At 41.7% G+C, this 115,343-nt stretch carries 104 protein-coding genes, 2 tRNA genes and 1 pseudogene (1 of these 107 running past the window's edge); 61 read left to right on the top strand and 46 right to left on the bottom strand.

Going from position 1 to position 115,343, the window contains the following annotated elements; all coding sequences use genetic code 11:
- The 6 genes from V5804_RS12430 to V5804_RS12405 all read left to right on the top strand — a co-directional run.
- Positions 1-554, top strand: the 3' portion of a protein-coding gene (locus V5804_RS12430) for an NAD-dependent epimerase/dehydratase family protein (protein ID WP_369591713.1). The gene continues 373 nt to the left of window position 1, outside the view; only the last 554 of its 927 coding nucleotides appear in the window; its start codon lies beyond the left edge, outside the window; its stop codon occupies positions 552-554.
- Positions 555-557: 3 nt separating this feature from the next.
- On the top strand, positions 558-1,532 hold the full coding sequence (locus V5804_RS12425) for a glycosyltransferase family 4 protein (RefSeq protein WP_369591712.1): 975 nt from the start codon (positions 558-560) through the stop codon (positions 1,530-1,532).
- A 333-nt stretch (positions 1,533-1,865) separates the two neighbouring features.
- Positions 1,866-3,818: a polysaccharide biosynthesis protein gene (locus V5804_RS12420; RefSeq protein WP_369591711.1), complete on the top strand. Its 1,953-nt coding sequence runs from the start codon at positions 1,866-1,868 to the stop codon at positions 3,816-3,818.
- Complete coding sequence (locus V5804_RS12415) at positions 3,819-4,472, top strand: hypothetical protein (RefSeq protein ID WP_369591710.1); 654 nt, start codon at positions 3,819-3,821, stop codon at positions 4,470-4,472.
- Entirely contained in the window at positions 4,469-6,163 is a 1,695-nt protein-coding gene (locus V5804_RS12410; protein ID WP_369591709.1) for a capsule assembly Wzi family protein, read from the top strand. Before V5804_RS12415 ends, V5804_RS12410 begins: the two co-directional genes overlap by 4 nt.
- A 189-nt stretch (positions 6,164-6,352) precedes the next feature.
- Positions 6,353-8,056, top strand: a complete 1,704-nt coding sequence (locus V5804_RS12405; protein WP_369591708.1) for a capsule assembly Wzi family protein — start codon at positions 6,353-6,355, stop codon at positions 8,054-8,056.
- 127 nt (positions 8,057-8,183) lie between these two features.
- On the opposite strand, the gene V5804_RS12400 is transcribed toward V5804_RS12405, so the two are convergent.
- The 3 genes from V5804_RS12400 to V5804_RS12390 all read right to left on the bottom strand — a co-directional run bounded on the left by V5804_RS12400 (position 8,184) and on the right by V5804_RS12390 (position 12,833).
- Positions 8,184-9,254: a hypothetical protein gene (locus V5804_RS12400; RefSeq protein ID WP_369591707.1), complete on the bottom strand. Its 1,071-nt coding sequence runs from the start codon at positions 9,252-9,254 to the stop codon at positions 8,184-8,186.
- Between the two features lie 2 nt (positions 9,255-9,256).
- Complete coding sequence (locus V5804_RS12395; protein ID WP_369591706.1) at positions 9,257-11,596, bottom strand: SLBB domain-containing protein; 2,340 nt, start codon at positions 11,594-11,596, stop codon at positions 9,257-9,259.
- A 151-nt stretch (positions 11,597-11,747) separates the two neighbouring features.
- Positions 11,748-12,833 (bottom strand): glycosyltransferase family 4 protein, encoded by a 1,086-nt coding sequence (locus V5804_RS12390; RefSeq protein WP_369591705.1) that lies wholly within the window; start codon positions 12,831-12,833, stop codon positions 11,748-11,750.
- Positions 12,834-13,308: 475 nt separating this feature from the next.
- Between V5804_RS12390 and V5804_RS12385 the strand changes: the two genes are divergently transcribed.
- On the top strand, positions 13,309-14,250 hold the full coding sequence (locus tag V5804_RS12385) for an NAD(P)-dependent oxidoreductase (RefSeq protein ID WP_369591704.1): 942 nt from the start codon (positions 13,309-13,311) through the stop codon (positions 14,248-14,250).
- 13 nt (positions 14,251-14,263) lie between these two features.
- Complete coding sequence (locus V5804_RS12380) at positions 14,264-15,367, top strand: glycosyltransferase (RefSeq protein WP_369591703.1); 1,104 nt, start codon at positions 14,264-14,266, stop codon at positions 15,365-15,367.
- 354 nt (positions 15,368-15,721) lie between these two features.
- Here V5804_RS12380 and V5804_RS12375 read toward each other — a convergent pair whose 3' ends face one another.
- On the bottom strand, positions 15,722-16,654 hold the full coding sequence (locus V5804_RS12375) for a glycosyltransferase family 2 protein (RefSeq protein WP_369591702.1): 933 nt from the start codon (positions 16,652-16,654) through the stop codon (positions 15,722-15,724).
- Between the two features lie 489 nt (positions 16,655-17,143).
- Between V5804_RS12375 and V5804_RS12370 the strand changes: the two genes are divergently transcribed.
- From V5804_RS12370 to V5804_RS12335, 8 genes are all read left to right on the top strand, one after another.
- Positions 17,144-17,992 (top strand): ABC transporter permease, encoded by an 849-nt coding sequence (locus V5804_RS12370; RefSeq protein ID WP_369591701.1) that lies wholly within the window; start codon positions 17,144-17,146, stop codon positions 17,990-17,992.
- A gap of 26 nt (positions 17,993-18,018) precedes the next feature.
- Positions 18,019-19,290, top strand: a complete 1,272-nt coding sequence (locus V5804_RS12365; RefSeq protein WP_369591700.1) for a polysaccharide ABC transporter ATP-binding protein — start codon at positions 18,019-18,021, stop codon at positions 19,288-19,290.
- Between the two features lie 446 nt (positions 19,291-19,736).
- Positions 19,737-20,651, top strand: coding sequence for a glycosyltransferase family 2 protein (locus tag V5804_RS12360; RefSeq protein ID WP_369591699.1), 915 nt, complete (start codon positions 19,737-19,739; stop codon positions 20,649-20,651).
- 37 nt (positions 20,652-20,688) lie between these two features.
- Positions 20,689-21,552: a glycosyltransferase family 2 protein gene (locus tag V5804_RS12355; protein ID WP_369591698.1), complete on the top strand. Its 864-nt coding sequence runs from the start codon at positions 20,689-20,691 to the stop codon at positions 21,550-21,552.
- Between the two features lie 204 nt (positions 21,553-21,756).
- Positions 21,757-22,851, top strand: coding sequence for a hypothetical protein (locus V5804_RS12350; protein ID WP_369591697.1), 1,095 nt, complete (start codon positions 21,757-21,759; stop codon positions 22,849-22,851).
- Positions 22,852-22,863: 12 nt separating this feature from the next.
- Entirely contained in the window at positions 22,864-24,060 is a 1,197-nt protein-coding gene (locus V5804_RS12345) for a hypothetical protein (protein WP_369591696.1), read from the top strand.
- A 103-nt stretch (positions 24,061-24,163) separates the two neighbouring features.
- Entirely contained in the window at positions 24,164-25,300 is a 1,137-nt protein-coding gene (locus V5804_RS12340; RefSeq protein ID WP_369591695.1) for a glycosyltransferase family 4 protein, read from the top strand.
- A 504-nt stretch (positions 25,301-25,804) separates the two neighbouring features.
- The gene (locus V5804_RS12335; RefSeq protein WP_369591694.1) at positions 25,805-26,638 is read left to right on the top strand and encodes a glycosyltransferase family 2 protein; all 834 of its coding nucleotides are present in this window, start codon (positions 25,805-25,807) and stop codon (positions 26,636-26,638) included.
- Between the two features lie 8 nt (positions 26,639-26,646).
- On the opposite strand, the gene V5804_RS12330 is transcribed toward V5804_RS12335, so the two are convergent.
- From V5804_RS12330 to V5804_RS12320, 3 genes are all read right to left on the bottom strand, one after another.
- The gene (locus V5804_RS12330) at positions 26,647-27,777 is read right to left on the bottom strand and encodes a glycosyltransferase family 4 protein (protein ID WP_369591693.1); all 1,131 of its coding nucleotides are present in this window, start codon (positions 27,775-27,777) and stop codon (positions 26,647-26,649) included.
- A 143-nt stretch (positions 27,778-27,920) separates the two neighbouring features.
- A complete protein-coding gene (locus tag V5804_RS12325) occupies positions 27,921-28,610 on the bottom strand; it encodes a DapH/DapD/GlmU-related protein (RefSeq protein WP_369591692.1) in 690 nt (229 codons plus the stop codon).
- Positions 28,600-29,667: an O-antigen ligase family protein gene (locus V5804_RS12320; protein ID WP_369591691.1), complete on the bottom strand. Its 1,068-nt coding sequence runs from the start codon at positions 29,665-29,667 to the stop codon at positions 28,600-28,602. The genes V5804_RS12325 and V5804_RS12320 overlap by 11 nt, the downstream gene beginning before the upstream one ends.
- Positions 29,668-30,333: 666 nt before the next feature.
- On the opposite strand from V5804_RS12320, the gene V5804_RS12315 reads away from it, so the two are divergent.
- A complete protein-coding gene (locus tag V5804_RS12315; RefSeq protein WP_369591690.1) occupies positions 30,334-31,197 on the top strand; it encodes a class I SAM-dependent methyltransferase in 864 nt (287 codons plus the stop codon).
- A 9-nt stretch (positions 31,198-31,206) separates the two neighbouring features.
- On the opposite strand, the gene V5804_RS12310 is transcribed toward V5804_RS12315, so the two are convergent.
- A complete protein-coding gene (locus V5804_RS12310; protein WP_369591689.1) occupies positions 31,207-32,127 on the bottom strand; it encodes a glycosyltransferase family 2 protein in 921 nt (306 codons plus the stop codon).
- A gap of 155 nt (positions 32,128-32,282) precedes the next feature.
- On the opposite strand from V5804_RS12310, the gene V5804_RS12305 reads away from it, so the two are divergent.
- The 4 genes from V5804_RS12305 (at position 32,283) to V5804_RS12290 (ending at position 36,226) form a co-directional block, all read left to right on the top strand.
- Entirely contained in the window at positions 32,283-33,101 is an 819-nt protein-coding gene (locus V5804_RS12305) for a 2OG-Fe(II) oxygenase (protein ID WP_369591688.1), read from the top strand.
- A gap of 235 nt (positions 33,102-33,336) precedes the next feature.
- Entirely contained in the window at positions 33,337-34,776 is a 1,440-nt protein-coding gene (locus V5804_RS12300) for a flippase (RefSeq protein WP_369591687.1), read from the top strand.
- Complete coding sequence (locus V5804_RS12295) at positions 34,773-35,684, top strand: glycosyltransferase family 2 protein (protein WP_369591686.1); 912 nt, start codon at positions 34,773-34,775, stop codon at positions 35,682-35,684. Before V5804_RS12300 ends, V5804_RS12295 begins: the two co-directional genes overlap by 4 nt.
- A gap of 272 nt (positions 35,685-35,956) precedes the next feature.
- Positions 35,957-36,226 carry a hypothetical protein gene (locus V5804_RS12290; RefSeq protein ID WP_369591685.1) on the top strand — a complete coding sequence of 90 codons (270 nt, stop codon included), beginning with the start codon at positions 35,957-35,959 and terminating at the stop codon, positions 36,224-36,226.
- A 42-nt stretch (positions 36,227-36,268) separates the two neighbouring features.
- Here the strand turns inward: V5804_RS12290 and V5804_RS12285 are convergent, their stop codons facing one another.
- The 7 genes from V5804_RS12285 to V5804_RS12255 form a co-directional block, all read right to left on the bottom strand.
- The gene (locus V5804_RS12285; RefSeq protein ID WP_369591684.1) at positions 36,269-36,925 is read right to left on the bottom strand and encodes a DUF4412 domain-containing protein; all 657 of its coding nucleotides are present in this window, start codon (positions 36,923-36,925) and stop codon (positions 36,269-36,271) included.
- 231 nt (positions 36,926-37,156) lie between these two features.
- Positions 37,157-38,662 carry a mannitol dehydrogenase family protein gene (locus V5804_RS12280; protein ID WP_369591683.1) on the bottom strand — a complete coding sequence of 502 codons (1,506 nt, stop codon included), beginning with the start codon at positions 38,660-38,662 and terminating at the stop codon, positions 37,157-37,159.
- A gap of 2 nt (positions 38,663-38,664) precedes the next feature.
- Positions 38,665-39,609, bottom strand: coding sequence for an ABC transporter permease (locus tag V5804_RS12275; protein ID WP_369591682.1), 945 nt, complete (start codon positions 39,607-39,609; stop codon positions 38,665-38,667).
- Between the two features lie 268 nt (positions 39,610-39,877).
- Positions 39,878-41,380, bottom strand: coding sequence for a sugar ABC transporter ATP-binding protein (locus V5804_RS12270; RefSeq protein WP_369591681.1), 1,503 nt, complete (start codon positions 41,378-41,380; stop codon positions 39,878-39,880).
- Between the two features lie 29 nt (positions 41,381-41,409).
- Positions 41,410-42,441 (bottom strand): substrate-binding domain-containing protein, encoded by a 1,032-nt coding sequence (locus V5804_RS12265; RefSeq protein WP_369591680.1) that lies wholly within the window; start codon positions 42,439-42,441, stop codon positions 41,410-41,412.
- Between the two features lie 463 nt (positions 42,442-42,904).
- Positions 42,905-43,198, bottom strand: coding sequence for a helix-turn-helix transcriptional regulator (locus V5804_RS12260; RefSeq protein WP_369591679.1), 294 nt, complete (start codon positions 43,196-43,198; stop codon positions 42,905-42,907).
- Between the two features lie 221 nt (positions 43,199-43,419).
- A tRNA-Lys gene (locus V5804_RS12255) sits at positions 43,420-43,492 on the bottom strand.
- A gap of 156 nt (positions 43,493-43,648) precedes the next feature.
- Between V5804_RS12255 and V5804_RS12250 the strand changes: the two genes are divergently transcribed.
- The 4 genes from V5804_RS12250 (at position 43,649) to V5804_RS12235 (ending at position 45,840) form a co-directional block, all read left to right on the top strand.
- Positions 43,649-43,930 (top strand): hypothetical protein, encoded by a 282-nt coding sequence (locus tag V5804_RS12250; protein WP_369591678.1) that lies wholly within the window; start codon positions 43,649-43,651, stop codon positions 43,928-43,930.
- 123 nt (positions 43,931-44,053) lie between these two features.
- Positions 44,054-44,803 (top strand): MBL fold metallo-hydrolase, encoded by a 750-nt coding sequence (locus V5804_RS12245; RefSeq protein ID WP_369591677.1) that lies wholly within the window; start codon positions 44,054-44,056, stop codon positions 44,801-44,803.
- 54 nt (positions 44,804-44,857) lie between these two features.
- Positions 44,858-45,547: a lipid-binding SYLF domain-containing protein gene (locus tag V5804_RS12240; protein ID WP_369591676.1), complete on the top strand. Its 690-nt coding sequence runs from the start codon at positions 44,858-44,860 to the stop codon at positions 45,545-45,547.
- Between the two features lie 50 nt (positions 45,548-45,597).
- A complete protein-coding gene (locus V5804_RS12235; RefSeq protein WP_369591675.1) occupies positions 45,598-45,840 on the top strand; it encodes a hypothetical protein in 243 nt (80 codons plus the stop codon).
- 364 nt (positions 45,841-46,204) lie between these two features.
- On the opposite strand, the gene V5804_RS12230 is transcribed toward V5804_RS12235, so the two are convergent.
- The 3 genes from V5804_RS12230 to V5804_RS12220 form a co-directional block, all read right to left on the bottom strand.
- A complete protein-coding gene (locus V5804_RS12230; protein WP_369591674.1) occupies positions 46,205-47,773 on the bottom strand; it encodes a serine hydrolase in 1,569 nt (522 codons plus the stop codon).
- A gap of 50 nt (positions 47,774-47,823) precedes the next feature.
- Positions 47,824-48,630, bottom strand: a complete 807-nt coding sequence (locus V5804_RS12225; RefSeq protein ID WP_369591673.1) for an AraC family transcriptional regulator — start codon at positions 48,628-48,630, stop codon at positions 47,824-47,826.
- A 130-nt stretch (positions 48,631-48,760) separates the two neighbouring features.
- On the bottom strand, positions 48,761-49,312 hold the full coding sequence (locus V5804_RS12220) for a DUF4142 domain-containing protein (RefSeq protein ID WP_369591672.1): 552 nt from the start codon (positions 49,310-49,312) through the stop codon (positions 48,761-48,763).
- Between the two features lie 114 nt (positions 49,313-49,426).
- Between V5804_RS12220 and V5804_RS12215 the strand changes: the two genes are divergently transcribed.
- Positions 49,427-50,116 carry a VIT1/CCC1 transporter family protein gene (locus V5804_RS12215; protein WP_369591671.1) on the top strand — a complete coding sequence of 230 codons (690 nt, stop codon included), beginning with the start codon at positions 49,427-49,429 and terminating at the stop codon, positions 50,114-50,116.
- Positions 50,117-50,514: 398 nt separating this feature from the next.
- Here V5804_RS12215 and V5804_RS12210 read toward each other — a convergent pair whose 3' ends face one another.
- The 3 genes from V5804_RS12210 to V5804_RS12200 all read right to left on the bottom strand — a co-directional run bounded on the left by V5804_RS12210 (position 50,515) and on the right by V5804_RS12200 (position 51,643).
- On the bottom strand, positions 50,515-51,036 hold the full coding sequence (locus V5804_RS12210) for an NADPH-dependent FMN reductase (RefSeq protein ID WP_369591670.1): 522 nt from the start codon (positions 51,034-51,036) through the stop codon (positions 50,515-50,517).
- Positions 51,037-51,284: 248 nt separating this feature from the next.
- Positions 51,285-51,464 carry a hypothetical protein gene (locus V5804_RS12205; RefSeq protein WP_369591669.1) on the bottom strand — a complete coding sequence of 60 codons (180 nt, stop codon included), beginning with the start codon at positions 51,462-51,464 and terminating at the stop codon, positions 51,285-51,287.
- 8 nt (positions 51,465-51,472) lie between these two features.
- Entirely contained in the window at positions 51,473-51,643 is a 171-nt protein-coding gene (locus tag V5804_RS12200; RefSeq protein ID WP_369591668.1) for a hypothetical protein, read from the bottom strand.
- A gap of 327 nt (positions 51,644-51,970) precedes the next feature.
- Here V5804_RS12200 and V5804_RS12195 point away from each other — a divergent pair, with 327 nt between their 5' ends.
- From V5804_RS12195 to lepB, 5 genes are all read left to right on the top strand, one after another.
- On the top strand, positions 51,971-52,780 hold the full coding sequence (locus tag V5804_RS12195) for a ParA family protein (protein ID WP_369591667.1): 810 nt from the start codon (positions 51,971-51,973) through the stop codon (positions 52,778-52,780).
- Positions 52,777-53,694, top strand: a complete 918-nt coding sequence (locus V5804_RS12190; protein ID WP_369591666.1) for a ParB/RepB/Spo0J family partition protein — start codon at positions 52,777-52,779, stop codon at positions 53,692-53,694. The genes V5804_RS12195 and V5804_RS12190 overlap by 4 nt, the downstream gene beginning before the upstream one ends.
- Before the next feature lies 1 nt (position 53,695).
- Positions 53,696-54,334 carry a DUF5683 domain-containing protein gene (locus tag V5804_RS12185; protein WP_369591665.1) on the top strand — a complete coding sequence of 213 codons (639 nt, stop codon included), beginning with the start codon at positions 53,696-53,698 and terminating at the stop codon, positions 54,332-54,334.
- Positions 54,335-54,436: 102 nt separating this feature from the next.
- The gene (gene dapB, locus V5804_RS12180) at positions 54,437-55,189 is read left to right on the top strand and encodes a 4-hydroxy-tetrahydrodipicolinate reductase (RefSeq protein WP_369591664.1); all 753 of its coding nucleotides are present in this window, start codon (positions 54,437-54,439) and stop codon (positions 55,187-55,189) included.
- A gap of 32 nt (positions 55,190-55,221) precedes the next feature.
- On the top strand, positions 55,222-56,334 hold the full coding sequence (gene lepB / locus V5804_RS12175) for a signal peptidase I (RefSeq protein WP_369591663.1): 1,113 nt from the start codon (positions 55,222-55,224) through the stop codon (positions 56,332-56,334).
- A gap of 731 nt (positions 56,335-57,065) precedes the next feature.
- On the opposite strand, the gene V5804_RS12170 is transcribed toward lepB, so the two are convergent.
- The 5 genes from V5804_RS12170 to proB all read right to left on the bottom strand — a co-directional run bounded on the left by V5804_RS12170 (position 57,066) and on the right by proB (position 60,747).
- Complete coding sequence (locus V5804_RS12170; RefSeq protein ID WP_369591662.1) at positions 57,066-57,356, bottom strand: hypothetical protein; 291 nt, start codon at positions 57,354-57,356, stop codon at positions 57,066-57,068.
- Positions 57,357-57,527: 171 nt separating this feature from the next.
- Positions 57,528-57,746, bottom strand: coding sequence for a hypothetical protein (locus V5804_RS12165; RefSeq protein ID WP_369591661.1), 219 nt, complete (start codon positions 57,744-57,746; stop codon positions 57,528-57,530).
- Between the two features lie 259 nt (positions 57,747-58,005).
- On the bottom strand, positions 58,006-59,253 hold the full coding sequence (locus V5804_RS12160) for a glutamate-5-semialdehyde dehydrogenase (RefSeq protein ID WP_369591660.1): 1,248 nt from the start codon (positions 59,251-59,253) through the stop codon (positions 58,006-58,008).
- 100 nt (positions 59,254-59,353) lie between these two features.
- The gene (locus tag V5804_RS12155) at positions 59,354-59,689 is read right to left on the bottom strand and encodes a hypothetical protein (RefSeq protein WP_369591659.1); all 336 of its coding nucleotides are present in this window, start codon (positions 59,687-59,689) and stop codon (positions 59,354-59,356) included.
- 23 nt (positions 59,690-59,712) lie between these two features.
- On the bottom strand, positions 59,713-60,747 hold the full coding sequence (proB, locus tag V5804_RS12150; RefSeq protein WP_369591658.1) for a glutamate 5-kinase: 1,035 nt from the start codon (positions 60,745-60,747) through the stop codon (positions 59,713-59,715).
- Positions 60,748-61,005: 258 nt separating this feature from the next.
- Between proB and V5804_RS12145 the strand changes: the two genes are divergently transcribed.
- On the top strand, positions 61,006-61,431 hold the full coding sequence (locus V5804_RS12145) for a c-type cytochrome (protein ID WP_369591657.1): 426 nt from the start codon (positions 61,006-61,008) through the stop codon (positions 61,429-61,431).
- A gap of 120 nt (positions 61,432-61,551) precedes the next feature.
- On the opposite strand, the gene V5804_RS12140 is transcribed toward V5804_RS12145, so the two are convergent.
- Together V5804_RS12140 and V5804_RS12135 are read right to left on the bottom strand one after the other, a co-directional pair.
- Entirely contained in the window at positions 61,552-61,797 is a 246-nt protein-coding gene (locus tag V5804_RS12140; protein WP_369591656.1) for a hypothetical protein, read from the bottom strand.
- 35 nt (positions 61,798-61,832) lie between these two features.
- The gene (locus V5804_RS12135) at positions 61,833-62,567 is read right to left on the bottom strand and encodes a DUF3291 domain-containing protein (protein ID WP_369591655.1); all 735 of its coding nucleotides are present in this window, start codon (positions 62,565-62,567) and stop codon (positions 61,833-61,835) included.
- A gap of 91 nt (positions 62,568-62,658) precedes the next feature.
- On the opposite strand from V5804_RS12135, the gene V5804_RS12130 reads away from it, so the two are divergent.
- Genes V5804_RS12130 through V5804_RS12120 form a run of 3 tightly spaced genes read left to right on the top strand, consistent with a single transcriptional unit; the run spans position 62,659 to position 64,290 of the window.
- Positions 62,659-63,135 carry a GAF domain-containing protein gene (locus tag V5804_RS12130; RefSeq protein WP_369591654.1) on the top strand — a complete coding sequence of 159 codons (477 nt, stop codon included), beginning with the start codon at positions 62,659-62,661 and terminating at the stop codon, positions 63,133-63,135.
- Positions 63,132-63,734, top strand: coding sequence for a DNA-3-methyladenine glycosylase (locus tag V5804_RS12125; protein ID WP_369591653.1), 603 nt, complete (start codon positions 63,132-63,134; stop codon positions 63,732-63,734). The genes V5804_RS12130 and V5804_RS12125 overlap by 4 nt, the downstream gene beginning before the upstream one ends.
- 58 nt (positions 63,735-63,792) lie before the next feature.
- On the top strand, positions 63,793-64,290 hold the full coding sequence (locus V5804_RS12120) for a pyridoxamine 5'-phosphate oxidase family protein (RefSeq protein WP_369591652.1): 498 nt from the start codon (positions 63,793-63,795) through the stop codon (positions 64,288-64,290).
- An 82-nt stretch (positions 64,291-64,372) separates the two neighbouring features.
- On the opposite strand, the gene V5804_RS12115 is transcribed toward V5804_RS12120, so the two are convergent.
- The gene (locus V5804_RS12115; protein ID WP_369591651.1) at positions 64,373-64,585 is read right to left on the bottom strand and encodes a hypothetical protein; all 213 of its coding nucleotides are present in this window, start codon (positions 64,583-64,585) and stop codon (positions 64,373-64,375) included.
- A 66-nt stretch (positions 64,586-64,651) separates the two neighbouring features.
- Between V5804_RS12115 and V5804_RS12110 the strand changes: the two genes are divergently transcribed.
- Together V5804_RS12110 and V5804_RS12105 are read left to right on the top strand one after the other, a co-directional pair.
- The gene (locus V5804_RS12110; protein WP_369591650.1) at positions 64,652-65,554 is read left to right on the top strand and encodes a histone deacetylase; all 903 of its coding nucleotides are present in this window, start codon (positions 64,652-64,654) and stop codon (positions 65,552-65,554) included.
- Positions 65,555-65,698: 144 nt separating this feature from the next.
- Positions 65,699-65,944, top strand: a complete 246-nt coding sequence (locus tag V5804_RS12105) for a hypothetical protein (protein ID WP_369591649.1) — start codon at positions 65,699-65,701, stop codon at positions 65,942-65,944.
- A gap of 180 nt (positions 65,945-66,124) precedes the next feature.
- Here the strand turns inward: V5804_RS12105 and V5804_RS12100 are convergent, their stop codons facing one another.
- The 4 genes from V5804_RS12100 to V5804_RS12085 form a co-directional block, all read right to left on the bottom strand.
- On the bottom strand, positions 66,125-67,501 hold the full coding sequence (locus V5804_RS12100) for an MATE family efflux transporter (RefSeq protein WP_369591648.1): 1,377 nt from the start codon (positions 67,499-67,501) through the stop codon (positions 66,125-66,127).
- Positions 67,502-67,734: 233 nt separating this feature from the next.
- A complete protein-coding gene (locus V5804_RS12095; RefSeq protein ID WP_369591647.1) occupies positions 67,735-68,358 on the bottom strand; it encodes a helix-turn-helix domain-containing protein in 624 nt (207 codons plus the stop codon).
- Positions 68,355-68,831, bottom strand: coding sequence for a GNAT family N-acetyltransferase (locus V5804_RS12090; protein WP_369591646.1), 477 nt, complete (start codon positions 68,829-68,831; stop codon positions 68,355-68,357). Before V5804_RS12090 ends, V5804_RS12095 begins: the two co-directional genes overlap by 4 nt.
- A 210-nt stretch (positions 68,832-69,041) precedes the next feature.
- Complete coding sequence (locus V5804_RS12085; RefSeq protein ID WP_369591645.1) at positions 69,042-69,500, bottom strand: PA2169 family four-helix-bundle protein; 459 nt, start codon at positions 69,498-69,500, stop codon at positions 69,042-69,044.
- 209 nt (positions 69,501-69,709) lie between these two features.
- On the opposite strand from V5804_RS12085, the gene V5804_RS12080 reads away from it, so the two are divergent.
- From V5804_RS12080 to V5804_RS12045, 8 genes are all read left to right on the top strand, one after another.
- Positions 69,710-69,946: a hypothetical protein gene (locus V5804_RS12080; RefSeq protein WP_369591644.1), complete on the top strand. Its 237-nt coding sequence runs from the start codon at positions 69,710-69,712 to the stop codon at positions 69,944-69,946.
- A 136-nt stretch (positions 69,947-70,082) separates the two neighbouring features.
- A complete protein-coding gene (locus V5804_RS12075) occupies positions 70,083-71,072 on the top strand; it encodes an aldo/keto reductase (RefSeq protein ID WP_369591643.1) in 990 nt (329 codons plus the stop codon).
- Between the two features lie 29 nt (positions 71,073-71,101).
- Entirely contained in the window at positions 71,102-71,485 is a 384-nt protein-coding gene (locus tag V5804_RS12070) for a hypothetical protein (RefSeq protein ID WP_369591642.1), read from the top strand.
- Between the two features lie 110 nt (positions 71,486-71,595).
- Complete coding sequence (locus V5804_RS12065) at positions 71,596-71,838, top strand: hypothetical protein (RefSeq protein WP_369591641.1); 243 nt, start codon at positions 71,596-71,598, stop codon at positions 71,836-71,838.
- A gap of 35 nt (positions 71,839-71,873) precedes the next feature.
- Complete coding sequence (locus V5804_RS12060) at positions 71,874-72,203, top strand: hypothetical protein (protein ID WP_369591640.1); 330 nt, start codon at positions 71,874-71,876, stop codon at positions 72,201-72,203.
- Positions 72,187-72,807 (top strand): hypothetical protein, encoded by a 621-nt coding sequence (locus V5804_RS12055; protein WP_369591639.1) that lies wholly within the window; start codon positions 72,187-72,189, stop codon positions 72,805-72,807. The genes V5804_RS12060 and V5804_RS12055 overlap by 17 nt, the downstream gene beginning before the upstream one ends.
- A 418-nt stretch (positions 72,808-73,225) precedes the next feature.
- Positions 73,226-75,049: a molecular chaperone HtpG gene (gene htpG / locus V5804_RS12050; protein ID WP_369591638.1), complete on the top strand. Its 1,824-nt coding sequence runs from the start codon at positions 73,226-73,228 to the stop codon at positions 75,047-75,049.
- Between the two features lie 182 nt (positions 75,050-75,231).
- A tRNA-Ser gene (locus tag V5804_RS12045) sits at positions 75,232-75,318 on the top strand.
- 82 nt (positions 75,319-75,400) lie between these two features.
- On the opposite strand, the gene V5804_RS12040 is transcribed toward V5804_RS12045, so the two are convergent.
- Complete coding sequence (locus V5804_RS12040; protein WP_369591637.1) at positions 75,401-76,438, bottom strand: hypothetical protein; 1,038 nt, start codon at positions 76,436-76,438, stop codon at positions 75,401-75,403.
- 374 nt (positions 76,439-76,812) lie between these two features.
- Here V5804_RS12040 and V5804_RS12035 point away from each other — a divergent pair, with 374 nt between their 5' ends.
- The 3 genes from V5804_RS12035 to V5804_RS12025 are packed head-to-tail and all read left to right on the top strand — an operon-like array spanning position 76,813 to position 80,104.
- Entirely contained in the window at positions 76,813-77,301 is a 489-nt protein-coding gene (locus V5804_RS12035; protein ID WP_369591636.1) for a (2Fe-2S)-binding protein, read from the top strand.
- Complete coding sequence (locus V5804_RS12030; protein ID WP_369591635.1) at positions 77,291-77,935, top strand: hypothetical protein; 645 nt, start codon at positions 77,291-77,293, stop codon at positions 77,933-77,935. Before V5804_RS12035 ends, V5804_RS12030 begins: the two co-directional genes overlap by 11 nt.
- Before the next feature lie 12 nt (positions 77,936-77,947).
- A complete protein-coding gene (locus V5804_RS12025) occupies positions 77,948-80,104 on the top strand; it encodes a molybdopterin cofactor-binding domain-containing protein (protein ID WP_369591634.1) in 2,157 nt (718 codons plus the stop codon).
- Between the two features lie 231 nt (positions 80,105-80,335).
- On the opposite strand, the gene V5804_RS12020 is transcribed toward V5804_RS12025, so the two are convergent.
- The 7 genes from V5804_RS12020 to V5804_RS11990 form a co-directional block, all read right to left on the bottom strand.
- Positions 80,336-80,893 carry a histidine phosphatase family protein gene (locus V5804_RS12020; RefSeq protein ID WP_369591633.1) on the bottom strand — a complete coding sequence of 186 codons (558 nt, stop codon included), beginning with the start codon at positions 80,891-80,893 and terminating at the stop codon, positions 80,336-80,338.
- A 261-nt stretch (positions 80,894-81,154) separates the two neighbouring features.
- The gene (locus V5804_RS12015) at positions 81,155-82,576 is read right to left on the bottom strand and encodes a hypothetical protein (RefSeq protein WP_369591632.1); all 1,422 of its coding nucleotides are present in this window, start codon (positions 82,574-82,576) and stop codon (positions 81,155-81,157) included.
- 23 nt (positions 82,577-82,599) lie between these two features.
- The gene (locus tag V5804_RS12010; protein ID WP_369591631.1) at positions 82,600-85,428 is read right to left on the bottom strand and encodes a TonB-dependent receptor; all 2,829 of its coding nucleotides are present in this window, start codon (positions 85,426-85,428) and stop codon (positions 82,600-82,602) included.
- Positions 85,429-85,715: 287 nt separating this feature from the next.
- On the bottom strand, positions 85,716-86,975 hold the full coding sequence (locus V5804_RS12005) for a sensor histidine kinase (protein ID WP_369591630.1): 1,260 nt from the start codon (positions 86,973-86,975) through the stop codon (positions 85,716-85,718).
- Positions 86,975-87,649 (bottom strand): response regulator transcription factor, encoded by a 675-nt coding sequence (locus V5804_RS12000; RefSeq protein WP_369591717.1) that lies wholly within the window; start codon positions 87,647-87,649, stop codon positions 86,975-86,977. Before V5804_RS12000 ends, V5804_RS12005 begins: the two co-directional genes overlap by 1 nt.
- 140 nt (positions 87,650-87,789) lie before the next feature.
- Complete coding sequence (locus tag V5804_RS11995) at positions 87,790-89,010, bottom strand: BamA/TamA family outer membrane protein (protein WP_369591629.1); 1,221 nt, start codon at positions 89,008-89,010, stop codon at positions 87,790-87,792.
- A gap of 111 nt (positions 89,011-89,121) precedes the next feature.
- Complete coding sequence (locus V5804_RS11990; protein WP_369591628.1) at positions 89,122-89,934, bottom strand: sterol desaturase family protein; 813 nt, start codon at positions 89,932-89,934, stop codon at positions 89,122-89,124.
- Positions 89,935-90,397: 463 nt separating this feature from the next.
- Between V5804_RS11990 and V5804_RS11985 the strand changes: the two genes are divergently transcribed.
- The gene (locus V5804_RS11985) at positions 90,398-90,814 is read left to right on the top strand and encodes a BLUF domain-containing protein (protein WP_369591627.1); all 417 of its coding nucleotides are present in this window, start codon (positions 90,398-90,400) and stop codon (positions 90,812-90,814) included.
- A 111-nt stretch (positions 90,815-90,925) separates the two neighbouring features.
- Here the strand turns inward: V5804_RS11985 and V5804_RS11980 are convergent, their stop codons facing one another.
- From V5804_RS11980 to V5804_RS11970, 3 genes are all read right to left on the bottom strand, one after another.
- Complete coding sequence (locus V5804_RS11980) at positions 90,926-91,936, bottom strand: glycosyltransferase family 4 protein (protein ID WP_369591626.1); 1,011 nt, start codon at positions 91,934-91,936, stop codon at positions 90,926-90,928.
- A gap of 15 nt (positions 91,937-91,951) precedes the next feature.
- Positions 91,952-92,596 carry a DedA family protein gene (locus V5804_RS11975; protein WP_369591625.1) on the bottom strand — a complete coding sequence of 215 codons (645 nt, stop codon included), beginning with the start codon at positions 92,594-92,596 and terminating at the stop codon, positions 91,952-91,954.
- 389 nt (positions 92,597-92,985) lie between these two features.
- Positions 92,986-93,867 carry an alpha/beta fold hydrolase gene (locus V5804_RS11970; protein WP_369591624.1) on the bottom strand — a complete coding sequence of 294 codons (882 nt, stop codon included), beginning with the start codon at positions 93,865-93,867 and terminating at the stop codon, positions 92,986-92,988.
- 369 nt (positions 93,868-94,236) lie between these two features.
- On the opposite strand from V5804_RS11970, the gene V5804_RS11965 reads away from it, so the two are divergent.
- The 6 genes from V5804_RS11965 to V5804_RS11940 all read left to right on the top strand — a co-directional run bounded on the left by V5804_RS11965 (position 94,237) and on the right by V5804_RS11940 (position 104,942).
- Positions 94,237-95,004, top strand: coding sequence for a Ku protein (locus V5804_RS11965; protein WP_369591623.1), 768 nt, complete (start codon positions 94,237-94,239; stop codon positions 95,002-95,004).
- A gap of 13 nt (positions 95,005-95,017) precedes the next feature.
- Positions 95,018-97,507: a DNA ligase D gene (gene ligD / locus V5804_RS11960; RefSeq protein ID WP_369591622.1), complete on the top strand. Its 2,490-nt coding sequence runs from the start codon at positions 95,018-95,020 to the stop codon at positions 97,505-97,507.
- Positions 97,508-97,746: 239 nt separating this feature from the next.
- Positions 97,747-99,348 carry a DUF6377 domain-containing protein gene (locus tag V5804_RS11955; protein WP_369591621.1) on the top strand — a complete coding sequence of 534 codons (1,602 nt, stop codon included), beginning with the start codon at positions 97,747-97,749 and terminating at the stop codon, positions 99,346-99,348.
- A gap of 329 nt (positions 99,349-99,677) precedes the next feature.
- Positions 99,678-101,678, top strand: coding sequence for a type I pullulanase (gene pulA, locus V5804_RS11950; protein ID WP_369591620.1), 2,001 nt, complete (start codon positions 99,678-99,680; stop codon positions 101,676-101,678).
- An 18-nt stretch (positions 101,679-101,696) separates the two neighbouring features.
- Positions 101,697-103,538 carry a glycoside hydrolase family 13 protein gene (locus V5804_RS11945; RefSeq protein ID WP_369591619.1) on the top strand — a complete coding sequence of 614 codons (1,842 nt, stop codon included), beginning with the start codon at positions 101,697-101,699 and terminating at the stop codon, positions 103,536-103,538.
- Between the two features lie 99 nt (positions 103,539-103,637).
- Positions 103,638-104,942, top strand: a complete 1,305-nt coding sequence (locus V5804_RS11940; protein ID WP_369591618.1) for an MFS transporter — start codon at positions 103,638-103,640, stop codon at positions 104,940-104,942.
- Positions 104,943-105,320: 378 nt separating this feature from the next.
- Here V5804_RS11940 and V5804_RS11935 read toward each other — a convergent pair whose 3' ends face one another.
- Positions 105,321-105,776, bottom strand: coding sequence for a hypothetical protein (locus V5804_RS11935; RefSeq protein ID WP_369591617.1), 456 nt, complete (start codon positions 105,774-105,776; stop codon positions 105,321-105,323).
- A 490-nt stretch (positions 105,777-106,266) separates the two neighbouring features.
- Here V5804_RS11935 and V5804_RS11930 point away from each other — a divergent pair, with 490 nt between their 5' ends.
- The 6 genes from V5804_RS11930 (at position 106,267) to V5804_RS11905 (ending at position 114,818) form a co-directional block, all read left to right on the top strand.
- Complete coding sequence (locus tag V5804_RS11930) at positions 106,267-110,883, top strand: PA14 domain-containing protein (protein ID WP_369591616.1); 4,617 nt, start codon at positions 106,267-106,269, stop codon at positions 110,881-110,883.
- Positions 110,884-110,969: 86 nt separating this feature from the next.
- Complete coding sequence (locus tag V5804_RS11925) at positions 110,970-111,371, top strand: hypothetical protein (protein WP_369591615.1); 402 nt, start codon at positions 110,970-110,972, stop codon at positions 111,369-111,371.
- A gap of 243 nt (positions 111,372-111,614) precedes the next feature.
- Positions 111,615-111,866: a hypothetical protein gene (locus tag V5804_RS11920; RefSeq protein ID WP_369591614.1), complete on the top strand. Its 252-nt coding sequence runs from the start codon at positions 111,615-111,617 to the stop codon at positions 111,864-111,866.
- Positions 111,867-112,505, top strand: a complete 639-nt coding sequence (locus V5804_RS11915; RefSeq protein ID WP_369591613.1) for a zeta toxin family protein — start codon at positions 111,867-111,869, stop codon at positions 112,503-112,505.
- Positions 112,506-112,624: 119 nt separating this feature from the next.
- Entirely contained in the window at positions 112,625-113,479 is an 855-nt protein-coding gene (locus V5804_RS11910) for an oxidoreductase (RefSeq protein ID WP_369591612.1), read from the top strand.
- Between the two features lie 94 nt (positions 113,480-113,573).
- Positions 113,574-114,818, top strand: a complete 1,245-nt coding sequence (locus tag V5804_RS11905; protein ID WP_369591611.1) for a PQQ-dependent sugar dehydrogenase — start codon at positions 113,574-113,576, stop codon at positions 114,816-114,818.
- Between the two features lie 104 nt (positions 114,819-114,922).
- Here the strand turns inward: V5804_RS11905 and V5804_RS11900 are convergent.
- Positions 114,923-115,343: pseudogene (locus V5804_RS11900) on the bottom strand (hypothetical protein); the annotation flags it as partial.

The following is a 115,343-nucleotide window of genomic DNA, read 5'->3' as shown; positions in this document are numbered from 1 at the left end:
CAGATTACGGAAAATCCAAGTTAATGGCCGAACAATATATTCAAAGCCAAACTTTGCCAGCAGGGAAGTCCTATTATATCCTTCGCCCTTGCATGATCCATGGGCCGGGAAATAAAGGCAATTTGAATTTGCTTTACCAGGTTGTTAAAAAAGGGATCCCTTATCCTTTAGCCGGTTTTAATAACAAAAGGTCTTTTTTAAGTGTCGAAAACCTTTGCTTTGTTATCAAAGAATTGATCTCAAGGGACGATATTAAAAGTGGGATTTATAATGTTGCAGATGATGAAGCACTTTCTACCAATGAAGTAGTTACGATACTATCTCAATCCTTAAATAAAAAACCGCGCTTGTGGAAGATTTCTCCCCGGTTGATTACTTTTTTTGCCAAAGTTGGCGATCGGCTGCACCTTCCTTTAACTACCGAACGGCTTGGTAAATTAACGGAAAGCTACGTGGTAAGCAATGCAAAAATAAAAGCAGCCATCAACAAAAAATTGCCTGTAAAAACAGCACGGGGCCTGCAAATAACTGCTTCTTCTTTTAGCCAAGTATAATTTATGCCCCTAACCCTACTTGCTATCAGTTTAGTCCTCCTTTTTGCTGCCGAATTGTTGTACTTCAAAATTGCCGATCATTTCAACATTATTGATAAGCCCAACCACCGAAGTTCGCATACGGCCATAACCATACGTGGCGGTGGGATTATTTTTGCATTTGCCATCCTGGCTTTTTCATTTTATGCAGGCTTCGTTTATCCATACTTTTTAGTTGGGCTTTTGCTGATTGGCTTCATCAGTTTTATGGATGACATCCGCGAACTAAGCAGCAAAGTGCGGATGCTTTTCCATATCACGGCCGTGGCCTTGCTTTTTTACCAGCTACACCTGTTTGTGTTCCCGGTTTATTGGATTTTGCTTGCTTTGGTATTTGTGATCGGCACGATCAACGCCATCAATTTTATGGACGGCATAAATGGTATTACCGGCGGCTATGGTTTGGTTACGCTGGTTACTTTACAATACATCAATGCGGTTAGGGTTCATTTTACTGCCGATGGTTTTTTGATCGTGGCGATACTGGCCGTGCTGGTTTTTAACTTTTTCAATTTCCGTACCAAAGCCAAATGCTTTGCCGGCGATGTGGGCAGCGTGAGCCTGGCTTTCATTATCCTTTTCTTTTTGCTGCAACTGATCATCAAAACACAAAACCCGGGCTACTTTGCGCTGCTTTTGCTTTACGGTCTGGATGCAATTTCGACCATTGTGTTCAGGCTTTTTAGAAAAGAAAATATTTTTAAAGCGCACCGCAGCCATTTGTACCAGTTTTTGGCCAACGAAAAAAAACTGCCTCACGTGCTGGTTGCCTCGCTGTATGCCTTGGTTCAGTTAGGGATAAATATTTGCTGGCTTGCTTTTCTTTCGGCATCAAACTTTAAATTAGCCGCGGTTTTGGTTTTGGTTACCGGTTTGTTCGTTGCATTACGGTTTTTATTAGAAGGTCCGCGCAGGTTGTTGAAACCGGTTAAAATATAAGTGTTTGGCACGATGCTTCTTTTACCACCCTAAAATTGTTGTTGTAATGTTTGATGTCCGCATACACACCACTGATTTTTATATGATAAAAGAAGTATGCCTTGGTTAAAATTAATTTTAAGATGCTGTAACAGATGCACACCGTATTAACGTATTAGATATAAAAACAAAAACCAATGACAATTTTTTTAACTATGTTTAAATTTATGCTTTATTTTACTTCATTATTTGCCGATAAAGATTGTAGATAAAGCATCTGTTACAAACACAACAAACTTTTAAATGTAGATATTTAATACACGTTGTATTGCGATAGCTCACAATTATGCTCACATGACTTCCACCAGATTGTTTAAACAGTTAAATATAGTACCGCGCTGGATAATCTTTACCCTCGACCTGCTCATTTGCCTGCTGTCCATCACGGCTGCTTACATCATCAAATACAATTTCGACTTTTCTGCCCTTAATTTTATGCAGTTCAGTCAAAACGTATTGATTATTTTAGCCATCAGTACCATTGTTTTCTTTGCCGTAAAAACCTATTCAGGCATCATCCGGTACACCAGCGCGCAGGATTCTTTCCGTATTTTGTTTGCCGTTTTCCTTAGCAACGGTGCTTTTTTTATCTTCAATTTATTTACCGTGGCAAGTGGCAGGCCGCAGTTTATTTCCAACAGTATTTTAATTATCAATGCCTTGTCATGCTTTTTGCTGATGGTAACCTACCGAATGCTGGTAAAGTATTTCTTTTTGTACGTAAAAAACCTGAGGCTGGATAAAAAAAGGGTGATCATTTATGGTGCAGGCGAATCTGGCGTTGCCGCAAAAAGGACTTTCGACCATGATTTTAAAGTGAATAAAAACATCATCGCCTACGTAGATGACGACCAGCGAAAAGTAGGAAAAATGATTGACCGGATTAAGATACTGGATGCCAAAGAGCTGCCGGGACTGATAGAAGATCATAAATTAGACGAAGTGATTTTTGCTTCTTACACCATACCAGTAGACCGTAAAAACAAAATTGTAGATGTTTGCCTCGAAAACAACATCAAAGTACTGCACGTTCCGCCGCATGATGTATGGTCGGGCGGAAAGTTGCAGCCAACGCAAATTCAAAAAGTTAATATTGAAGACCTCTTAAACCGGAAATCTATTCAGATTGATATTACCGCCATCCAGACTGAGTTAAAAGGAAAAAGGATATTGATAACCGGCGCGGCAGGCTCTATCGGCAGCGAAATTGTGAGGCAATTGTTAAAGTTTGATACCGGCTTGATCATTATGTGCGATCAATCAGAAACGGCTTTGCACCATATGTACCTGGAGATTGAAGATGCGCACGTAAGCTCAAACTTCCATGCTTTTGTAGGCGACGTAAAAGACGAAAAACGCATGGGCCATTTGTTTGAAACCTACAAACCGCAGTATGTTTACCACGCTGCTGCTTACAAACATGTTCCTTTGATGGAAGACAATGCTTCGGAAGCCATCAAAACCAATGTGTTGGGAACAAAAACCATTGCCGATCTTTCGGTAAAACACGGCGTGCAAAAGTTTGTGATGATTTCTACGGATAAAGCCGTAAACCCAACCAACGTAATGGGTGCCTCAAAAAGGATTGCCGAAATTTATGTGCAGGCTTTAAACAAATCCATCAGCAGTAAAGATTTCCGTTTTACAAACGGTTTAAGCCAGTTAAACAATACCAAACCAATTACCCGTTTTATCACCACGCGTTTTGGCAATGTGCTGGGTTCCAACGGCTCGGTTATTCCAAGGTTTAAAGAACAGATCGAAAAAGGCGGACCGGTTACGGTTACGCATCCGGAAATCACGCGGTTTTTTATGACGATTCCCGAAGCCTGCCGTTTGGTTTTGGAAGCAGGCTGTATGGGCAACGGCGGCGAGATCTACATTTTTGACATGGGCAAATCGGTAAAGATTATTGAACTGGCCAAACGCATGATCCGGCTGGCCGGACTGATCCCAAACCAAGATATTAAAATCGAGTTTACAGGTTTAAGGCCAGGCGAAAAGCTGTTTGAAGAATTGCTGAACGACCATGAAAACACGATGCCAACCCATCACGAAAAAATCATGATCGGCAAAGTGAGGGAATACTTGTTCAACGAAATTGAAAGCCAGATTTATGAACTGATCAACCAGGCCAAAACCAATGACGATTTGCAGGTGGTGAAAACCATGAAGCAAATTGTGCACGAGTTTAAAAGTAAAAACTCGGTGTTTGAAGAGTTGGACATGATTTCTAAAGCAAGGTAAATGATAAAAGAAATACGATTTATTGTTGCTTTCTGCATCATTTTTTTGGTTTCCTGTAAAGAGCATGTGCGCAATGAAGTGCAGGTTTACGCCAACAACTTTGAAAGCGGCGATCTGTCTGCCATACAAAGCGGTGCGATCGCTCAGTTTAACAATTCGGCAGTTTTAGGGCGGTACAACAACGGCAACTTTGCACTAACCGTTAACAACCTGCCTGAACATGACCTGATCACCATTTCTTTCGATTTGTACATACACGATAAATGGGACGGCAACAGAATGGCACCCGACGGCCCGGATATTTGGGAGATGCTGGTTGACGGAAACACGTATATCAACACTACTTTTTCTAATGATATTTGCCCGGGCGGCGGTGGTGTTTTTTGCCCGCCGCAAGCTTATCCTGCAGATTATCCAAACAGCAATCATAACCCCAAAACAGGTGCTTTCAGGACTGATCTTCCCGGTGCCTGCAGCAACAGCAGCAGCCCCAACGGAACAACCGAATATAAGATCGAAAAAACTTTCAGGCATACCAATAAAACTTTGGTATTGCAGTGCTTAGATAAGCTGATCCAACCGAATGCAGCCGATCCGAAATGCGATGAAAGCTGGTCGGTAGATAATATCGTTGTAAAAGCAATTACCTTGTGAGGATTATCAAATTTACCATCATTTGTGTTGTGCTGATTGGTATCAGTTCGGCAATACATGCGCAGTCGCTTCCGGTTGGTGCCGTAGCTACCGAAGATTATTTCAGGCGGACGCAGTTGCAGGGCCAGGCCGATACCAGTGTTTCTTTTACCGTTCGGCCGGTGTTTCCAACCAGTTTAAAAAAGCCGGCAGACCCTTTTTATCCCGACAGCAGCGAGCAACGCTACAATTTGCTGAAAGTAAACGGTTCTGGGCGATATGCAGATAAAAAATTAAGCATACTTCTTTTACCACTAACTTTTCAGTCTCAGCTTAATTCAGATCATCCTTACGGTTGGAACGATGGCGCCATGATCCCGGCAAAAGGCATTCAAACTTATTTTAGTGCCGGTGTTTTTGCGGAGTACGGGCCTTTGTCTATCCAGTTCAGGCCAGAATTGGTGATTGCCCAAAACCCGCCCTTTGAAACGTTAAGCCAAAGCCATTACGATGTTATTTTTGCCCGTTACTACGATATTTACAACAATACTGATCTGCCCGTCCGTTTTGGTACAAACAGTTATACAAAGGCCTATTGGGGCCAAAGCAGTATCCGCTTAAATTACAAAGGCTTGTCTTTTGGCCTGTCTACCGAAAATTTGTGGTGGGGGCCGGGTATCCGGAATTCATTGTTGATGAGCAATTCTGCACCGGGCTTTAAACACCTCACCTTAAATACTTCCCGGCCTTTAAAAACGCCCATTGGTTCTTTTGAAGGGCAGTTGATTGCCGGGCGGTTAGAAAACTCGGGCTTTGCGCCTTTGGTTCCAGACCATACTTATTTTAACACCAATTTGTATGTGCCAAAGCTTAACGACTGGCGTTACCTGGCCGGAATCATCGTAACCTGGCAGCCTAAATGGGTTCCCGGCTTGTTTCTAGGTTTCGATCAAAGCTCCCAAACTTATGGCAAGGATTTGAGCGGAATCAAAAGTTACCTGCCGCTTTTTTCATCGGTAAAAAGAGTAAACGCACCAGACGACCCGCTCAACAAGCAAGACCAGCGAAGCTCAGTTTTTATGCGCTGGGTGTGGACAAAAGAACACGCCGAGATTTATTTTGAATACGGCCGCAACAATACCACAAGCGATTTTTTACAATCAATTTTATCGCCCGAAAATTCGAGGGCGTACATTTGGGGGCTTAGAAAGCTGTTGCCTTTTAACAGCTCCCGTAAGGAAAATATTTTAATTGGTGTTGAAGTTACCCAGCTTCAGGAAAATTCGATCAGCAAACTTTTGGCCGGCGATGAGTGGTACGTCAGCAAAAGCATCCGCCAGGGTTATACCAACTTGGGGGAAAGTTTGGGGGCCGGGATTGGGCCGGGGGCAAACCTTCAATCTTTGGACGTAAGTTGGGTTAGCGGATTAAAAAAGCTGGGCCTGCAGTTTGAGCGCTACGTACATAACAACGATTTTTATTACTACGCCTTTAGCGACAGCCAGGATTACACGCGACACTGGGTGGATATGAGCATGGCCTTTAACGGCGAATGGAATTACAAAAACTTAATTTTCAATACAAAAATCCAAGGGATTAAATCTTTTGATTACCAATGGGCTTTAAAGAAACCGGGCAACGATATTACTTTTCAAAACCAAACCAGCAGGTTTAATTTGCAGGTGCAGCTTGGGGCCAGTTATAGGTTTTAGTTTATTGATGTGGATGGATAAGCAGGTTGTTTTAAAGCTTTGGAAAGATCATCGCAATGCTTCTTTTAGCACTAAAAAATTGGTATCAAACGTAAATTTAGAATATTGGCCATACTGTTTTTAGTACGGTAAAAGAAGCATGAAGGCAAAAAAGAGGTTAAGCAAGTCCTGACAATCAGGCCCGTAGAAATGAAAAAAATATTTTTTATCGTATTGAGTGCGCTTGCTTTTAGCTGCTTTGTGCCAGGCGCTAAAGTATCTGCACAAACGCTTCCCGTTGGTTCAAATGTACTGGACGATTATTACCGGCGCGAACAGCTTTTAGGCAAGGTGGATTCTAATATTTCTTTTACCATACGCCCTCTTTTTCCGGTTGCTTCGTCAAAAATCAAGGATGTTTTTGATCCGGACAGTTCCCTCAAAGCTGACCATTGGGTAAAAACCGGGCCCATGTCTTTTGCAAAAGGTTTAGGCGTTTTCCAAATCTTGCCCTTATCCTGGCAGCAGCAATATAATTCTGATCATCCTTATGGCTGGAACGATGGCGCCATGATTCCGGCTAAAGGCTATCAAACGATGGTAAGCGGTGGTTTTTTTGCAAAAATTGGTCCGTTAAGTGTTCAGTTAAGGCCGGAATATGTTTATGCCACAAACCCGGCTTTTAATGGTTTTGCTTCCGGCCATACCGGGCAGGATTTGGCCAATTACTACGTCTATCACAATATGATTGACTGGCCCGAACGCTATGGTAACAGCCCGTACAGCAAAGCATTTTGGGGCCAAAGCAGTATCAGGCTGACTTTTGGGCCGGTGTCCGCAGGTCTGTCCAACGAAAATATCTGGTGGGGGCCGGGCGTTCGCAATGCTTTGGTTTTAAGCAATAATGCTCCGGGTTTCAAGCATTTCACCTTAAATACCGTTCGGCCAATAAAAACTTACATCGGTTCTTTTGAAGCCCAGTTTATAGCCGCGCGGTTGGATGCGTCAAATTTTACACCTTTAGCGGTAACTGCTTTGCCAGACGGGACAAATTTATTTGCACCAAAAAGAAACGATTGGCGGTATTTCACCGGGATCAACATCAACTACCACCCAAAATGGGTACCGGGCCTTACGCTTGGTTATACCCGGACTTTTGATGCTTATCATAATGATGTCCACGGTTTAAAAGGTTATTTTCCATTCCTTACAGCATATGAAAAAGTTGTTTCCGGTGTCAACGGCGACCCTTTTCCACGCGATCAGGTAACTTCGTTTTACAGCCGCTGGTTGTTTACCAAAGCGCAGGCAGAGGTTTATTTTGAGTACGGCCTGAACGACAACTCTTATAATTATAATGATTTTTTAGGTTCGCCGGATCATTCCCGGGCCTATTTGTTTGGCTTTCGCAAGATGCTTCTTTTACCGGGTAAAATTGACCAGCATATTTTGTTCGGTGCCGAAATTACCCAGCTTTCACAAACACCAGACAAGTTGGTGCGCGATGCGGGCGGATGGTACACGCATTATCAGGTAACACAAGGGCATACGAACGAAGGCCAGATTTTGGGTGCCGGGACCGGTTCCGGCGGAAACCTGCAATCCGTAGATGTAAGCTGGGTTTCGGGCCTGAAAAAATTAGGCATCGGCTTAGAACGTTACGAACACGATGTTGATTTTTACCGCACAGCTTTCCCAGACATCAATGGCAACAGCAGGAAATGGGTTGATTTTGCCTTTGCCTTAAACGGCGAATGGAACTACAAAAACCTGATATTCAATGCCAAATTACAGGAAATCAAATCCTTAAATTACGAATGGATTTTAAAAGATTATGACCCGGGCAAGTATTATATCCCGCACAACGATGTTTTTAATTTTCATGGCGAACTTGGCGTAACGTTCAGGTTTTAAATTGTTTAAACTTTTGTTTTTGTTGGAACAGGATTATTTACAATGGCCATCAAATCATTTCCCTCTAAAACAAATCAGCGGGATGAGCCTAATTTTTACCCGATAAAAGAAGCATCCGAAAATAAGTTTAAACAACTTTTTTAACTGTTTTGCGCGACAGCAACACATAAAAGCTGAACAATATCCCGGAAAGGAGAATGCCGGTCAAAATCCCGATCGAATATTTCAGCCGGTTTTTCTTTAAAGGAAGTTCCGGCTCGTCTACCACTTGTACGGTTGGCGTTTCCTGGGCCAGCATCGTTTTGCTCGATTCCAAATTTTTGACCGTTTCAGAAAAAATAGTGGACAAAACTATTTTATCGCGTTCGCGGATATCCACATTGGCGTTGGCAGTGGTGTAGGCCGGGTTAAGGTCCAACAAACTTTGGTTGGCAGCGGAAGCAGCGTAAGTTTTGCGGTTAAGGATTTGGCCAATACTATCGGCACGGTGCTGCAAACGGTTCACATTGTTCCGCAACCGTTTGGTTTTGGTGCTGATAAAAAAATCGGTGGACTGCCGAATCATCCTTGTACAAAAAAGCATCGCCAGTTTTTCATCGCGCATGGTAGTGTTCACTTCAAAAAAACCTAATTTTTTATCCGTTTTGGCAATACCGAATTCTCCGCCTAAAATCATGGTGGTCATTTCATGCAGCAAACTGTCTTGCAGGCGGGTGTTATGTTTGTCATCCGCAGGAAAACGGACAGTTTTGCCATTGGGGCTATACTTCAACCATTTTTTATCCAGCTTATAAACCGCGGCATAACGGTCGGCCAGGGTTTGCGTGCTGTCATAAGGCGTCAACAAAGTTTTTTTGATTAGCTTCTGGCTTTTGATCAATTCCTGCACATTATCCCCGGCCAAAACGCCGCTTGCGCCGCCCAATCCATCCAGGTTAAAACCAAATTGTCCGGCCAAAGAAGCCAACCCGCCTGCGCCGCCTCCCGATTTTGCATCATCCACCACAAAAGTTAAGCGTGCGGTATAAGTTGGCGTCCAACGCCATGCGGTTAAAGCGCCAAGCAAAGCACCGGCAATTAAAACCAAAGCCAGCGTTTTTTTAAACTGCAGCACATATTTAACGTCGTTGATACGGTCAACCAGCAGTTTGTTGAAAGAAAATTCTGGTTCATATGGGTAGGCCGGTTCCTGGTTCATGTTTATTTATGTAAAATGGCAAATAAACTAACTAAGGCAGTAAGCACCGGGGCAATAATTACAGCCAAATCGCCAAACCCTATTTTAAGCGCTTTCGGCGTTTTTACGGGAACGATAATTTTACTTCCCGGTTTTACAGATGGGTAATTGCGGAAGAATAAAAAATGCCTGACCGGGCGGTTCAGCCCATCCGGATATTTGATATATGCTCCTTTTAGCCGTGCATTTTCGGTAAGGCCTGCTGCCGAATTGATGTAATATCTAAACCGGCGGCCGTTGTAACTAACGAATTGCGGGTTATTTACTGCGCCCGAAACTTCTACATAAGAAATTACGCGAGGCACAAAAACACTGTCGCCCGGCAGTAAAACCATGTTTTTGTTGTTCTTGCGGTCGGCGTTTTTAGCAGCCAGTTCTAAGTTTACACGTACGCCATTTCTATAAACTTGCGTGTTTTCAACAGAACCATAAGGCGTTATGCCGCCAGCTCTTTTCAAAAAGTCGGTGGCTGTTTCGTCCCTTTTTTGCACGGCATAATCTCCGGGAAACAAAACTTCACCTTTAACGCTCACATTGCCCAGCGAACGGTAATTGACCAAACGCGGCACATTGATATAATCCAGCGGCTGCAATTCTACATCCTGACTACTGTTTTTATCGTCCATATTTACGATAAAAGTACTGACCAACTGGTTGGCCACGCTGTCCGATTCATTCTTGATAATTCTTGAAATCTCCACATGATGATCGGCAGCTTCTTCGTTAAAACCACCAGCCATTGCAATTGCATCCGCTAATTTGATGCCTTTTCGAAAGGTTAAAATAGAAGGCCGCCTAACGTAACCGTTTACCGTAATTTTTTGGTTTGAAGTGAAAGCCGTACGATCTTGAACGATGACGGAATCATCACGCAAAAGCGGCACATCGTTTTTACCGCTGATAATATCACTTGGCTTAAAAGCGATAAAATCTTTTTCTAAATTAGGCAAAGTTCTTTTGATGTAGCCGCGTTCCATATAAGCTTCCGGTTTTAAGCCTTGTGCTGTTTTTAACAGTTCGGCCAGCGTAAAACCGGCTGTTAATTCGTAAGTTCCGGGGCGATAAACTGCACCTTCCAAAGTAATACGGTTGGTGTAGCGATTAGTGATTGCACCGATTTGAACCAGATCACCATTGTGAGGAATGTAATTAGAAAACAGATTGGCCGGCACATCTTTTACTTCGCGTTCCAATGTATTAATCTGATCCACTTTTGCAATGCCTTTATAAGCAATATCGGTGTAGCCGCCAGCATAACGGATCAAATCGTCTAACTGTTCGGTTTCCTTCAGTTCATAAATTGCAGGCCTTTTAACCTCGCCGCTGATGCCAACACGTTTTTTGTAAACCGGAATTCGGATGACATCCTGGTCTTCCAAACGAACGTTTCCATCCAGCAAACCTCTCTGTAAAAAGGTGTAAAAATCAACGGTTTTATAAGATTTGTTATTTCTAATCAATTCAATATACCGCAACGAACCATTGGCGTTTGGCCCGCCCGAATTGTACAAAGCATTAAACAAAGTGGCCAAAGAGGAGAGCGTATAAGTGCCGGGCGTTTTTACTTCGCCAACGATTGTAATTTTGATGCTGCGTGTATTGCCCAGGTTTACGGTTAATTGGGTTTGTCCCGAACGCAAGGCCGGGTAAACTTTCGTCATTTTATTCCTGATCAAACTGGTGGCCTGTTCAATCGTAAACCCATTTACATAAACAATGCCGGCGTAAGGGATTTGCAAATTACCTTCGGGGCTGATCTTGGTACGCACGCTGCTTTCGTTTAAACCGGTTACCAATACAATCACTTCATCGCCCGGCCCCAAAACATAGCCTTTTGGCGTGGCCACGTTAAAGTTGGGTTCAAACCTGATGGCGGCCTGGTTAAAAAAATCAGTTCCATAAACATTTAAAACCGGTGCGGCGGCAAGCGGCGGCAAAGGCTTGACCGGTTTCGGCACCGAAACACTATCGTTGATACTTCTGGAAAAATCTATGTTTTTTTTCTCTGCGGACGATGCTGTTTTTATCGGTGTTTTTTTGTTGAGCCCTAACAAAGTAACGCGGTTTTTCAATTCTTCCACTTCCGTTGCGGGCATGCCTCTTTGCGCCAACAGCTTATACGCGTCTTGCTCGGAAATGCCCGAGTCCTGCAATTTTTTCCAGGCTTGTGTTATTTGGTCGTCGCTTAGCTGGCTTACTTTGATGGTTGAAGGGTCGCTCATAGACATACTTTGGGCCGAAGCGTGTTTTGCAAAAAAGATCAAACCGAAAAAAAATAAACAAAGCAGGTATTTAATGCGCATGTACAAATTGATGTTAAATTGAGCGGTGCAAATCTAAAATTTTAAATCGGTGAAAACCCATGGTTAAAAACCGGAATTTAGCAGGGAAAGTATTTTTGCCGATGCTTCTTTTATGCCGGTAAAAACAGTAGGGAAGCTGATGGTTTATGGTTCATTGTTGATGGCCAGCCAGTAATGCCTCATAAGCTTCCAAAGTTTGTTCTGCGGCCTTTTTCCAAGTGTGCGAGGTCAATATTTTTTCTGCCAGATGTTCAGGAAAGGCTGCTGCACTTGCACGTTCTACCGCTGCTTTAATGCTTTCCGGGTTTTCAGGCTTACAATAAAAAGCATCATTGCCAAAGTACTCGCGCGTGTCCCCTTTTTCTGTGATGACCAAATTGCAGCGCATAATGGCCGCTTCCAACGAGCTTAAGCCGGTTGTTTCAAACCAACTGGCCAGCACATGTACTTTGGCCAGTTGATAATATTTCACCAAATCCTCATGCGGCACGCGGTTTAAAAAAGTTACGTTGGATGCAGCCGTTGCCATGCACTCCTGGTAATAATCCAACTGGTTGGCCGAAGGTGCGCCAATCAGCACAAGTTTATATTTAGTATTGTTTAAAGCCTTGATCAAATTAAGCTGGTTCTTTCGGTTTTCGATACGGCCGACACAAATAACCAGGTTTTCATCTTTTGGAATCTCAGGATTGTAGGGAAATTTTTCCGGGTTGATGCCGTTGGTAACTACCATAGATTTAACCTTGCCGGTATATACTTCTTTTAGCCGCTTTAATTCTGAATAAGAATTTGGCAGGATAAAACCTGCCGTTTCCAGTACTTCGATCACACTTTTGCGCTGGCCGGTCAGCAAATATTTCAGGCTCGGAAAATGGTCTTTTCCTACCAGCCAACGGGCAATCGTTTTAAAATATTCCATCCTGTCTGTTGGCAAGCGGGAAAAAAAAACGCCAATGCCTTTTCTGTTGTACTTATAATAATCGCCATAAGTGCAATAAATAGTTGATACCACAAACGGAAGTTTAGACCTTTTGCTGTGGTAAACCATATCTGCCGGGCGCGGGATGCCAAAAAAATGCAGTAGGTCATACTTTTCATAAGGTATCGCATCTACTGAGCGCAGTATATCAACTTCAACACCCAAATCAACCAGCCTTCGTGCGGTTTGTTCAATTTGTACGGTATCGCCCCCGGCTATTTTATATAAGTTTAGTCTCGTAATAAATGCTACCTTCATTTTTGTCTGTTAACTCACTTCTTAAAGTTGGAAGAAGAAATAGGCCAAAGTTAAATATTTATTCAAGGATGTTCTTTTTTTCAGTCGGTTTAATTTACCGGAGAAAGCACCGGCGTAAATTTTTAAGTTGGATTAAACTAAACAAAAGCCAAAGCTGCCCGTATAAATTAGGTTGATCTATTAATTTGTTTGCAGTAAGTGTAACCAATGCTTCTTTTACACGTATAAAATTGGTGAGTGCTTTTTTAGCTGAATAAAAAACAAGGGGTAAAAGAAGCATGCAAAGTTTTTCGGACAATTGAATTTGGAAAGTTTTAAAATAATTTCAGATCTTAAAATTAACTGTCTTTTAAAAAAATGTTCTGGTTTGAGGCAAAAAAAGTTACTTTTGGAGCTAAGGTGTAACTGATAATGATAAGTCCTGCTGCTGTTCAATAACATCTAAATATTTAGCCACGATAGCTAAAACGACCATATGAAGAAGAAAATTTACATTGCGGGTGCGGGTGGGATGCTGGGCGAGGCTTTTTACCGCATCTTTAAAAACGAATACCAAATTAAATGTACAGATAAGGATGTAAATGAAAAATGGCTCAGCTTTTTAGATTTCCGCAACTTCGACCTGTACAAAAAAGACGTAGAAGATTTTAAGCCTGATTACCTTTTCCACCTGGGCGCTTATACCGATCTGGAATTTTGCGAACTCAATTTAGAAGATACTTACCTCACCAACACTACTTCTGTAGAAAACGCGGTCATGATCGCCAACCAGTTAAACATTCCGATGCTATACATCAGCACCGCCGGGATTTTTGACGGCAAAAAAGATTTTTACGACGATTGGGACGAACCAAACCCGCTTGGCCATTATGCACGTTCCAAATACATGGGCGAACGTTATGTGCGCGAAAATGCGAAACGTTACATCATTTGCCGCGCCGGCTGGATGATGGGCGGCGGACCGGACAAAGACAAGAAGTTCATCAATAAACTCATCAAGCAACTGGCAAGCGGAAAACGCGATTTGCACATTGTAAACGACAAGGACGGCACGCCAACTTTTACGGTGGATTTTGCCAAGAACGTTAAATTACTGATCGAGAAAGAATACTGGGGACTGTACAATCTGGTTTGCAACGGCGAAACAAGCCGCATCGAAGTGGCACAAGAACTGGTTAAAATTTTAGGTTTGGAACACGACGTTACTTTCCACGAAGTAAATTCCAGCTATTTTAAAGATACTTATTTTGCGCCGCGGCCAACTTCGGAACGCCTGATCAACCGCAAACTCGAGCTGCGCAACATGAACATCATGCGCGATTGGAAAGTGGCTTTAAAAGAATACATTGACGATTATTATACCAGCTATCTGGACGGAAAAATTACTGCCATAAAAGAACTAAGTACTACCTTATAAATCTACTCTTCCGATGCGTATCGCAGCTTTTGGTTTCCGGTCAATCCCGCCTGCAACCGGCGCAGCCGGGGCCGATAAATTTGCCATAGAATTATTTCCGAGACTGGTAAAACGCGGGCACAGCGTGGTTGGCTACAACAGGCGTTATCCAAATGTTTTTGTTGATGTAAAAGAATACAAAGGCGTTAAAATAAAAACCATCAAAACAACCAGTAAAAAAGGTTTTGATACGCTTTGGCACTCTTTCCGCTGCACTTTCGATATTATTTTTCATAACACGGCCGATATTGTCCACATCCAAAACGGCGGGAACAGCATTTGGGCCCTGCCGCTCCGTTTGTTCGGCAAAAAAGTATTTATCAGCCAGGATGGCGTGGATTGGAAACGCGACAAATGGCCCTGGTACGCCAAGCTGTATTTGCGCTTTTCAGCTTTTGTAACGGCGCATTTGCCCAACGAAGTCATCTTTGATAACGTCATCGCCAAAAAACTTTTTGAAGATAAATTCAAAAAACAGTTCAAATTTATCCCTTTTGGCAGCGAAGTTGAAATGGCAGAAGGGCCAACAAACATCCTCGAAAAAAACAACCTGCAAAAAGGCGAATATTATTTATTTATCGGCCGGTTTATTCCTGATAAAGGTTTGCATTATTTAATCCCGGCTTTTATCAATGCCAACACCAGCAAAAAATTAGTGTTGATCGGTGGTTCGCCAAACCCTTCTCCTTACGAACAAAAATTGCAGGACTTGGCCAACAACCAGGTTTTGTTTCCGGGCTACATTTATGGCGATGAAGTAAATGCGCTGATCAAAAATGCTTATTGTTACATTCAACCTTCGGATGTGGAAGGGCTTTCACCGATCGTTTTGACCGTGATGGGCTTGAATGTTCCGCTGATTGTGAGTGATATAGAAGAGAATGAATATGCCGTTTTAGATACCGCTCGTAAATTTAAAAAAGGAAACATTGCTTCGCTGACCGAACAAATCAATTACAGCGAAACGCATTATCCCGAAATGCTGGCCTTGGCCGAAAAAGCACAGCACCGCGCGTTAAGTGTTTTTAATTGGGAAAAAGTTGCCGATGAGCATGTGGAAGTATTTGCGAACAGTTAAGGAGTTTTGTCGGCCGCTGTTTAGAACCTTTTTAAATTTCTTTCAGTATTATTTTGGCTAAAGCCAAACCTAAATTTACTTATTCCACGGCCTAAAGGCCGTGGCAATTGAGCAGCCTCGTTTTACAAATCCTTTTTCACCTGCTGATAAAAAACCCTACAGCACAATGCTTTTTATTCATTGCCACGGCCTTTAGGCCGTGGATAAAGGGAACAAGAATTGGCTTTAGCCAAAACCACAAGCCCAATTTTAATGGCATAAAAGAAGCATGTAAAAACAGGCGGGACAAAATTAAACAGAGATTTTAAATCATCGCTGAAATTCCTCCGGCCCCGGCAACCATTTTTATTTTGATTAGGGATTGGCTACCGCAGCATTTTGCAAAACCACTTCATCGTCCTTCTTTTTACGGAACCGGTAAAAAAAAGCAATCACAAACCTGGTGCCTATAAAATGATTGATAAATATTTTTTGGGATTTTAAGGATATGGGCGTATAAGTCAGGTTTTTACGCATTTTAAAAAATTCGTAAAAGCCAATGATATTGTACCAGGTTTCTTTCCATTCGCCTTTTTTAAATGTTTTCAAATTGTTGATCAGCACCCGGATCAAATATTTCCATCTTGATTTTGGGAAATGTTTGTAGATAATGCCCAATTCGTGCTTGGTACATAAAACCCTGAGCCGCTTGGTGCTTCTGTGCACGGCACTTGTGCGATGATCAACTTTACATTTGGCAAAATATTCTACCCGGTAACCGGCATCAATGGTGCGTATGCCCAAATCCCATTCGTTAGCGTATAAAAAAATCCAATCGGCATAACCGCCAATTTTATCATAAACCGATTTTCTGAAAATCGCGCCGCAACCGATAAAACCAACAATGTCCTGCCCGTCTTTCCAGCGCCAACCTTTGCTGGTATAAGGGCCGGTCATAACATTTAAAGCTAAAATGCCGATGTCGGGTTTTTTATCCAAATGGTTGATGGCATCGTCCAAGCCCGAAACCACATGGCTGTCATCATCAATAATGATAAAATATTCTCCCTTTGCTTTTGCAAAACCCAGGTTCCAGGCAGGCGCGCCGGTGTTTACTTTGTTTTCGATTAACACCACATCCGAATGGTTTGCTTTAACCGCCTCTGCGCTCCCGTCCGAGGATGCATTGTCCACAATCACAATTTCATAGTCCCAAACACTGTTTTTGATTAGGTGTTTTGTTTTTGCGATGGTAAGCAGAAGTTCCTCTCTCCTGTTGTAATTGACCAGTACGAAAGAAGCTTTCATTTTGCTGTAAACATTTTTTTAGTCGGGTTATGTATTTTGGTTAATGTATGAAAGTCAATTGTTGGGCGATAGATTTTAGCTTGGAAAATAACGCGCGGCCAGTCTCAGCAAATAGATTCTATAAACACATTGTCCCAAATTTGGTTTTGATTTTTTGCGAAGGGCAAACTTGTGTTTAAATGCAAAATCTTATGTTCAATAAATTCAGAGTTTATTGATGCTTCTTTTATCACATAAAAATTGGTGTTTGTGCTTTTTTAAAATTGGCGAAACGCAAAAATAGACGCCAATTTTTATGCGGTAAAAGAAGCATCATCAATAATAAAACAATTGTTGATAGCCATATATCGACCACAACCTCAAATTAATTAATAATAAAAACAGTTTTGAAATATTGTTTTTGAGGAAAAATTAAACATACTCAGCTTATGTTGGTTTGCATTAACGCAATCATAAAATTATTATGGCCGAAGATAGTACCGTACGGAAATGATGCACGAATCCGATAAACATTGGGAGATCAAGCCGGAATCGTCATTGCTGGATGTAAAAATCAAAGAAACTTTAGAGTACCGCGATTTGCTTTGGCTGCTCGTCCGCCGCGATTTTATTTCGTTTTACAAGCAAACGGTATTGGGCCCAATCTGGTTTTTTATCCAGCCAATATTTACCGTCGTGATGTATTCGCTGATCTTTGGCGGCGTGGCCGGCATTTCAACCGATAATTTGCCGAAACCTTTATTTTACCTGGCCGGCATCATCACCTGGAATTATTTTTCGGATTGCTTGATCAAAACCTCGACCGTTTTTCGGGATAATGCTATCATTTTCGGCAAAGTTTATTTCCCGCGTTTAATCATGCCGGTCAGTATCATCTTTTCCAACCTCATCCGCTTTGGCGTGCAGTTGCTTTTGTTTTTGCTGATGATGCTGTACTATCATTTGCAGGGCGCGCATTTTCACCCTACTGTTTTTATCCTGCTTTTTCCGTTGCTGCTGCTTTTAATGGCCAGTTTGGGTTTGGGTTTGGGCATGATTGTATCCGCATTGACCACCAAATACCGCGACCTGGCTTTTATCGTTAGCTTTGGCGTGCCGTTGTTAATGTACAGCACCACAGTGGTTTACCCGTTGTCGGTTGCACCAAAGCAATTTTTAGGGGTGATAAAATATAACCCCATGACGCCCATCATCGAAACCTTTCGATTAGGTTTTTTAGGCACAGGCAGTTTTAGCTGGCACTTGTTAATTTATTCTGCCACCGTTACTTTTTTAATATTGCTTGGCGGGATTATTATCTTTAATAAAGTTCAAAAAAGTTTTGTAGACACTGTTTGACAAATATAAAATTACCAGGATTTTAGATGAGTGATATTGCAATAAAAGCAGAAAATGTTTCTAAACTGTACCAGTTGGGCGAATTTACAACCGGTTCTTTAAACAAAGATTTTGAAAGATGGTGGGCCAAAATACGCGGAAAAGAAGATCCGTTTTTGATGGTAGGCGAAGTAAACGACCGCACCAGTAAAGCAAAAGGCAACTTGGTTTGGAGTTTAAAGGATATTGATTTCGAAATTAAAAAAGGGGAAGCGGTCGGCATTATTGGCCGCAACGGTGCCGGAAAAAGCACGTTGCTTAAAATCCTGACCAAAGTAACCTCGCCAACTACCGGAAAAATTATTGGCGAAGGCCGGATTGCCAGCTTGCTGGAAGTGGGCACAGGCTTTCACCCGGAACTTACCGGAAGGGAAAACATATTTTTGAACGGTGCCATTTTGGGCATGAAAAAGTGGGAAATCCTAAAACGTTTTGATGATATTGTTGAATTTTCGGGCGTGGAAAGGTACATTGATACACCTGTAAAACGCTATTCCAGCGGTATGTATGTGCGTTTGGCTTTTGCAGTGGCCGCCCATTTAGAATCGGAAATTTTAATTGTAGATGAAGTTTTGGCCGTAGGCGATGCCGAATTCCAAAAAAAATGTATCGGCAAAATGAACGATGTAAGCAAAGGCCAGGGCCGTACGGTTTTGTTTGTCAGCCATCACATGGCCGCGATCAGTGCGCTTTGCAACACCGGTTTATATTTAAAAAATGGCCGGTTGGTGGATTTCGGAAACATGAACAACCTGATAACCACTTACTTTAACGAAGGTAAGCTAAAACCAAAAAGTACCGTTTGGACAGGCAGCGATGGCGATGACAACATCAAATTGTATAACTGCAGCATCTTTCCGGCCGACCTGGAAAACGGCTTCTCCACCACAACCGATTTGATAATTGAAATGGAAGGCGAGGTGCTTAAACCAATATTGGGTTTGATCATGGGCTTCACCTTATGGTCCGAACATGATTACGAATTGGCCTACGTACTTTACGATGATGCCGAAGGTTCCGTCAAAACAGTTGATCCGCAGTATTTTAAAAAGATTTTTAAAATCCCGGCCAACACACTTGCGGCCGGCAAGTACCGCATCGAGTTTGATGTGGGCATCCAATACGTTAAACGGGTGATACACGATAATTGCGACATCTTTTTCACGCTGGTTAACAAAGACGGTTTGGGCAGGAAATTCCCGGCAGAAGGGCGCGGCAGGACAAGCATGTTCCGGCCAAATTGGACGGTAAAAAACTGATGTTTTTTAGCCAGCCTTTTATCCAGAGTACACTGATTTTTAGGTGGTAAAAGAAGCATCCGTAATCATCAAAACAAAACCAGGTTTGTTAAATTCCTGGTGTGATAAAACCAATACGGCCGATTGATGTTTTAAAACCAGATTGCATTTCAAGCCGTTTTTGCCGAAACTTTTTTAGAAACCTTACCCTCAGCATCAGCAATTTTTATTTGATACTTCTGGTCAACAATTACGCATGTTTAATTTTTCATTTATCAAAGTTGTGTTTTCAGGAAATATACTTGCTAAAAGAAGCATTCCGCTTTTACAAAAAAGCGTTTTAATAAACGATAGCAAAAATCATTTCTACAGAAATTTTTTCAAGGCTTCCATACATTTAGTAAAACGGTTTTTGGTTAAATTGGAAATGAACCCGGTTTGCGCAACAATAAAAACAGCCCAATAATATGCGTGCCTCATTTGTAATTGTTAATTATAACCGGAAAGATGAACTGCTTAAAACCATATCCAAAACAAAAGAACTGATCAACGGCAACCCGGATTATGAGATCGTAATTGTTGATAATGCTTCGATTGATGGCAGTGCTGATGCGGTTGAAGCGGCATTTGCCGATGTAACGGTTATCCGCAAAGCACAAAATATGGGCGCGCCAGCCTGGAACGAAGGTTTTGAGCGGGCCAAAGGCGATTATATGATCATTATTGATGACGACAGCCATGTAGAATCGGGTTTGAAAGATGCCTTGGATTACTTAGACCGAAACCAGCAAGTGGGTGTGCTGGCGCTCAATGTTGTTTCCGGCCCGTACACCAGCGAAGATTGGGAATGGCAGGATGGCCAGGATTTAGTGGGTTTTATCGGTTGTGGGGCCATTTTGAGAAAAGAAACTTACCAAAAAATTGGCGGTTACGCGGATTGGATATTTTTATATGTAAACGAATGGGACTTGGGCCTGCGGGCGATAGAAGCCGGGTATCAGGTTAAATATTTTGCAAAATGCAAAGTGGTGCACCGGGCAAGCAAAATCAACCGGAGCAGTAAGCGCCTGCGGGTTTTTGTAACCCGGAACGAAATGGCCATTGTTTACAAATATTTCCCCAAAAACCGTTGGAAATATTTAACAAGGATAGCCATCAACAGCATGAAAGGTTTGAGGCAATTGCAACTGAAAGAAAGCTGGTACAATTTAATCGGCATCATCGAATTTTTGAAGATGAAAAAAACGTTGGCTTATACGCCGGTTTCAGAAAAAAGCCAACAAACTTTTCTTAAATATTTTTGGAGCACAAAGCCAGCTTTTGAATTTGTTAAAAGGGACGTATCAAACTTGTATAAAAAAGTAGCCTTAAAAAAAGCATAATCACCAACAACCATAACATTAAAAAGCCATACAATTTATGAAGCTTTCATTTGTAATTTTAAACTTTAACCGGGAAAAAGAACTGCTGCAAACTTTGGAAAAAACACAGCAGCTTATGGCTGGCAAAAGCGGATTTGAAATTATTGTAGTTGATAATGCTTCCGTTGATCATAGTGTTGTTTCGGTGAAAAAAAACTTTCCAGGCGTTCATCTAATCGAACGGAAAACCAACAGCGGTATAGCCGGTTGGAACGATGGTTTTGAAGCCGCCAAAGGGGAATATTTAATTGTGCTGGACGATGACAGCAATATCGAAAGCGGTTTAGACGAAGCCATCCAAGTATTGGACGATCATCCGGATACCGGGATTTTAGCTTTGAATGTTACCGGCGGCGCTTTTCCTACCGATTACCTCATCCACATGCAAGACAATATTGATTTTATTGGTTGTGGCGCCATCATCCGCAAAGAAGTTTTTAACAAGATAGGCGGCTTTGCAGATTGGCTTTTTATTTATACCCACGAATGGGAATATGCGATACGGTGTTTGAACGCCGGTTATAAAATTAAATACTTTGAAGATTGCCACGTAACTCACCGCACCAGCAACATCAATCGGACTTCAAAAAGGCTAAAGGTTTTTTCGATAAGAAACGAAATGGCCATTGTGTATAAATTTTTTAGCGAACAAGACCGTGCAAAGTATGTGGCGCGTGTTTATCTAAACAATTTAAAAAGCATTTATCATTATGGTATTAGTTCGATACCGTGGTATTACATGGCTTTGAAAGAGTTTTTAAAGCTGCGCAAAAGCCTGGAACACACGCCCGTAAGCCGTGAAGTGCAGGATTTTTACAGTAGAAGCTGCTGGTCAACCAGGCGTTTTTTTAAGATTATATAATCCTCGTTTTAAAATTTTTTGGTTTTGTTTACATGCTTCTTTTACCACCTAAAATTTAGTGAACGTCTCAACAAAAAACACAAATTTTACAGGCATAAAAGAAGCATCGCAATCAACCCTAAGTTTATTAAAGAAACCCTAAACTTGTTAAATTGCCTGGACTCGATTTAAACAAATTTTTAAAATAGTTGCATCAGTCATTCTATGAAATATCAGCTTAATATCCAGCGTAAAAATTTTGATTTAAAACATGCAGGCACAAAAGCGGTAACCGATTGCGGACAAATATTAAGCAGCAAAGGTTATAAAAACATTTCCTTATCTTTTAATAAATCACCTTACCTCATTGGGTTTAGTTTGATAAAAGTAATTGCCCAATTGTTGACTTGGACAGTAGTGCTAATTGAACCAGGTTCGATAATTGTTGCCCAATATCCGCTCATTGGCGTCAACCGCTTTTTTAAGCTTTTTATACATTTGTTGAAAGCGAAAAAATGCAAAGTAATTTGTATCGTCCATGACCTTAATTCGCTACGGTATCAACAATCAGATTTGCAAGTGAGCAAAGAAATTGCATACTTAAATGCTTATGATACAGTCATCAGCCACAATAACCAAATGACCGGATGGTTGAAAAACAAAGGTTTGGCAACGCTTGTATTTCCAATCCAACTATTTGATTATTTATACCAGGAAGAAAATAATTATAACCGGTCAGCGGCTTTTTCTGCGGATAAAAATGAAATTGTATTTGCCGGAAACTTAAACAGGGGTGCATTTATTAATCAGCTTTTTGAATTAAAAGAATTGCAATTTAGTTTGTACGGGCCAACAAATGATAGTCAGAAGATATCTAAACAAATAAATGTAACCTGGAAAGGGACTTTTGAACCCGAACTTTTGATAACAAAGCTGGAAGGAACCTTTGGGCTAATTTGGGACGGAGACAGCATCAATGATTGTGTAGGCGAATATGGAAATTATATTTGCTATAATAATCCGCATAAAATTTCACTTTACCTTGCTGCCGGTTTGCCCGTAATTATACCAAAGAAAGCAGCATTAAGCACATTTGTAGAAAGAAACAATTTAGGAATTTGTATCAACAGTTTGGCAGATATTGATAAATGTATTGGCCAAATTACCATTGAAGCTTACGATAAAATGCTTAAAAACATTGAAACTTTACAACAACAATTAAAGCACGGCCACTTTTTTTCAACAGTTTTAAATTGTATTGAAAAAGAAGAATGTTTTTTGAAAGGGTTTGCACAAACAACCATTGCAAACAGAGGGTAAATAATTTTTTAGATGAAAAAATTAATCTCCAATCCTAATTTCATTTATATAGCTTCGTTTATCGTCCCTTTTTTGTTTTACAGTTTAGCATGGTCTAACTTGTACCCAAAGCTTGGTTTAAACCTTCTCTTGTTTTACCTGTTTACTTTTGTCATTTGTATTGTTTTAGGCAGCGTTATCTATTTTGCCAAACCGTTTTCTTATACTCCGGTAGCTGTTTCCAAATGGAACAGTTTAATTATATTGCTGATCTATATATTCTATTTTATAGAAGCTTTGTATTCCAGAAAAATACCGCTGATTGGATTGATCCAGGGAACTTATGATTACAACGAAGATACATTTGGGATACCGGCGTTCCATACTTTTGTTGATTCATTTGATACTTTTTATTGTGTATATTTATTTCACCAATATGTTTCAAGTAAAAAAAAACATTTGCTTTTCCTGTTTTTTGTATGCCTTTTTCCTTTTATCATTTTGGTTTACCGGGCCAATATTTTAAATGTGCTGCTTGGTTCTTTTACCGTTTATTTGTTAAGCCGAAAAGCAATATCTGCCAAAATAATAATTAAAAGTTTGGTTGGGATAGTTGTTATTTTGTACCTGTTTGGTTTTATGGGAAATCTACGTTCGGGCCACGGCGATTCAACTTTTGTTCCCAGAGCGTCAGAAGCAACCGAAGAATTTATGAAAGGGCCGGTGCCAAATGAATTTTACTGGTCTTACCTGTACATTGCGTCCCCTGTTGCAAATCTTCAAAACAATATTGATTATACTATTGTGCCAAATGGCGATTATTTTGGGTTTGTAATGCACGAATGTATTCCCAATTTTGTTATCAAACTTTTACAAATGCGGGGGATTGAATTTCACCAAATCAATCCTTTTCTTAACGTGGGCACAATTTACGTTTATAGTTTTTCTTATTTAGGCTGGGGCGGAATGGTGTTTCTTTTTATCTATTTTGTTGTTTTGATAAACCTTTATTATTATGCTTTGCAACGCACAAATACTTACAAAGTAGCCGGAATGGCCATGTTGTATAACGTTATCATCTTTGCAAATTTTCACAACACCATTGCTTATGCCGGGTCGAGTAGCCAACTATTATATCCCATTATTTTTTCTATAGTTACCGATAAAATCATCAAAAGAAACAATCTCAAAAAATTAAAAAAAGCTGGTTTGCCTGTTGAAGTGGTTTGAGTTTTATTGGAACTTTTTTTTAAATTATTAATTCTGAATTTATCATATAAAATCAGAATGTTTTTTATGCGGTAAAAGAAGCATATTAATAACTACTTGTACCATGACGAAAAGTATTTTTATAAATGCTTCTATGATCACTGCAAAGCCAACAGGCGTAGGGATATACAATATTGAATTGTTAAAGAAACTTTTACCGAAACTTGTTAAAGAAAATATTGATTTTGTAGTCTATTGTTACCATCCAAAACTGGTTGAAAAATTTATTGATAAAGATAAAATCAGGATACTTTCTTTGGGGCCGCTGCTTGATAAAATATTTTTGCGTTTTGTATCTGTCCACCGGATTTTATGGAACCTTTTTGTATTAAACAAGGCTGCTGCCGCTTATGCAATGGTTTATGCCTTGGCAACTTACGGTTCTTTAAACCGCAAAAAACAAATCATAACCGTACATGATTTGATTGCCTTGCAATTTCCACGGCAGCACAAGTTTCAGTATTTGTACTTTAAATTTATTGTGCCAATTATCTTAAACAACAGTGTCAAAATTATTGCCATATCTAATTTTACCGCAAAAGAAATCACGAAACATTATCCAAAAATAAAGCAGTCGAAAATAGAAGTGGTAAAAAATGGCATTGATCATATCCTGGATCAATCCACTGCTGTTTCTGATGATTGGGTTGATAAAATCACACATCATAAACCTTTTTGTTTGATGGTCGGCGCATCTTATTATCATAAAAATGCGGAGACACTTTTAAAAGTGGCAAAGTTACTCGAACTAAATCATATCCAATTTGTGGTGGCAGGCAGGCCGTCATTGTATTATAAAAGCTTGATGGCAGATGCAAAAAAACAACAAGTAAAAAATGTTTTTTTTATGGATTATGTAGATGAAGCAACGTTGAGTTCTTTGTACAAAAATGCGGCCTTGCATATTTATATCAGTTTATACGAAGGCTTTGGTTTTCCGCCGGCCGAAGCAGCATTTTATGGTACAAAAACTATCATTTCTAACCATCCGGCTTTGTTGGAAATTTACGCTGACCGCTTTCCAAGTGTTGAGCCTAAAAATGCAATGATGATTGCCGGTTTGATCAAGCAAAATTGTTTTCCAATTGCCAAAGATGCCCGGGTTTATCCCATCTTAAAAATGATGTACAATTGGGAAAAAACTTCGGTGAAAGTTTTTGAGTTATTGACGAATGCGATAATATTTATTCAACAAAAATAAATACCAAACTTGTTTAAACTTATTATTTTGTGCTTTACACCATGCTTCTTTTACCCTATAAAAATTGGTATGATTGGTTTTTGATTTGTCAGGCCACCAATTTTTATAGGGTAAAAGAAGCATCAGCCTAAAAAACAGGGCCGTAAAAAAAAGTTTAAACCACATCATTCGTATAAGTTGACTTCATGAATTTGTGGGCAGATTGCTTTTTTCGGTTCAATACTCCCCACAAAACCAAACAACCCCAGTTTATTGTTTCAAAAAAATAAGTAAAAATACTTGTTAAGTAACATTTATATGCTTTTTCTATTTTTTTTTAAACAGTTTCAAAATCACTGCGTTCTACAATTATGGCAACATTCTTAGTTTGTAATTAAGTTGTTGTTTTGTTGGATTAATTTACCGTCTTGGCATTAACTGTTTAGCACTTTTTCCTTCAACGTAGCCCATCCTTTTTAATGCCATAAATATTACAGTTAAGGCAATCTTTATTGTGTAGAAACCATGTTTGATATCACAGGGTCTATTGTGTTGTATAAAAATTCGCCGGCATTAGTGAAAAAAGCTATTGCCAGTTTTTTGAACACTAAATTAAATGTTAGGTTGTATTTGATTGACCATTCCCCAAATGAGGATTTGAAGTTTTTGGGCGAGGATGACCGGATCGAATACATTGCTAACCCTTTAAACCCCGGTTTTGGCGCCGGCCATAATGTAGCTATTCGTAAGGCAGCCGAAAAGTCAAAGTTTCATGCAGTCATCAACCCGGATATTTATTACAACGAAGGTGTAATCGAGCCGATTATAGATTTTTTTGAACAATATCCCAGGATCGGAACAGTAATGCCCAAAATTTTATATCCGGACGGCAGGACACAATATTTAGCAAAACTTTTGCCTACGCCTTTAGATTTTATTGTGCGTAGGTTTATACCTTTTGATTTTATCAGAAATAAAATTGATAACCGTTTTGAGTTACGGAAATCGGGTTATAACCGGTCGTTTAATGTTCCTTTCCTTTCCGGTTGTTTTATCATATTTCGTACAAGTGCCTTGTTAAAGATTGGCGCTTTTGACGAAAATATTTTTATGTACACCGAAGATATTGATATCTGCCGAAGGATCATAGATTTGGGCTACCGGTGTATGTTTTTTCCAAGCGTATCGGTGTACCATGACCATGAAAGAAAATCTTTTGTAGATTTTAAAATATTTAAAATCTATTTAAAGTCGGCCATTTACTATTTTAATAAATGGGGTTGGTTTTTTGACCGCGGCAGGGAAAAAATAAACCACGACACTTTGAAACAGTTTAGTGCTTTAAAAGGTGCTTATTAAGGTTTTAGCTAAACCGCTTTTTTGAATACTTCAACAATTTGCCGGGCTGTTTTTTCCCAGGAAAACCTCTGTAAACGTATTTGCCCTTTCCGGATCATTTCTTTTCTAAGTTCCGCATCTTCCAATACTGTTTTTATGGCGGTAAAAACAGCATCGGTATCAAAAGGGTCAAATTGCAAAACGGCATCGCCGCCAACTTCGGGCAGGCAGGTGTTGTTGGCAACCAAAACGGGAATATTGTGTGCAAAAGCTTCTAAAACCGGTATCCCGAAACCTTCGTTCACCGAAGGGAAAACGTACAGCAAAGCGTTTTGATAAAGCTGGCTTAAAGCGGTATCCGGCAAATATCCTGTCAGGACAACCTCGTTTTGAAGCTGGTTTTTTTTGATGGCCTCCAAAATCAATTTATAATCTGTTTCATTTGCAGCCGGAGGAATTGGCCCGGCCAAAACCAATTTCAAATGTTCAAACCCGGCTTTTTTTACCTTGGCAAAAGCAGTAATCAAGGTTGGAATATTTTTCCGTTTAAACATCGAACCTACGTGTAAGATGTACTGCAAAGGCAATATCGAAAAGGCTTTGAGCAATTGTTCGGGTTGATTGTTGCTTTTGGTTTCGTTTAAAGATTTCGGGCCTTCATAAACCACCACCAGTTTTTCGTTTGGGATTTGTGTGAAACGATGGATTTGTTGTTTGGCATATTCAGTCGGCGTAATTATAAATGCCGCCCTTTTTGCTGCCGGGATTGCCATTTTTTTATACAGCCACAACCACAACTTGCCGTAGTTTTCGGGGTTTTCAAAGAAGAAGGCATCATGAAAAACAGGAACGGTTTGATAGCCCAAATGGATAAACGGGACAAAATTATCGGTGCAAAAAACCACATCGCAGTTTTTAAAAAAAGCTTTCAGCGGCAAAACCAGTTGCTTCCAAAGCTGATATTTAAAATGCTCAATCCATTTTAAAATTTTGTTGTTGCCGGTGTAAATGGGAAGGCTGGTATCTAAAAAATGAAAGCAAATATTCGACTGATCCATCTGCTTAAACGCTTTGCACAACTCTTCCAGGTAAGTTTTGGTGCCGGTTTTGGCCACACGCAAATCGCGGATATCTACACCAATGGTTAGCGGTTTGCGCATGGTTTTATTTTGAATAGAAGTTGAGCCAATTTCATGGAATGCTTCTTTTATCGGTATAATTTTGGTGTGTTCAATTTGGAAAATATCTTTCGATCACACTAATTTTTAGGTGGTAAAAGAAGCATTGATCAACCCAAATGTTTTTATCTTTCCTTTAATATTTTTGCCGGAACGCCAGCCACAATCGAATTTGCCGGAACGGATTTGGTAACTACGCTTCCGGCCGCAACCACACAGCCATCGCCAATAATTACGCCTGCCAAAATAGTTGCCCCGGCGCCAATCCAGCAATTGTTGCCAATAAACACTGGGTTTTTGGCAACACCTTGTTCTTTGATCGTTTTTTCCTGATCGGCATAATTATGGTTTTCTGAAAACACCTGCACGTTTGGCCCAAAAATAACATCATTGCCAATCGTGATCCCGCCTTGTCCGGCCAGATAAACCCGCGCGCTGATCCCGGTTCGGTTTCCGATCGTAATTCCGGTTCCTTTTTGGGCGATAATTCCGGTACAAAACAAAATACCATCGCGTGCGATAGAAACATCATCGCCCAAAACAATCCCGTTTGCAGAAAGTGCATTGATGCTTACGTTGTCTTCCAAAATCAAATTTTTTCCGGCACTTAACTGATAAGCATGGCGAACTTTTACATTATTTCCCAAAAAAACAAACCCGGACGATTGCTTTAAAAAAGGCTTCAGCAACAACCCCCGTGCAAGCTGCACCAAACGAACGCCGGTGATGCCCATCAAATCCCGGAAGGAATATTCGCTTTCCCATTTGTAGTCCGGGTTGTTTTTTAGCTTTCGGATCAGGTTTTCAATAAACATGGGCTTCTGCTAATTCGGGTTTGGGTGCCGGTGCTGTTTTTACCTGCATAATCATGTTGATTAATAAACCGGACAAAAACCAGTTCATGTAGGATAAATACGTGGACGACTCTATTTCCGAAGTTAAGGTAGAGATCAAAAGTCCAATTTTTATCAAAAAAACAGTCATGCACACTTTTCTTTCCTTTCCTTTTAACAAAGGGAGCCATTTTAAGCTTGTTTTAATAAACATTACGTAAACCAATAAGTATAAAACCATAGCTATGATTCCGGCCTGAACGCCAATGATAATGAATTGATTTTCGCCGCCTATATTTTGATCTAAAGTAGCACCAACCCTTCCTGATGACCCTAACCCAAGCCCGAAAGGATATTGGATGATGGATGCAATTCCTTCTACCCAAGCTAAAAGATGCCCCACGCTGGATGGGTCGCTAAAATCGATCGTATTCAAAATAACCGCAATAATACCACTGTGGTTGTTTTCAAATTGATAAAACAAATAGGCAATATAAACTGCGCTTAAACCCAACAACGTTTGGATCGCATTGACAATCATTTTTCTTTTGGTAACCAATGCATATACATAGATCATAATAAAATAGCTGGCCAATGGCGCGCGCGATAAGGCAAACAGGATAGACAAAAATGTGGCGCCGAGGGCAAGCAGACCGATGCCATTGATGTTTAGTTTATTGTCGTCCCTGGTGTATAGGCCGGCAATTACGGCAAGGGCAAGCAGCGTGGCGGTGGCATGTTCAAGCGGGTTGGTAAAAAAGCTGCCGAAACGGATGTAGCCACTATCAGAGGTAAAAGATGTTTGCAGCCCATAAGCACCACTTGAGTCGAGATTGAAGAAGTAATAGCTGTAATCAAAATAACCGGAATGAAATTGCAAAGGACTTTGGGCAGCTACCTCAACAAGCAGTATGGCCCCGGCCGCGATAGTCAGTAATATAATATAACTGAAATATTTATTGATGTAAATGGTTTTAGGATCAAAAAAACGTCCCATAAAATAAACCATAATATAAAAAGAAAGACCTTTTAAAGCCATTAGCCGATTCACAAATCCCTGCTCACCAATAGGCAAAATGGCGTAGATAATGAGGTATAGCAAAAAAGCAAATATCAGGTAATCTATAAGATGAAACCTGGGGCGGTGTTTTAAGCTTGCTATATTTAAAAAAAGTACAGTAAGAACAAGTGCTTCTTTAAAACCCTGCATGTAAGGGATAAAACCTTTCAAACCCAGCATAAATGTAACCGACATTGCGGTGGTATATATGGATAGGCCGAAAATCATAAATACAAGTATCCCGCTGGTTCTTCCATTCAATATATCTTTAAGTGCAATAATGAAAGAAGTAATAAAAATAAGCGGGAAAATGAACAACATTTTTTAGGGTACTACTCTATTAAGTATCTTCGGGCCAAATTAGGTTTTTTGCACTGAAATACATCTTTCAAAATTTTAATTAAGCATATATACATTAGCGCCTGTTTAGATTTGTATTTCAAAATTGATATTGCTTCTTTTATGCTGGTGATTTTTGTTTTTGCCTGAGATGAAATCATAGAAAGGATAAAGCTTTCGTGATTTTAAGCCGGTAAAAGAAGTATAGAAAATCAACAGGATGATTTTTAAACACGCTCTTGGATATGACATTTTTAAACAGACTGCAATTTTGTTTCCACCTTTAATAAATTATACTTGCATAGGATGATTAAACCGGTAAAAAAAGAGTTAAGAAAAATCAGGACTGTTGTACAAAAGGCACTTGCACGCAATATTGATCATCTATACCAAGATTCTCCTTACAACAGCCTGATAGCCCAATTGGATAAAAAAGAAGATTTCGAGAATTATAACGAGTACACCGGGTTTCGTAAATCTTTTGAGAAAAACCTTTTGAAATTTACCAACGCTTCTTATGTAAAGTTGTTGGGCACACTGTACCATTTTAACAGATTTTATGGAAATTTCTCTTTCCGGGAAGCGTGTACTGATCATACAGGTTTAAACTCGCGCATGCGCTTTAGTTTAGAAATTATGAAGCATTGTTTTTCGGATGCTAAAAAAATATATCTTACAGAACACGATACGCTGTATCATAAAAATATAAAAAAACTGCGCCCCCAGGGTTTAATTACCAGCACGTACAGACCCGGAGATGTTCTTCACCAGGATTTAACTAAACTTACTTTTCCGGATAACTCATTTGATTTGTGCATGTCGTTTGAAGATATAGAGCACATACCTGATTACGAAACAGCTATTAAAGAACTATACAGGGTTACCAAGCCTGGTGGCCACGTTTTATTAAGTACACCTATTATCTTTGAAAATGATAAAACAATTGTGCGGGCAACCATTAATGAAAAGGGTGAAATTGCGCATTTGCTGCCGCCAGATTATCACGGAGACCCATTGTTGCTTAAAGGCATTCTTTGTTATTATCATTTTGGGTGGGACCTGCTGGATAGCTTCCGGGATGCTGGATTTACATCGGTAAAGATAGTTACGGGTTATGATATCAGTAAGTTGATATTGGATACGCTACTTTTTATAGTCGCTGAAAAATAAGTGATATTTTCAATTCCAAATGTGCTGATTGGGGGTAAAAATACCGTCCCTCAAGCCTTTTATTAAAAATGTGGCCTTTTGGTTTCTACCACGTAATTTAAAGTATATCCAAAGGGATGCATAATATAAAAAACCTCCGAAGATGTAAACCGGGTAATAAACAGGGTTACCGTATCTTCTTAAAAACCATAACCGGTTTCTGCTGATATAATAGTGAATAACAGGGCTTAACACACCTTCCTTTTTTTCAACCTTGGCAGATGCACCGGCCTCGTGGTACATTTTGCTTGACGGTAAATAATGCAGTTCGTAACCATTGCCACGCATCCTGAACGAAAGTTCTACATCCTCATAATATAAGTAGAATTGTTTATTAAACAGGCCATTATTTATTAGGGCAGCATTCCTTAGAAGCATACAACAGCCAGTTGCCCATTTGGCAATTTCAAAACTATCCAAACCATTCACAGGCGACGGGCATTTTTTTTCAGAATAAATTAAACCCGATAACTGGTTAAAACAGCCTCTGCCATTCCATATCCGGGTTTTGTCGTGCATCCAATAAATGGCTGGCTGCACAATAGCAGCTTGGGGATAATTATCTAAATGTGTACTTAGCGCCAAAACAATATCCTCATCAACAAGGGTATCCGTATTAATTACAAGCGAGTAAGTGTACCCCTTTTCAATACTGTAAACCAAAGCGCGGTTATTGCCTTCGGCAAAGCCCAGGTTTCTCTCGTTGTTAATGTAAACTAAGCCCGGAAATTGATTTTGGAGCAATGCAAGAGAACCATCCGTTGAACCATTATCTGCTACAATAATATCAAATAGTTGTTCGTTGCAATACTGTTTTAATGACTTTATACAATTTGCGGTATGTATCGGAGTATTCCAATTAAGCAAAATCAATGCAACCTTTTTAGGCATTTTGTATAAAGGGTTTTTGTGTAACCGTGCAATATAACACCGCATATCAAAAAAACAAGCGCAAACAATCAAAAAAACAAGTTTAGGGCATTCGATATACCTATTTTATTTATTTTTTAATTATTTAGATTTGTGCAATTGAACAAAACACAAATATGAATTATCTTAATCCTTTAATAAAAGACCTTAATCAATTTGGTGAGGACAGACAGAAAGAGTATCTTAATGCTGAGCCATTTCCTAATATTGTAATTGATGATTTTTTTAATGAAGATATACTAAGTAAGGTAACCGATGATTTTCCTGACCTTTCAAAAAAGAAAGATATAATTGTGTACGATAACCCAAATGAGAAAAAGCTGGCGGCAAAGGGCGAAGGGAGTTTTAGTGAAACCACTAAATCGTTTGCCCACTACCTTAATTCTCAGCCTTTTCTTGAATTTTTACAAAAACTTACCGGCATAAAAGAAACACTGATACCTGATCCTCATTTTAACGGCGGTGGCTATCACGAGATTAAACCTGGCGGTTTACTTAAGGTGCACTCTGATTTTAATAAACATGAATTTACCTTGCTTGACCGGAGGCTGAATTTACTGGTTTATTTAAATAAAGATTGGGACGAAAGTTATGGCGGACATTTTGAGTTATGGGACAAAGAGATGAAAAATGCAGTTAAAAAGATATTGCCAGTATTTAACCGGATCGCCATTTTTTCTACTACGGATTTTTCTAATCACGGTCATCCCAACGCCCTCACTTGCCCTCCTGGCCGCAGCAGGAAATCTTTGGCTTTGTATTATTACAGTAACGGGCGTCCAAAAAGCGAAGTAAACAGGCCGCACGCTACAATTTTTAAAGACAGGGCAAATATGAAAGGAGAGACGATTAAAGAACCTGTTACTTTTAAAGATATTGTACATGATATCGTTCCGCCTATTTTATTAAGGACAATAAAAAAGATAATAAGATAAGTTTTTATTGATATTGCAATTTAGCAATGAAGTTGTTTAAACTTATTCTTTTATGCTTTGCACCATGCTTCTTTTATCGCCTAAAAAATTGGCATTGCCCGGTTTTTAATTTGTTTAGGCCGATACAGGCACCAATTTTTATAGGGTAAAAGAAGCATCAGCCCAAAAAAAGAGGGCTGGAAAAAAAGTTTAAACAAATCAATATCGGTTTCGCAACTTTTATCTTACCTATTGCATGGCTAAAAACTACTTTTATAATTTACTTCTTACATTAGCCAATTTATTATTTCCAATATTAAGTTTTCCTTATATTTCGCGCGTTTTAGGCCCGGATGGTATAGGCAAAGTGCAATTTATATTTTCATTTGCATACTATTTCGCCATTATAGCAGGTTTAGGTATTCCTATTTACGGGATGAAAGAAATTGCGCGTTTCAAAGATGATAAGGAGGGCCGCTCTCGTGTATTTTCAGAATTGACCGTCATTTATGTAGTCTCAAGCATTTGCTTATCTATTGTGTATTTAGCTGTTGTTTACACATTCCCGTATTTTAAGGTAGACAGGGATATGTACCTCGCAGCTTTATTGCTGATATTGCTCGGATGTTCATACATGGAGTGGGTATATACAGGAATGGAGGAATTTAAATCTATTGCTTTACGATCGGTGTTGTTTAAAGTAATCGGCTTGCTACTGATGTTTTTGTTTATAAAAACAGCTTCTGATTACAAGCTTTATCTTTATTTGATGTTGTTTTCCTTTTTGGGAAACAATGTACTCAGCATTTTTTTATTAAAAGGGAAGGTACGGCTGCTATTTTCGGGGCTGTTGTTGCGCAAACATTTAATGCCGCTGTTTTTTATTTTTGGTACAACGATAGCCGTAATCATGGCTGATACGGATACTGTTTTGCTCGGTTTTATCGCTGATGTTAAAGCGGTTGGCCTTTATACGGCCGCTGATAAATTAAGTATGGTCAGCATTCCGATTGTAACTTCTCTTGCTGTAATATTAATGCCCCAAATAACTAAAGATTTTGCAGACAAAAACATGCTTTCGGTACAAAATACGCTAAACCAGGCTTTTAAGTTTCTGGTATTTTTAGGCGTGCCCATTGTATTTGGCCTGGCCTTGCTGGCGCCCGAATTTATTGCTTTATTTTCGGGAAAGCAATTTTTAGAAGCAACAAACAGTATGCGTTTGCTTTCGGTACTACCGTTAACTGTAGGGTTTTCGCGCTTTTTGCAATACCTGATCCTGGTGCCGTCCGGAAAAAATAGAGAAATGTTTTTATGTGTAATAGGGGGCTTAGTAGTGAGTTTGGCGTTAAATATTCTTTTAATACCTTCTTTAAGGCAAGTAGGTTCTTCTATCGCTAATGTAAGTTCAGAATTAGTGGTTACTGCATCGTATTTTTATATCATTACCAAACACTTTTCTTTTACCTACCAGTGGTCATTATTGGTTAAGGCAGTAATCAGTGCGCTGATATTTATTCCACTAATTTGGATGGTAAAACAACTGGAACTGCCTTTAGCCTATATGCTTATTATCTCAATAGGCGGCTGCGCCTTGGCTTACACAATCATACAAATGTTTTTATTTAAAAATAATTTTGTATTTATTATTATCAATATTATAAAGGTGAAAATGGATAAAACCATTAAGGCATGAAAATATCAGTAGTAATGGCTACTTACAACGGCGAAAAGTACCTGGAACAACAAATCAAATCAATACTCGGCCAAACCTTAAAACCTGACGAATTTATTGTGTGCGATGACAGTTCAACCGATGGCACCATCAATATTTTAGAAAAATACAGGCAGCTGTCGCAGCTAATTTATGTGGTTAATCCATCCCAGTTGGGGGTTATCAACAACTTTGTTAAAGCCGTTTCCCTGGCGGCGCCCGGTAATTATATTTCACTTGCCGACCAGGACGATGAATGGATGCCGGAAAAATTAGAAAAATCCATCCAACGATTAAAAGAAATAGATGATGCAGCTATACCTTGCATGGTTTATTCTGATTTGATGCTGGTTGACCGGGATGAAAAGCTATTGAACGCATCGTTTTGGAACGAAGTAGGGCAACAGGAAAAATATCGGCATAACCTGCAAACGTTATTGTTCGGGCAATTTGTAAACGGATGTACTACCATACTCAATCCGGCATTGAGGCAAATGTTTAAAAACATTCCCGATAAAGTTCGTTTTCACCACGACGACTGGATAGCCGTAGCTGCCTTTGCTTTCGGAAAAGTTGCAAGTATTAAAGAGCCGCTTGTTAAATACCGCAAACACGATAACAATGTAACTATCAAAACCAATACAAAACCAAGGAACCGTTACCGTACCCTTACAGAACAATTGTTTAAAGTCATCCGGGGCAAAGACGATTTCCTTTCCATCCGGTTTGAACTGGCCCGCCTTTTTTACAAGCAATATGCTCCGGCAATGACCGCCGAAGTAAAACAATGTTTTGAAAAATTCATGGCATTGGAAGGCCGTTCTTACTTTGCAAAAAAAATAGCATTCAGGCGCGTGGTTAAAAAATTTCAAATAGAAAAGCTTGTTTAAATTTTGTTGAAGTTATTTGCGATGCTTCTTTTACCCTATAAAAATTGGTGAACATTTGGAGCTTGTTTAAATTCTGTTGAACTTATTTGCGATGCTTCTTTTACCACCTAAAAATTGGTGAACCTTTGGTTTTGGTTTATAAGAATTGATACGGGCACCAATTTTTATACGATAAAAGAAGCATTGCATTTTTTCTTGTATAAATTTGAACATGCCCTTAATTTCATCAACAAACAGTCTTAAATTTGATTAACGGTACTGATATGGCTGATATGGAAAAAAACGCTAAACAATTTTTAACCGCATTAAACAAAATTGATGCAGACAACCTGGCTTTTTTTCTGATCCGCGAACCTAAATTTCAAGAGGATGAAATGGACAAGCTGGAAAACCATTACCGGTTTGAAATGATTAACGAAACGGCTTATTTTGGGTTTCATGATGATTCTGACCTGCCGGATTATATCCGTAAAAAATGCCTGGTAACTTTTGACCATTTTTTTCCGGAGGGAAAAATCTTCGGCCATATGCTGAACCATTAAAGCTAGCTTGTACAATCTAAAGCAAAAAACTTTTTATAGATTTTAATTTCCAACCGGCATTTGCCGCAACTGTTGCGGCGTTAAAGGCGTGTAACCGGCAGGCGTAGAGAACACATTGGCAGGCACCGGTTCAAACTTGATTTCTTTTACCGTCGTTTTTGTTTTCATCCCGTTTTGGTTGATGCTGAAAGTAAGCGGCACGCCCAAAGTGGAATCCAGCATCATCGTTAACGAGTTTGGAATGAGGGAAATGTCTTTTGTAAACCACATCGCTGTTGTTTCGTCGGATAGTTTGTCTTTCACCAAATACTTTGTGGCCTGATAACCGACGATCGTTTTTGTTTCGTTTTGCCTGGCAATGGTGTGCGGCGGAAGCTGGCCAATCTCTTCGGCCTGGTCGTTTTTGTTGTAATCCACCACAAACTGCCGGGCGGGGGATTTCAGCAAAACACGCATAAAATTTGTTTTCTTGTCGGTAATAATGGTGGTTGATTCTTGATTGGTTTTCTGGATGCTCACGGTAGAATCCCCTTTAAAATAAACAATTGCCTCTTTGGGCAAAAACTCCGCGTATTGTTTCAGGCTGTCGGGCAACTGGTATTCAAGCTGGTAAACTATTGATCCTTCATTTGTGTTTTTTCGATTGCAAGCAGCCAAAAAAAGCAACAATACAAATGCAGCCATTGTTAAATTCTTCATTTTTTTATTTCGGAAGCGTAAATTAAAAGCTAAATTTCTTGTTTTTGATAAAGATAAGCTGCTTGATTTAAACCCTGTTTAAATTTTGTTTAATATATTTTCCGATGCTTCTTTTATCGCCTAAAAAACCGTAAACATTCAATTCTGGTTTATTTAGATTGATGCGTACACCAATTTTTATAGGGTAAAAGAAGCATCATTATTCTTTCTCGTATAAATTTAAAAAGGCCCTTAGTTTGCCGTAACCTGTTTTTCCCCATCAATCCCGCTGATGGCTTTTGCAATACCTTCTTTTCGTATTATATTTAAAAAGAAAAGATATTGCGCCGAAAAATTTTCCGATGCTGCCAGATCTCCAAAAATGGGTTTTATTTTTAGGAAAGCAAGCGGATCTTCTTGTACAGATGCCGATGCTTCTTTTACCAGTGTTTTTTTCATGTCGTCCTGCACGTCAAAATTATTGGCCGGAAGCCCGGCTATTTCCAGGTAATGGCACCAGGCCGCCAGTATCAAAGCAGCCTTTTTTAAAGTAACGCCTTTGGCCAATTGTTCCTGGATGGTTGGCAACAAAAACTTAGGGATTTTGGCCGAGCTTTCCGAAAAAATGCGGGCAAGCTGATCTTTGATATAAGGGTTTGCAAAACGCTGCATCAAAATTTTTTTGTAGGCTTTTATGTCAATTCCCGGAACCTCATCCAAAATCGGCGTTACTTCCTGATCCAAAAAATCATGTACAAAATTAAAAAACAAAGGGTCGGCCATGGTTTCATCAACAAAATGATAACCGTTTAAAAAACCGGTAAAACCCAAGGCAACGTGGCCGCCGTTCACCAACCTGATCTTCATTTTTTCGTAAGGGTGTACATCTTTTACAAACTGCGCGCCAACCAAGTTCCAATCCGGCCTGCCGTTTACAAAATCATCTTCTATAATCCATTGGCAAAAAGGCTCGCACACCACCGGCCAGGCATCCTCAACCTGAAACTGATCCTGAAGCTCGGCGATGGCTTCGGGAGAAGTTACCGGTGTAATGCGGTCAACCATGGCATTCGGAAAAGAAACATTTTCGTTCACCCAGTTCAATAATTCCGGCTCGGCCAAAGCAATATAAGCCAAAAGCATTTCTTTGGCCACGGCTCCGTTTTGCTGAATGTTGTCGCAGGATTGCAAGGTAATGCCTTGTAAACCGCGTTGTTTGCGCCGTTTCAAGGCTTGGGCAAGATAGCCAAAAATGGTAGCAGGGCGGTCCGGGTTTTTTAGATCGGTTTGGATGGCAGGGTTATCGGCCATAAACTTTCCGGTGGCGGGATTGAAATTATAGCCGCCTTCGGTAATGGTCAGCGTGATGATCTTTGTATCCGGGTGCGCCATTTTTTCGATCACGGCATTTGGGTTTTCCGGCGCAAACAAATATTCAGTAACTGAGCCGATCACCCGCGCAGTCCTGGTGCCGTCGGCTTCCGTAATCATTAGTGTGTACAACCCGTTCTGCCCAACCAGCGTATCGTAAATTTTTTTGTCGTGCTGCAACAAAGCGATGCCGCAAATCCCCCAATCGGTTACGCCAAGTTCCAATAACTGGTCGGTGTAAAAAGCCTGGTGCGCCCGATGGAAACCGCCGATGCCCACATGTACAATCCCGGTTTTTATTTTAGACCGGTCGTATCCCGGAACTTTTACTGCTTTTGGCAGCGATGATAAATTTTCAACATTCAGTTTTACAGCCTTTTGTTCCATGGTTATTTATCTTGAAATCTTTGCAGCAACACTGCCAAAATGATAATTACGCCTTTGATAATTTGTTGGGAATAAGCGGTGATGTCCAGCAAATTCATCACGTTTCCCATCATGCCCAAAATCAGCACGCCCAAAAAAGTATTGATGGCCGAACCTTTTCCGCCTTTTAAACTCGTACCGCCGATCACTACGGCCGCAATCACATCCAGTTCCATGCCCACACCCAAATTGGGCGAACCTACCGAAGTCCTGGCCGTACTGATGACCCCGGCCAAAGCTGCCAGCCCGCCAATAATTGCGTAAACGCTAAATTTATAAAGGTGCACTTTGATGCCTGACAAATGTACCGCTTCTTCGTTGCTGCCGGTGGCAATTAAAATTCGGCCAAAAACATTGTATTTTAAAAGGATGGCAGTTATGGCAAACACGATAAATAAAACAATTGCCGGGTTTGGGATGCCGAGCGTCCTTCCGCTGCCAAAATCAGTCAAGGCTGCGGCTTGGTCATCCACCATAATGGGCGCGCCTTTTGAAAAAATAAAACCGCAGCCGCGCACGATCGTCATCAAAGCAAGGGTTGCAATAAAAGGGGCTATTTTTTGATAAGAAACCAAGTAACCGGAAACCGCTCCGGCCAAAATACCGGAGCCAAGTGCAGCCAAAATAGCCACGGAAAGCGGCATGGATTGAGAAAACAAGGCAACCAATACGCCAGCCATGGCTACAACTGAACCTACCGACAAATCAATTCCACCAGTTAAAATAACCAGCAACATACCCATGCTCACGATGCCGACCGGTGCCAACTGCCGGATCAAGTTTGACAAATTATTGGCGGTAAAAAAAGCATCAGACATCATGGCCGAAACCAGCAACATGATCAAAAAAATGACAATCGTGTTGTGCCTGATAATAAACTGGACCGGGTTTTTAAAGGTTGTCCCCATTATTTGTTGGTTTGGTTTTGGTTTAATTTTAATTCGTTTAAACTCATTTCCGGATGCTTCTTTTATCGGGTAAAAATTAAGGTCATCCCCCTGGCCCCCTTCAAAGGGGGAAAAGGACCAGGGCGCATATCTTTTCATCCCCAATCTTTTGAACTTTAGAAAGGTAGGCGATAGGCTTCCCCCCTTTGAAGGGGGTTAGGGGGATGAGTTGATGTCGTTGTAAATAATCTTGTTCTCATAAAAACAAAAGTTTGAACAATTTTTATGGTCAATGTGCACCGATAGAAAGCCTCAAAATATTTTCTTCTGTAAATTCTGTTTTGTTTAACTCGCCTTGAATTTGCCCTTCGCGCATCACCAAAATCCGGTCGCAAATGCCCATCAGTTCTGCCGTTTCCGAAGAAACAACAATGGTTGCCACGCCTCGCGCAGCCAGGTCGTTGATCAGTTTATAAATTTCCACTTTTGCGCCCACGTCTACGCCCCGTGTCGGCTCGTCAATTAGCATCACTTTGCAATTGGTGTTGGCCCATTTGGCCAAAACTACTTTCTGCTGGTTTCCACCGCTCAGTTTGCCGGTTGCCAGGTCTCCGTTTTGTGCTTTAATGTTTAGTTTTTTTATCAGGCTGTCTGCATTTTCTGTTTCTTTGGCAGCGTTGATAAAGCCCAGCCCGTTTGAAATGCCTTTTAAATTGGTCAGGCTGATGTTCTCTTTGATGGGCAAAGAAAGGATAACGCCCTGCAGCTTGCGGTCTTCTGGCACCATGCCTATCCCATGTTTTACGGCATCCACCGACGAACCAAAATCCACCTTTTTTTCATGGATAAAAACAGTACCGGCAGTGCGTTTATCGGCGGCAAAAATAGCGCGCACCGTTTCTGTCCTTCCGCTGCCCACCAAACCGGCAATCCCTAAAACTTCCCCTTCGTTTACCTGCAACGATACATTTTTTACTTTTCCGGCAATGCCGATGTTTTCTGCCCGCAGCACTTCTTTTCCAACCGCCGTTTCGCGCGGCGGGAACATCGCGTTCAAAGTCCTGCCCAGCATCATCCTGATGATCGTGTCTTTATCGGTACTGGCCACGTTCAGGGTTTCGCTGGAAGCACCGTCTTTAATCACCGTTACGCGGTCGGCGATTTTAAAAATCTCGCTCAAATGGTGCGAGATGTAGATGATGGCCACGACGTTTTTCTTCAACCTAAACAAAGTGTCAAACAGTTTCAGCACTTCTGTCGGCCCTAAAACCGCCGATGGTTCGTCCAAAATCAGCACTTTAATGTTTTCTGATAAAGCTTTTGCTATTTCTACCACCTGTTGTTGTGCAATGCTCAGGCGGTTTACTTTTACCGAAGGGTCAATCGTAAAACCGATGCTTTCGATCAAAGCAGCGGCTTCCTGGTTCAACTTTTTCCGTTTCAGCCACCAACCGTTTTCGCTCAAACGGTTTAAAAAGATGTTTTCGGCAACGGATAAATCGGGCACCAAAGAAAATTCCTGGTAAATAATGCCGATGCCCAGCTTTTTGCTGTCGAATGTGTTTTTGATATGCGCTTCTTCTCCGTCAATAAAAATCTGGCCTTTGTCTTTTTGGTGCACGCCCGAAAGTATTTTCATCAGCGTGGATTTGCCGGCACCGTTTTCGCCCATCAGCGCATGGATTTCTCCGGGCAAGGCTTTCAGCGTAACGTCTTTTAAGGCAGCAACGCCGCCGAAAGATTTGGCAATGTTGCGCAGCTCAACCCGGTTTGTTAAACTTTTATTTTCCACGTGGTTAGGGTTTTAGGTTGAAGGATGGACTAAAAGGCAGCTTTTTCATCGTAAAACTGGTCAACGTTGTTTTTGTCAATCAGTATGGATTGTGTGTACATTACCCTGTCCAGGTATTTATCGCCGTTCAGGTAGCGCACCGCCGATTCGACCACCAATTTCCCCAAACGGTTCGGGCTGTTTAAAGCGGCAACGCCATATTTGTTTTGTTTGATCAGTTTCAATGCTTCTTTTTGCCCATCAAAAGCCACCACCATAATGTTGGTTTCTTTCCCCAGTTCTTTAACGGCCCGCAAAGCGCCCAAAGCCATGGCATCGTTTTCTGCCATCAAAACATTGATGTCCGGGTGTGCCGAAAGGATGTCTTCCATCGCTTTTAAACCTTCGTTGTTGGCCCAGCCGCCCCAACCCTGCGAAATGACCGTGAAGTTTGTTTTTCCCTGCGTCCGCAATTGCCCTTCGGCAAGGCCGCTCAAAAAGCCCAGGCGTTTTTCTTTTCCGGCCTCGTTGCCCTGGTTTCCGCTGATAATGGCCGCGTTGATTTTTTTGCCGGCCATTTTTTCGGCCACCCATTCGCCAACCAGTTCGCCGTTCAACGTATTGTTTGCAAAAACCGAAGAAACATAATGCGCAGAAGGGTCAATATAACTATCCAAAATAAACACCGCTACGCCAGCCTGGGTTGCAGCGTTTACGGTTGAAACCAATGCTTTGTAATCCAAAGGGTTGATGATTAAAACTTTAACGCCTTTGGCCACCATGTCTTCAATCCCGGTGATTTGTTTGGTGATGTCGCCCTGCCCGTCCACCGAAATAAACTTCATGCCGTACGATTCTACATTGGCCTGTACGGCTTTGTTTAAGGCAACGTAAAAAGAAGCGTTGAGCGAAGGCGAACAGTAGCCAACCGTGATTTTAGAAAGGTCTTTTTTGCTTGTGATGGAAGGCTGCAACCGCGTATTCGTGGTGCTGCCTTGCGGTTTTGGGTTGCACCCGGCAATGGACAGCGCGATGCTAATGCCGGTTAATGCAATTACAAGTTTTGACAAGCTGATGCGCATGTTGGTCGGGGTTAGTTAAGGTCATGCCTTTTGGCTGGGCGATAGCTGTTGGCCAAATTGGAAAATGAAATTAATCAGTCAGTAATTGGTGTTGATGAACAGGTTTTAAAAAAGGTTCCGGTGGCTAAATTATCAATATTTTATAAAAAGGAGCAAGCCGGAATTTTTTAAACGCGAAGGGAGCAATGCTTCTTTTATCGTATAAAAATCAGTGCGTTGTGCTTTTGTCATGCCGAACCTGTTTCGGCATCCCACAGAAAAGTTTTACTCCTATCCTGAGGGATCCTGAAACAAGTTCAGGATGACATGCCGATGCTTCTTTTACCGCATAAAATTAGTGAAAGTGTAGCAGGCTTTCTCTATTTTAAAAAAGGTTGGGCTGAGGCTGTCAACACTGATTTTTGTGCGGTAAAAGAAGCATCACCAGAAAGAGGAGGGAAGAAGCATCAAAATTTCAACACCATCAGGCCCGAAAGGCCAAGGGCGCCAAAGTAGTTTGTTTTTTAAAGTAATTGGAAAAATGCGCCAAATCATCAAAACCTAAAGTGTAGGCAATTTCTGCCACGCTCCAGTGCGTTTGTTTCAGCAAGATTTTGGCTTCCTGGATCAACCTTTTGCTGATGGTTTCGGTAGTGGTGCTGCCGGTAGTTTCTTTCAGCACTTTGTTGAGGTGGTTTACGTGTACGGCCAGGCGGTCGGCATAGTCTTTTGGTGTACGCAAGTTGAGCCTTTGGTGGGAAGGTTGTTTTGTTTGCATCAACTGCCGGTAAAAGCCAAAGTACAACCTACACAAAATATGGTGGCAAGATAAATATCCTTACAAAATAATTGTTAATGCTTCTTTTATGCCTGTAAAATTGGTGTTTGTATATGATGAACCAGGATCTATGAACCATAATCCATAAACAATTTCTAACTTAAACGAGCCTTAAAACAAAAGGACAAGCCGTAATTTTTTTACGCTTGTCCCCAAATTAATGACCCCGCAGGGGATCGAACCCTGGACCCAGTGATTAAGAGTCACTTGCTCTACCAGCTGAGCTACGAAGTCTGATTTTTTGCAATGATACGCATTCCTTTAAAACTTGTAAAACGCTGAGGTATTGCTTCACCAAAAATTACCTGGTAAAAACAGTATTGATATTTTTTGTGATGCACAAACGAACAATTAAAAACGTATATTAGGCAAACTAAAAACCAAAACAACATGAAAAAATTATTCAGCGCCTTGATGTTACTTGCTTTTATGGCAACTGCTGGTTTCGCACAAGTTCCGGCAAAAGCAACTTCCAGCCAAACCACTGCAAAAATGAGTTCCAGGTCGGCAACAACCAAACAGACTGCCGCACCAATGAAAAAAGACGGCACGCCCGACAAACGCTACAAAGCCTACCAGTCCGCAAAACCAATGGCAGCCGGACCGATGAAAAAAGACGGCACACCCGATATGCGCTACAAAGCCAACAAAACCAAGCCGGCCAAAATGTAATTTATACCGATAAAAGAAGCATGGCCGATAAGTATCAAAACTTTTTCGGCCATTTTTCTTTTTAGATAGCTACACCAATTGATGGTATAAAAGGTCAATCTCTAAAAAAAATTAAACAACGTGATGAAGCATTTTCTTTTTGCCGTACTGTTTTTACTGCCGTTTTTTTCGGTTTTTGCCCAGGCTGATGTTTTCCCGACAAAAAAAGGCAACCTCGAAATCACGCCTGTTTTTCATGCCGCTTTGGTTTTGCAATGGAATGGTTTAACCGTTTTTGCCGATCCTTATGGCGGGGCCGAAAGGTATAAAGGTATGAAAGCACCTGATCTGATCCTCATCACCCACGAACACGGCGACCATTTGGACGAAGCTACTTTAAGCAGCCTCGACCTAAGCAAAACAGAATTGATTGCGCCGCAAAAAGTAGTGGATCAGCTTAAAAACAAAAGTTTTGCCAAGGTTACGGTTTTAGGAAACGGCCAAAGTTCAACTTATAAAAACATTAAAATCGAAGCGGTTGGCGCATACAACATCCCCGAAGAAACCGCCAGGCACAAAAAAGGCGTTGGCAACGGTTATGTTTTGAATTTTGGCGGGAAACGCGTTTACATTTCCGGCGATACCGATGGCACGCCGGATATGCGTAGCCTGAAAAACATTGATATTGCTTTTGTTTGCATGAACCCGCCTTATACCATGGATGTTGCGCCTGCTGCCGATGCCGTTCTGGCGTTTAAACCGGCCGTGGTTTACCCGTACCACTACCGCCAGCCGGGCAATAAATTGAGCGACATCGAGCAGTTTAAAAAATTGGTGAATGATAAAAACCCTAAAATAGATGTGCGTTTACGCAACTGGTACACGCAAATGTAGCCGCGCAATAAAACGCCGGGTTGTGTGTTATTGTTCAACCATTATCTATTCACCATGAACTTTTTTCTCTCTCTAAAACACCGCGTACTTCTTTTAGCACTATTTTTTTCGTTTACCACATCGGTACAGGCGCAAGACAAGCAGCAGCAAAAACTCGATGCTTCCATCCGCGTGATCCAGGAATTTGGCAAGCTGCGCGAAAGCATCCCCAAACAACTAATGCAAAAAACAGAAGGCATCATCATTATCCCGGGCCTCATCAACGCAGGGTTTATGATTGGCGGCAAGCGCGGAAAAGGCATCGCGATGGTTAAAAACGACAACGGAACCTGGAGCAACCCGGTTTTTTTGACCATGACGGGTGGCAGTTTTGGTTTCCAGGCTGGTATCCAATCGGTTGATCTGGTGCTGGTTTTCCTCAACAAAACTTCCTTGTTAGAAATTGAAAAAAGCAGTTTTACGCTGGGCGGCGATATTTCTGTGGCTGCCGGTCCGCTTGGCCGAACTTCTTCTGCCGGAACGGATTACAAGTTGGAATCCGAAGTTTATACTTATTCGCGCAGCAAGGGGCTTTTTGCCGGGATCAGTTTAAGTGGTTCTTCGTTGGATATTGACCAAAAAGCCAACGATGCTTTTTATGGTGCCGAAGATGATGCCGCAGCTTTGTTTGCCAATAAAAAACCTTCGGCCGTACCCGCTGTTAAAACTTTGAAACAAACGTTAAGAGACCTTTACAAAAAGTAAAACCAGACCGGAAACAATACCAATTTTATACCGATAAAAACAGCATTGCCATGAACCCAACCGAAGGAGAAAATACACCAGCAACCAGTGCCGCCAGCGAATTTGACATCAACACGATTTTAATCAAAGAGCTGGGCATCAACAGCGCTAAAGTAGAAATGATTTACCAGATGCAGGTAGAAATCCTGGCTTTGCTGCAACAAAAAACAACCGACGAAATTTTTGGCGAGAAAAACGAACGCGTAAAACAACTGGCACTGGAGTTTTATATTGCGAATAGTATTAAGAAGTAGGGGTTGGTTTTGAAGTAGGATCTGACGCCTGTTTAAATTTATACCATATCCTTCAACATGTTCAGGATTGATCATAATGCTTCTTTTACCACGTAAAAATTGGTGTGTACCTGGTTTTGTGTTTGTTTACGCAGATGCAAACACCAATTTTTATAGGCTAAAAGAAGCATTAACATATTTTCTTGTAGAAACTTAAACAGGCTTTATAAATGCAAACACATTACTACCGTGTGGGTTAATGGATCAAAATTACAAGAAAACTGTTAACAGGCATAAATAGCGGTTAAACCTACAAAGGAATATACTGTTAGAAGCTGGATAATCACCAGATCGTAACAACTGTTTCATTACTATTGCCTAATGACTATTTCAGTTCGATATCAAGAATTGCCTGTCCCTTTTCCTTTAAATAGGCTCTAATGAGATCGATATAAAGCTTGGTTCCGTTTTCTGAATTGGTAAAGATGATAATGCCTTGCCCTGATTTAGGTAAAAGAAAACAAATGGAGTGGGCGCCTGGATCATCGCCACCATGCGAAATCGCATATTCACCATCGCCTAAAGGGTCGTAAATAAACCAGCCCAAACCGATATAACGGCCGTCTTTGGTTTTGGTATTGTGGCTGATCATCTGTTGAAAGAATTCTTCTGATATTCCTTCGTGGTTTGCTGCTGCAATCATAAACTTTCCATAATCTGCGATCGTCGTCTTCAACTGGTCGGCTGCGCTGGGAACCTTGTTTTTCTCGATAGGCATTGCTTTGCCACTAGTATCATGCGGAACGGCAAACCTGGATTCATCCATCCGTGCATCCCAGGTAAGGTGGCTGTCAGTCATGCTTAGAGGTTTAAAAATGAGTTCATCCGCTAACTGGTCTAGTGGTTTATGGAACTTAGCCTCCAGTGCCCTGCGCAAATACTCAAAGCCCTCACCTGAATATTCGTATTTTGTTCCCGGATTCGACTGGAAAGCCAGCTTTTTATCTTTTAACTGCCAGCGCCAGTTTGGAAAGCCACTTTGCTGGGTAAGAATATGCCGCGTTGTTAGTGTTTTGCTACGGGGGTCAGCCTTTACATCCGGGTCTGTCCAGTATTTGTAAAGCGGTTCGTCCAAGGACCACTTGCCTTGCGTTACTAAGCGTAAAGTTAACATCGTTGTTACCGTTTTGGTCAAAGAGGCCACGTTAAAGATGGAATTGTAAGAAGCAGGCCGTCCTTTGTCCAGTTCACCGTAAACTTTAATCTCCTGTAATTTACCGTGATTAATCAGGCCGAGCGCGAGTGCCGGTACTTTATTTTGCTTTAGCCATGCTTCAACACCAGCTACATCTTCAAGCTTAGGTACTCCGGCTTCTGTTTCCTGATGGTCATAGCTCAAACTTCGGATCAGCTTCCAACTGCCGCTTTCCAGTTTCCATACATTACTAAATTTGGCACGGCTGGTAAAATACTCAGGCTTTCCGGCTTCAATAGCATAAAAGCGGTGTACGCCATTTTGAATAGCCCCATATAACACTCCGTTTTTTTCAAGTGGGTACACTTCCATGCTGCCTGGTTCTAACGTCCTGACTGCTTTATAATTTAGTCCGCAAACATTGTTTTTTACACTGTTAATGAAGGAGGCTTTGGTAAGCATCATACCGGCTTGGTCGTGGTAAAACTCGAAGTTATCGCTGACCAGCATCTCAAATGTTGGCAGATTGCAGGTATTAAAGCCGACATTAAATAAAAGGCTGTCCTGCTTTTTTAAGGTTTGATACAAAGCGGAGGACGTGCTGACCTGGGCTTGGACGGAAGTGCTGGCTACCATAGCTACAGCTATCAAAACGGCATAGCCTATCTTTTTTAATAACCTGCAACTGGGTAAAACATTTTTCTTAATAAGGCTTGTGTATGCTAAGTTCATAATAACAGTAGAAATATATACTGCCAAAGGTAGAATTGCTGTTTAAACGGTAATTGGAAAAATGCGAACAGGGGAGTTTAATTTTTAAATGATAAAAAATAGTCAGGCACGTGAAATTTATTAGGCGAAGTCTTTACAATAGCCTGAAAGGTATTGTTAAAATGCGCTTGGTCGTAAAACCGGTTGGCCAGTGCAAGCCTGGTCAGCGTAGCACTGTCGCTACCAGGATAAGCAATATCATCTACTGCATCACGCAGCTTGATGATAACAGCGAGTTGTTTAGGGGTTAAACCGATATATGTTTTAAATAACTTTTGCAGGTATCGTACCGAGCAATTTAGGGTAGTTGCTACTTCTATAATAGTTGTATTACCATGGGTATTTACAATCATTTGGGTACCCCTTAAAATTAAAGAGCTGGCTGTACTAAAGTTTAACAAGGGGTTAAAGGCTGCTATTACCTGACGGCAGATTGATGAATAGGTTAAACCTTCTACAATTTTCAGGTTGTTGAAAGGCACAAAACCCATATCAGTGGTGGGTACGATCTGGTCGGTATAAAGGCTTAAATTAGCGGATATAAAATGTACGGGTGTCCAAGGGTAAAGCTGAACCATTGTTGCCTTGGTAAATGGTTCAATGCTAACACTTAGTGCTTCGGTCATTTGTCCGCAAAAATAAACGCCTGCTGGTAGGAGCTTATCTATGTTTTGATGCTTAATTTGCAATCCAAGCCCTTGTATAAACGCTATGTTAAAGCAGCCATTTGGCAATACAGATTTATTAAGTACTGGTAATGAATCATTCAAGTTATTTAGTGTCCATAGCTTTTTAATAAATACTGATAGTTCTCTCCTTATTTGATATTCTTCGTATCGGAACATAATTATTAAATAAGTTTCTTTATTTATCGGTGAGTACAGATAGCTAAGTTATAAAAATCAACCGCTTTTTATTGATAGCAGGCAAAATCTAAAAAAGCAAAACCATCAATTCAAATCACTTTAAGTTTAACTACGGCGTCTTATCCTTCAAATCCGAAATCGCATAAGCCTGTTTAATAATGGCTGCCTGATTACTGCCCACAAACATTTTCAACGGGATACATTGGATATTTTTTGCCGCATTATATTCACGAATGGTTGCGTTATGATCTTTTAACATCCGCAGCAAATAAGCATGGTCAAGAGAAGAACCTTTTACAGCCTTTAAATCTTGCAGGTTTTTTTGCGCGGTTGCCGATTGTTCTGCCGGTAATTTGATATTGTAACTTTCTGATATTTGGTTCAAATGATTGCTTAATTGGGCGTAAAGCTGTTCGTTTTGCTTGGCAAAAGTTTTTACCTTTTGGGTTGAAGCTTTGGTTTGGGCCAGTTTCGCTGCTTCAACCTGGTTGTTGCAAAATATAGAAAGGTCTTTTGCCAAATGTGTATCCGCCGTATCCATCGGTTGTTTAGCAGATGTTGTCGCCGTGCTATCGGTTGAAGCGTTTTTGCCGTTTCCCGAACAGCTATAAAACCCGGTTGCAATCAAAGCAATGAAGAGGATAAGAAAGCTATTTTTCATGTCGTTTTTTCTATCACTAAAGAAAGTCAAAATAATCAAATTTTCCTGAATCAAGACCAATCCCAAATAGCAATTATTTTCGGCACCTTGCCTAAACCTTCCTACTTTTGACGGATGCACCACGAACATCATTTGCGCAGTTCGGATACCATTCGGGATATTGTGATCGGTATGTCGGATGGTTTAACCGTTCCGTTTGCTTTGGCTGCCGGTTTAAGCGGCGCGGTCAATTCATCCAGCATTATCATCACCGCTGGCATTGCCGAAATTGTGGCCGGTTCTATCGCGATGGGTTTGGGCGGATTTTTGGCCGGAAAAACAGAAGCCGACCATTACGCATCGGAACTGCAACGCGAATACGACGAAGTTGCCCGTGTGCCCGAGCAGGAAAAAACAGAGGTAAAAGAAGTATTTGCCGGTTTTGGTTTATCGCCGCAATTGCAAAACGAGGTGGCCGATGAAATGGCAAAAGACACCGATAAATGGGTAGATTTTATGATGCGTTACGAATTGGGCCTGGAAAAACCGGAAGCTAACCGCGCCTCGCAGAGTGCTTTAACCATCGGTTTGTCTTACATCGCCGGTGGCATTATTCCTTTGTCGCCTTATTTTTTTATTGCTGAATCCGGCGTGGCGTTGTATTATTCGTGTGCGGTAACGGTGCTTTGCCTGTTTGTTTTTGGGTATTTTAAAAGTAAAGTTACCGGACAGGCACCGTTTTCTGGAGCTATAAAAGTGGTGGTGATTGGCGCGCTGGCAGCGGCGGCGGCATTTGTAGTGGCAAAATTGATTAATGGGAAGTAGAGAGTCTTGATTTGTTTATTTTGTTGTAGATGAAAAGGCACTGATTATTTTGGCTAAAGCCAATGCTAAGCGACATTAACCACGGCCTAAAGGCCGTGGCAATGAAAATAACCGAATTTCTTCCCCAAAATTTTGCTACAATTGCCATGGCCTTTAGGCCGTGGTTAAAGCAGACCGGCAAATGGCTTTAGCCAAAACATTTTTGCAAATACAGCCAATGTTTTTATGCGATAAAAGAAGCATCAAAAACAATTCAACCTAAAACTTCAGAAACTTCAATTGCCATGGCTTGAGGCCGTGGTTAAAGCAGATCGGCGAATGGCTTTAGCCAAAACATTATTGGAAAATACCAGACAATGATTTTTATGCGATAAAAGAAGCATCAAAAACAAATCAACCTAAAACTTCAAAAACCTGTCCATTTGTTCTTCGGTAAATTTAATCGTGTCTTCCTGCGTCAGATTGTTCTCTGCATCCATTTCTTTTCGAATAAAAGGAATATGCAGTTTAAGCGAAAATACATGCATATTCAGGTAATTGCAAACTCCCGTAAAATGGTCCACGCCGCGGATATTGCCGTATTTGCCCGAAGAAATACCAACCAAAGCCGCTTTTTTATCAAAAAAACTTTCAGGGAAATCGCAGGCATCCATCATAACTTTTAACGCGCCCGGAAAGCTGCCGTTGTATTCCGGAATAATAAAAATGAATTTATCGGAAGCGTCAATTTGCGCTTGTATAGGTTTAAAGGCTTCGCTGCGTTTTCCGTACAGATCGGTTTTCAGCAAGTTGTCCGGCAAGTTTTCTAAAGATAGGATTGCTGCTTCAACACCTTTTTCAACCAGCTTTTTTTGGTAATAATTGGCTAATTTTAAAGTACTGCTGTTGGGCCGGTTGGTGCCGGCAATAATGGTGAGCATGGGCAAGTATTGGTTTGGGAATGAATATTAAGAGCTTGTTTAAATTTATATGAAAAATGCCAATGCTTCTTTTACCCTATAAAAATTGGTGCCGGCATCAATTTTTATAAACTAAAAACCAAATATTTACTAATTTTTATAGGGTAAAAGAAGCATGGAAAATAAATTGGAAAATTTTAAACAGGCTCTGACAGGATAAAGTTAAGGTTTTCTTAATTCCTCTCTCTGGGTGAGGCTTTAGCTGAGGGTTATTTCGTCCGTTGGTCCAACTGCCGCAGCACGCCATCTTTGCGCACTTCGGTGGAGTTTGGTGCGCGCCTTTTAACCAGCCAGCATCCAATCCCCAAAACCAGCAGCAAAAAAACAAGCAAAATCAAAAGCTTGTAGCCTTTCAAGGTGGTAAAAGTACCTTCTTTATCTTCTTCCATTTCCCGTTTTATCCCGCATCGGCATCGTCCGAAACTTCGGCTGGAGGATAGGTTTTAACTTCGCCGGTATCCAATTTTACTTCAATGTGGTCTTCCTTTTTCTCCTGGCTTTTGTTCACTTTTCCTTCGCCATCTTTGGTAATTACCCGTTCGCCTGCTTCAAAAACGCCGTTTGTCATAGTTTTATCGTTTAGTGTATGTGTTGCATAACAGCACTTTTAATTAATAGTTTAAACGATTTGGTTAAATCAGCGTAAAAAGTAATGGCCGTTAAGATAAAAGCCGTATTGCAACGTTGTAGTGTTACAGCAAACTTATCCACATAAACCCTTTGAGAAACACGGTTGGATGTGGAAACATGAAGGCTTACAAATTGTAAAAATGTAGGTATCTTGCACCAATAAAAATTGTAAAAAAGCAGGCATAAAAGAAGCATTTTTCATGAACACAATACTTCTTTTATGGCACAAAAATTTACATTGTAATTTATATATCGAGGACTATCAATGAGTAAAATAATCGCGTTGGCTAACCAGAAAGGCGGCGTAGGCAAAACTACTTCTTCCATAAACCTGGCGGCAAGTTTAGCGGTGTTAGAATATAAAACCCTGCTGGTAGATGCAGACCCGCAGGCAAACTCGACATCTGGTATCGGTTTTGATCCGCGGACGATCAAAAACAGCATTTACGAGTGTATCATCAACGATATTGAACCGGCCGAAGCGATCCAGAAAACGGAAACGCCAAACCTGGATTTGTTGCCGGCGCATATTGATTTGGTGGGGGCGGAGATCGAGATGATCAACCTGACCAACCGCGAATACAAGATGAAAGCGGTGTTGGAAAAAATCAAAGACCAGTACGATTTTATCATTGTGGATTGTTCGCCTTCGTTGGGTTTGATCACGATCAATGCTTTAACGGCTGCAAATTCGGTCATCATTCCGGTTCAATGCGAGTATTTTGCGTTGGAAGGATTGGGAAAACTGCTCAACACCATCAAAATTGTACAAAACCGCTTAAACCCGGCCTTGGATATCGAAGGTATTTTGTTAACGATGTACGATGTACGTTTGCGCTTATCCAACCAGGTGGTGGAAGAAGTTCGGACGCATTTTGAGAATTTGGTTTTTAACACCATCATCCAGCGGAACACGCGTTTAAGCGAGGCGCCGAGTTTTGGCATGTCGGTAATTATGCACGATGCCACCTGCAAAGGCACCATCAATTACCTCAACCTGGCTCGCGAAATTTTGCGCAACAACGGCATGGTGAAAGAGGAAGACGTTAAGCTGAAGAAAGTAGGGAGCAAATGAGTGCAGATAAGAGAAATGCGTTGGGAAGAGGTTTAGGCGCTTTGCTAAACGATTCGGATTATGTAAACGGAACGGCTGCAAAAAAAGCAACCCCGATTGTTGCCGCGCCGGAAACGGAAGGTTTAAAATCGGTTAACGCCGTTAAAATCAGTGAGATCGAAGTAAACCCTTTTCAGCCAAGAACAGAATTTGACGAGCAGGCTTTGCAGGAACTGGCCGATTCAATTTCTGTCCAGGGTTTGATCCAGCCGGTTACCGTTCGTAAAACCGGCGTGCGTTCTTACCAATTAATTTCCGGCGAACGGCGTTTGCGTGCCTCTAAAATAGCTGGTTTAACAGAAATTCCGGCTTACGTGCGCACCGCCAACGATCAGCAGATGTTGGAAATGGCTTTGATCGAAAATATCCAGCGGGAAAACCTGAACGCGATAGAAATGGCGTTGAGTTTTCAGCGGATGATTGACGAATGTAATTTAAAGCAGGACGAACTGGGCGAGCGCGTTAGCAAAAACCGATCAACCGTTACCAATTATTTGCGCTTGTTAAAATTGCCGCCGGTGGTACAATCTTCCATTCGCGACGGGCAAATTACAATGGGCCACGCCCGCGCTTTGGTCAACGTGGAAGATGCGGCAAAACTGCTTTTTATCCATCACCAGATTATTGAAAAAGGTTTATCGGTGCGTAAAGTGGAAGAACTGGTGCGCGAACTCCAAAAAACACCTGCTAAAAACAGCATTGGCAAACCAAGCCCTAAACCTTCTTTTCAGGCGCAAAAGATACAATCTGATCTGGCTTCCAAGTTCAATTCTCCGGTAAAACTAAAAGTGGGGCAAAACGGAAAAGGCAGCATCGAAATCCCGTTTTTGTCTGAAGACGATTTGAACCGCATACTGGAAATGCTCGACTGGTAAAATGTACAAATCCCTGATACTTCTTTTACTGCTGTTTTTTTGTGCAGAGGTGCTTCATGCCCAAAAAAAACCACGCAAAAACCGCCGCGATACGGTGAGTGTTACGGGTGATACCACAACCGTTTTGTCGCCTTTTAAGCCCAAAAACGAGCAGCCAAAAGATAAAGTTTACCACCCGGACAGTACGCACAGCCCGCATAAAGCGGTCATTAAATCTTTGGTATTTCCGGGATTAGGGCAAATTTACAACCACCAATATTGGAAACTACCCATTGTTTATGGCGGGTTTGTTGGCTTAGGTTATTCGTATTATGTGGCGCAAACCAATTACAAAAAGTATTTAAAGGTGGCACAAATCCAATCTGTTGGAGGAAAAGTAGATCCTATTTATAACGGTCAAAATGCGACGATCCTTGTTTTTAAAGATTTTTATCACCGCAACCGCGATTTAACCATCATCGGTACGGTTGCTTTTTGGGGAATACAGGCCATTGATGCTTATATCGCGGCCAAGTTCCAGCATTCGTACACGATGGACAACAATTTGGGTTTTAAGGTTACGCCAACGATGCTCAGTTTGCCAGCGTTTGCTTACGGTGGTTTTGTTCCCGGATTGAAAGTAACGGTGAAGCTGAGGTGAAGAGGTAAGAGGTATCAGGTATGAGCACTGCAACCGACTTTAAACAATCATTAAAACAGATAAATTTACAGGGCTGATACCTCAAACCCCATACCTAAAAAAATGAAAATAGCTTTACTCGGATACGGAAAAATGGGCAAGATGATCGAGCAGGTTGCCCTGGAGCGCAAACACGAAATTGTTCTGAAAATTGATCATGATAATTTGCAGGAACTAACTTTAGAAAACCTGCAAAAAGCAGACGTTGCGATCGAATTTAGTACGCCGCATACCGTTTTAAACAATATTGCGCTTTGTTTTGAAGCCGAAATTCCGGTTGTGGTTGGCGCAACGGGCTGGTACGAAAAATTGCAGGAAGTTAAAATTGAGTGTTTGCAGCGCAATGCTTCCCTGATTTACGCTTCCAATTTTAGTGTTGGTGTGAATATTTTTTTCCATATCAATAAAATGCTGGCCAAAGTGATGAATCGTTTCCCGGATTACGAAGTTCAGGTCGAAGAAATCCACCATACCCAAAAATTAGATGCGCCAAGCGGAACGGCCATCACCATCGCCGAAGGCATCATCGAAAATATGCCGGTAAAAGAAGCATGGGTCAATGTGGTTTCGGGCACTTTGAATGATGCTTCGCCGCTTAGCATTACGCCGCAGCAATTGCTGATCGAATCGCACCGGATCGAAAATGTTCCAGGCACGCATACCGTGGTTTACGATTCGGAAGTGGACAGCATCGAGTTTAAACATACGGCGCACAATCGCTCAGGTTTTGCTTTGGGCGCGGTGCTGGCCGCCGAGTGGGTTAAAGACCGTAAAGGTTTCTTTACAGCCGCCGATCTGTTTAATTTTAACGCTTAAAAACAGTACTTTCGCCCTTCAAAATAGAAACAATGAGTTGGAGATTCTGGAACAAAACTGCTGCCGATACCAAGAAAAAAAAGAAAAGCGCCACGCGCGAATGGATTGATGCGATTGTGTTTGCCGTCATCGCCGCTACGTTGATCCGTGGTTTGTTTATCGAAGCATTTACCATTCCAACGCCATCCATGGAACGCTCGCTGCTGGTTGGCGATTTCTTGTTTGTAAGCAAGGTAAACTATGGCGCACGCACACCGATGACACCGATTTCTTTTCCGTTTGCCCATCATACCATGCCGCTGTTCGACATCAAATCCTACTGGGACGGCGTGAAATTGCCTTATTACCGTTTGCCGGGATTCAGTCATGTTAAAAAAGGTGATGTCGTTGTTTTTAATTATCCGATGGATGCCGACTCGCCTTTGTACCGCCCGGTGGATAAGCGCGAAAACTACATCAAACGCTGCCAGGGAACGCCGGGCGATACGTTGAAACTCATCAATACGCAGGTTTATGTAAACGGAAAAGCAGCCGAAACGCCGTCCGAAAGCCAGACTTCTTACTTAATTCGCACCAACGGTCAGGAATTAAACCCGCAAGTTTTGTACGATTTGCATATTGATCCTTCGCATGGCCAGGTTAACGCCACCGATTTGGAATGGATTATGCCGCGCGCCAGTGTGCCCATTTTAAAATCGTACTCCAACATCACTTACATTGCGCCTTATATCCAGCCGCCGGGCCAGGCCGATTTGCAGGTTTTTCCGCACGATACCCGTTTGAAATGGAACGTGGATAATTACGGCCCGATCATTATCCCGAAAAAAGGCTGGACGGTTACGCTGGATTCGCTGAATTACATGATCTACGAACGCGCCATCAAACTGTACGAAAACAACAAGCTGGAAAAACGCGGCAACGATATTTTCATCAACGGCACCAAAACCAACCAGTACACCTTCAAAATGGATTATTACTGGATGATGGGCGATAACCGCCACAACTCGTTAGACAGCCGTTTCTGGGGTTTTGTACCCGAAGACCACATTGTAGGCAAAGCTTTATTTGTGTGGATGAGCTGGGACGAGAATGCTTCTTTTATGCACAAGATTCGGTGGAGCAGGTTGTTTATGGGGATTAAGTAGGGAATGTTTCTTTTATCGGTGTAAAATATAAAAGGTATAATCGGAGAGGTTACATCTTTTGTATTTTAAAGAATAGTTAGTTGGAAATAGATCAGGATGAAAATCTTATGAATTAATAGACTGATTCGTAGATCATGATTCAAAAAACAAGATTATGAAATTCGACCAGTAGGGTGTTATTTTTTAACTTAAATAGATTTAAAATCATTTTACATTAGTTTTTGCAGATAACATTTTTAACCGTTCTTTAATTAATATTTTTTAATTTAGCTACGCTACACTTTTTTTAAACTAACTACATACTTTACTATGGCTTCTTGTTATAATTGTGGACGATATGGTGCTAATTATCGTAGAAGCGTAATAACAGGACAATCAAGTGGCACCTATTATGGTAAACGTGGAACAAGTTACAGCACGAGAACAAATACGGGACTGAGAAGTGTCTGTGAAGATTGTGCTTTTTCTATTAACAAAGGAAGACTTATACAAAGCATTGTTGTTTTATGGATAGTTGCCATAATATTAATCGTACTTATAATTCATTATAAATTTTAATATGGTTAATTGGAGTTCTTTAAAACCACTAAAGCTACATTCAACAATTATGGCTGTAGTTGTACTTATTTTGTTGGCTATACTTTTCTTTACCTCAAGTCACGCATTTGTATTTGATAATTAGAATTACTTATCCTGACCAGCATAATAACGTTTTTAATTCATAACATAATTTATTTTACACAATCTTTAAAACACAATATGCAAATCATTTTTGCAATTTCTACGCATTTTTCTGAATCTAATTCCCTTAATATTTCTTCTACACTCTCTGTTTTACCATTCCTGGTAGTCAAAGCATTATAGATTAATTTCCATTCCTCTTTCTGGTCTTCAGGAAAATCATCATTATTAAGTTTGTGTAAAGTTCCGTTAAAAGCTATTAAAAGTCTTTCTTTAATGTCACCTTGAGCTGCAGCCAGAAATTTTACTGCTACTTTTAATTGTGTATTTGAATAATTCATGATTATGAGAATAATTTTAAAACTTTAATACATCGTCTTTCAAATATACTTTAATTGTTAAAGATTAATCTATTATATGGGATTTGTAACTATAACCCCTTATACTTGTCGTGATTTGCAATTCCGATCTTAGAACTATAAATTTCTAATCAATAAAAAGTAACTTATAATTTATAACCCTTCCACACACAACTTCTCGGTCAATTCATTTAAATCTTTAACCACCGGATCCACCAAAAGAATACCATTTACTTTTCGATCCAATTCAGCTTCGCCGGGAATAATTACTTTTTGTTGGGGCGATACTGTTTTTACCGACTTAAATCGTGCAATCCAATTATTCAAATGTTGTTTAAAACCATCAACTGGTCTGAAACCATTCGTACTCATCGTTCTTGAATAGCATACATAGTAACAACCTTTCCTAACAAAAAAAGAAGGTTGCTGCAAGAATACGAAGCTTACAAAAAAGCTGAAGCCGCTAAGAAAACTTAACGGCTTCGTTTCTCCTTTAACATCCTGGTTAATGAGATAAACAAATATATTAACAACTTTAGTTATACAAAAGTTTATTTAATAATGTTACAATGGCATAAGTGTAATGGTTTTTATAGTAAAATCTAACATAAAAAGTTATATACCCCACTTCCTACCGCACCTGCCCATCGCCCCGCACAACCCATTTCTCCGTAACCAGTTTTTCCAGGGCAAACGGGCCGCGGGCATGTAGTTTTTGGGTAGAGATACCAATTTCGGCACCCAGGCCAAATTCGCTGCCGTCGGTAAAACGGGTGGAAGCATTGGCGTAAACGGCAGCGGCATCCACGTCGTTTAAAAAGGCTTCGCACAGGTTTTGGTCTTGCGAAACGATGGCTTCCGAATGTTTGGAGGAAAACTGTACAATGTGTCCCAGCGCTTCTTCGTAACCGGATACTATTTTTACAGAGCATTTAAAATCCAAAAACTCCCGGCCAAAGTCTTCCGGTTTTGCTTGTTGCAAGTAGGGGTAATTGTTGTTTTTGAGGATGGCAAAGGCGCGTTCGTCCGCAAAAATCTCTACCTGAAACTCCTTGAATTGCGATGCTGTTTTTAGCAGTAGTTTTTCGGCAATGTTTTCATCCACCAAAATGGTATCCAACGCATTACAGACCGACGGGCGTGAAACTTTTGCATTCACCACAATGGCGGTAGCTTTTTCCAAGTCAGCCGTACGTTCAACATAAGTGTGGCAAACGCCGGCACCGGTTTCGATGACCGGAACTTTGGCATGTTCGCGCACATAATTGATCAGTTGTTGCGAACCGCGCGGAATGATAACATCAATGTATTTCACCGCCGTGAGCATTTCCATAATGAACTTGCGGTCAGTTGGCAAAAGCTGCACGATGTTTTGATCCAGCCCGAAACCTTCCAGCACTTTTCGGATCAGCGAGACTAAAAAAACATTGGTAAAAGAAGCATCGGTGCCGCCGCGCAGCACGCAAACATTGCCCGAACGGATGCATAATGTGGCAACATCAATGGTTACGTTTGGGCGCGATTCATAAATGATGCCGATAACGCCCAACGGAACGGTTTTTTGTTGGATGAACAAGCCATTGGGCAAAGTTTTTTCAGACAAAATCCGGTTGGTGGGATCGGTGAGCAAAGAAACCGCAAAAACGCTTTCGGCCAAATTATGAATGCGGTTTTCGTTCAACAGCAAACGGTCTTTTTTCGGGTCGGTATCGTCCATCCGGTCTAAATCTTTTTGGTTTTCCCGGATAATTTCCTGGGTAGAAGCTTGGATTTGCTGCGCTAATTTTTCGAGCAACAGCTTTTTTTGTATATCGGCCAAAATTCGGACGAAACGGGTTGCTTTGGCAGCGTTCTCTAAAAGTGGTTGGATGGTCTGCATATTATTTTTTGTTTGCAACCAGAAGTTGCTTGCGTTCGTTTTTTGGTCTTGATACAAAGGAACGTCAAATCAATCAACCAAAGGTTTGTTAAAATGACAATTAACGGGTCGTTGCCCTGTTTTTGTCCGTTCTTTTTGCTTGATCAAAAAGAACCAAAAAATCAAGAATGCCGATCGCCTCTGGGCGGCATTCAGCCCCACGCTCCTGGGCGGCTATCTGCAAACGGCCTTGCATGTTTCTAAAAAACAACAAGCTACTTTCCATCTCACCAAATTTATACCGGTAAAAGAAGCATTTAAAAAGGTTGTTCAACAAGCGCACGATAACCGCTGATATCCCAAAGCGGCAGGTCTCCGCCCAGGTGCGGAAAGGCCCGACAAAACGCCCGGAGGGATCGGGTTTGTCTTGAATTTTTGGTTCTTTTTCATCAAGCAAAAAGAACGTAAAATCAAACGTTATTACAACAACACAATCTCATCCGCATGTGCCACCGTAACTTTTTCTGTTTTTTGATCCAATTGGATTTCATCCGAAGCCACACGCGCCCGTGCAACGGCAATAGCCTGGTTTTGCCCGTCTAAAATCTCAAACACTTCACCGTTTTCAAATTTTTCTATAATTTCAGTAATCCCTACGGCCAGCAAACTTTTTCCGTTTTGCAAAGCTTGTTGTGCGCCTGCATCAACCTGCAACCGCCCCGTAACTAAACTGCCGCTGGCCAGCCATTTTTTTCGCGCCGGAATGGTACAAGCTTGTGGCAGGCAAAGCGTACCGGTTTTTTCCTGTATCGCATTCAGGATTCCGTCTTCTGTCCTCACACCAAAAATCACTACTTTAATACCCATTTGTGTGGCCAATCGTGCAAAAGTCAACTTGGAAACCATTCCGCCTAAACCTAAAGTTGATTTTTCTTTATTGGCGAGAGACAATGCGTTTTTATCAATCACTTCAATCTTCGGGATTACTTTTCCATCTGCATCCAAAACGCCGGGAACAGAAGTGCTGAACAGCAACAACGAAGCGCCAAAACCTACGGCAATCAGCGTAGCGAGTTCATCATTATCCGAAAACTTGAGTTCCAGATCACTTACAACATCGTTTTCGTTAGCAACCGGAATGATGTTGTTCGCCCACAATTCTTCATACGTTTTCTTCAACTGCAAAAACTGTTTCCGGTTAGAAAAATGCGTCCGCTCGCACAAGCTTTGCGCGATATTGATTTTATAGGGGTAAAAGAAGTATGCGTACCTGCCCAGCAATAAAGGGTTGCCGATGGCCGCCGCCGCTTTGCGCTCACTGATGGTGCCGCTGTAGTTTTTGATGAAGTGTTTGCCCGCGCCAACCGCACCGGAAGAAACCAGCACAATGTTGTATTGCCCGTGCAGTTGCGCCACCTGCCGTGCAATCTCGGCAAGTACGGCTTCGTCCAGTTCCCCGTTTTTTTGGGTAATGGAGGCCGTTCCAAATTTTAATACGAGGATTGGTTTTGTCAAAATGGGTTGATTTTACTTTTGCGCTGCTTTACTTTTCCCTTGATGCTTTAAATGCTGATCCCGTTTTCAATTTCATGTAAAAAAACAAAAGCTTTCAAACAGGCAATGATAGGAGTTTAAAGCAGTTTTTTCTGCATCAAATGTTCCGATTTTTTAAATTTGACTATACCGTTTGCGCCAACCGTTTTCTGATAATTTTGTTACCGGCTTTTATTTTTCCGATTAATCTTTATCTTGCTTCACCAAATTCCGTTCAAAATGATTAAGCCGAAAACGATTATATTTTCTTTGTTGATCACTGCCGTTGCCGCCATGGGCGCATCGGCAAATTTGCAGGAAACCGCTGCCCAGCCCAAACGCAATTTAAAAGTGCTGCCCAAAAACATCAGCAAAGAAAACCTGGGCAAAGTGATGGACGAGTGGAAAGGTGCTTTAGGCGTGAAATGCAATTTCTGCCATGCCGCTTCTGCTGACAACCCGCGTAAACTCAATTTTGCAAGCGATGCCAAACCCGAAAAAGAAATGGCGCGCCAAATGTTTACCATGACCGGCAAGATCAACAAAAAGTTTTTTCATGCCAAAAAAGGCGAAGACGGCATGATGGCGATGGCGGCCGTCAACTGCAACACTTGCCACAACGGGCAGCCACACCCGGAAATTAAGGAGGAAAAAGAAACGAAGTAATTGTTTTTTTTGTCATTTCGATCCGAAGGGAGAAATCCTATTTCAACCAGAACAACCGCTTCGAAGAGGATTTCTCCCTGCGGTCGAAATGACAAAGCGCAGCCTGAATGACAGCAAAAGCTAATTATACCTTTTATATGTTGCCCTAAAATCAGTCAGCATTTCTTCAAAACGTTTGGCAACGGTTTTCATAAATTCTTCGTCCAGCAGTTCAAAAACACTGTTTACGCCGTCGGTCAAATCCATTTCGGCCACTTTGTAGGTTTGTTCAAAAACGCCTTTTTCAAACTTGGCAATGAACTTCCCGTTCATGTAAAAAATTGAAACTTTAAACTCCGGGTGAGGCAATTCTGCAATAACGCGCATATAAATAGTTTAAAAATAAAGTTTTAGGTTGATTTTTAGCCGGTAAAAGAAGCATCGTTTTTCGTTGCAGCATCATCAACAAAACCTTGCAACGGGTTTTTTCCGCGCAGCGTTCCCCAAGCTTTTAAAGGAACAAAACGGGCAAAAAGTTCTTCGCTGTACCAGTTTTCACTGCGCGTTTTTTTGATCACTTCTACATGTTTCGGCGAGCGGTAGGCAAAGTTTTTCACTGCTTCCAAATCTTGCCAAAAAGAAATGGTGGCTTGGTGCAAAAACGGGTCTTCGCCAACGCCCAGCGACGTAATATAACCCGGCGCGGAAGTCATGATCGAAGCAATATTGGCCGCATTTTGCCAAAAGTTTTTTAAACGGTTTAAGTTGATGGTGGCGCGGGTCAAAACAGCAATTGGCCCTTGATAATCAGTTAAGTTGGGTTCGCCAAAAGGTTCCTGTTTGTCCCATTTGCCATGTGTTTGGATGGGTTGAAGCAAAACCGTCCATTTTTCGGCAGTTAAATTTTTCCACCACTTCGAAACAAAGGAATTTTGGTCGAAACGGTTGAAGCTTTCCTCATCTTCCCAAACGGCCAGCAAAGCCCATTGTTGCCAGTCGGGATGAAAATCGAAAGTGCCGTTTTTGCCGCTGCCCATCAATTTATAAAAAGAACATTTACGCTGAAAAAGCATCGGTAAACGAAGTATCGCCATCGCCATCAGCGCCAGCGGGACAAATGCTTTTGGGTAACGGACGATGGTTAAACTCACGATCATAGCAAGCGAATTAACGATAAATTTTGCGGAGGCTTTTCAAATGTTTTTCATTCCGACACCGGCATGACAGCGCGTTCTTTAACTTTGCGCCATGGCAGAAGATTTAACCATCACGCGAAGCGGAACAAAAGCAGAACAATATGAAGCGCTGATTCCGCAAATTAAAGCTTTAATTGAAGGCGAAACGGATTTAATTGCCAATCTGGCCAACATTGCGGCGGCTTTAAAACAACAATTCAACTGGTTTTGGATAGGATTTTACCTGGTAAAAGAAGCACAATTGGTGCTTGGCCCGTTTCAAGGGCCGGTTGCCTGTACACGCATCCAAAAAGGGCGCGGCGTTTGCGGCACTTCCTGGGCAGAAGCAAAAACGCTGCTTGTGCCGGATGTGGACGCTTTTCCTGGGCATATTGCCTGCAGTTCTTTGTCGAGATCAGAAATTGTGGTGCCGGTTTTTGCGGGAGAAAATGTAGTTGGCGTATTGGATGCGGACAGTGCTGATTTGAATGAGTTTGACGAAACCGATGCCAAATACCTGGAACAAATATTAAAGCTGTTAAAGTTTTGAAACTACCCACTGATTTTTACTTGATAAAAGAAGTATCACAAATCGCACGTGATTTGCTGGGCAAATATTTGTTCACCAACATTAACGGCGAAGTGAGCGGTGGTTTTATTGTAGAAACCGAAGCTTATGCAGGCATCGTTGATAAAGCTTCGCATGCTTTTGGCAACCGCAAAACCAACCGCACCAAAACGATGTATGAAAACGGCGGCATTGCTTACGTTTATTTGTGCTATGGCATCCACGAAATGCTGAACGTGGTAACTTCGGTGGAAGGCGAACCGCACGCCGTTTTGATCCGTGCCATCAACCCAACCGAAGGTATTGAATTGATGCTGGAAAGAAGGAATATGCCGTCTGTCAAAAATAATTTGACGGCCGGTCCGGGTTCTGTTGCCAAAGCTTTGGGTATTTCCCGAAAAATGAATGGTTTTAGTTTTTTGGGCGAAGAAATTTGGATCGAAGACCGAGGACTTATCTATAATAATGAACAAATTGCTGCCGTTCCACGCGTTGGCGTGGCTTATGCCAAAGAAGATGCGCTGCTGCCTTATCGTTTTTATGTGAAGGGAAACCCTTACGTGAGCAAACCAAACCGATAAATATTAAATCAAAATTGAAGTTTTTGGGTTAAGCTTGTATAAATTAATTCAGATAATTATGAGCACGGAACCAAAAGCAGACCAGCTAAAATTTTTAAAAGACAAGATAGAAGACGTACGGATTGCCATGCTGGTAACCGTAAACCAAAACCACGAAATCCACGCCCGCCCAATGGGAACGGCCGATGTGGATGCGCAAGGCAACATTTGGTTTTTTACCAATGAGTATTCTTCCAAAGTTGACGAAGTTTCGCACGAAAACAAAGTGGTGGTAACGTATTCCAACCCAAACAACAACACGTATTTGAGCATCAAAGGCACGGCATCTTTGGTGGATGACCGCGAAAAAATGAAGCAATTGTGGAACCCGATCATCAAAGCTTTTTTCCCAGATGGTTTGGACGACCCGAAATTAACGTTGCTAAAAATTGATACACAGGAAGCCGAATATTGGGACAGCAATTCGAGCAAAATGGTGGTTGGTTTCCAGATGCTAAAAGCCGCAATTACCGGCGAAAAATATGATCAGGGCGATCATGGAAAGATACAATTGTAGTTTAAAATATTTGTAATGAAAAAAGGTGAACTGTTTTGGTTCACCTTTTTTTATGTGGTAAAAGAAGCATGGGTTAAAACCATTAGTCGTCTTCTTCCTGCTCCAGTTTGCTATCGCGTTTCAATTTTAATTTGATAAAAAAGTAAAAGAAACAAGTGGCCAACAAACCTGAAAAGATACTTGGAACGATGCCTTGCTTTAAGGTATAAATTTTAAAGAGGACATTCAATATAAACATAGAAAGTGTTACAATTATAAAATAAATGAAAAGTGCTTTTGGCTTGATTTGTTTCATACAATAAAGCTACTACAAAACAAAAATTTAATGCAACAAGAAGGCATTTTAATCCTTTAATTTTTTATGTTGAAAATCGCTTTCGATCCAATTTACGCGCACCCTTTGCCGCCTGGCCATCGTTTCCCGATGCTGAAATACGAACTGATCCCGGCGCAATTGCTGCATGAAGGCGTGATTTCGGCAGAAAATATTTTCTCCCCAAAACCAATTTCCGAAGAAAAAATATTGTGGACACATGATGCATATTACTGGCAGCAACTGCGCGATTTAACGTTACCAGCAAAAGAACAACGAAGGATTGGTTTCCCCTTATCGGCGCAATTGGTAGAACGCGAAATCCGTATTGCACAGGGGACGATTGATGGCTGTCATTTCGCTTTCGAAAATGGTATCGCTTTTAACGTTGCCGGCGGCACGCACCATGCCGGCAGCAATTGGGGCGAAGGTTTTTGTATGCTGAATGACCAGGCCATCGCTGCAAATTACCTGCTAAAAGAAGCATTGGCAGACTCGATTTTAATTGTTGATTTGGATGTGCACCAGGGAAACGGAACGGCCGAAATATTTCAACATCAACCCAAAGTTTTTACTTTTTCGATGCACGGCGCCAACAATTTCCCGTACCGAAAAGAACGTTCTGATTTGGACATTCCGTTGTTGGATGGAATAGGCGACGACGCTTATTTTATGCTGCTAAAAGAAGCATTGCCAAAATTGATTGATCAAACTAAACCTGATTTTATTTTTTACCTGGCTGGCGTTGACGTACTGGCGACGGACAAATTAGGGAAATTGGCTTTATCGAAAGAAGGCTGCAAAGCGCGCGATGAATTTGTACTGCAATTATGTCAGGCAAATAAAATACCTGTGCAGGTAAGCATGGGCGGCGGTTATTCGGCAGACATTAAAGATATTGTGGATGCGCACTGCAATACCTATAAAACGGCGATTGATTTGTATTTTTAGTAAATCTTCAACAAAAAAGTAATTTTAATATCAATTTTATATTAAATAATTAATTGCTTAATAATATTGGCAACCTTTTTGATTGTTCTTCGTAAAAGTATAAAACGGCTTACGAAGAGCCGTTGTTATTAAAGTAGAATTGTTATGCAAAATTTATATATGATGGCCACGCTGATGCGTGAAAATCAAATGAAAAAAATGGTTAAAGAGATTAATGCTGGTTTGGTTTCGATTGAACAGGCGATGGTAAAATACAATGTAGCCACACGGGAAGCTGTTGTGGACCGCGTTGAAAACTTTAAACAGGAAAAAAGGCGTGAGGAGATTAAGAGACGTGCCAAAACTTTTTCCTCAAACATTCCTAACCGGATTAAACTGGCATTTAAATAAGAGCTTGTTTAAATTGCTATCTTAAAAATTTATAATGCTTCTTTTATGCCTATAAATTTGGTGTCTTGATATTTTCCCGGTACAAAAACCACAAAAAGACAGTGATTTTTAGGTGGTAAAAGAAGCATTGAAAATACGTTGGATGAAATTTAAACAAAATATAAATCTTACAGAAATTTTTTAAACAAAGGTTTCTGTAAGATTAGTTTTTTGCAGGTTTTTGCTGAAATAATTAAAGCGGAAATAAAGTAGCAGGGAAGCAACCACCAGCCCAAGCGTTAGTCCGTACCAAATGCCGGATGCGCCCAAACCAAGCTTCATTCCTAAAAAATAGCCAACCGGCAAACCGATGACCCAGTAAGCGATAAAGGTGATACAGGCAGGAATGGCAACGTCGCCTATTCCCCGCAAAATGCCCAGTCCAACTACTTGCATGCCATCAAAAAGCTGGAAAAAAGCGGCAATCAAAAGCAGTTGGGCAGCAATGCTGATCACGTTTTTGTCGGTGGTATAAATCCAGGGAATGAGGTGGTTTGCAAGCGCGAAAATGATTGCCGTACAAGCCATAAAAACCAGAACGATGTGGTAACTGGAAATGGCCGATAAACGAAGCATTGCATAATTTTTAGCGCCAAAATTATTGCCGGAACGAATGGCTGCGGCGGCCGCAATTCCGCTGGCCATCATATAAGTGATGGAAGCAAGGTTGATGGCAACCTGGTGTGCCGCCAGTTCTACCGCGCCAATTGTTCCGATTAGAATAGCGGCACCACTGAAAGCGCTTACTTCGCAAGCATATTGGATGGCAACCGGCGCGCCGATGGCCAAAATGCGTTTGGAAATACTTTTGCTGAATTTGAATAATTGAAAGCCGGAAAGGTATTTTTTAAAATGCTTCGACCGGAAAACGTAAAAGCTGATGACGATGGCCATGACGTTTCGGTCTATCACCGTGCTTAAACCTACGCCACGCACGCCCATCGGTGTTATGCCAAACAAGCCTTTTACAAAAATAATCCCCAGGCAAATGTTTAAGATATTTCCCCAAATGGAAATCATCATGGCTTGTTTGGTAAAGCCCAAACCTTCGGCAAATTGTTTAAAGGTGTTGAAAACCATCAGCGGAATGATGGAAAAGCCCATCAATACTAAAAAAGGTTTTGCTTCCCGGATGACGGCCGGCGATTGGTCGAGGTGGTTTAGTGCGAACACAGACCCAAAATATACCGATAAAAACAGTATAGCACCGGAAATAATATTGATGGTCAGGCTTCCCGAAAGCAGTTTACCGCAAGCCTGATAATTCTCCCGTCCGTTTTCCTGCGCAATCAAAGGCGTTAAACCGTAAGCAATGCCAATCCCGATTACCAAAATCACAATAAAAACACTGTTCACCAAAGAAACGGCAGCCAAAGCGGTTGTTCCGGCAAATTGACCAACAATAATACTATCTGAAGTTTGCACCAGCACCTGCCCCAATTGCGAAATCACGACCGGGATGGCCAGGCGTAAATTATCGCGGTAAAATGGCTGGTAAAGGACGTAGAGTTTTTTCATGTTGAGGTTTGAGGTATCAGCTTTCAGCTTTTAGCAGTCAACGAATGCAAATTGGTAAAAAATCGTTGACAAAAAAATAGGTGATAAAAGAAGCATTGGGTTAATTTTGTCATTCCGAACCGAAGAGAGGAATCTTTTTTAAAGCGGTAGTTTTGGTTGAAAGAAGATTTCTCCCTACGGTCGAAATGACAGCGCCAAGAACGCGCAACAGGCAACTCACAACCTACAACTCCTTAGGAAGCCGTATAATATTCCTCTTTTTCGTTGGTATGCACACGGATTACGCCCGAAAGTACCAGGTTTACCAAAATGCGTTGCGCCCGCCGCCGGCTCAGGTTCAGCATTTCGCAGTATTCTTTTACGGTGATGCGCTCTTGCAAATGCAGGTATTCCAGCAACGCTTTTTCTTTGGAAGAATACTCAATCAGCACGCCATCGCTGTTGTTGGAACGCTTTAAAACCTCGACCACAATTTTGCTGGCCAGCATACTTTTATCCTTGATGCGAATGTAAACCCACCACTTGCCGTCTTCGCCCAAAGCATAATGCGGTTTCGAGTCACTCGGTGCAACTTCGGCCACCAAAACCAATTTGTCATCTACATAAACTTCTTCGAAAGTTGGTTCTAAAACCGGGCGGCAAAAAAAAGTAGCGGCGCGGTTGATCATGTATTTTTCTTCGTCTTCTGATTTTACGCCTTTGATCGTGCCGTCATCCAAAACGCCAATCAGCAACTTGCCGCCTTTGTTGTTGGCAAAGGCAACCAAAGTTTTGGCAATTTTTTCGGAGCTGGTGATGGTTTTTTTAAAATCCTGCGCAACGCCTTCGCCTTCCATAATCATTCTTTTGATGTTCATGCAGGTTCCTCCGGCTTTTGCGGGTAAGGCTGAAAAATTTCCATCCAGCGGTCGTGGTTTTTTAACGGGTTAAAGCCAAACTGCCCGTACAATCGGTGCGCATCGGCCGTAGCCAAAACAAAACGTCTTAAATTTTTTAATGTTGAATGATGGCGAACCGTTTGAACCAGCCATTTTGACAATCCCAACTTGCGGAAATCGGGCAAAATAAAAACATCGCAGAGGTAAGCAAAAGTAGCTTCGTCGGTAATGACACGCGCAAAACCAACCTGTTTTTGATGCTGGTAAACACCAAAGCACAAGGAGTTTTGTATAGAAGTTTCCACCGTTTCCAAGCTGATGCCTTTGCCCCAATACGAAAGCTGGTCCAAAAAATGGTGAACCAGCGCAACATCCAGCAAAGTTTTATCGGTAGAAATCAGGAAACCTTTTTTTAAAAAAGCATCATCATTCATGATTACTTTTGTAGCCATAATTTATTTGTGCCTCTAAACCCGGGTAAGGCAACTACACAAATATACTGGGTTTCTACCATTTGCGGTTGTGTCCTGGCGCAAGGTTTTACATTGATTTTAGATAATGCTGTTTTTATCGGGTAAAAATTGGTGTCAAACCGAAAATAACCTCCCAACAAAAAAGCCTTTCTAAATCAAAAGGCTTTCATTCAAACAAAAAATCAAAAACTAATCCTGCTGCATATCGCGCAGCATTTTAACCTTATCGTACGATAGTTTTAATTTGGCCTGCTGCTGGGCAACCAGCTCGTGCAAATAATGCGGCAGGTTTTCATCGGCCAAAGCGGTTTTATAAGCAGCTTGTGCAGCGTCTTCCCCTTTTTCGCAGTCGGCCAAAATCGAATGGCGGTCGTGGCCGGTAAATGTGCCTTTCACTTTCATCCAGGTACGGTAAATTTTGCCGCTGTTGGTGGTTCCTTCGGCCGTTTCGCCTTTCAAAACCAAAACTTCGGTGGCCAAAGCCAGCTTGCATTCGTGGCTTTCGTGGATCATGTGCTCGAACAAAGGTTTCAGATCAGCATTTTCTTCGGTTGATTCTTTAATCGCCCTTTCATAACCTTCGATCCGGTCATTGTTAATTTCGATGAGGTCGTTCAAAATTTCAACAGTTGCTGTATTTTCTATCATGGTTTCTTGGTTTTAATAAATATATATCAAAAGCAATCAATAAATTTTTTGTTTAGCAGAAACACATTTTTGCAATTGCGTGTTATGCTATTGATAATTAAAAAGTGATTGCCGGGTTTAAATTGAATTTATTTGGTGTAAACCCGGCAGTTTTAATTTGAACAAAAAAGAATCAACCAAAATTAAATTATTAACTAAACTAAAAAACGATGTCAAACCAACACCCGGAACACACCGAAGGGCCAGTTGCAACCGCAATTGAGAACCAGACCGCAAAAATCCCTTCCGACATTTTTTTATGGGCAGCTTTAGGCTCCATCGGCCTTTCATTAGCCCTTAAAATTATGAACAAACCGCACAACGCACTTTTTGTAGGCCAATGGCCAGCACCATTTTTGCTGTTGGGCCTTTATAACAAATTGGTAAAATTAGAAGGAAACGACTAAGCACCGGCTTGTCCTTTAAAAAACATCAGCGCTTCCACCAAACGGAAGCGCTTTTTTTATGCTTCTTTTACCGGCATAAATATTATAAAACAGCATTGCCGCTTATGCGTTTTGCAGGTATAAAAGAAGCATTGGCATGAAATATAGAAAACTGGGCAACACCAACGAAAAACTGTCCGTTATTGGTTTGGGCTGCATGGGCATGAGCCATGCCTACGGCGAAACGAATGATGAAGAATCCATCGCGACGCTAAATATGGCGATTGACCTGGGCATCAACTTTTGGGACACGGCCGATGTTTACGGCCCGCATACCAACGAAGAACTGATCAGCAAAGTGCTGGTGCCTAACCGCAAAGAGGTTTTTATTGCCACCAAGTTTGGTTTCCGCAAATCTGACGATGGTTCTAAAAACATTTTCGATGCTTCTCCGGCTTATGTAAAAAAGGCCTGCGAAGGCAGTTTAAAACGTTTGGGCGTTGACGTGATTGACTTGTATTACGCGCACCGGGTTGACCCGAACGTTCCTGTGGAGGAAACCGTTGGCGCGATGGGCGAACTGGTGAAAGAAGGCAAAGTGCGTTTTTTAGGTTTGTCGGAAGCTTCTCCGGCCTCAATCCGAAAAGCACACAAAGAACATCCGATTTCGGCTTTGCAGTCCGAATATTCTTTTATTACGCGGGATCCGGAGAAAGAGGTTTTGCCTTTGTGCCAGGAATTGAAGATTTCTTTTATTCCGTTCAGTCCGCTTTCGCGCGGTTTGTTTACGGCCGCTTCTGTTTCTGCCGATCAATTAAAAGACAACGATTTCCGCAAAACCCTGCCGCGTTTTAAAGAAGAACAATATTTAAAGAACAATCAGCAACTGGCTTCGGCCTTAAAAGAGTTTGCAGCTTCCAAAGAAATTACGCCTGCACAATTGGCTTTGGCCTGGGTTTTGGCGCAAGGCGAAGAGATCATCCCAATCCCAGGAACTAAAAAACGAAAATACTTAGAAGAAAACGCCGGTGCGGCCGATGTCAATTTATCGAAAAATGACTTGCAGGAAATTGAAGAAATATTGAAAACCTATCCGCATGTGGGCGAACGCTACTACGAAGATGCGATGAAAATGGTAAACAACTAACTAAAAAACAGGCATAAAAACAGCATCGCATGTACAACCCTTTCGTTATGTTATTTGTGCTGGCCATTCCGGTTGCCTGCATTTCGTGGACGGTTACGCACGAAGAAGTTTTTAAAGAGATCCGGGAGTTTTGCGTGAAAAACAGCCACGAACAAAAAACACTGGCCGCCCGTAAGTTTTTCTATTTGTTTACCTGCGAATACTGTTTCAGCCATTACATCACCATTTTTATGCTGATCATTACCGGTTACAAATTGTTGTTTGATGGTTGGCGCGGCTATTTAATTGCCGGTTTCAGTCTGGTTTGGATTGCCAACATTTACATGAGTTTGTACGGCTTGATCCGCTTGGACATCAAGATCGAAAAAACGGAAGCTAAGGTGAAGGAGAAGGAGTTGGAGAAGAAGGAATAGTCACCAATTTTGTATAGAGAAAGGTTTTTGAACCTGATGCTTTTATAGCATTAAATATTTGTTGAAAGGACACACCCCTAACCCCTCTTGATAGGGTAACTATATACGAGTTGGAACAAGGGTGTGAACCGTTTTTTAATGCAGTATCGGCAAAGGAGAAAAAAGAAAAACCGCCTCCTGTTAAAGATGAAAAAAGAGATATGGCTATCAAAGGTAGTTTGATGAGGCTATTAGAGTATTTTTTAGGAAAACACAAAAAAAGAAAAACCTTAACAAAATTTATACACTTTAATGTGGTAATTGTAATTACATTTATACCAAATAAAAAGAAAATCTTTTCGTATTTTGTTTAAAATAAACCTATATAGTAAGCAATCAAACAGTAATTATGTCTGACAAAACATTAAAATATCAAAAAATATCACCACCAACGCCAGATGTAAACGATTTACCCAAAGCGAACAAAGACCCTAATGTACCTAAGCTTTATTTTAACGGATTTGTAACGGGAATGACAAATGCCGATATAGTAATACTTGCAAAACTAAATAATGAGTCTAAGGCTGTACTTAACTTATCTTTGAGTGTTGCTAAAACGCTTGTTATGCAACTTTCTGGATTAATTGTAGGATTGGAAACAAGTTCAAACAATGAAATAATGACTACTGATGTAATTGATCGGGCAATGGCTAAACTTAGAGATGATGAAACAAAATAAAATAAACTACGGATTATTTGTTTTAAATCCAAGCGAAAGCAAGAATTCAATTTTTAAAAAGCTTGATACATTCTTAACCTTTAAGAAAGGTTGGCACTATGGAGAAGGTGAAATATTTAACATAGAAACAATTGATAGGTCAAAAAATCTATGTTTTTACCTTTATAATATGTTATTTACCTCAATAGACGTTTTTCCTGGATTTGATGGTGAAGTTTTAATTAAAATATATTTTTTAAATTCAGCGGTTGAGATTTTTGTTAAAAACGATAACAAATTTCATTTTTCAATCATGGACAAAGAAGATAATGATTTATACCAATCAGATATTTTAAGCATAGAGGGATTAAAAAAGGAATTAATACATCAAAGAACACAATGGAGTTTATCAGAATTTTATCCTTACACCATTATGAAACAAAAGGAAAAAGATTCAACAGCATGGCCTTTAGGGGTAAAAACGGAATATCCGTTATTGATTCAGAATGTGCAATTAAATTGTCAGGTGGAACGTGTAGCCATATTAGAAACTATTTCCCAAAACACACCAATCCTCCAATGTATTTCAAATTCAGTGGGGACTTATTACCAAATTGCCAAATAGAATTTGATGATTCGCAAGGCGATCCTTGCCATTATAACATAATTGGTTTAACGGATGGTATTGCTAAAAAAATATTTGTAGATAATAAAAAAGACAACCTAATTTATTGTCATATTGATGAGTGTGTAGAAAAGACGGAGATTGAACTATCCACAATGATTGAAGCAGGTATTATACGTTAATACCTGCTTTTTTAATATCAAAAAAATCTTATCCCAACTCATATATAGTTACTCTTGAGAGGGGTTAGGGGTGCGTTTCTCCCATAAATTTAAGTAAACTTATTAAAGACACCAATTTTTACCCGATAAAAGAAGCATCAGGTTGCTTTCCCTGTCAACCTGTCATTTTTATGTCTCCAAAATCGCTTTGGAACCATTGTTGATTCCGCCTTCCACATAAACTAAAATTTAAAGTTATGCAGGAAAAAGGTTCTATCTCCATCCACACCGAAAATATTTTCCCGATCATCAAAAAGTTCCTCTATTCTGATCATGAGATCTTTTTACGGGAATTGGTATCCAACGCCGTTGATGCCACACAAAAGCTGAAAAGGCTGGCCAGTATGGGCGAGTTTAACGGCGAAGTGGGCGATACCACTATAAAAATTGCGATAAACGAAGCAGACCAAACCATCACCATTTCTGACCATGGAATTGGCATGACCGGCGAAGAAGTCAAGAAATACATCAACCAGATTGCTTTTTCCGGTGCTACAGAATTTGTGGAAAAATACAAAGACAAAGGCGACAACAAGGAAATCATCGGACATTTTGGTCTGGGTTTTTACTCGGCTTTTATGGTTTCCTCCAACGTCGAAATCAAAACGCTTTCGTACAAAGAAGGCAGCGAAGCCGTGCTTTGGGATTGCGACGGCAGTACAGAATTTACCATTGACCCGACAGAAAAAGCAAGCCGCGGATCGGACGTGATCTTGCATATTGCCGAAGATTCGAAAGAGTTTTTAGAAAAAGCACGCATCCAGGCAATCCTTAAAAAATATTGCAAGTTTTTGCCTGTGCCGATTGAGTTTGACGGCGAAATTATTAACAATACAGTTCCACTTTGGACAAAATCCCCAAGCGAACTGAAAGACGAAGACTACATTAATTTCTATAAAGATTTATACCCGTTTTCTGAAGATCCGTTATTCTGGATTCATTTAAATGTGGATTACCCTTTCAACCTTACCGGGATTTTGTACTTCCCGAAACTGAAAAACGATTTCGAGTTTCAGCGCAATAAAATCCAATTGTATTCGCGCCAGGTATTTATTACGGATGAAGTAAAAGACATTGTGCCGGAGTTTTTGATGCTGTTGCAAGGTGTGATTGATTCGCCGGACATTCCATTGAACGTTTCGCGCAGCTTTTTGCAGGCGGATGCGAACGTGAAGAAGATTGATTCGTACATTACCAAAAAAGTGGCCGACAAGCTGGCAGAACTGCACAAACAAGACGAAGCTGCTTTTGCCGAAAAATGGCCGGACATTGGTTTGTTTGTGAAGTACGGCATGATCAGCAACGATAAGTTTTACGACAAAGCGAAAGATTTTTGTTTGTACATTGATACTGATAAGCAGTACTTTACATTGGATAAATATAAAGAGCATATCCGGGCAAACCAGGAGGACAAAAACGGAAACCTGGTGGCGTTGTACACCACTGATGTAAACAAACAGGACGCTTACATCCAGTCGGCCAAGCGCAAAGGCTATGATGTGCTGGAGTTTACGCACCCGATAGACAGTCATTTCATCCAAATGCTGGAAAGCAAAGTGGAGAAATTTACGCTGAAAAGGGTAGATGCCGATACAGCCGATAAACTAATTGAAAAAGACACTAAAACCGAAAGTTTATTAAGCCCGGAAAACGAAAAAGCGGTGCAGGAAATTTTTGAAAGCGCCATCAACAACAAAGACCGGAAAGTGGTTTTAGAACCGATGTCGCCCGAAGAATTGCCGGTAAGTGTAACGCAGCCTGAATTTATGCGCCGTATGAAAGATATGCAGGCGATGGGCGGCGGCGGTATGTCGTTTATGGGCAATATGCCGGAAATGCTGAGTGTTGCGGTAAACGCTAACCATCCGCTGATCCAAAAAATATTAAGTGCAGCAGATGAAGGAGTGAAAAAAGACTTGGCCAAACAAGCTTATGACCTGGCTCTACTTTCGCAAGGAATGTTAAGCGGTGCCGATCTCACTAACTTTATCCAAAGAAGTGTGGACTTGTCGGTGAAATAACCGAATTTTACACAGGTAAAAGAAGCATGTAGGCATTAAGTTTACATGCTTTTTTTATGCCCCTAAAATTGTTTTGGATAATAAATGCTTGATTTTAACCAGATTACACCGATAAAAACAGTATGATAAAAATTTAACATTCAAATTTGCCGTTTACGCCGGGATTTGTACTTTTGACCCCCGGAGAGCTGGCAGAGTGGTCGATTGCGGCAGTCTTGAAAACTGTTGAACTGTGAAAGGTTCCTGGGGTTCGAATCCCTAGCTCTCCGCAAAGTTTGATAACAAAATTAACACAAAAGCCTGCAATCGTTTGATTGCAGGCTTTTGTGTTTTAGCCCAAACTAACCCCGGTTATTTAATATCGCCAAAATGTACGTTTTCTGAAATAACGCCACGCTTGCCCAGTAATTGAATGGTAGTTGATGGCCCGAGGTTTAAAGGGGCAGTCCATTCTCGCAAGGCCCATACCACTTTTTTGCCGGGCGTAATTTCTATGGCTTGTACCGGCAGGCTGCTTTGGTTTGTGGTAGGCCCCCACTGGTTGTACCAATTATTGACCAGGATATTGCCATTGTCCAGGCGAAGGGCTATTTGCGGGGACGAAAATTGGTATTCAGGGATATCGGCGGTTGTACATTCCCACACAGTTTCCCCTTTCCGGTTGATTTCCTGAACAAGTTTTTTATTGCCAGCCACAAGGATGTTTCCATTGTCCAACGGTTCGGCCGACCAAACGCCCGGAACATCAATAGATAAAAGCTCTTTGCCGTTAATATCATATTCGCATACCTTGCCCATATCCATGTGGGCCACCAGGATCGTACCTGCTTTAGTTAGCCTCGCATGGCGAAATTGTCCGTGAGTAGATGTCGGGTTTTTAGTCGGCAACACAAATTCTTTTTCCGTTTTATTGGTTTTGATATTTACAACAAACAGTTTGGCGGGATTGCCATTTTGAATAAAAACGACATGATTTTTTCCAATAGGTTGCGCCGTGTGCGTTTCATAACCAGCAGGTGCATCGTAGTTCCAAAGTACTTTTTTATCGGGGTTGATTAAAGTAACGCCAAACTGGTGGGCAAAAAGGATGTTCCCGTTCGTCATTAAAACGGCATCGCTAATTTCCCCTTTGCCAACTGTATCTATATAAGACCATGTGATTTTGCCATTGCGCACAATATACATGTTGCGTGCTTTTGCTTCGCCGGCATAAAAAAAATCAAATTGTTTGGCGCCTTTTCCGGGCAATACCTGTGGGGATGCCGGTTTATTTGCAACCTGTTGTGCAAAACTGCTAACATGAATGCTTAACAAAAGCAATGACAAGTGAGCTAATACGAAATAAAAATGACGGGAACTGCTGATTTTAGCTTTAGATAAATTTACCATATTTGTTTTAAATTAAGAAAATACAATATTAAAAGGCTGTTTAAATTCGAACCAGAATGTTCAACAAATTTATGATTGACCGCCATGCTTCTTTTAGGGCAACAATTTACAGTTTAATTTTATGCCGGTAAAAGAAGCATGAAAAACTTAACCGTAATTTTAAGCGATAAAAAAAGCATCGGAAACAGGTTGAACAAAAATTTAAACAAGCCTTGCAATTCGTTCAGCCAAAGTATGCTTATCAACTAACTAATACTTGTATTATCATACATATTTTTGTATCATTTGTACTTTTGTTATATCTGTTGCCCGGGTTTCGGTAATACTTCATTATATTTGGTTTCCAATTTGTTTAATTTAATTACCTATCTTTTATGATTGGCAATAGTCAGGATTTAACTATAAATAAAAAGAAGTATAAAGCAGATGTTTCACCGGACATGCCATTGCTGTGGTTCCTTCGAGACATTGTTGGTTTAACCGGTACCAAATTTGGCTGCGGGATGGCGCAATGCGGTGCCTGCACTGTACATTTGGATGGCGAAGCGGTACGCTCTTGCGTAACACCGGTTTCCCGTGCAATTGGAAAAAAAATCGTAACCATTGAAGGCTTGTCTGAAAACGGCGACCATCCTTTGCAACAAGCCTGGGCCGAAGTGAACGTGCCACAATGCGGTTATTGCCAGTCGGGCCAAATCATGTCGGCAGCCGTTTTGCTTCAGGAAAAACCCAATCCTACAGATAGTGATATTGACGACGCACTATCCGGAAATATTTGCCGCTGCGGTACTTACCTGCGGGTACGCCAAGCCATACATACCGCTGCCAATATTCAAAAATCATCAGTTAGCAATGCATCCTAAGCGTATTTTACAAACAAGTTCTTACTATCCTAAAAAAGGGGTTTCTGTTATATTAACCATTGCTGCCTTGTTGAGCATGGTTGTTGTTTTTTCTTTCCGGCCGGAAGGTTCATCAATTACAAGCAAAAAGCCGCCTTTTACACAAAAGGACAGCATCGCATCAAAAAAAGCATTCCTTAAAGTTTATGCCGTTTTGATGAGTCCAAGGTGTATGAACTGCCATCCTGCCGGGGATATTCCTTTGCAGGGCGAAGACAGCCATTTGCATTTGCAAGGCGTTAAGCGCGGCCCTGACGGCAAAGGCATCTATGCTTTAAAATGTGCCAATTGCCACCAATCGCACAACCTTCCGGGTTTGCACATGCCGCCCGGAAACCCAAAATGGGGTTTGCCACCTGCCAACATGCCAATGGTTTTCCAGGGCAGGTCTGCCCATCAGTTGGCCGGGCAGTTGTTGGATAAAAAAAGGAACGGTAGAAAATCAATTAAGGCGTTGATTGATCATATCACTAAAGACACATTGGTGCTGGCTGGCTGGTACCCGGCACAAGGTTTGGCAAAGCCGCCTTTGTCGCACCGTGAATTTGTAAAAGCATTTAACGAATGGATTAGCAAAGGTGCTGTAAGCCCTTAAAATTTACAAGAGGTGAAAAGAAGAGATTTTATACGTATTTCAACATTTACGGCAGGTGCATGGCTCCTGACGGATGCTTTGCCTGTATCTTCATCGGCAGTAACTGCGCCTGAAGGTTTGATTTTCTCGCCCAACCCGTTATTAAAGATATTTGATACCGGCAAAGTGGTTATCAGCGTGATCAAGCAGGAAATGGGCCAGAACGTGATTACTGCATTGCCGCTGGTTATTGCAGAGGAACTGGAAGTTGACCCAAAAGAAATAACGGTTGAAACACTGCCTTACAAGGCATCAAATGCAGGCAATTATACCACCTGGGCCAGCGGAAGTATCAAAGGGACGTGGATGCAACTGCGCCATGTTGGTGCCACAGCTAAACTTATGCTGATAACGGCTGCTGCAGAACGATGGAAAGTGCCTGTCGAGGCTTGTACGGCAAAGGATGGTAAAGTAAGCAATACGGTTAATAACAAGGTTTTAGACTATAAAGACCTGATAAAAGAAGCAAGTGCTTTAACCCCTCCGGAAAAGGCCCCGCTTAAAAATATAAAAGATTTTAAGCACATCGGGCAAAAAATAACCAAAACAAACATCGCACCAATTGTAACGGGCAAGTATGACTATACAATGGACGTTAAACTGCCCGGTATGCTTTATGCCGCACTGGTGCGCTGCCCGGTATTTAGTGGCAAGGTAAAGAGTTGGGACGATAGCGCGTTAAAAGGCTTAAAAGGGTTTGTTAAAGTAATCCAGGTTGACCAAATACCGGAAGCGCTTAACAGAAATGCCGTAGCGGTGATTGCAACCAATACCTGGGCTGCCCAGGAAGGCAAGCGTTTGTTGAAAGTACAATGGAGCTACGAACTTGGTAAAATAAAAAACAACAAAGACCTTACAAACCAATTTAAAACCGAGTTTGCAAGCGTTAAACCAGCCCTGGTTTATGGCAAAGAAAAAAATGCGCCATTCAAAACCATTGATGATCATTCCGGTGTTTACCAGGCTACTTATGAAGTGCCTTATCTTGGACATGCCACCATGGAACCTGTTAACTGTACTGCCTGGCATAAAGACGGCAAGTATGAAGTTTGGGGCGGCTTCCAGGCACCGATGTTTATCAACAATGTTTTGCCAAAAATTTTCGGGGTTGAGAGTTCTGCCATCAATGTAAACCTGATGCCGATGGGCGGTAGTTTTGGCCGAAAAGAAAAAATAGACAATGTGGCCGAAGCCATGCTGCTTACCAAGGCTTTGGATTTGCCGGTGCAGGTGTTGTTCAACCGTACCGATGATATCCAGGCCGATTTTTACAGGCCAGCAAGCCATCACCATTTGGCAGCAGTAGGTGCACAAGACCAAATCAGCCATTGGCGGCATCAATATGGGATCGCTACGTTTCCAAACAAAGAAATATCAGGCCCATGGGACAGTTTCGGAGGCGTAACAAACGATCTTTGCTATCCCGTTGGCGATTACCAAAGCGCATTTTATCCGGTCGAATCGCCAATACCAATAGGGTCATGGCGTTCAATCTCATTCAGTCAGAATGTGTTTGTGATCGAAAGTTTTATTGACGAGCTGGCCGTTCATCACCAAATAGATCCGGTAATTTTCAGGTTTAACTTGTTTAACAACGGCAACCCAAAAGACAATGTACGCCTGAAAAACGTATTGACCCGATGTGCCGAGAAAATAGGCTGGAACGAAAAACCGGCAACCGGACGTTATCGCGGGATAGCCGTTTGCCCTTATGGCCGTTCCGGGGCAGTTGTGGCCCATGCCATGGAAATATCTGTCAGCAAAGACAAGCTTGTGAAAATCCACCGCTGTGTTGCAGCCGTTGATTGCGGGTTGGTGATTGACCCCGATGGTTTAAAGGCACAAATAGAAGGCAGCCTGGTTTGGGCTTTAAGCGGGATGTTCAACAACGAAATAACGATCACAAACGGGATTGTGAACCAGCAGTCGTTTAATGATTACCAGGTATTGCGCATGAACGAAATGCCACCTTTCGAGATTGACCTGGTTGCTGGCGAAGAAAAACCTGATGGGGGCGGTGAGCCGTCCGTGCCCTCTGTAGCACCTGCATTGTGCAATGCCATATTTGCCGCAACAGGGTTTAGGGTTCGGGAACTTCCAATTAAAAAGCACGGATTCCGTTTGGTGTAAATTTGTTAAAATAGTTTAAATATCTATCTGGTTTAATTTATTTCAGTTTATTTTCCATGCTTCTTTTACCGCCTAAAAATCATTGGTCTATTGTGATTTTTTGTGGTAATGCAAAGCACTAAATTTACAGGCATAAAAGAAGCATTGTGTATTTTTATAACACAGATTTAAACAGGCTTTTTTTATTTGATTGATAGAAAAAAATTATCTGTGTTGGATGATGAAAGCCAACTATTGGTGAAAGTTACAATCAGCAGAGGGGTGCAAGCCTTCCCGGTCTTTTGAAAAAACTGCTTTTCCGTTTACAAAAGCAACAATCCAAATGCTGTCATAATCGTCATCAGGCCAAATCAAATTTGATGCTGTTACACCCAAAGACCGGACGATCGGTGCAATGGCTTTATGTTCCCAAACAACAATAATTGTCCCTGTCCGGCTTTTTAAATCTTGCGCAATCAACATCGAATCTTTTTCGGCATGGCTGGTGTTGATAGGCAAATTATATTTGATTGCAATTGGGGCAATGGTTTGGAACATACGGGCATGTTTGGTTGCCTCGCCCAAACCTAAACCCGGAGCAAAAAGAAAGTTTGGAACGCCAAACTTGCGGCGGATCAATTCTGGCAATTGCAAAGCGCGGTTCAATCCCTGGCAGGTTAAATTGTCTCCTTTTGCAGGTTTTTCGGCGTGGCGGATAAATACAATTTTAAGGTTGTCGGCTTGTGCCGATGCTTCTTTTACCAGGCAAAATATGGTGAAAAGCAGCAGCGGAATTATCGTTTTTTTCATGGGTTAAGTTTACAATTGTAAGTTCCTGTTTAAAATTTACTTGATAAAATATCCATGCTTCTTTTATCACCTAAAAACTGGTAAACATTCGTTTTATTTAAATGGATGCAGGCACCAATTTTTATAGGGTAAAAGAAGCATTGGCAATTTTTCCTCTAATATATTTAAACAAGTACTGAAATTTTAATGCAAGTTAGAATAATAAAATCAATACAAATTAAAAAGTACAAGGCAACAGGATTGTCAAAACAACATTTACAATTAGTGCTGGTTGCCAGTGCCATTAAGCTGGTAGCAACCTAAATCTGAACCGGCAGCAGTAGCTTCCGAAAGGCCGTAAATTTTATCCAAAGGCACTACAATTAAGGGTTGGATATTGGTTTTGCCTTTTCCAATTAAAGGCGAAGAGGCCTGCAAACGGAAATTATATGTACCAACCGCACTGTATTGCGCCAACGGATGGCCAAAAGTTGGCAACGGAAAATTAAGAAACATGGGGTTGTTTTTTTGGACAACATCGCTTCCGTCATAAATTGCACCCAATGCATAATTTGCAGGAAGATATTTAGCAGAAGTTGTGATCGAAGGAATATCTGTAACCTGTGGCTGGGTGATGTAACCGGTTGGATAAAACTGGTTGGCCACGCTCAAAGAATCTGCATATTGAAAATTGTTGCCATAAGAAAGATGGGCCACATCGGCAATCGGGCTGCCCACAACCCGGAAACCATATTTACAATTCACGGCAACATTGTTATAATACATACCCGCCGCGCCTTCCTCAAAATTGATACAACCGCCGCGGCCAGTTTGCGACTGCCGGTAGCCTCCATTTACAAATGTGTTGTTGTACATCACGATGTTGGTTTGCGGCGCACCGGTTGCCTGGCCTTTGTTGGAGGCTTTTTGTCCGTTTGTAGCGGTGCCAATAAAAAAGTTATAAGCCATTGTGCCCACTGTTCCTCCTTTTACATTGATGCAATCGCCACCGCTAACGCCATTTTTTTCAAAATTATTGCGGAAGATGGCAATTTTACCGGCCGAAACACGGATCGGGTCATCCACACCGCCATACAACCAGGAATCTTCCATGATAAAGTTGCCTTTATAATTGGCAAACAAGATGCTGTATTGGTTTCCTGTGCCAGAACCCGCAATGGTTGAAGTGGCCTTGCCTTCTGTTAAACCGGCGTATTCAACATGCGTCCAGCGCAATACCATCAGATTGCAGGTTGGGCCGCCTACAATTCCTTTCCATTTTCCGGCAAAAGCAGGGTCTGCGGCCGGGGCAACTCCGCCCGGTGCATCACTTTTAACCACTCCAGGAACCGTAATAAAGTTTGGCTGGTTTTTGGAGCCGTTGCTTACCAAAGTGCCCAATGCAATCAAACTGCTGCCTGCGCCCATGTTTAACGTTACGCCAGGTTGCATCAGCAAAGTATCGTTTGCATTGATAACCAAATCGCATCCATCTGCAACATTGTAGGTTTTGCCGGAAAGCATGGTGCCTTTTATCGGTACAACTGTGCTGCCACCGCTGCAAGTCAATGGCGCTTTATCACTCACCGGGTTTGCTGCCGGAGGCGTGTAAGTGTAAATATCGGTATGTTCGCCTTCCCATTTTTTACAGCCGGAAAGTGTGGCCACTATTGTAACTAAAACAATATATATTGATTTGTTCATTTTTGATGATCTTATTAAAACCGTTAAAATTTGTACCTGAAACCGCCCAGAAACAAAGTTTTATAGTAATCGCTTTGTACCAGCGTTTGCGCGGCTATATCCTGTTTGCCTAAAAACTCCTGCTGTTTTGTATCCAAACTTCCATGTGGAAACTTTAAATAAATTTTGTTGGCGGTGTTGGTCAGGTTGTTGATTTTGCCGTAAAAGGATACTCTTTTTAGCAGTGTTTTTTCAAAAGAAAAATCCAACTGGTTAAAGGCATGCTGGTAAAAATCCAAGTTGTAGTAAGGGGAAACCTGTGCCAGCCGCTCTCCCGTAAAAACAAATGAAACCTGCATATCCAAACCGATTTTTGCACTTTTAAATAAAACAGAAGCATTGCCAACATTATTTGCCTGGCCTTGCAACGGGCGGCTTTCATTCACAAAAGATTGCTGCAAACCTAAAGTTGGGTCGTTATAATAAAGCAATTTGTTTGTTGTAATCCTGGAATGCGTATAAGTATAGTTAACAGAAAACCCAACCACGCCAAAAAACTTGGTTACCAATGCTTCGAAACCATAATTGGTGGCGTCTCCTTCATCATTTTGTGGTTTAATAACTTGTGAACTTGGGCCGCCTTCCCTTACCACAAAATACTCGATCGGGTTGTGTATCTTTTTAAAAAATGAACCTAACAAAACCTGGTCTGCAGCTCCGGGAAAAAGTTCGTAACGGACGTCATAATTATCTGCCGTAATGTGTTTTAAATCGGGGTTGCCTACCTGGTCGTAGTACTCGCCGGAAACTTTGTACGGAACAATTTCACCAAAACCAGGGCGGCTGATGGAAGCAAAATAAGAAGCCCTTAAATTTTGATTATCCGTAAGCGCATATTTTAAATGGATGCTTGGCAAAACATCCGTGTAACTGATGGTGCCGCTTCTTTGCGTAACGGTTAATGGCGATTGGGTTGCATAAATCATATAAGTGTTTTCAACCCTTACACCACCTATTGCCTGCAATTTTGGGACAATATCAAACTTCAGTTGCAAATATTCCGAGTTGTCGTTTTCTTTAACCGTATAATTGTTTTGAAGGTCAGGATTATTGGCACCGATGCCATCTGCGGTCGAATTAAAGCCAAAAGGAATATTACTGAAATTATCGTTAAACAAAGTAGATTTGCCACCGGTCAAAGAATAAGTGATGTAATCTGCATCCCGGTTTTTGTGTCGGTACAAGCCGCCCAAAGAAAACTCGACATCGCGGTTTGCAATTTTAGGTGTGTAAACGAAGTTGCCATATCCTGCCACATCCTGGTCTTTGTTGTTTTCCCAATGATGCGTCAGTTTCGTGTTGTTGTCAATCTCCGTAGTTACCACGCCCGCATTGTTTAAAGCTTTGTTGGCATCGTAAGAAAACTCAGTACGGTCGGGCTGGTGCCTGCTGGCATTAGAATAAACAGCATTCCAGTTAAACCTTAAATTGTTACTTAAAATATGTTCGCCATGCAGCGTGGAGTTATAAATGTTTTGCTTGGTTAAAGTGCTCCTGTTAAAAATTGTGATCTGCTTGCTTAATCCTGTTGAATTTAAACCTAAGCCTAAAGTATCCGAAGTTAGCCTGGATTCAAACTCGTTTTGGTTGATGTATAAATTGTATAAGGACAACCTGTTTTTATCGTTGATGACATAATCAATTTTATTATGAATACCTAAACGTTCGGTTTGGGTAGAGTAAGTCCGGTCGTAAGCATCAGAAAACTGCGGCGAGTTGGGCAGCGGTATGGCTGAAGGCTGCGCATTTGGGGTAAGCTCTTTTGAGTTAGAGCCACGGTAAATATTTTGATAACTGGCAGATACGATAACGCCTAACTTATTCTTTAAAAAGCGGTCGCCAATGGTAATTCCGGCGGTAGAACTAAAAGGGCTGGATAGGTTTTTATCGCTGGCAATGGCTTTGTTATTAAAATCGCTATAAGTTGCAGCATAACTGTTGCCATTTGCTGCTGCCGGCGATGTTTTGTTTGGCGATGCACTAAAAGCCGAAAAAGGCCTTGATGAAGAGAACAAACTTGAAAATCCGCCCGAAATATTGGCGCTCAAAACAAACCTGTCCGGTGCGCTTTTCATTACCAGATTCATTGCCCCGCCAATCGCATCGCCTTCCATGCTTGGGGTCAGGGCTTTGATTACTTCCAAACGTTCCAGCATCTCCGAAGGGAAAACATCCATCGGCACAAAACGAAATGCAGGGTCGGGGCTTGGGATTTTGATGCCATTAACCAATGTAGAATTGTAGCGCTGGTCCATCCCGCGGATAATGGCATAACGCCCTTCACCGCTTGAAGACCGTTGCACCGTAACACCACTTACCCGTTGCAAAGCATTGGCTACCGTAACATCCGGCAAAAGCTGGATGGTATTGGCAGAAAGAACGTTTTCTATACTGCTGGCATTTTTTTCAATTCCCCGTGCCGAACCGTCTGATTCTTTGCTGCTTTGCCCCTTAACCTTTATTTCGTTTAGGCTGGTGCTGGAGTTCAGCATTTTCAAGTTTACAACAAGGGTGGCATTTTCTTTCAGCTCGACCACTTGTCCTTCGGTGGTTTTGTAGCCGATAAAACGGGCTTTTAATTCGTATTTTCCCGGCTTTAGGTTGCGAAAAGTATAGGAGCCGTCCAGGTTTACCGAAGTATATTGTTTAAAACTGCCTTGCTCTGCCTCAACCGAGGCACCTGTTAAAGGTTCGCCAGAAGCCGAATCATAAACCTTTCCTTTGATAGTTTGGGCATTGGTGATTTTAATTAGTGCGATCAGAAAAAAAAAGGCCAGGCATCGTTTCCCAGGTACAAGCAGGTGCAGCTTCATCAGCAATAAGTTGATTAAGCCGCAAACCTACCAGTCGGAAAAGCGAAAAAACGGGAAGATCAAAATGGTAATAATTTGATAACCGCGGCTTAACAACACTGGTAGATTTACCCTGTAATTGTTAAATCAAGGTTAAGATTAATTGTTTCTTTTGGTATTGTAGGAGAAAAACCCTTCCGTTCATTAATAAATTTCGTAACGAATGATTAATCGGCAATGATTTTTTAGTGGTAAAAGAAGCATCAGGGAAAGTAGATATATGAGTTTGTTTTATCAACATTAAAGGATCAGGCAGGCTGAAAGTGAATTTTAAAAGTGTGAAAAGGCGGGTAAAAAGCGTATGAAAACTGATAATGATAATTTTCGCAAATCTGTTTTGCAATGGTTAAGCCCAGCCCGCTGCCTTCGGATCCGGAAGATTTATTAAACCGTCTAAAAATTTCCTTATCATTTAAAGCCATGTTTTTACCGGTATTTTGTATCATCAGGCAATCATGGTTTAAAGTGAGTTTAATTTTTCCGTTGGCATAATTGTGGCGGATCGCGTTGCCAATTAGATTATTCAGCAATACTTCAATCAAATAATTATTCGCCCTGATTTCTTTGTTTTCCAGTTCGCAGCCCACTTCCAAGTCTTTATCCAAAAAAAGCTCCTGAAAAGAAGCAATGGTTTCGGTAACCATTTCTTTCAGGCTGATCATTTGCTCTTCTTCAATCAATCCGTTTTCGATTTTTACCAGCAGCAGCATGGCTTTGTTCAGTCTTTTTAACCTGGAAACTGTACCATACAGATCGCTCAACAATTCGCTTTGCCGCTGGCTGAAATTGTCGGTTTGGATAAGCGTATCCAATTTAGAATTGATCACCGCAATTGGCGTAAGCAGTTCGTGGGCAGCATTTTCAGTAAATTTTTTAAGCTCCTGGTATTCTTTTTTTACCCTTGCCCACATCTTTTCAACGGCTTCGTTTAGTTGGTTAAACTCATCAATGTTGGTCTCCGGCCTTTGGGTTTCCTTCTGATCCATAATATTAAAAGAACTTATCCGTGATAAAGTAACATAAAACGGCTGCCACAAGCGGTTGAGGATAAAACGGTTGATGAAAAACAGGATGGCGATCAACAGTAAAATAATCCCGATAGTGATGATAAAAATAATTTTGATCAGGTCTTCTGTTTCTACCGTAGATTCGGCAATCAAAACTTTATAGCGGTTTCCATTTACCACAACAGAACTGATCAGTCCGCGGCCGGGCTCGTTTTCCTGTTCCTTTTTATTGTAATAATAAGTGTTTATAAAGCTTCTTTTAACCGGTAAATTTTGTTCTTTCCTAAACTCGATTTGCTGGTCTTTCGAATCAAAAACCTGCGGCAACCGGTGGTTTAGTTTTACAAAATCTAATATTTCCTGCTCTTCTACTTCCAGGTCTTTGTTCAATTGGTTGGTAAGGATGAGGCTGATGGCCTGGTAATAGACCACCCCTGTAATCAGGATCACGATCACGGTTGTAACCAGGTTTACCCGGTTATAAGTGGCAAAAAGCTTCATCAGGCGGTAAACTTATAACCCATGCCGTATGCTGCCCTGATGTAATCTGTTCCACCGGCTTCCATCATCTTTTTACGGAGGTTTTTAATATGCGAATAGATAAAATCAAAATTATCGGCGGCATCAATTTCATCGCCACATAAGTGTTCTGCAATGGCGTTTTTAGAAACTACTTTGCCTTTATTAGCCATAAAATACAGCAGCAAGGCATATTCTTTTTTTGTTAGTTTGGTGATATTGCCTTGTACTTTTACCGATTTTGCCAGCAGGTCAACTTGTATTTCATTAAAAGTAAGCAGGTTATTTCCATCAAAAGATTTTCTGCGGATAATGGCCGTAACCCTCGCGCGTAGCTCTGATAGGTGAAAAGGTTTTACCAAATAATCATCCGCGCCCAAGTCTAAACCTTGCAAACGGTCATCCAAAGAGTTTTTTGCCGAAATAATCAATACACCATCGGGATAATTCTGCCCTTTCAAGGTTTTTAAGATTTCCAGCCCATTGCCATTTGGCAAGGTAATATCCAATAAAATACAATCGTAGCGGTACAAGTTGATTTTGTTTTTGGCCGAAAAGAAATCACTGGCCGTTTCGCAGATGTTTCCTGCTTCGGTAAAGTATTCTTCTATACTTTCGCGCAGGCCGGTTTCGTCTTCAATGATCAGTATTTTCAATGCTTCTTTTACCAGGTAAAAATTTGGATAAAAATAAAAACAGATTTTGTAGAAAATTGGATGATTTGCAGAAGAAATCACTGTGGTTTAAACAGGATATTTAAGTCTGTAATTAACAATAAAGTTACATTGATGATTCATCAAAACACTTCGCCCAAATTCACAAAAAAGCCCCGCGAATGCTGGCCAATGCCATAATCAATACACAAATTGGTACGCGACTGTTTATTAAACTTAATCCTCAACCCCGGCCCGTAACCGGGCAATATTTTCTGGAATTGGTTGCCGGGATAAGCCGAAAAGCTTTCTGCATTGGCAAACAGTACGCCCCCAAGCAAGTGGTTTCGGGTAATGTTAAAGCGGTATTCGCCTTCCAGGTACAGCATGCTTTTGCCCCTGAACCTGCCCTGCGGATAGCCCCTGCCCGAATTTCCGTTGGTGTCCCAGCCGGTGCTGGGCAAATCAAGGTAAGGCGGCTGGCCGTTCAGCGTAAACCAATCCAACATCCACAAAGCAAAAACATTGTCGTTTTTTGGGGAAAGTTTAAAGTATTTTCTGAAATCAAAGGTTAAAGATTGCCAGTTTTCATCACTCCCTAAAAACCGCAAGTTGGAACGATAAATAACATCGGAATAAATGCCATTGATCGGGTTGATAAGGTTTTTACGGCTATCGTACAACAAATTATAAGTAATACCGGAAGATACAGTTGTACGGTTTAAACCATAGTTTTTATAATCCGAAACAGAATGGTCTGCATTGCCTGCCTCGGAAATGTTAAAGTGATAATCCAAGTTGTAGCCAAAACCTGAATAGAAATTGGTAAAGATTTTCCGGAGGACAGTTTGGTAAAAACGGACGTAATCGTAATCAACCAGGTTTTCTGTTGAGGAGGTGGTTAAACTGCCCAGGCCAAAAGTGTTTTCGGGATATTTAAGCAGCCTCCAATCGCCAATAAAAACATAGTTTTCGCTTTTAGACCAAATGGTAGAGTTGGTATGGAACAAAAACTGGTTGTGCTGATCGTAAGTAACATTAGAAAACACGTTCGAGAGTTTTTCTTTATCGGCCGGGTTGGTATAAAAAACCGCGTTGCCGGAAAGGTCAACCGCAAAACCAGTGGATAAAGTATAACCGGCAGAGGGCACCAATGAAAAATTAAACTGTTTTGGAGGGCGCGCTGTTTTAGTTGGGGATTTGCTGAAAGAGTGCAGTATATCAATGATATCCTTTTCCTTAACGGTATCTTGGTTAAATTGAAAACCGGCAGTTTTGATGAAGCCGATATTTTCTTTTGCGTATCCTCTAAATAAGAAGAAAACCTGAACAAGGACGACTGCTATTATTTTCAGCTTTTTCAAAAAAGGTACGGTCAGGTATTGGCAACAGGATGCTTCTTTTATCAGGTTAAAGTTGGCCGTTTAAGCTGATTTAATTTTAAGGACAATGTTTAAAGCGCCGTTTGGATAAACCTACTTTTTAAAACGGGCAAAAGGTATTTTAATTGCATTGGCAAAACTGCCGCATGTAGCCTGGTCAAAGTGGGTATCCAAACCAAACACGGTATCGTTTGTGTTTAATTGCCTGAACGTTCCGAACAGCCTGTCCCAAATACTTAGCACATCGCCATAATTGCTGTCGGTATAAGGAAGCTGGTAATGGTGGTGTACATGGTGCAAATTTGGGGTGATAAAAACAGTACCGATGAGTTTTTCTGTTTTATAGGGCAACCTTATTTTTGAATGTGCAAAAATATTGGCCACGCTTTGGACGGTTTGCCGTACAATAAGCACGCCTACCGATGCACCGCTGATAAATACCCAAACCATTAAAAAACAAACCCGCACAAAAGTCTCGCCCGGATGCTCCCTTACGGTAGTAGAAACATCAATATCTAAATCGGTATGGTGTACCAAATGGAATTTCCAAAGCAGGCCGGCTTTGTGCATCACGACATGATAGACGTATTCAAAAAAATCAAGCAATAAAAAAGACAACACATAGAACAGGATGACGTGTTTGTGGTGCGGTAAAAACGAAAGCATGCCCCAATGATGTAGGCCGGCCCAATTAGAAATGGCAACCACAAAAAAGGTTAACAAAAGCTGGACCGGCAGCACGCTGAACATAAACAAAAAGTTAGTGGCCGAATGTTTCCATTTTACTGCCAGTTTATCTACGCAAAACACCACTTCGGCCACCCAGATAGAACTTAGCAATACGGCAAACAAAGTAACCTGGATGGTAGTGGCGTGATCGAAGAAAAGGTTTTTAGGATCGGACATGTAATTTTATATGTGGTTTATGTGAGCGCAAGCGGAGTTTGGTTTGTAGCAAATATGTTAGCTGTCTAAACTCGGGTTTTTAATTAATATTTCGGTACAACTGTTTAAATTTTGTCCAATTTATTCCATGCTTCTTTTACCACCTAAAAATCAGTGCCATTTTGTTTGCTTGCACCGGTACAATATCAAAAATAGAATTTATGGGCATAAAAGAAGCGTTATGAACTTTCACGATAGAAATTTAAAAAGGCCGGGTAACCATAATTTTTATCTGCTTACCAATTTTAAGGCGGTAAAAGAAGCATCAAAAGAGTTTGAACAAAACTTAAACAAATTTTAACGGCTTTTTTTAAAAGAGAAAATTAAATGCCTGTAAATCAAAGATAAAGCTTTTTTTACGGTTGATATCATATAAAAGTTAAGAAATAATATACGTATAATTTTTTTTGCCTACTTTTAGCACATGTATTTTCTTGTCTATACCAGTACTGCCGCCAGCAAGTTTAGTGATGAACAGATCGAAGAATTGATGGTCAAATCCATAGAAAAGAACAAAGCACTTTCCATTACGGGCCTGCTGCTGTTTTTTGACGGGAAATTTATGCAATTGTTGGAAGGGGAAGAAAAAGAAACCAGGGAGCTTTACAACACGATTTGCAAAGACGAGCGGCACAAAGACGTACTGAAAATAAAGGAAGGCTACATCGAAAACCGTTTTTGCAAGGATTGGAAAATGTGTTTTAAACATGGCACTTACAAAGCGTTGGCCGGACTGGAGGGCTACAGAAACATGAGCGACCCGAGCAGGACCGAGCCTTCCTGCGCTTTAAAGATGTACTCGGTACTGACCGATGACCTGCCTTTTTATGTCCCTTATTGATTGTTGCATATCTTTCAATGCTTCTTTTATCGGTGTTTTTTTATAGCTAAAAGAAGCATGTGTTGACTTGTGTTTACAATACTTCAACTACCATTTCTTCCAGCCTCCAAATCATTTCCCCGCAGCTACTTCCCGGTACAAACTGATTAATTGCTGCCTGATCTTTTCCTGGTCAAACTGTTTGATCAATGCCGAAGAAATGGCCAAACCTTGTTGGTAAAATTCAGGCTCATGCAAAAGCTGTTTGGTTAATGCCACAAATTCCGGTGTGTTTTTTGCTTTGAGGTAAGGCTGTTCGTACAGCAATTCGTACTCCCGGATATCGCGGTAAACAACCGGCATGCCGCAGGCTGCTGCTTCCTGCGGTGCAAGCGGGCAATTTTCCTGGTAAGAAGTAAACAATAGTATATCCGCAGCGGCATAAACCGAAGGCATGTATTTTAAATCGAGCATTCCGGTAAAATGAATATGCGGCGATGCTTCTTTTATACAGTCATTTATCCGTTTGATGCCTTCGGTCAGTTTGCCAAATGGCCGACCGCCAGCCCAGATAAAAGTAGCTTCAGGCAAGGCTTCGGCAATGTCCAAAAAATCTTCCACGCCTTTGCGGCTTTGCAACTGGCCAACGCCCAGGACTACTTTTTTATCTCCGCTTAGGTTTAATAATTTTCGGCCTTGCTGCCGCTTCTCCTCGGTGCGTTTCCATTTGTCAATTAAAACCGGGTTGTAGATTTTAACGATTTTTGTGGTAACGCCCAACGCCCGCACGGCTTCTTCCACCATCGGCGATAAAGCAACCACCACATCCGCGTACGAATAAACTTTTTTAAAATACCGCCGCACCAAGGGCAAAAGGTATTTCCACAGCGGCAGCGAACCTTTGATCGAATCCGGGATGACGTGGGCCGTATAAATGCGCTTGCCTTTGTACCTCCGGCCTTTCCAATAATAGTACGGCCCATAGGTAAGGCAGTGCATCACATCGCCCCAGCCTTCGCCGTTTACCACTACTTTTATATCGTTTTTTTCTTTCAGTAAAGCTACTTGTTCTATAAATGCGGTGTCTACGCCCTGGCCTTTGGTTGCAAAAGGCGTTTCTGAAACCACGTGGACAGTCAGCATAAAAAAGTAACCGGGTTAACTGTCCAAAGGCTTAGTTTCTTGTGTAGCGGTTGAGGCATGTTTGAATTTTTTGTTGCGAAAGTACCGGATTACAAAATAACAAGCAATAACGGCGATGATAAAAAATATACCATACTTAATCGTGGTAAGTTTGGCGGCAACCTGTTCCCAGTATGGTCCTAAAAAATGCCCGGTTAAAGTATAAGTGCAGGTAACTAAACACGATGAAAGCAGGGCAATCGGAACATAGCTTTTAGGCTTGATGTGCAGCAGGCCCACAATAACCGACATATAACCGCGGATAAACGGCGTAACCCTTCCCAAAAAAACTGAACCCAAACCACGTTTGGCAATTTTGCCCGACAATTTATTGATCCTTTCAGTAGATAAAGGGAACCATTTGGGTTTATGGCTGATGAGGTAAGGGCCGAAAAAATAAAACGTGGTGTACAAAACGCTGGCACCCAAAAAGTCGGCAGAAATAACGGTAAGCAAAAGCAGATACAGGTTTAGCGTGCCGTTGAAAGACAAATAACCCGAAAACAACATCAACAGCTCGTTTGGGATGGGCGTAGGAATACCAATTTCTTGTATAAAGATCAACGCAAAAATGGCGAAGTAGCCGTACTGGTTGATAAAATGTATAAATTCCTGGGGCATAAGCGGGCAACAATAATACAAGTTTGCTGCTGCAATAATACTACCATAAATGCTTCTTTTACCGGGTAAATTTTAGGGTGGTAAAAGAAGCATCGGCAGAGATAGGTTTTGGTATTTGCTGCGAGGTTCGCTTGGCGTGATACTGTTTTTATCGTATAAAAAAAGGGATTGGCGAAGCTGGAAAAGGTGAAGTAAAATTTGCAACCTATTTAATGAGCCGAATAGAACGGTTAATCGGCTCACGTTGTTTCTTATATTTGAGCCGATTAATTTAACTATTCGGCTCATGATGTATAATTGGCAAAGAAAAGAATGGGCCAGGTATGAGTTGAATTTGTGATTTTCCGGAGCGGTAAAGTGGAATTTTAGGGTGGTAAAAGAAGTATTGTTCAACTTTTGATATGATAAATTGCTTTTTGCAACAACACATTAAATCCATCCGGCTTCTCAATCATCGGAAAATGGCCGGTAGCATGAATAAACCAAACTTGGAACGGGATTTTTTTAGCTTTTAATCCGGAAGTGTTAGTTGGCTTTACATCGCTGTTGATTAGGCAAAGTTTTTTATTTGCTTCAACTAATTTGTTTGCTTCGTCAAAATTACTAAGTTCCATACAAGCTGCCGCAATGGTAGAATCTGAATGGGCAACATCATTTAAAACTCTTTTTCGGATTGCACTACTTGTTGTTTTGTAAAATAAATCGTGGTTAAAATACTCGAAAGCAATAGCTTTAAAATTGTGTTTCAGCGAATCAATTGCTTTAGCATAAGCCAAACTATCTTGCTTAGTTGGTTTGCTGCCAATACCAACACTTTTAAAATTATCCACTCCAACTAAACCAACAACTTTTTGCGGCGCATTAATCGCAGCCTGAACAATGATATCGCCAGCCATAGAATGTCCAATTAAAATAACATTTTTTAAATGCAATTGTGCAATTACAGCATCAACATCTTTAGCAAAAGTTGCAGTGTTCCAAATTTTCCGGTTCTTTCCTGATTGTCCAAAACCCGGCAAATCCATCGTAACAACACGATATTTTCTATTAAAATAAGCGACCTGATTAGTCCAGTAAGTTTTATTGATGCACCATCCATGTACAAATAGTAAAGTAGTATCGCCATTGCCTTGATCTGTATAAGCTATTTTTACGCCTTGGTTTTGTATATTTAGTTTGTTTGATTGTGTGTTGTTGTTCGAGGCATTGTTACAACAAGTTAAGCAAGATGTAAAAGCAATTGATACAAATAGCAAAATTTCTTTTTTCATTTCAAATATTGTCTTTGCGCAAAGTATGAAGAATAAAACCAGTATTTTTTGATTGTCTGTTTTTTAACTTAACTTAACATTGAAGTTGTTTAAACTTTTAATGATTAATCAAGAACACACCCCTAACCCCTCTCGAGAGGGGAAGCAAAGTTTGCTACCTCTCCGGCTTTAGAAAGGTATGCGCCATATTTCCCCTCTCAAGAGGGGTTAGGGGTGTGTCCTTTTATCTTTTTTAGCCATAAAAGAAGCATTTATTAGGAAAATTAAGTTTAAACAACTTCATTGATGGCAATTCCGCATCTGGCAGATAATTTAAACAATTCCTCTCCAACCACACTTATCATCCTATCAACCTAAAACTTCAACAAAATGAGATCAATTTGGAACGGTACAATTTCTTTCGGGCTGGTAAGTATTCCTATCAAATTGTATTCGGCAGTGCAGGAGAGCTCGCTGGATTTGGATATGCTGGACAGCCGCGACAGTTCTAACATCCATTTTATGCGCGTCAACGCCAAAACAAAGGAGGAAGTGCCGTACGATAAAATTGTAAAAGGCTACAAGCTGAACGATGAATACGTGGTTTTGGATGAGCATGATTTTGAAGAAGCCAGCCCCGAAAAAAGCAAAACCATTGATATTGAAAATTTTGTAAAAGTGGCCGACATCAACCCAATGCTTTTTGAAACTTCGTATTATGCCGAAGCCACCAAGCAAGGCCAGAAAGCGTACATATTGTTATTGGAGGCGTTAAAGAAATCAAAAATGGCGGGTTTGGGCCAGTTTGTGTTGCGGCAGCGCGAACATTTGTGCGTGATTTATGAGCAAAATAGTGTCATCACCATTTCGAGGATTAGGTTTGCACACGAAATCCGGGACAGTTCGGAGATCAATATTGACCACGAAACCAGCCTCAGCAAAAAGGAAATGGATGTGGCCATGGCGTTGATCAAACAATATTCTACGGATTTTGACATCGAGCAATACAAAGACACGTACACCGATGATCTGCTGAAAATTATCAAAGCCAAAGCCAAAGGCAAGCGGCCAACTATCAAAAAACTGACGCCGCAAAAACCAAAAAGCGATGATTTGTACGAGCAACTGATGGAAAGCCTCAACAAAAAAGGTGCATAAAAACAGCATCGCCATGTCGTTAGAAAAGTACAACAGCAAACGCCAATTTGATAAAACGCCGGAACCGGAAGCCGGAGAAAGTACCGATAAAAACAGTATGGCTTTTGTGGTTCAGCGGCACCACGCTTCGCATTTGCATTACGATTTCCGGTTGGAGCTGGACGGTGTTTTGAAAAGCTGGGCGGTGCCGAAAGGACCATCACTCAACCCAAAAGACAAGCGGCTGGCGATGATGGTGGAAGATCATCCGTACGATTACCGGACTTTTGAAGGCGAAATCCCGAAAGGAAATTATGGCGCAGGCGTAGTTGCAATTTTTGATTTGGGAACTTACCAATCTTTGGCTTCGGATCGAAAAGATGACGTGAAAGAACTGCGCAAAGGTTTGGCCAGCGGTAATTTAAAGTTCCGGCTAAACGGTGAAAAGTTGCAGGGTGAATTTGCTTTGGTCAAGATCAAAAACGATGAGCAGAACGCCTGGCTGTTGATCAAACATAAAGATGAATTTGCGACCGACCAGAAGTTCGACATCGAGCAATTGGTGGACGCAGCAATAAAAATTTCGGGCAAAAACTTCGGAAAAAAGCCAAATCCGAAAGAAACCGAAAAGCAGGAAGCGGCAGCAATCCCGAAGGAAACAGAAACTTTCCCGTACAGCCCGATGCTGGCCGAACCAACCACCGATGCTGTTTTTAACGATAAAAATTGGGTGTTCGAGCGCAAGCTGGATGGTTACCGCATCATCGCCACAACCGGAAAACAGGTAAAACTCATCACGCGGAAAGGGCAGGATTACACTTCCAATTACAAAACCATCGCCACAGATTTGGAAGCGATTGGCGATAACGCGGTTTTGGACGGCGAAATAACGGTTGAAAATGCCGATGGAAAAGAAGCTTTTCAATCGTTGCAAAACTTTGAAGAGGACGATCAGCAGCATAGCATCAAATATTATGTTTTTGATCTGTTGTATTTAAACGGCCACGGTTTGCTGGAAATGCCTTTGCTTCAGCGTAAAGAATTATTAAAAATGTTGTTGGAAAAGCAGCCGTTAAAAAGCGTAATTTACCACGAACACGTTGCAGAAAACGGGAAAGGATTGTACGAAGAAGCCATCAAAAACGGTTGGGAAGGCGTAATTGCCAAAAAAGCCGACAGCACGTATTTGATGGGCAAAAGAAGCGACGCGTGGCTGAAATTTAAACAGGTAAACAGTCATGAAGCCATCATTTGCGGTTACACCGAACCGGCCGGGGCGCGCAAATATTTCGGCGCGCTGGTTTTGGGCTTGTATGATGAAGGCGGAAACCTGCAGTACATCGGCAACTGCGGCACGGGTTTTAACCAACAAATTTTGAAGCGTTTACACGAACAAATGCAACCGCTCATCAGCCATAAACCTTTTGGAAAAAACATGCAGGTGAACCAGCAAAAAAGCGTAACCTGGGTAAAGCCCGAACTGGTTTGCGAAGTGAATTTTACCGAATGGACGGAAGATGAAAACCTGCGCCACCCGGTTTACAAAGGTTTGCGGCCGGACAAAGACCCGCAGGAAATTAAACGCGAACAGCCGGAACCCAAAGCGCAGGAAAACGGGCCGATGCTTCTTTTAGCACATAAAAATTTGAAGCAGAGCAACTTGGATAAACTGTTTTGGAAAAACGAAAAGATCACCAAAGGCGATTTGCTGTATTATTACGAGCAGGTTGCGGATTTAATGTTGCCGTATTTGAAAGATAAACCAATGTCGTTAAACCGGCATCCAAATGGTGCCGAAGCGCCAGGTTTTTTTCAGAAAGATGTAGAAGTGGACGAAATCCCGAAATGGTTAAAAACGGTGCAGATCCATTCGGGCAGCACGAATAAAGAAATTGATTATTTGTTGTGCAACGATGCCGACACCTTGCTGTACATCGCCAATTTGGGTTGCATCGAAATAAACCCCTGGTTAAGCAGTTACCAAAATCCCGAAAACCCCGAGTTTATGGTGATTGACCTGGACCCCGACGGCAATGATTTTAACATGGTAAAAGAAGTATCGTTAACGGTGAAAGCGGTTTTTGATCACATGGAAATCCCTTCTTTTATCAAAACTTCGGGTTCGCGCGGTTTGCACATTTACATTTACCTGGCGGCGCAGTACGATTACGATTTTATCAAGCAATTTGCCAATTACGTGGCGCAACTGATCCACGAACAGCAGCCGGACGTAACCAGTTTGGAACGAAGTTTGGACAAAAGAAAAGGGTTGATCTACTTGGATTATTTGCAAAACCGCCGCGGACAAACGGTTGCTGCGCCTTATTCTGTCCGCCCAAAACCTGGCGCTACGGTTTCTATGCCTTTAAGTTGGGATGAGGTGGATGAGAATTTGCAGATCAAAAACTTCAACCTAAAAAATGTGCCGCAACTGTTAAAAAAGCGGGAAGATCCCTGGAAAGAAATCCGGTCGGTAAAAGTGGATTTGCTAAAAGCTTTGAAACTGAGCAGATCCCGCACTTAATTTTACCCGGTAAAAGAAGCATCAGCACAATTACAAAAACAGGTTTAATTTGTAGCCTTGCTAACATCCGTATTGATTTTTATGCCGTAAAAGAAGCATAGAATAAAACCGTGCTTTTTTAGTTATAAACTGCTGGTAAAACCGGTTTTTGAAACGCTGTTTGCAAATTTTATCGTTTGTGGCCGGCTCGTAATCAACTTAAATAAAGCTTAATTTTGTATCCTGTTAAAATTTTTTTGATGCGGAACCTGGTTCTTTTGATCTTATTGCTAACGAAAACGTTGGATGGGTTTGCAGATGGTTTTAAACAGCTTGACCAGGAATTGAGCAAAAAAAGCAATTACGATAAGCAGAAAGAAGCGGTTATCCGTAAATTAAGGAACCAATTTTACAGTGTTTCTTCATCCGATCCCCAAAACCGGTTTAACTTATGTACGCAGTTATACGATCAGTACAAATCCTACCAATATGATTCGGCTTTTGTTTATGCCGATAAATTGCAGGCTTTAAGTCAGTTATTAAAAAACCCGGCAAAAGAAGCCGACAGTAAAGTAAAACTGGGTTTTATCCTGCTTTCGGCAGGCATGTTCAGGGAAACTTTTGAGGTTTTGCACACCGTAAATTCCCGTTTTTTGACTGACAGTTCGCGGTTTGATTATTATGCTTTGTTGGCCCGCGCCCATTATGATATTGCCGCTTTTAACCACGATCTGCATTATACGCCTTACTACAACCGCTTGGCCAACAAGTATTTAGATTCGGTAATTTTGTTGAGCAAACCAGGTTCGTACGAGCATGATTACTATATCAATTACCAGCAATATAAAAACGGCAAGTACCAAAATGCCGAGGCCGGTTTTGAAAACTTGTTGAACCACCACCATTTAACGCAGCATCAAATTGCTATTGTTGCCTCCACTTTGGGCAATGCTTATTTTGCCACTGGCCAGCAGCAAAAAGCGGATGAAATGATGGTTAAAGCAGTAATCAACGACATTCAAACCTCTACCAAAGAAACCCTGGCTTTGTTCTGGCTTGCCGAAAACCTGTACAAAAACGGCGATGTAAAAAACGCTTACCAGTACATGCAGCAGGCGATGAACGATGCCGAATTTTACGGCGCCAGGCAGCGGCAGGTACAGATCAGTTCGGTTTTGCCCATTATTGCCGCACAGAATTTAAGTTTGACGGAAAAAGAAAAGGCACGCTTTCTGATCTACTTAGTTTCTACCACCGTTTTAACGCTGCTGCTTGTTTTGGTTTCTGTCGAGCTGTTTAAACAGTTGAAAGATTTGCGGGCGAAAGAAAAGATTATTGCCGACACGAATGCAAAACTGGAAATTATCAACCGTAAACTGACAGAAGACACGCACATCAAAGAAGAATATATCGGTTACTTTTTCGACCTGATTTCCGGTTACATTCTTAAATTGGAGAAACTGAAACGTTCGGTGGACATGAAATTGTCGGTTAGAAAGTACGAAGATATTCCGGCAATTATCCATGCCATCCAGATCAAAAAAGAGCGGGAAGCGTTGTTCCGTACGTTCGATCAGGTTTTCCTCAAGATATTTCCCAACTTTATTGCTTCTTTTAATGCCTTTTTTAAGAAAGAAGACCAGGTTTGGCCAAAAGAACACGAAATGCTGACAACAGACCTTCGGATTTTTGCCCTGGTCCGTTTAGGCATTACCGATAATGCAACCATCGCCAAGATTTTGGAATATTCGGAAAAAACAATTTACGTGTACAAGATGCGGATGAAAGCGAAATCATTAATTCAAGGCGAGGCGTTTGAAGAACGGATTATGGCGATCCAGGCAGTGGATGTTTCAAAATAAACCGGACTGATACTGCTGTTTTTTTGTTTTTATTCGGTAAACTACTTCCAAAATTTAGCCTTTCACCAATTTTTACCCGGTAAAAACAGTATCAATGCTTTAAATTTTTTTATAGTTTTTTCCTGTTGATTTCCTGTTAATCAGCCGGTTGCATTTCAAAAAGTTGATATTTTTTTTCAACCTGAAAAAATTAATAGTAATTGCTGTGCAAGCTGCCTTTATTTGCGTTGCCAAAAAATATCATGCCCCGCCGGTTGAGTGGCGCAGGGCCGGATAGAAACCTAAACAAACCTTCGCTTACGCGTCTGTTAATTTTTAATTGTTATTAAATGAAGTCCTGGAAAGCTTTTGTATTGCTTTTTGCGTTGATGCCGCTTGTTTCGTTTAAATCGGCTTCCGTACAAGTTCCTTTTCAAACTGAACCTATTTACAACGGGACGGATTTGAGCGTCGGTTTTTCGCCTCAAAAAACAGTTTTCAAGGTTTGGTCGCCAAAAGCAGCGGCAGTAAAACTGAGGTTGTATGCAGCCGGACAAGGAGGAATCCCAACGCGTACCATCAACTTAACAAAAGCAAATGATGGCGTTTGGGAAACGGCCGTTAACCAGAATATCAAAAACCAATACTATACTTTCCAGGTGAACGAAAACGGCAAATGGCTGTTAGAAAAACCGGATATTTATGCCAAAGCGGTTGGCGTAAACGGCAAAAGAGGAATGGTGGTAGATTTAGCGGCTACTAATCCTTCAGGCTGGAAGAACGACAAAAGGCCTGCGCTTAAAAATTTTACAGATATTATTATTTATGAATTGCACATCCGTGATCTGTCTGTCAGTAAAAATTCGGGCATACAACATGAAGGCAAATTTTTAGGGTTAACCGAAACTGGCACCAAAAGCCCCAACGGAGAACAGACTGGATTGGACCATATCAAAGATCTGGGCGTAACACACATACATTTGCTGCCTTCTTTTGATTTTAGTTCGATTGATGAAAGCAAACCCGAAACCAGCCAATACAACTGGGGCTACGATCCTTTGAATTATAACGTTCCGGAAGGCAGTTATTCCACCAACCCTTATGATGGCAACGTTAGGATTCGCGAGTTTAAACAAATGGTGCAGGCGTTGCACGCCAAAGGGTTGCGCGTAATTTTGGATGTGGTGTACAACCATACCAGCGACATCAACAATTCCAACTTCACTCAATTTGCACCGGGCTATTTTTACCGGCATAATCCCGATGGTACTTACTCCAACGCCACGGCCTGCGGCAACGAAACCGCATCAGAACAAGCTATGATGCGGAAGTTTATGATCGAATCGGTTGCTTATTGGGCTAAAGAATATCATTTAGATGGCTTCCGTTTTGATTTGATGGGCGTGCACGATATCGAAACGATGAATATGATCAGCGATACGCTGCACAAAATTGACCCCACTATTTTTATTTATGGCGAAGGATGGACTGCAGGGGCAAGTCCGCTGCCGGAAGATCAAAGGGCAGTCAAAAAAAATACCTTGAAACTAAAAGAAATAGCTGCTTTCAGCGATGATATCCGCGACGGTTTAAAAGGAGGTTTCAGCGATGTAAAAGCCAAAGGTTTTGTGAGCGGTGCGCCTGGACTGGCCGAAAGCGTAAAGTTTGGGATTGTAGCCTCAACCCAACATCCGCAAATTAATTATCAGGCGGTTAACTATTCTAAAGCACCCTGGGCAAACCAGCCAAGTCAGGCCATCAATTACGTTTCCTGCCATGATGATAATACTTTGTTTGACCGCTTAAAAATCAGTAACCCCGATGCTTCGGAACAGGATTTAATCAAAATGGATAAACTGAGCAATGCTGTTGTGCTTACTTCCCAAGGCGTTGCTTTTTTACATGCCGGTGCTGAAATGCTGCGTACCAAGCAAGGTGTTGCCAATTCTTACAATTCCCCTGATTCCATCAACGAACTGGACTGGAGCCGAAAGGAGACTTACAAAAGTGTGTTTAATTATTACAAACAGCTTGTTGCGCTGCGAAAAAATCATCCTGCGTTTCGGATGCCAACTACCAATATGATCCAGCAGCATTTAAAGTTCACAGAAACGAATGATCCTAATTTGATCCAGTATCAATTGACCGGCCACGCCAACAGCGACCAGTGGAAGGATATTTTGGTGCTTTTGAACGGAAACCGTACGGATAAAACCATCAATCTGCCTTCGGGCAATTGGATATTGGTTGGCAACGGGGAAAATATTGATGAAAAAGGTATTCAAAAAATTACTTCTTCAACCCTAACCCTGCCTGCTACCACAGCCAGCGTGCTTTACAAAATGCAATAAAATCCGGCTCGGCTCAACATGAAAAAAATTATATTTTTTATCACGCTTTTATTAGTTGCAATACAGGTAAAAGCGGCAGAAATTTCGAGGGTTGACCCGGCTTTTTGGTGGGTTGGAATGAAGAACCCAAAACTACAACTGTTGGTGCATGGCGATAACATTGCAGCCCGAAATGTAAAACTGAACTATCCGGGAGTAAAGTTGGTGCGGGTTAATAAAGTGGAAAACCCGAACTATTTATTTCTAGATCTCGAAATTGCACCGGCAACCAAAGCCGGCAGTTTCCCAATCATTTTTTCTGCTTCCGGCAAACCTGACTTGCAATTCAAATATGAACTGAAAGCCCGAAACCTTTCGGCCAACCGGGCACAAGGCATTACCAGCAAAGATTTGATTTATTTGCTGATGCCTGACCGTTTCTCCAACGGCGATCCAACCAACGATGTGGTTAAAACTATGCAGGAAACTGTTTTGCACCGCGATTCTATTTTCAGTCGGCACGGCGGCGATATCCAGGGTTTGATGAACCATTTGGATTATCTGAAGGATTTGGGCGTAACGGCAGTTTGGATGACGCCGGAAATCGAAAACGATGAACCGCACGCTTCTTACCACGGTTATGCCGTTACCGATTATTACAAAATTGACCCGCGTTTCGGCACAAACGAACTGTACAAAGCTTACGTGGAAAAGTGCCACGCAATGGGTTTAAAAGTGATCAAAGATTTGGTACATAACCACATCGGCACAGAATCCTGGCTGATCCGGGACATGCCGATGAAAAGCTGGGTTCACCAATGGCCAAAATACACCAATTCCAATTTTCGCGATGCGGCGGTGATGGACCCGCATGCTTCTTTTACCGATAAAAAAACCATGTTGGATGGCTGGTTTGATATCCGCATGGCCGACCTGAACGAAAACAATCCTTACGTGCAAAACTACCTCACCCAAAGCAACATCTGGTGGATAGAATATGCCGGTTTGGATGGTTTTCGGTTGGACACGTATCCTTACAACGATGCTGCCTACATGGCCGATTGGGCAAAAAAAGTAAAGGCTGAGTTTCCTAACTTTTCTATTTACGGTGAAACTTTGGTCTGGTCAGTAGCCAACCAGGCTTATTTTACACAGGGAAATACCGTGAACCGTGGTTTCGATACGCATTTACCGGGCATTACCGACGGGCAAATAAAAGAGGCGATAAACGAAGCATTGAACGGAAAGCCTGGTTGGACGGACGGCGTGAACCGCTTGTACTCCGTTCTGGCGCAGGATTTTATGTACCAGGATGCAAACCGAAACGTGGTTTTTTTGGATAACCATGATATGAGCCGTTTTTACTCTGTTGTTGGCGAAGATTTTAACAAGTACAAAGCCGGGATGACGTTGTTGCTCACTGTGCGCGGCATCCCGCAAATGTATTATGGTGATGAAATTTTGATGAAAAACTATTCCAATCCGGATGGTTTGGTGCGTTTGGATTTTCCGGGAGGCTGGCCAGGCGATAAAGTAAATAAATTTGCTGCTTCAGGCCGTACCGAAAAAGAAAACGAAGCTTTTAATTACGTCAGAAAACTGGCCAATTACCGGAAAAACACCACGGCACTGCAAACCGGAAAGCTGATGCAATACATCCCGCAGGGAAATATCTACGTGTATTTTAGGTACGACGGCCAAAAAACAGTGATGGTTGCCTACAACAGCAGCGATAAAACGGAAACAATTACAACCAACCGTTTTGCAGAACGCACAAATGGTTTTACCAAAGCTTTAAATGTGATGACCGGCGAGCAGTTAAACTCGATCAGCAAATTCGATTTGCCAGCCCAATCGGTAACGTTGCTGGAACTGAAATGAGCCTTCGTCCCCCCAAAAATAACCTAAACCATCAATGATCTATATTTTATGAAAACAGTTTTACAACGGCCAAGATTAACCTTTTGGCAGATATTGAACATGAACTTCGGCTTCCTGGGCATCCAGTTTGGCTTTGCCCTGCAAAACGGCAATGCTTCGCGCATTTTGCAAACCTTTGGCGCCGATGTAGAGCATTTATCGCTTTTCTGGCTGGCCGCACCTTTAACCGGCATGATCGTTCAGCCCATTATCGGGCATTACAGCGACAAAACCTGGACGAGCTTAGGCCGGCGCAAACCCTACTTTTTAACCGGCGGGCTGCTGGCCGCGGCAGCTTTGATCTTTTTGCCCAATGCTTCTTTTATGGCATTTATTTTACCGCCGATTTTGGTTGGCGCCGGAATGCTGATGATTATGGACGCTTCTTTCAACGTGGCGATGGAACCTTTCCGCGCTTTAATTGCCGATAATTTGCCGGACAGCCAGCGCGGTTTGGGCTTCTCGGTACAAACTTTTTTGATTGGTATCGGCGCGGTTATGGGTTCGTGGCTGCCTTATATTTTTTCTGAATACCTGGGCATTTCTAAAACAGCCGATCAAAACCATATCCCAAACAATGTGCTTTTTTCTTTTTATACCGGTGCGGTTGTATTGATCGGCAGCCTTTTGTGGACGATTTTTACCACCAAAGAATATCCTCCTGAAGAATATGCTGCTTTCCATGCCAATGAACCCAAATTAGAATCCGGCGGCTTGTTAAGCATTTTTAAGGATTTTGCAAACATGCCTTCCACCATGCGCCAGCTTGGCCTGGTTCAGTTTTTTTCCTGGTTTGCTTTGTTTTCGATGTGGGTTTTTTCGGCACCTGCCATTGCGCAACATATTTATCACGTAGCGCCAAACGATACTTCATCCATTAAATTTGCAGATGCAGGCAACTGGGTGGGCATATTGTTTGGGGTTTACAATGGTGTTTCGGCAATTTATGCGCTGTTTCTGCCAGCAATTGCACGCTTGACCAGCCGAAAAATAACTCATGCCTTCTCGTTGATTGCAGGCGGTGCTGGTTTAATATCTATCTTTTTTATCCACGACCCCAAACTGCTGCTTGTTTCTATGGTTGGCATAGGCTTGGCTTGGGGCAGTATTTTGGCCATGCCTTATGCTATTTTATCAGGCTCGATCCCTGCCCAAAAAATGGGCGTTTACATGGGGATTTTTAATTTCTTCATCACGCTACCACAAATTATCAACGGTTTGTTTGGCGGGCTGATCGTAAAACATCTTTTTGATGATCAGGCCATTTATGCCATCGTTTTGGCAGGTATCTTTATGTTTTGCGCCGCAGTTTGCGTTCTGTTTATCCATGATGAAAAAGACATCAACTTTGAGCCCGAGCAGTGATGAAAGTAATTTTTAGGTGGTAAAAGAAGTATCGGAAATAAGTTAAGCATAAAAGTTGTTTAAATATTTATTATTCATTATATCGTTCATTCACAAAGGTTTATTAAAGGACACACCCCTAACCCCTCTCGAGAGGGGAAGTAAAGTTTGCTACCTTTTTAACGTTTGGAAAGGCGTCGTTTGCAGGTTCCCCTCTCGAGAGGGGCAAGGGGTGTGTCCTTTATTTTTATGCCTATAAATTTTGTTTTTGAAAACCGTTCCGATACAAAAAGCACAATGAGCCACTGATTTTTATGTGGTAAAAGAAGCATGGAAAATATATTGAACAAAATTTAAACCGGAACTTAATCAAACTCTGTTTTTAATGCCTGCAAAAATTTATTTTAAACGAATATATTTTTCAATAATCACCCGGTCAATATTTTCTTTTTCCAATTTTTCAACGCCTTTTTGAATTAAGGTGTCATTTTTAAGGCTAACGGTGAAATGAAAGGTTTTGCCTTCCCAGTTTTTGTCGGCATAATACTCCAAATGCTCGGTGTATTGGTTCCCTTTCAGCGTATAACCGCCGCCGCCAGCATCAAAATGGTTGGAAGAATCTTTTTTTGTATGAAGGGAATGCTTTAAAAAAGCAAAATGCGTATCGTTGATGATCTTGATCATCCGCTCGTTTTTGCGGTAATCCGTCGTTACGCTTTTCCCTTTGGCAATCGTAGTTGCGGATACCAATTGCCAGGTCCCTTTTAATTGGATTGCCGGAGGTTTTAGGTTATCAAAAGAAAAAGAAACAAGCAGGCCGGAGGCCAGAAGGAAATACAAAATTTTTGTTTTCATAATTTAGGGTTTTTGCTAAAGTAGTTATGTTTAGTTTTCAAGCCAACCAATTTTTAAAATATTCGATACTGTTTTTACCTGCATTTTTTTGCTGAGGCAGGTCCATCAAAGCAGGAAATTGTGTTGCTTGAAAGTTGTATCTTCAAAAAAACAATTCAAAAGCTTTCAGCCTACAAACAAAAAGCTTTTTTATAATGAAACCTGCAGGTTTATCAAATACTTCTTTTATCGGGTAAAAATCAAAGTTTTGTTTCCCAACCTGGCTAAACGTTTCAATTTTATCCCGTAATTTTCCAGGTTTTTTTCTGATAAAGAAATTAATTAAAGGATAATGGCCGTAAAGATTAAAAAAGAATTTAAACTGCTAATTTTCAAATGGTTTTTGGTTCAAAAGGTTCTGGTTTTTTGAAACCCGACATTTTTTTTGCCGTACAGGAAATAACTAACTGAAAATTTGTTTCAAATTATTTGCCAAACCATAATTGTTTATATGAACCGTTTTTACTTCCGATTTTCCCTGTCCGCATGCTTCATACTGTTTTTATCTAGCATAAATTCGCCGCTTTACGCTGCCATTTATTATGTTTCTTCTACACAGGGAGATGATAATCGTTCCTTGGTTGACGCAAAAAATTTATCTACACCTTGGAAAACGGTGGCAAAAGTAAATGCCATCATGGGCAGCTTACAAGCAGGAGACCAGGTGTTGTTTAAGCGGGGCGATGTGTTTTCGGGAACGCTAACGGTAACCGTGTCCGGTTCTGCCGGCAACCCGATTGTTTTTGGCGCTTATGGAGACGGAGCTTTGCCGGAACTGACAGGTTTTGTACAGCTTTCCAACTGGCAGCAAAAAGGCAATGGGGTTTGGGAAACTACCGTTCCGGCCGGGCTTTCTTACCTAAACACGGTAACCATGAACGGTGCAGCCAGGGCAGTGGGCCGCTATCCAAACGCATCGGCGGCAAACCAGGGCTATTTGTATTACCAAAATTATAACGGCAGCAGTTCGATTACAGACAGCAAACTTTCTGCGCAAAACTGGACGGGCGGCCAGATCGTGATCCGCAAAACACGTTGGGTGATTGACCGAAACCCAATCAGTTCCCAAGCGGGAAACACCATCAACTATTCGTCGCAATCCGGTTATGGCGCGGCGCAGGGCTACGGTTATTTTATTCAAAACCATCCTTCAACCTTAGATACTTTGGGCGAATGGTATTACCAGCCCGACGCCCAGAAATTCGGTATTTTTACGGGCGGCGCAAATCCCGGCAATTATCAAATTAAGGCAGGCGTGACAGAAATTTTAGTGCAGCTATCGAACCAAAACAATGTTACGTTTGATAGCCTGAATTTTACCGGCGCTACGGCAAGTGCGCTGTCGGTCAACGCTTCTCAAAGCATTCGCTTAAGCAATTGCAGTGTTTTGTTTTCGGGGAAAAACGGCATTGAAGTAAACAACTCGAGCGGCCTGACTGTGGAAAATACCATCATCTCCCATACGGGGAACAACGCGCTCAGCCTGAACAATTGTACAAACGCAGTTTTAAGGAACAACCAGATCAAAAACACGGGAACTTTTGCCGGGATGGGCGAGGGCGGCGACGGTACGTACGAAGCCATAACCATCAGCGGCGACAACAACCAGGTTACCAACAATGTGATAGACAGCACCGGTTATATTCCGCTCAATTTCAGCGGCAATAATGTTACCATCAAAAACAACGTCATCACCAATTTTACCTTGACCAAAGATGACGGCGGCGGCATTTATACCTGGAACAACGGCAGCAACGCACCCACTAATTCAAATCGGGTAATCACCGGAAATACTGTGCTAAACGGAGTAGGTGCGCCCGGCGGTACAGACGGGCCAAACAAACGTTTTTCCCACGGGATTTATATAGATGACAACGCCGGGCAGGTTGAAATTTCATCCAACACGGTGGCCAACTGTGCTACTTATGGCGTTTACATCCACAATGCGCATGATATTTCCATCAAGCAAAACACACTTTACAATAATGCCACGCAGTTGTATATGGAGCATGATAATGTAGCTGCCGATAAACCCATTTACAATTGTACGGTTACCGGCAACGTGCTTTTTGCCAAACTTGCCTCCCAGCTTTCGGCAGAATACAAAACGAAAGACAACGATATTGCCAACTTCGGCACTTTTGACCAGAACAATTACTACCGCCCGCAAGACAATGACCTGGTTATCGGCGTGTTGCAGCAGGTAAACGGCACGTACAGTTATAACCTGTTGAGTTTAGAAAGCTGGAAAGCTTTGTATGGGAAAGATGCCAATTCAACAAAATCTTCGCACACGGTGCCAACTTATGTGGTAAACAAAGTAGATGCGGCCAATCAATTCGCCAACGGCACTTTTGATAGTAATGTTGGTGGGTTATATGCTTATGCCTCGGCAAATAATGTACAAACTGGCTGGGACAACGGCACATTGGATGGCGGCGCACTTAAAGTAACTTTCTCTTCTGCAACAAACAGCAGCAATTACGGTTCGGTGATTATTGGTATCGGCGCGGTTACCGGCGGCAAACAATACCGTTTAAAATTTAGCATGATTGGCGGCAATACCAACAAAGCCATCACCACTTACCTACGCCAAAGTACAGGTAACTACGCTGATCTTTCGGTAAGGAAAGCGGCCAGCATTACCAGTACACGGGCAGAAAAAGAATTTTTGTTTACCACAACAGTAACTGAAAGCAACGCCAGTATTGTTTTTGATGTGCCAGAGCAAACCTCACCGGTTTATTTGGACAACATCAAACTGGAACAGGTGGAAACGACGGCGGCCAATCCCGATCAGTACATCAGCTTTCTGGGTAACACAACCAGTTCTGCCCAAAGCTATGCCACTGGTACGCAAAGTTTTGATGCAGCAGGCAAAAGCTACACGGGCACGGTTAAACTGAACCCTTTTTCTTCCCTGGTTTTGGTTACGGATGTGGCCGCAACAACGGTAGCCAACAACGCTCCTGTTACAAATGCAACTTGTACCGCAACAGGTACAATTTTGCGCGAAGAATGGGACAACGTGGGCGGAACAAGCATTTCAAACATCCCGCTTCAAACCAAACCAACTTTTACCAGCCAGTTAACGGCTTTTGAAGGCCCTTTAAATGCGGCTGATAATTACGGTTCGCGTATCCGCGGCTATATTTGCGCACCGCAAACGGGAAGTTACACTTTTTGGCTGGCTACCGATGATGCAGGCGAACTTTGGCTTTCAACAGATAGTACTGTAACCAACAAAGTGCGGATTGCAAACGTGGATGGTTGGACAAATTTCCGCGAGTGGGGCAAATACCCTTCCCAAAAATCGGCACAAATAACCTTGCAGGCCGGGCAAAAATATTATGTGGAAGCCTTGCAAAAAGAAGGCGGCGGCGGCGATAACCTATCCGTGCAATGGCAATTGCCGGATGCAACGATGGAAACGCCGATTGCCGGAAGCCATCTTTCGCCCTACATTGATATCACAAAAACCATTGCAGCCGTTGGAACCGGAACGATGCTGCGCGAAGAATGGGACAACGTGGGCGGAACCGGAATTGCTGATATTCCGCTTCAGGTTAAACCAACGTCTTCCGCTCAAATCACTTCTTTTGAAGGCCCTGTAAATGTGGCCGATAACTACGGCTCGCGCATCCGCGGTTACATTTGCCCTTCGCAAACCGGCACTTATACTTTTTGGCTGGCTACCGATGATGCGGGCGAACTTTGGCTTTCTACCGATCAAAACCCGGCCAATAAAGTACCCATTGCGAATGTGGACGGTTGGACGAATTTCCGCGAGTGGGGAAAATACCCTTCGCAAAAATCGGCACAAATTAACTTGCAGGCCGGTCAGAAATATTACGTGGAAGCTTTGCAAAAAGAAGGCAGCGGCGGCGATAATTTATCCGTGCAATGGCAGCAGCCCGACGGATCAATGGAAACGCCAATCGCCGGAAACCACATTGCGCCTTACGTTCCAACCGCCACCGATCAAACCATCGCCTTTGCGGCACTGGCCAACAAAACCGTTGGCGATGCCCCTTTTACGCTTTCTGCTTCGAGTTCTTCGGGTTTGCCGGTTAGTTTCAGCGTGGTTTCCGGCCCGGCCACCCTCTCCGGAAACACCGTTACCCTTACAGGCGCCGGTGCTGTAACCATCGCGGCAAACCAAACTAGCAATGCTTCTTTTAATGCCGCAAAAACAGTAACGCAAAGTTTTACGGTGATGCCGGCAGCAACATCGTGCCAGGCGACCGGAACAATTTTGCGCGAAGAATGGGACAATGTTCCCGGAAACAACATTTCCGATTTTCCGCAGCAAACTTTGCCAACCTCAACTTCTCAGTTAACGGCTTTTGAAGGCCCTACAAACATCGGCGGTAATTATGCTTCACGCATCCGCGGCTACATTTGCGCACCGGCAGACGGTAATTATACGTTTTGGATTGCCGGAGACGATGCCGCCGAATTGTACATTTCTACCGATGACAACCCGGCCAATAAAGTGCGCATTGCCAATTTGTTAAGCTGGACCAATAGCCGCGAGTGGATCAAGTTCCCTTCGCAGCAATCGGCAGCAATACCTTTAAAAGCTGGTAAAAAATATTACATCGAAGCCATCCAGAAACAAGGCGGCGGCGGCGATAATTTGGCCGTGCAATGGCAACTGCCAAACGGAACGGTCGAATCGCCGTTGCCGGGAAAATACCTTTCGCCTTTTGTTGCCGATCAATTAAGCACATCTGCCATGGCTGCAAGCTTTAACAGCGTTGCTTCGCCAGCGGCCATCAGCATCACCGAACCTTTATCTGCGGCAAAAACCGGTTTGTTTGTTTATCCAAACCCGGTTGCACAACAGGCCAGTGTTAGTTTTATGTTGAAGGAAAGCGGCCAGACCGATGTTGTTTTGTATGATATTAAAGGGCAGTTTATCCGAAAAATATTTACCGGCGTAACAGTAGGAAATGTTGATACAGAAATCAGTTTAGATGCGCAATCGCTAAAAAGCGGGACATACATGCTTCGTTTAACCAGCGGAAAAAACACGCTCACCAAAAAAATTATGGTGGTGAAATAAATGCGTGATGCTTCTTTTATGGCATAAATTTTAGGCTGTAAAAGAAGCATTTCCTCGGTTCCGAATTCCTCAACCTGAGAAAATAAATGGGCAAGTATTTCTACAGGTTTTGGTTTGAAGCTTTCTCAGCAAAAGGAATTTCAAAAGCCAACACTAAAAATAGTACGGTAAAAGAAGCATTCGGCCATAAAGCAGCAATGCCTGCCGGATTTACTGATTTTTGGTATCGAAAATGCAACAGACCTACAAAAACCAACAGCATGGAAGTTTATTTTACCAGTCCAACGTTAGGCCGCATTTACGGAACGGTAAGTACCCAAAACCATCAGACTTACCAGTTTAAAGGCAGCCAGGTTTTGATTGGTTTAACGCTTAACAAAACCGGATTGGGCTGGGTTTGCGAAAAAGGCCAGTGGCTGCACGATTCGCAGATCCAAGAAATCGGGGTGCAGATTGACGAGCAGGAGAAATGGCTTTCGGCCAGGTAAAGCAGAATTTTGTGTGGTAAAAGAAGCATTGGTGTTGCGCCATCAATTTCTACTTTAAAATAAAAAAGCAATTAACCTGTTTGCCAAGTTTTAAAAAGTGTTTTATATGGAATCTGTAAAGCAGGGAATTTGCTGGCGGTTGAACATTATTACTTCAATTAGGATCGTAATATTTATACAGCAGGTCAAAAGCTTGAAAACTGACCCGGTATTTGTTATATTTGAATACAAATACCGTTAGTGATGGTTACTATTGAAGAGTTAAATGCAATCGGCAGCACTGTTGTAAGGCGGCTGCGAAAGAAAAAGCTTGAAAGCGGGAAACCTTTTTTAATCTGGTCGAGCGAATTGCCTAAAAACCAAAGTTACCTGGAGTATCCCGACCGCTCAATTAAAGTTGTAACGATGAGCCCTGATTTAAAATCATTCCATCTCGTTCGTGAACTTACCAAAGGCCAAGTGGACATTATCAGAAGCAGACTTAACCTGTTATAAATGCCCGGTTTGTATATTATTACAGGTTCCAACGGTGCCGGAAAATCTACAGTTGGCCCTGAATATCTTCCAAAAACAATCTATGGCAATTATCCCGTTTTTGACGGAGACCTTATTTACATACGGAAACTTAGCGAGTTGTTTCCAAATATAATACGTTCTCCTAAATACGCACGTCGGGAAGCGCTTGATTATGTGGTTGAACTATTTGAACAACAAACCGAAGCTGCATTGGTCAATAGGGAAGATTTTGCATATGAAGGACATTTTACAAACAATGAAACCTGGGAAAAGCCAAGGAAATTTAAAAGAGCAGATTATAGCATCCATCTAATTTTCTTTGGATTGAATAATCCGGAGTTATCTCAGTTCCGGGTTACAGAGCGTGTTACAGAAGGCGGCCACTATGTTGATCCGCAAACACTTTTTAATAACTTTTATGGTAATCTGCAAAAATTAAATACACATCATATCTTGATTGATGATCTAACCATTGTAGACACCTCAGAAATTACTCACAAAATTTTGTTTAAAACTATTGCGCATCAGGTAAAATTTCACGCACCGTACAATGAACTTCCTTCGTGGTTTACTGATTATCTTCCATCAATTGTACAATTGTTCATTCCTATGCAATAACAACAAACCGATGCTGTTTTTACCGGCATAAAATCATTCCACAAAAAAATTACCGAACACCGCCAGCCATTTCCTGTTATACAAAAGCGTTCAAAATTAGCGCAGCAAAAAATAAGATTATGGAAAGAACAAATAGCCAGGTTTGGTTTATCACCGGTTGCTCTACCGGTTTTGGCAGGGAATTGGCCAGGCTAGTTTTGGCCCGAGGCTGGAATGTGGTAATTACGGCGAGAAAAACAGACCAGATAAAAGACATTGCCGAAGGACATGAAAACGCCACACTGGTTTTGCCGCTGGATGTGAACGATAAAGCGCAGGTTTTGGCCGCCGTGGCACAAGCCGAAGAAACTTTTGGCAAGATTGATGTGCTGGTGAACAATGCCGGTTACGGTTATTTCAGCAGTGTGGAAGAAGGCGAGGAAGAAAAAATCAGGGCGCAGTTTGAAACCAATGTTTTTGGTTTGATCAGCATGACGCAAGCTGTTTTGCCGGGAATGCGCAAAAACCGGAAAGGGCATATCGTCAATTTTTCTTCTATCGGCGGGCTGCGTGCTTTTATGGCAACCGGTTTTTATCATGCCACGAAATTTGCGGTCGAAGGCTTGTCGGAATCTTTGGCGCAGGAAGTAGAGCCATTGGGCATCAAGGTGTTGATTGTGGAGCCTGGCCCTTTCCGTACCGATTGGGCGGGCCGTTCCACTTCGCGCACGCCGGTTGAAATTGAGGATTACGAAAGTACGGTTGGCAAGCGGATGGAAGCAAGCCAAAACGGAAGCGGCAAACAACAAGGCGACCCGGTGCGTGGCTGCGAAGCGATCATCAAAGCGGTAGAAGCGGAGAATACACCTCTGCGGTTGTTGCTGGGCGAGCCGGCCTACCGTATGGCCATGGAAAAAATTGATTTGCTAAAAGCGAACTTTGAAGCCTGGAAAGACGTAACGCTGGGCGCGGATTTCCCGGAATCGGAAAGATAAATGCAAGTTTTGTTGTGGCAATACAACTTCGCCAGTCAAAATTTTTCGTAATTTTAGGTTCGATATCTTTATTTTAAAGCCTAATATTTTCATCATGATAAACATCAAAACTCAAGCCTTACTGGCCGGATTTACCTTGCTGGCATCAATTTGTGCCTGTAAAAACAGTACCGGCAATTTGGCCGATAACCCGTTGGACACCAGCAAAACCAGTGCGCCGGTGGAAACGAAAAGCCCAAACAGCGATTACAAACCTGCTTTTGCCGGGCAAACACGCGCGCCAGGCGTAAAAACCAAAACAGCTCTGTCGGTATCTGTAATCAATAGCGATCTGCAGCAGCCCTGGGCAATCCGTGTGTTGCCGGACGGACGTTTTCTGATCACACAAAAAGCAGGGACTATGCTGATCCTGACAGCCGATGGCAAGCCGGATAAAAAAATAACCAACTTGCCAGCCGTTTTGGCCGAAGGGCAGGGCGGTTTGCTGGATGTAAACCTCGACCCAAATTTTGCCACAAACAGAATTATCTTTTGGGATTATGCTGAAAAAACTTCCGGTGGTTCGCTGTTGGCCGTTGCCAAAGGAAAACTATCGGCCGATGAAAGCAAGGTGGAAAATATTCAGGTAATTTACCGGGCAAACCCTGCTTACAATGGTTCGCTGCAATACGGTTCGCGCATTGTATTTGACAAACAGGGCAATCTGTTTGTAAGTACGGGCGAACGCGGCTCAAACGATATTCGTGTAAAAGCGCAGGATTTATCGGCTGCTATCGGTAAAGTTTTGCATTTAACCCCCGAAGGAAAACCTGTTGCCAACGGGCCTTTTGCCAATACGCCAAATGCGCTTCCCGAAATTTTTGCTTACGGTTTGCGCAACCCCGAAGGCATGGTGATGAACACTGAAACTGGCGAACTGTGGGAAGATGAATTTGGCCCGCGCGGCGGCGATGAGATCAATATTATCCGTGCCGGAAAAAATTACGGCTGGCCGGTGGTTACTTACGGAATCGAATACAGCGGTGATAAAGTGGGCGAAGGCATCCAACAAAAACCCGGCATAGAACAGCCCGTTTATTATTGGGACCCCAGCATTTCGCCGTCTGGGAGTACATTTTATAACAGCGATGTAATTGGGGAGTGGAAAGGCAACCTGTTTCTGGGCGCATTGGGCGGCTCGCATATTGCCAGGTTGGTCATCAAAGACAATAAAGTGGTGGGCGAAGAAAGGCTGCTGGCCGATAAAAACGAACGCTTTCGGGCTTTGGCCGAAGGAAAAGACGGTGCGCTTTATGCCGTAACCGATGGCGGAAAATTATACCGGATCGGGAAGAAATAACAGGGGTAAAAATAGTATCAGGAATGAACGATGCTGTTTTTATCGGGTAAAAATCAGTGAAGGGTTTTACCTTTGGTTCCCGCTTCTATAATTATTTTCACTGCTTAATTTATAGGGTCGGGCGGGGCCGGGTGGGCCGGATCATAAACGGCAACGGCAACACGCGAATCGGCGCAGCCATAATATAAAAACCACTTTTTTTGAAAGTAGGCCATGCCTTCGATAAACACAGTGCCGTTTACATATTGGCCGCTTTTTTCAAATGCCTCCATCGGGCGTAAAAACGGCACATCTAAACGTGCCAATGGTTTTGCAGGATCGTTTTTATCAAACAAAGCCTGGCCGGCGCAATAAGAATTTGCATTGAAACGCTTGTCGCCGTCGTCTCCGGCTTTGTTTTTACCATTGTAAAACAAGATGACCCCTTTGTCCGTCAACAAAGCAGGCGGCCCACATTCGGTCAGTTCGCTATCGAAATAGCCTTTTCTGGGCGAGATCAGTTGCTTTAGCGTCCCGTCCTGGTTT

Source organism: Mucilaginibacter sp., assembly GCF_041088075.1.
In the GTDB taxonomy this organism is placed as follows: Bacteria; Bacteroidota; Bacteroidia; order Sphingobacteriales; family Sphingobacteriaceae; genus Mucilaginibacter_A.
The sequence above is the reverse complement of the archived record's forward strand: the minus strand, read 5'-3'. Positions and strand labels throughout refer to the sequence as shown.

Bases quoted from the DNA above. Each gene is read 5' to 3' on its own strand.
- V5804_RS12235 (WP_369591675.1), top strand. From the start codon at position 45,598: ATGAACCCAACCGAAGGAGAAAATACACCAGCAACCAGTGCCGCCAGC.
- V5804_RS12145 (WP_369591657.1), top strand. From the start codon at position 61,006: ATGATTAAGCCGAAAACGATTATATTTTCTTTGTTGATCACTGCCGTT.
- V5804_RS12250 (WP_369591678.1), top strand. From the start codon at position 43,649: ATGAAAAAATTATTCAGCGCCTTGATGTTACTTGCTTTTATGGCAACT.
- V5804_RS12205 (WP_369591669.1), bottom strand. From the start codon at position 51,464: ATGGAAGAAGATAAAGAAGGTACTTTTACCACCTTGAAAGGCTACAAG.
- V5804_RS12275 (WP_369591682.1), bottom strand. From the start codon at position 39,609: ATGGGGACAACCTTTAAAAACCCGGTCCAGTTTATTATCAGGCACAAC.
- V5804_RS12405 (WP_369591708.1), top strand. From the start codon at position 6,353: ATGAAAAAAATATTTTTTATCGTATTGAGTGCGCTTGCTTTTAGCTGC.
- V5804_RS12160 (WP_369591660.1), bottom strand. From the start codon at position 59,253: ATGCAGACCATCCAACCACTTTTAGAGAACGCTGCCAAAGCAACCCGT.
- V5804_RS12035 (WP_369591636.1), top strand. From the start codon at position 76,813: ATGATTGGCAATAGTCAGGATTTAACTATAAATAAAAAGAAGTATAAA.
- V5804_RS11965 (WP_369591623.1), top strand. From the start codon at position 94,237: ATGAGATCAATTTGGAACGGTACAATTTCTTTCGGGCTGGTAAGTATT.
- V5804_RS12335 (WP_369591694.1), top strand. From the start codon at position 25,805: ATGTTTGATATCACAGGGTCTATTGTGTTGTATAAAAATTCGCCGGCA.
- V5804_RS12420 (WP_369591711.1), top strand. From the start codon at position 1,866: ATGACTTCCACCAGATTGTTTAAACAGTTAAATATAGTACCGCGCTGG.
- V5804_RS12400 (WP_369591707.1), bottom strand. From the start codon at position 9,254: ATGAACCAGGAACCGGCCTACCCATATGAACCAGAATTTTCTTTCAAC.
- V5804_RS11930 (WP_369591616.1), top strand. From the start codon at position 106,267: ATGAACCGTTTTTACTTCCGATTTTCCCTGTCCGCATGCTTCATACTG.
- V5804_RS12085 (WP_369591645.1), bottom strand. From the start codon at position 69,500: ATGATAGAAAATACAGCAACTGTTGAAATTTTGAACGACCTCATCGAA.
- ligD (WP_369591622.1), top strand. From the start codon at position 95,018: ATGTCGTTAGAAAAGTACAACAGCAAACGCCAATTTGATAAAACGCCG.
- V5804_RS12130 (WP_369591654.1), top strand. From the start codon at position 62,659: ATGGCAGAAGATTTAACCATCACGCGAAGCGGAACAAAAGCAGAACAA.
- V5804_RS12185 (WP_369591665.1), top strand. From the start codon at position 53,696: ATGTACAAATCCCTGATACTTCTTTTACTGCTGTTTTTTTGTGCAGAG.
- V5804_RS12055 (WP_369591639.1), top strand. From the start codon at position 72,187: ATGATGAAACAAAATAAAATAAACTACGGATTATTTGTTTTAAATCCA.
- V5804_RS12010 (WP_369591631.1), bottom strand. From the start codon at position 85,428: ATGAAGCTGCACCTGCTTGTACCTGGGAAACGATGCCTGGCCTTTTTT.
- V5804_RS12425 (WP_369591712.1), top strand. From the start codon at position 558: ATGCCCCTAACCCTACTTGCTATCAGTTTAGTCCTCCTTTTTGCTGCC.
- htpG (WP_369591638.1), top strand. From the start codon at position 73,226: ATGCAGGAAAAAGGTTCTATCTCCATCCACACCGAAAATATTTTCCCG.
- V5804_RS12110 (WP_369591650.1), top strand. From the start codon at position 64,652: ATGTTGAAAATCGCTTTCGATCCAATTTACGCGCACCCTTTGCCGCCT.
- V5804_RS12365 (WP_369591700.1), top strand. From the start codon at position 18,019: ATGAGTGATATTGCAATAAAAGCAGAAAATGTTTCTAAACTGTACCAG.
- V5804_RS12385 (WP_369591704.1), top strand. From the start codon at position 13,309: ATGAAGAAGAAAATTTACATTGCGGGTGCGGGTGGGATGCTGGGCGAG.
- V5804_RS12345 (WP_369591696.1), top strand. From the start codon at position 22,864: ATGAAAAAATTAATCTCCAATCCTAATTTCATTTATATAGCTTCGTTT.
- V5804_RS11975 (WP_369591625.1), bottom strand. From the start codon at position 92,596: ATGCCCCAGGAATTTATACATTTTATCAACCAGTACGGCTACTTCGCC.
- V5804_RS11970 (WP_369591624.1), bottom strand. From the start codon at position 93,867: ATGAAAAAAGAAATTTTGCTATTTGTATCAATTGCTTTTACATCTTGC.
- V5804_RS12390 (WP_369591705.1), bottom strand. From the start codon at position 12,833: ATGAAGGTAGCATTTATTACGAGACTAAACTTATATAAAATAGCCGGG.
- V5804_RS12005 (WP_369591630.1), bottom strand. From the start codon at position 86,975: ATGAAGCTTTTTGCCACTTATAACCGGGTAAACCTGGTTACAACCGTG.
- V5804_RS12020 (WP_369591633.1), bottom strand. From the start codon at position 80,893: ATGAAAAAAACGATAATTCCGCTGCTGCTTTTCACCATATTTTGCCTG.
- V5804_RS12260 (WP_369591679.1), bottom strand. From the start codon at position 43,198: ATGCAAACAAAACAACCTTCCCACCAAAGGCTCAACTTGCGTACACCA.
- V5804_RS12310 (WP_369591689.1), bottom strand. From the start codon at position 32,127: ATGCCTAAAAAGGTTGCATTGATTTTGCTTAATTGGAATACTCCGATA.
- pulA (WP_369591620.1), top strand. From the start codon at position 99,678: ATGAAGTCCTGGAAAGCTTTTGTATTGCTTTTTGCGTTGATGCCGCTT.
- V5804_RS12190 (WP_369591666.1), top strand. From the start codon at position 52,777: ATGAGTGCAGATAAGAGAAATGCGTTGGGAAGAGGTTTAGGCGCTTTG.
- V5804_RS12300 (WP_369591687.1), top strand. From the start codon at position 33,337: ATGGCTAAAAACTACTTTTATAATTTACTTCTTACATTAGCCAATTTA.
- V5804_RS12165 (WP_369591661.1), bottom strand. From the start codon at position 57,746: ATGAGTACGAATGGTTTCAGACCAGTTGATGGTTTTAAACAACATTTG.
- V5804_RS12265 (WP_369591680.1), bottom strand. From the start codon at position 42,441: ATGCGCATCAGCTTGTCAAAACTTGTAATTGCATTAACCGGCATTAGC.
- V5804_RS12220 (WP_369591672.1), bottom strand. From the start codon at position 49,312: ATGAAAAATAGCTTTCTTATCCTCTTCATTGCTTTGATTGCAACCGGG.
- V5804_RS12285 (WP_369591684.1), bottom strand. From the start codon at position 36,925: ATGAAGAATTTAACAATGGCTGCATTTGTATTGTTGCTTTTTTTGGCT.
- V5804_RS11905 (WP_369591611.1), top strand. From the start codon at position 113,574: ATGATAAACATCAAAACTCAAGCCTTACTGGCCGGATTTACCTTGCTG.
- V5804_RS12090 (WP_369591646.1), bottom strand. From the start codon at position 68,831: ATGGCTACAAAAGTAATCATGAATGATGATGCTTTTTTAAAAAAAGGT.
- V5804_RS12325 (WP_369591692.1), bottom strand. From the start codon at position 28,610: ATGTTTATTGAAAACCTGATCCGAAAGCTAAAAAACAACCCGGACTAC.
- V5804_RS11990 (WP_369591628.1), bottom strand. From the start codon at position 89,934: ATGTCCGATCCTAAAAACCTTTTCTTCGATCACGCCACTACCATCCAG.
- V5804_RS12075 (WP_369591643.1), top strand. From the start codon at position 70,083: ATGAAATATAGAAAACTGGGCAACACCAACGAAAAACTGTCCGTTATT.
- V5804_RS11985 (WP_369591627.1), top strand. From the start codon at position 90,398: ATGTATTTTCTTGTCTATACCAGTACTGCCGCCAGCAAGTTTAGTGAT.
- V5804_RS11940 (WP_369591618.1), top strand. From the start codon at position 103,638: ATGAACTTCGGCTTCCTGGGCATCCAGTTTGGCTTTGCCCTGCAAAAC.
- V5804_RS12355 (WP_369591698.1), top strand. From the start codon at position 20,689: ATGAAGCTTTCATTTGTAATTTTAAACTTTAACCGGGAAAAAGAACTG.
- V5804_RS12100 (WP_369591648.1), bottom strand. From the start codon at position 67,501: ATGAAAAAACTCTACGTCCTTTACCAGCCATTTTACCGCGATAATTTA.
- V5804_RS12295 (WP_369591686.1), top strand. From the start codon at position 34,773: ATGAAAATATCAGTAGTAATGGCTACTTACAACGGCGAAAAGTACCTG.
- V5804_RS12170 (WP_369591662.1), bottom strand. From the start codon at position 57,356: ATGAATTATTCAAATACACAATTAAAAGTAGCAGTAAAATTTCTGGCT.
- V5804_RS11925 (WP_369591615.1), top strand. From the start codon at position 110,970: ATGGGCAAGTATTTCTACAGGTTTTGGTTTGAAGCTTTCTCAGCAAAA.
- V5804_RS12215 (WP_369591671.1), top strand. From the start codon at position 49,427: ATGCACCACGAACATCATTTGCGCAGTTCGGATACCATTCGGGATATT.
- V5804_RS12375 (WP_369591702.1), bottom strand. From the start codon at position 16,654: ATGAAAGCTTCTTTCGTACTGGTCAATTACAACAGGAGAGAGGAACTT.
- V5804_RS12280 (WP_369591683.1), bottom strand. From the start codon at position 38,662: ATGGAACAAAAGGCTGTAAAACTGAATGTTGAAAATTTATCATCGCTG.
- V5804_RS12315 (WP_369591690.1), top strand. From the start codon at position 30,334: ATGATTAAACCGGTAAAAAAAGAGTTAAGAAAAATCAGGACTGTTGTA.
- lepB (WP_369591663.1), top strand. From the start codon at position 55,222: ATGAGTTGGAGATTCTGGAACAAAACTGCTGCCGATACCAAGAAAAAA.
- V5804_RS12105 (WP_369591649.1), top strand. From the start codon at position 65,699: ATGCAAAATTTATATATGATGGCCACGCTGATGCGTGAAAATCAAATG.
- V5804_RS11955 (WP_369591621.1), top strand. From the start codon at position 97,747: ATGCGGAACCTGGTTCTTTTGATCTTATTGCTAACGAAAACGTTGGAT.
- V5804_RS12210 (WP_369591670.1), bottom strand. From the start codon at position 51,036: ATGCTCACCATTATTGCCGGCACCAACCGGCCCAACAGCAGTACTTTA.
- V5804_RS12095 (WP_369591647.1), bottom strand. From the start codon at position 68,358: ATGAACATCAAAAGAATGATTATGGAAGGCGAAGGCGTTGCGCAGGAT.
- V5804_RS12225 (WP_369591673.1), bottom strand. From the start codon at position 48,630: ATGTTCCGATACGAAGAATATCAAATAAGGAGAGAACTATCAGTATTT.
- V5804_RS11910 (WP_369591612.1), top strand. From the start codon at position 112,625: ATGGAAAGAACAAATAGCCAGGTTTGGTTTATCACCGGTTGCTCTACC.
- V5804_RS12080 (WP_369591644.1), top strand. From the start codon at position 69,710: ATGTCAAACCAACACCCGGAACACACCGAAGGGCCAGTTGCAACCGCA.
- V5804_RS11980 (WP_369591626.1), bottom strand. From the start codon at position 91,936: ATGCTGACTGTCCACGTGGTTTCAGAAACGCCTTTTGCAACCAAAGGC.
- V5804_RS12245 (WP_369591677.1), top strand. From the start codon at position 44,054: ATGAAGCATTTTCTTTTTGCCGTACTGTTTTTACTGCCGTTTTTTTCG.
- V5804_RS12370 (WP_369591701.1), top strand. From the start codon at position 17,144: ATGATGCACGAATCCGATAAACATTGGGAGATCAAGCCGGAATCGTCA.
- V5804_RS12030 (WP_369591635.1), top strand. From the start codon at position 77,291: ATGCATCCTAAGCGTATTTTACAAACAAGTTCTTACTATCCTAAAAAA.
- V5804_RS11935 (WP_369591617.1), bottom strand. From the start codon at position 105,776: ATGAAAACAAAAATTTTGTATTTCCTTCTGGCCTCCGGCCTGCTTGTT.
- V5804_RS12350 (WP_369591697.1), top strand. From the start codon at position 21,757: ATGAAATATCAGCTTAATATCCAGCGTAAAAATTTTGATTTAAAACAT.
- V5804_RS11920 (WP_369591614.1), top strand. From the start codon at position 111,615: ATGGTTACTATTGAAGAGTTAAATGCAATCGGCAGCACTGTTGTAAGG.
- V5804_RS12070 (WP_369591642.1), top strand. From the start codon at position 71,102: ATGTACAACCCTTTCGTTATGTTATTTGTGCTGGCCATTCCGGTTGCC.
- V5804_RS12320 (WP_369591691.1), bottom strand. From the start codon at position 29,667: ATGGCTTTAAAAGGTCTTTCTTTTTATATTATGGTTTATTTTATGGGA.
- V5804_RS12200 (WP_369591668.1), bottom strand. From the start codon at position 51,643: ATGACAAACGGCGTTTTTGAAGCAGGCGAACGGGTAATTACCAAAGAT.
- V5804_RS12395 (WP_369591706.1), bottom strand. From the start codon at position 11,596: ATGCGCATTAAATACCTGCTTTGTTTATTTTTTTTCGGTTTGATCTTT.
- V5804_RS12120 (WP_369591652.1), top strand. From the start codon at position 63,793: ATGAGCACGGAACCAAAAGCAGACCAGCTAAAATTTTTAAAAGACAAG.
- V5804_RS11945 (WP_369591619.1), top strand. From the start codon at position 101,697: ATGAAAAAAATTATATTTTTTATCACGCTTTTATTAGTTGCAATACAG.
- V5804_RS12305 (WP_369591688.1), top strand. From the start codon at position 32,283: ATGAATTATCTTAATCCTTTAATAAAAGACCTTAATCAATTTGGTGAG.
- V5804_RS12115 (WP_369591651.1), bottom strand. From the start codon at position 64,585: ATGAAACAAATCAAGCCAAAAGCACTTTTCATTTATTTTATAATTGTA.
- V5804_RS12340 (WP_369591695.1), top strand. From the start codon at position 24,164: ATGACGAAAAGTATTTTTATAAATGCTTCTATGATCACTGCAAAGCCA.
- V5804_RS12415 (WP_369591710.1), top strand. From the start codon at position 3,819: ATGATAAAAGAAATACGATTTATTGTTGCTTTCTGCATCATTTTTTTG.
- V5804_RS12330 (WP_369591693.1), bottom strand. From the start codon at position 27,777: ATGCGCAAACCGCTAACCATTGGTGTAGATATCCGCGATTTGCGTGTG.
- dapB (WP_369591664.1), top strand. From the start codon at position 54,437: ATGAAAATAGCTTTACTCGGATACGGAAAAATGGGCAAGATGATCGAG.
- V5804_RS12290 (WP_369591685.1), top strand. From the start codon at position 35,957: ATGGAAAAAAACGCTAAACAATTTTTAACCGCATTAAACAAAATTGAT.
- V5804_RS11915 (WP_369591613.1), top strand. From the start codon at position 111,867: ATGCCCGGTTTGTATATTATTACAGGTTCCAACGGTGCCGGAAAATCT.
- V5804_RS12140 (WP_369591656.1), bottom strand. From the start codon at position 61,797: ATGCGCGTTATTGCAGAATTGCCTCACCCGGAGTTTAAAGTTTCAATT.
- V5804_RS12015 (WP_369591632.1), bottom strand. From the start codon at position 82,576: ATGAACAAATCAATATATATTGTTTTAGTTACAATAGTGGCCACACTT.
- V5804_RS12360 (WP_369591699.1), top strand. From the start codon at position 19,737: ATGCGTGCCTCATTTGTAATTGTTAATTATAACCGGAAAGATGAACTG.
- V5804_RS12195 (WP_369591667.1), top strand. From the start codon at position 51,971: ATGAGTAAAATAATCGCGTTGGCTAACCAGAAAGGCGGCGTAGGCAAA.
- V5804_RS12240 (WP_369591676.1), top strand. From the start codon at position 44,858: ATGAACTTTTTTCTCTCTCTAAAACACCGCGTACTTCTTTTAGCACTA.
- V5804_RS12380 (WP_369591703.1), top strand. From the start codon at position 14,264: ATGCGTATCGCAGCTTTTGGTTTCCGGTCAATCCCGCCTGCAACCGGC.
- V5804_RS12060 (WP_369591640.1), top strand. From the start codon at position 71,874: ATGTCTGACAAAACATTAAAATATCAAAAAATATCACCACCAACGCCA.
- V5804_RS12040 (WP_369591637.1), bottom strand. From the start codon at position 76,438: ATGGTAAATTTATCTAAAGCTAAAATCAGCAGTTCCCGTCATTTTTAT.
- V5804_RS12135 (WP_369591655.1), bottom strand. From the start codon at position 62,567: ATGATCGTGAGTTTAACCATCGTCCGTTACCCAAAAGCATTTGTCCCG.